Here is a 112,573-nt window from a genome sequence, read left to right as displayed (position 1 = left end):
TCCCCGGCTGGACGCTGCCCGGCGTTACCGGCGCGGGCGGCCTGCAAGCGCTGGTCAAAGGCGGGCTGCCGGTGGATGGGCAACGCGTGGTGATCGCCGGCAGCGGCCCGCTGCTGCTCGCCAGCGCCGCCACTGCCCGCGCCAACGGCGCGAAAATCCTGCGTATCGCCGAGCAGGCGTCCTGGCCTGCGCTCGCGCGGTTCGCCATGAAGCTGCCGCGCTGGCCGAACAAGCTGCTGCAGTCCCTCGGTCTGTATGACCCGGCCTACCGCGCCGACAGCCATGTGGTCGCCGCCCTGGGTAGCGATCACCTGGAAGGCGTACGCATCAGCCAGGGCGGCAAGCTGAAGGAAATCGCCTGCGACCGGCTGGCCTGCGGCTTTGGCCTGATTCCCAACGTGCAGCTCGGCCAGGCGCTGGGGTGCACGGTGGACGACGGCGCGATCCGCGTCGATGCCTGGCAGGCGAGCAGCCGGGATGGCATCTATGCGGCGGGCGAATGCACCGGCTTCGGCGGCTCGGAGCAAGCCCTGGTGGAAGGCCGCATAGCCGGCCACGCAGCGGTGGGTGAGCACGACCGCGCGCGCGAGCTATGGTCGCAGCGCCAGCGCTGGCAGAGCTTTGCCGACGCCCTGAGGCGCGACTTCACCCTCGACCCGCGCCTGAACCAGTTGGCCCAGCCGGACACCCTCGTCTGCCGCTGCGAGGACGTGCCCTACTCGGTGCTGGCCGGCAAGCCGGACTGGACCGCCGCCAAGCTCGCCAGCCGCTGCGGCATGGGCGCCTGCCAGGGCCGGGTGTGCGGCGCAGCGGCGCAGCAACTGTTCGGCTGGCAACCGCCGGCCCCGCGCCCGCCCTTCAGCCCGGCGCGGGTGGAAACTCTGTTGCAGCTGGCCGAAGACTGAAGACTGAGCCTGTCCCGTAGGGCGCATAACGCCTTTGGCGTTATCCGCCACCCGCCGCCACATCGAAGCCAAGGCGGCGGATAAAGCTTCCGCTTTATGCGCCCTACGAGTTGACAGCGACCCGCCACCTCGCCACTTTGCACCGTACCTTTCGCCATGTTCCGACAGCCGACCCGCTTCCCGATGCACGACCTGATCCCCCAGGGCGCCCGCGACCTGGACAGCCTGCTGCAGACTTTCCGGCAGATAGCCCCGCTGCTCGATGCCATGCCCGGCGTGGTGTTCTTCATCAAGGACACCGCGGCCCGCTATGTGCTGGTCAACCAGACCCTGGCGCGGCGCTGCGGCGTGAAGGACGCCAGCGAACTGCTCGGGCGCACCGCCGAGGAAGTATTCCCCTCGCGCTTCGGTCCGGTCTACACCGAGCAGGACCGCCGCGTGCTGGAAACCGGCGGCCAGCTCAGCGACCAGCTGGAACTGCACCTCTATCCCGGCCGCCAACCCGGCTGGTGCCTGACCCACAAGCTGGCGCTGCGTGATGCGGCCGGCGCGGTGATCGGCATGGCGGGGATTTCCAGCGACCTGCAGGCGGCGCAATCCACGCACCCGGCGTACCAGCGCCTGGCAGCGGTGGACGCCTACATCCGCGAGCATTTCGACAAGCCGATCAACCTCGGCGAGCTGACCGAGCTGGCCGGGTTGTCCGTCGCCCAGCTGGAGCGCCACTGCAAGCGCATCTTCCAGCTCACTCCGCGGCAGATGATCCACAAGGCGCGCCTGGGCGCCGCCACCCGCCTGCTGGGTGAAGACCTGCCGATCACCGAGATCGCCCTGCGCTGCGGTTACACCGATCACAGCGCCTTCAGCCGACAGTTCCGCGCACTGACCGGGCTGTCGCCGACGCAGTACCGAGAATCCCAATCGGTTTCCAACTGACGAAACACCTGTATGAACCGGCCATGCCCGCAACCGGGTCCCCCCGCCCACACCGATATGACGGCAGAGCACGAACGTAGGATGGCGTGGAGCGCAGCGATACCCATCGATGGCGGCACGCGGGACAGCATGGGTATCGCAAGCTCGCGGAACGCCGCCCGACCCATCCTACGAATGCGCTCACCGGGGGCGACGGCGGAGTGCGCTTCGCGAGCGAGCGTGGCCCGCTCCTACAGGGAAATGCCGCGCGGCGGAGTGCTCCCATAAGGGGCAGCGAAACGCACTCCTGCTTCATTTGGTAACAGCGCGCAGAACCCGCCTACAGTTAATTCGGAAGGCTCCCAGCAACCAATCCCCCAAACATCGGGCCTTGCGACCCATGGGTCACACCCGAGTGGTTTCTGGCACATGCCTTGCTCTAAAAAATATCGTATACGAAATCCATAATACAAAACTGCTGCACAACACTGACTCAGAGAGGCCCCAATGAAATTCTCCCGAATTGCTCTAGCCCTCACCGCTGTGTTCCTCGTCGGTCAGGCCCAGGCCGACAAGCTCGACGACATCATCGAATCCGGCAAGCTGCGCTGCGCCGTGACCCTGGACTTCCCGCCCATGGGCTCGCGCGATGCACAGAACAACCCGGTCGGCTTCGACGTGGACTACTGCAACGACCTGGCGAAAGTGCTCGGCGTCACCGCCGAAGTCGTCGAGACGCCCTTCCCCGATCGTATCCCGGCGCTGGTTTCCGGCCGTGCCGACGTGATCGTCGCCTCCACCTCCGACACCCTGGAGCGCGCCAAGACAGTCGCCATGACTATCCCCTACTTCGCCTTCCAGATGGTGGTGCTGACCCGTGAGGACACCGGCATCACGAAATACGACGACCTCAAGGACCGCCCGGTGGGCAACACCAGCGGCACCTATGAAGCCATCGCTCTGGAGAAGGACGTGAAGAAGTGGGCCGGCAAGGGTAGCTTCCGCGCCTACCAGAGCCAGAACGACACCATCCTCGCCGTCGCCCAGGGCCACATCGACGCCACCGTGGTGACCAACACCGTCGCCGCTTCCACCCTCAAGTCCGGCAAATACAAGGGCCTGAAGGTCGTGGGCAACGCGCCCTACGTGATCGACTACGTCTCGCTGGCCGCCGCGCGCAACGAGTACGGCCTGATCCATTACCTCAACCTCTTCGTCAACCAGCAGGTCCGCACCGGCCGCTACGCCGAGCTGTATGAGAAGTGGGTCGGCGGCACCCCGGTCGATCTCACCGTTCCCCACGTGTACTACTGACAGCGGGTGCGACATGTCTTCGATGCAGGCTTCAAGGGTGCGGGACTCACGCCTGACAGGGCGGGTCCTGATGGGGGGTAGCGCCGAAGGGGCGCTACTGTCCGCCGACACCGGGCTGAGCTTCTGGGGAGGCGTCGAGCCTTTCACGGGCGAGGTCATCGACCGCCACCATCCGCTGTCGGGCAGCTTCCTGCCCAGCCGGGTGCTGGCGATTCCCAGCGGACGCGGCTCCTGCACCGGCAGCAGCGTGATGCTGGAAATACTGCTCAACGGCCACGCGCCCGCAGCCCTGCTGCTGGCCGAGCCGGACGAAATCCTCACCCTCGGCGTGCTGGTGGCGCAGGCGTTGTTCGGCCGCTCCATCCCGGTGCTGAGCCTGGGGCGCGAGGGTTTCGAGCAGTTGTCCGCGGGCGGCTGGGCCCGTATCGAAGACGGTCAGGTAACACTCAGCGCCGAGCGCCCTGCCGATGGTTGGCAGGGCGTGATGGCCAGCGATGCCGGCCCGCTGCCGGAAGGCCTGGCGTTGAATGCCGGCGACCATGAGCTGCTCGACGGCAAGCACGGCAAGGCCGCGCAGGCCGCCATGCAGATCGTCCTGCGCATGGCCGCGCTGCAAGGCGCGAAGGATTTGCTCGATGTCGCCCAGGCGCACATCGACGGCTGCATCTATACCGGCCCCGCAAGCCTGCGCTTCGCCCGCCAGCTGGCGGACTGGGGCGGCCAGGTGAAGGTGCCGACCACCCTCAACTCCATCTCCGTGGACCACCGCCGCTGGCGCGTGCTGGGCGTCGACAAGGCCTTCGGCGAACCCGCCGCCGCGCTGGGCGATGCCTACATGGAGATGGGTGCACAGATGAGCTACACCTGCGCGCCCTACCTGCTGGACAGCAAACCGGGCCTCGGCGACCAGGTGGTCTGGGCCGAGTCCAACGCCGTGGTGTACGCCAACAGCGTGCTCGGCGCACGGACCCTGAAATACCCGGATTACCTCGACATCTGCATCGCCCTCACCGGCCGCGCGCCGAATGTTGGCAGCCACCGCGACGAGGGCCGGCTGGCCACGCTGCGGATCGATGTCGAGCTGCCGGCCGCCCACGACGAATCGATCTTCCCGCTGCTCGGCTACCACATCGGCGAGCTGTGCGGCTCGCGCATCCCGGTGGTCGACGGCCTGCAGCCGTTGGCGCCGGACAGCGATGCGCTGAAAGCCTTCGGCGCGGCCTTCGCCACCACTTCCGCCGCACCGATGTTCCACATTGCCGGCGTCACTCCGGAAGCGCCGGACGCCACCACCGCCCTGGGCAACAAGGCGCCGCTGCAGCACCTGCGCGTCACCCCGGCGGACCTGGTCGCCTCCTGGCGCGAACTGGACCACGCCAGCGAGCCGACCGTGCAACTGGTCTCGCTGGGCAACCCGCACTTCTCCGCCAGCGAGTGCGCGGACCTGGCGAAGCTCGTCGCCGGGCGCCGCAAGCATCCGGGCGTCGCGCTGGTCATCGCACTGGGCCGCGCCGTGCAGGAGAAGGCCCGCGCCGCCGGAGACGTGAAGGTGCTGGAAGACTTCGGCGCGCAGCTGCTCAACGACACCTGCTGGTGCATGATCGGCGAACCGTTGATCCCGCCGGCCTGCACCACGCTGATGACCAACTCGGCGAAGTACGCCCACTACGGTCCGGGCCTGGCCGGGCGCCAGGTGCATTTTGGCAGCCTTGCCGCGTGCGTCGAGGCGGCCTGCAGCGCTCGCGCCGATGGCGGCGTGCCCAGCTGGCTGAGCGAGGGGGTACGCTGATGTTCAACTACAGCTTCCACTGGCGTTCCGCCTTCAAGGCCCTGCCGGACATGCTCGGCGGCGCCTGGGTGACCCTGGAGACAGCCGCGCTGTCGATGATCCTGGGCGTGCTCATCGCGCTGCTGCTGACCGTCATGCGGCAGATGAAGAACCCGCTGCTCAAGGGCTTCGCCGATACCTGGGTGTCCATCGCGCGCAACACCCCGTCGCTGTTCCAGATCTACATCCTCTACTTCGGCCTGGGTTCCTTCGGCCTGCACGTCAGCTCCTGGGTGGCGCTGCTGGCGGGGATCACCTTCAACAACGCCGGCTACCTCGCGGAGAACTTCCGCGGCGGCCTCAAGGCCGTGCCGGACACCCAGATGCGCGCCGCGCGCTCGCTGGGCATGAGCGCCTTCCAGGCGTACCGGATGATCATCGTTCCGCAGCTGCTGCGCATCGTCTATTACCCGCTGACGAACCAGATGGTCTGGGCGGTGCTGATGACTTCGCTGGGCGTGGTGGTAGGCCTGAACAACGACCTCACCGGCGTGACCCAGGACTTCAACGTGCGCACCTTCCGCACCTTCGAGTACTTCGCCCTGGCCGCGGTGCTCTATTACATCATCGCCAAGGTCATCGTGGCGGTCGCCCGCCTGTTGAGCTGGCGGCTGTTCCGCTACTAGGAGAAGCGCGCATGTTTTCCACGAGCTTCACCGTCAACGACCTGATGTTCCTGCTGCAAGGGGCCTGGGTCACCGTCAAGCTGACCGTCGGCGCCATGCTCATCGGCACCCTCGCCGGCGTCGTGCTGGGCTGGCTGCGCGCCGCCCTGCCGCGCGCCACGATGCCGGTCGGCTGGTTCCTCGACATCTTCCGCAGCGTGCCGCTGCTGATCCAGTTCGTGCTGTTCAACTCGCTGAAAAGCATCGTCGGCCTGAACTGGAGCGCCTTCACCGTCGGCTGCCTGGTACTGGGCATCTACGCGGCGGCGTTCTGCACCGAGATCATCCGCAGCGGCATCCTCGCCGTCGGTCCGAACATCCGTCGGGCGAGCCGCTCGCTGGGTCTGACCTACTGGCAGGACCTGCGCTACATCGTGCTGCCGCTGGCCGCGCGGGTGGCCTTCCCCGGCTGGCTGAACCTGGTGCTGGGGGTGATGAAGGACACCGCGCTGGTCATGTGGATCGGCATCGTCGAACTGCTCCGCGCCTCGCAGACCATCGTGACGCGCATCCAGGAACCCCTGCTGGTGCTGTGCGTCGCCGGGGTCATCTATTACCTCATGAGTTGGGTCGTGGCGCGCCTCGGTGCCCGGCTGGAAAAAAGGTGGCAGGAAAATGATTGAAATCGACAACGTGCACAAAGCCTACGGCGATCTGGAAGTGGTCAAGGGCGTAAGCCTGACCGTGAAGAAAGGCGAGGTGGTCTCGATCATCGGCGGCTCGGGTTCGGGCAAGTCCACCCTGCTGATGTGCATCAACGGCCTGGAGCCGATCCAGCGCGGCAAGATCCGCGTCGACGGCATCGAGGTCCACGCCAAGACCACCGACCTGAACAAGCTGCGGCAGAAGATCGGCATCGTCTTCCAGCAGTGGAACGCCTTCCCGCACCTCACCGTGCTGGAGAACGTCATGCTCGCTCCACGCAAGGTGCTGGGGCTGTCCAAGGACGAAGCCGAGGCGATGGCGGTGAAGCAGCTCAAGCACGTGGGCCTGGGCGACAAGCTCAAGGTGTTCCCGCAGAAGCTTTCCGGCGGGCAGCAGCAGCGCATGGCTATCGCCCGCGCGCTGGCCATGTCGCCGGACTACATGCTGTTCGACGAAGCCACCTCGGCGCTCGACCCGCAGCTGGTGGGCGAGGTGCTCGACACCATGCGCCTGCTCGCCGAAGAGGGCATGACCATGGTCCTGGTGACCCATGAAATCCGCTTCGCCCGCGACGTGTCCGACCGCGTGGCGTTCTTCCGCGAAGGACTGGTGCACGAGATCGGCACGCCGGACCAGGTGATCGTCAACCCGCAGCGGGCGGAGACGGCGGAGTTCCTCCGCTCGGTGAACTGACCGCGCGTTCATTGGCCCATTCGCACAGGAGACAGACATGCGTTCGAGCAAGATCATCCATGTGGTCAGTTGCCATGCCGAGGGCGAGGTCGGCGACGTCATCGTCGGCGGCGTCGCCCCGCCGCCGGGCGACACCGTGTGGGCGCAGTCGCGCTTCATCGCCAGCGACAACGTGCTGCGCAACTTCGTCCTCAATGAACCGCGCGGCGGCGTGTTCCGCCACGTGAACCTGCTGGTCCCGCCCAAGGACCCGCGCGCGCAGATGGCCTGGATCATCATGGAGCCGGCCGACGTGCCGCCCATGTCCGGCTCCAACTCGCTGTGCGTCAGCACCGTGCTGCTCGACAGCGGCATCCTGCCGATGCAGGAGCCGCAAACGCGCCTGACCCTGGAAGCTCCCGGCGGGCTGATCGAGGCGGTGGCCGACTGCAAGGACGGCAAGGTGCAGCGCGTGGAAGTGCGCAACCTGCCCTCCTTCGCCGACAAGCTCGATGCCTGGATCGAGGTAGAAGGTCTCGGCTCGCTGCAGGTGGATACCGCCTACGGCGGCGACAGCTTTGTGCTCGCCGATGCCCACGCCCTGGGCTTCACCCTGCACGCCTCGGAGGCCGCCGACCTGGTCGCCACCGGCCTGAAGATCACCCAGGCGGCGAACCAGCAACTAGGCTTCAAGCACCCGGAAAACCACGACTGGGCGCACATCTCCTTCTGCCAGCTGACCGCTCCGGTGGAGCGCGTCGACGGCGTACTGCACGGCCGCAACGCGGTGGTCATCCGCCCCGGCAAGATCGACCGCTCGCCCTGTGGCACCGGCTGCTCGGCGCGCATGGCGGTGCTGCATGCCAAGGGCCAGCTGAAGGACGGCGAACGCTTCGTCGGCCACTCGATCATCGATTCCAAGTTCCACTGCCGCATCGACGGCCTCACCAGCGTCGGCGGCAAACCGGCGATCCACCCGTGCATCTCCGGTCGTGCCTGGATCACCGGCACCCACCAGCACCTGCTCGACCCGTCCGATCCGTGGCCCGAAGGCTACCGGCTCTCGGACACCTGGCCGAACGGCTACTGATTTCCCCTTTTCAACCCTGATTCGCCGCGTAGCGGCACCCGACGACGAAATGCTGCGGGATTTCCTTCAGACGTTTCGTATACGAAATACGACAATTGGAGACAAACATGAGCAAGAAGGTCAATTGGAGTGGCGTGTTCCCCGCGGTGACCACTCAGTTCAACGACGATTTCTCGGTCAACCTGGAAGCCACCCACAAGGTGATCTCCAACCTGGTGCGCGACGGCGTGTCGGGCCTGGTGGTGTGCGGCAGCGTGGGCGAAAACACCTCGCTGTCCATCGAGGAAAAGATGGCCGTCACCGAAGTCGCCAAGGACGCTTCCGGCGGCCGCGTGCCGGTGATCTGTGGCATCGCCGAGTTCACCAGCCACGGCGCCTCCCAGGTGGCCAAGGCGGTGCAGAAGGTCGGCGTCGACGGCATCATGGTGATGCCCGCGCTGGTCTACTCCTCCAAGCCCCACGAGACCGCCGCGCACTTCCGCAGCGTGGCCACCAGCACCGACCTGCCGGTGATGGTCTACAACAACCCGCCGATCTATAAAAACGACGTCACCCCGGACATCCTCATCTCCCTGGCCGACTGCGAGAACATCGTCTGCTTCAAGGACAGTTCCGGCGACACCCGCCGCTTCATCGACGTGCGTAATGAAGTGGGCAACCGCTTCATCCTCTTCGCCGGCCTCGACGACGTGGTCCTGGAGAGCATCGCGGTGGGCGCCGAAGGCTGGATTTCCGGCATGTCCAACGTCTTCCCGCAGGAAGGTGAAACCATCTTCCGCCTGTGCAAGGCCGGTCGCTATGAGGAGGCCATGCCGATCTACGAATGGCTGATGCCGATCCTCCACCTCGACGCCCGCCCGGACCTGGTGCAGTGCATCAAGCTCTGCGAAGAGATCGCCGGCCGCGGCACCGCGCTTACCCGTCCGCCGCGCCTGGCACTGCAGGGCGCCGACCGCGAGCACGTGGAGACGATCATGGCCAAGGCACTGGCCAACCGGCCGAAGCTGCCGGATGTGGGGCTCTGAGTCGACTTGTATCGAGTGTCCGGGGCAACCCTCTCCCCCGCCCTCTCCCTTCAGGGAGAGGGTTAGGGAGAGGGGCTCTCGCTCCCGCACAAAGCCCACCGGAGACGACGGAACCCATCTCATGACCGCCCACAACTTCATCGCCGGCCAGCGCATCGGTGCCGGCACCGTCCGCCTGCAGAGCCTCGACGCCAGCACCGGCGAAGCCCTGCCCCGGGAATTCCTCCAGGCCACCGAGGCCGAAGTCGACGCTGCCGCCCGCGCCGCCGAAGCCGCCTTCCCGGCCTATAACGCCCTGTCGCCGGAACGCCGCGCGCAGTTCCTCGACGCCATCGCCAGCGAACTCGAAAGCCTCGGCGACGACTTCATCGCCACCGTCTGTCGCGAGACTGCGTTGCCCGCCGCACGTATCCTGGGCGAACGTGGCCGTACCGCTAATCAAATGCGCCTGTTCGCCAAAGTCCTGCGCCGTGGCGATTTCCTCGGCGCGCGGATCGACCGCGCGCTGCCCGAGCGCCAGCCACTGCCACGCCCGGATCTGCGCCAGTACCGTACCGGCGTCGGCCCGGTGGCCGTGTTCGGCGCCAGCAACTTCCCGCTGGCCTTCTCCACAGCCGGTGGCGATACCGCCGCAGCGCTGGCCGCCGGTTGCCCGGTGGTAGTGAAGGCCCACAGCGGCCACATGGCCACCGCCGAGCTCGTCGGCGAGGCGATCACCCGCGCGGCCGAAGCCACCAGCATGCCGGCCGGCGTGTTCAACATGATCTACGGCGCCGGCGTCGGCGAGCCGCTGGTGAAGCACCCGGCGATCCAGGCGGTCGGCTTCACCGGCTCGCTCAAGGGCGGCCGCGCGCTGTGTGATCTCGCCGCCGCGCGCCCGCAACCGATCCCGGTGTTTGCCGAGATGAGCAGCATCAACCCGGTGCTGGTGCTGCCCGCCGCCCTGGAAGCTCGCGGCGAGAAGATCGCCCGTGAGCTGGCGGACTCGGTGGTCATGGGCTGCGGTCAGTTCTGCACCAACCCCGGCCTGGTCGTCGGAATCGCCTCGCCGGCGTTCAGCCTGTTCGTCGCCAACCTGATCGCCGAGATCGGCCAGCGCCCGGCGCAGACCATGCTCAACGCCGGCACCCTGAAGAGCTACGAAAAGGGCATCGCCCGCCTGCTCACCCACCCCGCCATCCGCCACCTCGCCGGCCAGCCGCAGGAAGGCAAGCAGGCCCAGCCGCAGCTGTTCCAGGCCAGGGCCGAACTGCTGTTGGCGGGCGAAGAGCTGCTGCAGGAGGAAGTCTTCGGCCCGACCACCATCGTCGTCGAAGTGGCCGATGAAGCCGAACTGCGCCGCGCGCTGGACGGCCTGCACGGCCAGCTAACCGCCACGCTGATCGCCGAAGCCAACGACCTGTCGCACTTCGCCGCACTGGTGCCGGTGCTGGAGCGCAAGGCCGGGCGCCTGCTGATCAACGGTTACCCGACTGGCGTGGAGGTCTGCGATGCGATGGTCCACGGCGGCCCGTATCCGGCGACCTCGGATGCGCGCGGCACCTCGGTCGGCAGCCTGGCCATCGACCGTTTCCTGCGCCCGGTGTGCTATCAGAACTACCCCGACGCGCTGCTGCCCGATGCGCTGAAGGACGACAACCCGCTGGGTATCGCGCGACTGGTGGATGGCGAGACGACACGCAGTGCGGTGACTCGCTGAAAGTTCGTCGGCGCGGGAGTGAACTGTCGGCCAGTCCCGCGCCGATGCTCAGCCCCGGCCTTGCGCCGGGGCTTTTTTATGCACGGATGCTTGGAATTTACGCAGGGCGCATAACGCGCCAGCGTTATCCGCCCACATCCTCGCTAACCCACACCCTGTAGGAGCGTTGTTACTCCAGCAGCTTGCGCAAATCGGCATACAGCGAATCGCTGATCTCCACGCCCTCGGCGAGGCTGCGCTGGCGCGCCACGAAGCGGCGCTGGGAGGGCAACCGCGCCCCCATGTCGACGATGGACTCGAACAGCGTCTCCGCGCGCGCCAGATGCTGCGCGGCGTCCGCGCCCAGGAAGCGCGCCGGGTCCAGCGCGATCAGCAGCTCGCCGTGGTGTGGCGAGGACCTGGTGCCCTCATCGAACACCGTGGATTCCGCACTGGTCAGGTCGCCGATCAGCGGGCCGGCGATCAGCTCGACCATGGTCGCCAGCGCCGAGCCCTTGTGCCCGCCGAAGGTCAGCATGGCGCCGTCGAGCACGGCGCTCGGATCAGTGCTGGGGTTGCCCTGCGCATCGATGCCCCAGCCCAGCGGAATGGCCTTGCCCTCGCGCTCGTGCAGCTGGATTTCCCCGCGCGCCACCACCGTGGTGGCGAAGTCGAAGACATACGGGTCCTTGTCCCCGCGCGGCCAGCCGAAGGCGATGGGGTTGGTGCCGAACAGCGGCCGCGTCCCGCCCGCTGGCGCCACATAAGCCTGGGCCGGGGTGACCGCCAGCGCGACCAGGCCCTGGGCGGTAATCCGCTCGATCTCCACCCACAGCGCCGAGAAGTGCACGCAATGGTTGATCGCCAGCGCCGCCAGGCCCTGGCTGCGCGCCTTCTCCACCAGTTTCGGCAGGCCGAGGTCGAAGGCGCATTGCGAGAAGCCGCCCTTGGCGTCCACCCGCACCAGTGCCGGCGCGGGCTCGGACAGTTCCGGCACGGCATCGGGCACAACCTTGCCGGCGCGCACGGTGTGGATACAGCCCAGCAGCCGCCATACGCCGTGAGACGTGCAGCCATCGCGCTCGCCCGCCAGCACGGTGGCGGTCACCGCCTGCACGTGGGGTTCGCTGAAGCCGTTGTGGCGCAGGATCGCCAGCGACAGCTCACGCAGTTCATCCAGGGTCAGTCGGGTCACAGCTCACTCCTTGGGGGGGACAGCCACACAAGCATGGCGGAGACCGCCAGCGCCACTCGCTACTTTGCCGTTTCAGGGCCGACGCCGCTTGCTCCCTATCCTTCGGCGGGACGACGAAATCGGCATAGCCAGGACAGGCGGGGCCCATCGTTCGAGCGCGCGCCGTACACCCTGAATATTCGCCTGCTCGATCAGAACATTTACAGCCAGCCAGCACGAATACCTGACTGAAGAATCCCCGCAACGCCGCAGCACTCCTGACAGAAGTAAAACCCCCTTCAAACTTCTCGAAAGCCCCCGCCTGCCGCCTCGACAAGACCACTTGGGAACCATTGAGCCCGCTTACCCTTTCTTCAAACAAGAAAGGCGCAAAGCCAGTTCCAGTTCCCTTTCCACGAATAACCTTCTATCCAGAGCACATCCATGGAAAACATTCCCGTAAACACCCGTTCGCAAAGTTACTCCCGCTGGGAAAGCTCGTCGGCAGGCAACAGCCTGTATGTCAGCTCCGCAGCGACCCAAACGGTTGCCACCACCATCACCGGTGCCTTCGACCTGTACGGCCCAGCCGCCGCCGACCTGACCAACGGCGCCACCACCAGCATCTCCCGTCTGACCTTCCACGGCACCGGCACCCCCGGTGAACTGATCAACGTCATGGCCGTTGCCATCGGCGCCGACGGCAAGGCGTCGGACATCTCGATCCACCTCGGCACCGCCCTCGTGCAGCAGAACGGCACCTGGCAGCTCAGCGCCAACCAGCAGCTCCCTCAGGGTGCCTACGACTTCCATGCCGGGTATGGCCCCACGGATGGCAATGCCTTCCACCTGGTCATCGACCGCTCCGCCGGCTTCCCTGCGCCCCAGCCACAACCGGAACCGCAGCCACAACCCGAGCCGCAGCCCCACCCGGAGCCGTCCCACGGTGACACGACCATCACTTCAGCCACCGACCACATCGGCCCGGTGACTGGCGAGCTCGCCAACGGCGCCACCACCGACGACACCCGCCCGACCTTCCACGGCACCGGCACGCCAGGGGATCTGATCCACCTCAGCGCCACCGCCATCGGCGCCGACGGCAAGGCTTCCGGCCCGATCCTCGGCCTGGGCACCGCACTGGTCCAACAGGACGGCACCTGGCACTTCACCGCGCCTTACGCCATCCAGGAAGGCACCTACGACTTCCGCGCCGGACAGGGCCTGCTCGAAGGCGATGCGTTCCGCCTGGTCATCGACCGCTCCGCGGCCATGCCTCAGCCGCAACCCGAACCCGTTCCGCAGCCTGACCCGCAGCCGCTGCCGGAGCCGCCCCATGGCAACGCCAGCATCACCGGCGCCGTTGACCACGTCGGCCCGGTCACCGGCGAACTGGCCAGCGGCGCCACCACCGACGACACCCGCCCGACCTTCCACGGTACCGGCGCCCCCGGTGAGCTGCTCAACGTCAGCGCCATCGTGATTGGCGCAGACGGCAAGGCCTCCGGCGCCATCCTCGGCCTGGGCATTGCCCTGGTGCAGCCGGACGGCACCTGGCACTTCAATGCTCCCTATGCCCTCCAGGAAGGCACCTATGACGTCCACGTCGGTCGTGGCGGCATCGAAGGCGAGGCTTTCCGGCTGACCGTCGACAACCATTCGCCGCTGCAGGCGAACGCCGGATTCGATGCCCAGCACAGCCTCCAACTGATGGGCCAGCAGGGCCTCGAGCTGAACCTGAGCGCACTGGCTCCCCAGGCCGGAGCGAATCAGGCCAAGGCGGCCTTGCCCTCGATGGGCAGCGTTCTGGAGACCGGGCACGCGAACCTGACCTTTGCCGGTGACGCAGGCAGCCCCAACCAGGCAGGCTCGACCCCGCAGTATGGCGCGATGGACGTGCGCCCGATGCTGATCGACGAGTTGTCCGTCCACCACGCCGTGATCTAAGCCACGGCCGCGCAGCGGGTCGCCTTCGGGCAGCCCGCTGCGACGCTTTGCCACTCCCCGGCCGGCTTCCCGTCCGCTTCCCACCCGGGACGAAGACCGGCAATCCCGGCCACCAGCGCTTCGGCCCGGTCCCGACCATCCGGTCGTCCGAAGGATTGGCCCCACGTTGCTTGGGCCAATCAGGAGCTTCGGGTAAACTTCCGCATCTTTGCCTTCTCATAACGATCAGCCTGATGCCCACGACGTTTCACGAGATTCCCCGCGCGCGCCCTGCCACGCCCCTGCTCGACCGCGCCAGCACGCCGGTCGAGCTGCGTCGCCTGGGCGAGGCGGAGCTGCTGACCCTCGCTGACGAACTGCGCCAGTACCTGCTGTACAGCGTCGGCCAGACTGGCGGGCACTTCGGCGCAGGCCTGGGCGTCATCGAACTGACGGTCGCCCTGCACTACGTCTTCGACACCCCGGACGACCGTCTGGTGTGGGACGTCGGCCACCAGGCCTATCCGCACAAGATCCTCACCGGGCGCCGCGAGCGCATGGGCAGCCTGCGCCAGAAAGACGGCCTGGCCGCCTTCCCGCGCCGCTCGGAAAGCGAGTACGACACCTTCGGCGTCGGCCACTCCAGCACCTCCATCAGCGCTGCCCTGGGGATGGCCATCGCCGCCCGCATGCAGGGCTCAGGCCGCAAGTCGGTGGCGGTGATCGGCGACGGCGCACTGACCGCCGGCATGGCCTTCGAGGCGCTCAACCACGCGTCGGAAGTCAAGGCCGACATGCTGGTGATCCTCAACGACAACGACATGTCGATTTCGAACAATGTCGGCGGCCTGTCCAACTACCTGGCCAAGATTCTCTCCAGCCGCACCTACAGCAGCATGCGCGAAGGCAGCAAGAAGGTGCTCTCGCGCCTGCCCGGCGCCTGGGAGATCGCCCGCCGCACCGAGGAATACGCCAAGGGCATGCTGGTCCCCGGCACGCTCTTCGAGGAACTGGGCTGGAACTACATCGGCCCCATCGACGGCCACGACCTGCCGACCCTGATCGCCACCCTGCGCAACATGCGTGACCTCAAGGGCCCGCAGTTCCTCCACGTGGTGACCAAGAAGGGCAAGGGCTTCGGGCCGGCCGAGATCGACCCGATCGGCTACCACGCCATTACCAAGCTGGAGCCCGAAGGCGCCCCCGCCCATGCCGTGCCGAAGAAGGCCGGCGGGCCGAAGTACTCCAGTGTGTTCGGCCAGTGGCTGTGCGACATGGCTGCCCAGGACCCGCGCCTGGTTGGCATCACCCCGGCCATGAAGGAAGGCTCCGACCTGGTCGCCTTCGCCGACAGATTCCCGGACCGCTACTTCGATGTCGCCATCGCCGAGCAGCACGCCGTGACCCTGGCGGCCGGCATGGCCTGCGACGGCGCCAAGCCGGTGGTGGCGATCTACTCCACCTTCCTGCAGCGCGGCTACGACCAGCTGATCCACGACGTCGCGGTGCAGAACCTCGACGTACTGTTCGCCATCGACCGCGCCGGCCTGGTGGGCGAGGACGGCCCGACCCACGCTGGCAGCTTCGACCTCTCCTACCTGCGCTGCATCCCCGGCATGCTGGTGATGACCCCCAGCGACGAGAACGAACTGCGCAAGCTGCTCACCACCGGCCATCACTTCGAAGGCCCGGCGGCGGTGCGCTACCCGCGCGGCACCGGCCCCAACGCTCCCATCGAGGCGGCGCTGGAACCGGTCGAGATCGGCAAGGGCGTGGTTCGCCGTGAAGGCAAGGCCGGCAAGGTCGCCTTCCTGGTGTTCGGCGTGCAACTGGCCGAAGCGCTGAAAGTGGCGGAGCAGTTCGATGCCACGGTCGCCGACATGCGCTTCGTCAAGCCGCTGGACGAGGAGCTGGTGCGCCAGCTGGCCGCCAGCCACGAGCTGCTGGTGACCCTCGAGGAGAACTCGGTGATGGGTGGCGCCGGCGCCGCCGTCAGCGAATTCCTCGCCCGCGAGAACCTCCAGCAGCCGATCCTGCACCTGGGTCTGCCGGACTACTACGTCGAGCACGCCAAGCCCGCGCAGATGCTCGCGGAGTGCGGGCTAGACGCCGCCGGCATCGAAGCCTCGGTGAAGGCGCGCCTGGAGGCCCTCGGCAAGCGCTGAGACCGATCGGCGCATCCCTCCCCGGGAGTATTGCCAGTGACGGGCGCACCGACTAAGGTGCGCCCGTTTTCGTTCGAGGTAACGGGAAGCAGGTGAAAGACCTGCGCTGCCCCCGCAACGGTAACCGACGCGCCCCTGACGGAGCGCAGCATCGCCATCCGCCACTGCACAAAGCGGGAAGGCGGCGATGTGACGTCGGCAGCCCGGAGACCGCCCTCGACACGCCCCGACAGGTGTTGCGGAGGGCCGCACCGTCAAGTGCGGCCTGCCGCCCTTGCCACGCCCTCCTCGAAAGTCATCCGACCGCTTTTGAGGACGCTCCATGAAACTGACCCGACTCGCCCTGGCCACCAGCCTGCTACCCGGCCTGGCCTTCGCCGCCGACGACATCTACCGGCTCTCCGACCAGGTGATCACCTCCGCACGCCAGGCCCAGCCGCGTGCCGAAGCCACTTCGGCCAACAGCGTATTCACCCGTGCCGACATCGAGCGCCTGCAAGTGCGCAGCGTGCCCGCCCTGCTCGCCCGCGTGCCCGGCGTGCAGATGGGCAGCTCGGGCGGCGTGGTCTCGTACTCCGTGCGCGGCACCAGCACTGCGCAGACCCTGGTACTGGTCGATGGCCAGCGCGTCGCTTCGGCCAGCAGCGGCATCGCCCGCCTGGACTACCTGAGCATCGACAGCATCGAGCGCGTCGAGGTGACCCGCGGCCCGCGCTCCGCCCTGTACGGCGCCGACGCCATTGGCGGGGTCATCCAGATCTTCACCCGTCGCGGCGAAGCCGGCCTGCACCCCGAAGTGCGCCTGGCTGCCGGCAGCCACGGCACCTTCGAACGCAGCCTGAGCCTGTCCGGCGGCGACGAGCAGACCCGCTACAACCTCGGCGGCAGCCTCGACGAGAGCCAGGGCTGGGATCGCACCAGCGACAACGTCGGCGCCGACAACGATCACGACGCCCAGCGCAACAAGGCCGTGCACCTGAACCTGGACCACCGTTTCAGCGAGGACTGGAAGGCCGGCCTGAACCTCAACGACCAGCGCGGCAAGAACGAATACGACGACGCCTACAACTTCGAGCCGGGCTCGCCCCGCGACGAATTCCGCGTCAGCAGCTACAGCGCCTACCTCGACGGCCAGATCACGAAGATGTGGAACAGCCACCTGGAACTGGGCCGCAGCTTCGACCGCAACAAGGCCGTGGGTGCCGCCGACAGCTGGAACAACGGCACGCTGGAAACCACCCGCCACTCGGCGAGCTGGATCAACCGGCTGCAACTGGACGCCGCCAACCAGCTGGCGCTGGGCACCGACTGGTACGAAGACAAGGTCGACGGCACCACCGCTTTTGCCGACGACCAGCGCAGCAACCGCGCCTTCTTCGCCCAGCACAGCTTCAAGGGCGACAGCTTCGGCACCGAGCTGGGTATCCGCCACGACAACAACCAGGCCTACGGCAGCCAGAACAGCTGGAACGCCGCCTTCAGCCTGCCGGTGGGCGACAGCCAGACCTGGATCGCCAGCTACGGCGAAGGCTTCCGCGCACCGACCTTCAGCGACCTCTACTACCCCGGCGCGAGCAACCCGGACCTCAAGGCCGAGACCTCGAAGACCTACGAACTGCAATGGCGCGGGGACTTCTCGGGCACGCACCTGGAAGCCTCGCTGTACCGCACCGAAATCGACGACATGATCGCCTGGGACAGCAACAGCAATCAGCCGGAGAACATCAACAAGGCACGCATCAATGGCTTCGAGGCCAGCGTCGCCCGCGACGTGCTGGGCTGGCAGGCCGCGCTCGGCCTGAGCCTGATCGACCCGCGCGACCGCGACACCGGCCACACTCTGCCGTATCGCGCGCGCCGCACCCTGAGCCTGGACCTGGATCGCCAGTTCGGCGCCATCGGCCTCGGCGGCACCTGGCGTGCGGTCAGCCAGCGCTACGACGACGCGGCCAACACCCGCGAGCTGTCCGGCTACGGCGTGCTCGACCTGCGCACCAGCTGGCTGGCCAGCGACGAGATTCGCTTCGACCTCAAGCTGGATAACGCCCTGGACCGCGACTACACCCTGGGCGACTACCTGCGCCCGACCAGCCCGATGGACTTCATGGGTGAAGCCCGCCCCTACCGCGAACCGGGTCGCACCGCGCTGCTGGCGGTGACCTGGACGCCGGAGCTGTAAGGCCTGGCGCATTTGTAGGATGGCGTGGAGCGCAGCGATACCCATCCGCCCTTGCACCGACCGCATGGGTATCGCCTGGGCTCCACCCATCCTACGTTCGAGGCTCCGTGAGCCTGTAGGAGCGGGCTATGCCCGCGATCGCGCCCATGGGGCGCTCCTACAGGGAGCGTCAGTTTCGTAGGGCGCATAACCTGGAACAGGTTATCCGCCGCACGTTACTCCGGCGGATAACGCTGGCGCGTTATGCGCCCTACACCCACCCAGCCATCGGTGTGGGGATGAGGTCAACCCAGAACCCCCGCCATCCGCCCCAGCTCCGCGCAATCCTGCGCGTGCCAGTCGGTCAGCTCGGGCCAAGGGTTCTCTGGCAGGTTCACCAATGCGCTGTGCGCGCCGGCGGCGCGGGCGCAGTCGAGGTCGAAGCGGTAGTCGCCGACCATCAGCATTTGCTGCGGCGCCACGTCCCAGCGCGCGGCCAGGCGCAGCAGGCCGTCCGGGCTGGGCTTGGGGTCTGCCTCGCCACGGCCGAGAACATCCTCGGTCAGGAAGCAATCACCGATGCCAATCGCAGCCAGCGTGATCAGCGCCAGCTCATGGGCATTGCGGGTGAGGATGCCCAGGCGGTAGCCGGCGCCATGCAGCGCCCGCACCAATTCGACCGCGCCAGGGGCAGCGGTGGAAGCCACCGCCAGCTCGCGCTCGTGCTCCAGCAGCCAGGCATGCTTGGCTGCCGCCTCATCCTCCGGCAACGCGGCCAGGTGGGTGAGGATGTCGTGCTCCTGGGGAATCCCCAGGGCCCGCTTGATTGCCGGGAAATCATGCACCGCCAGGGTCAGGGTGCCGTCCATGTCGAACACCCAGTGGCGGATGCCTTCCAGCGTCATGCCCAGTCCTCGCGGCGGCGGATCAGGCCTTCCTGGGTCGAGGAGGCGACCAGCTGGCCGTCACGGTTGAAGATGCTGCCGCGCACGAAGCCGCGGCCATTGCCGGCCCACGGACTGTCGATGGCATAGAGCAGCCACTCATCCGCGCGCAGGTCACGGTGGAACCACACGGAATGGTCGATGGTGGCGACCTGCATGTCCTTCTGCCACACCGAGCGGCCGTGGGGCAGCAGGGAGGTGGTGAGGAAGCCGAAGTCCGAAGCATAGGCGAGGATGTACTTGTGCAGCGCCGGGATGTCCGGCAGCTTGCCGTCGGCGCGCAGCCAGAGGTACTTGATCGGCTCGCCGACCTCGGGGTCGTACGGGTCGTTCTCGGTCACCGGACGGATTTCGATGGGCTTGGGGTAGAGCAGCTTGTCGCGGATACGCTCGGGGAACTGCGCAGCGCTGCGCTTCTTCAGTTCCTGATCGGTCGGCAGATTCTCCGGGCCGACCACGTCGGGCATGGCGATCTGGTGTTCGAAGCCTTCCTCGTCGGTCTGGAACGAGGTGCTCAGGGCGAAGATCGGCTGGCCTTTCTGGATCGCGGTGACGCGGCGGGTGCTGAAGGTGCCGCCGTCACGCACACGGTCAACCTGATAGACGACCGGCTTGCTGGCGTCGCCCGGGCGCAGGAAGTAGCCGTGCATCGAATGCACGTGGCGCTCCGGCTCGACGGTCTGGCTGGCCGCCGACAGCGCCTGGCCGAGTACCTGCCCGCCGTACAGCTGGCGGAACCCGAGGTCCTGGCTCATGCCGCGGAACAGGTTCTCTTCGATCTGCTCCAGGCTCAGCAGAGCCACCAGGTTGTCCAGGATCTGGGTCATGCGCGTTGTTTCCTCAATTGCGGTCTTGCTGAAGTGGGAGTCGGCGTGGCGACGGATAAGCGGGAAGACTGCTGAGGCGTTCGTCCCAGACCGCGCGGCCGATGGTGAAATGATAGAGGCTGACCGGGCAGTCCGGACCACCGCCGAGCAATTCGTCCAGTGCCGGGTCGAAATAGCAGCCGATGCCGGTGCCCGACAGGCCCGCCGCCTCGGCTTCCAGGTAGAGCAGTTGGCCGACCTGTCCGGCTTCCCAGTACAGGCGCGGGTAGGTCCACGCGCCCTCGGTCAGCGCGGCATCAAGATCAGCCAGCATGGCGAAAGCGACGCAGCCGTCGCTGGCGATGTCCTGCCCGCAGGAGAGGAACGCCGACAGCCCGCGTGCGTCGCCGGACAGCAGGCGGTATAGCGGCACGCCGCTCTCCTCCACGCTCTGCCACAGGTAATCCTCGCGCAGCCCGCCCGCCTCGCGGCCGCTGCGGCCCAACCAGTAAAGGCCCGGCTCCAGGCCCTGGACGCGATGAACGAACAGCAACAGGTCGATGCGCGTCGGCTCGCCGCTGCAGGCGAAAGGCACGGGCGAGCATTCGGGCATCAGGCGGCGCAGCCAGGCATACAACAGTTCGGCGTGAATGCCGCTGCGGCCGTCCATGGACTGCGCGCTGCGCCGGCGATGCAGGATCGGTCGCAGCGGCAGGCCGGGGTTATCCACAACCGTCTCAGGCTTCGGTGCGGACCAGTCATGGCCCGGCAGTGCGGGTGCGCGGCACAGCTGGTGCACCCGCTCCAGCTCCGGCCAGTGGCGATACTCCCGCGACAGCCGATTGGGCGTGCCGGCCAGGGGCAGCCCTGCAAGGCCCTTGAGCAACGTGCCGGGCAGTGGAAACTCGGCAGGCTGTGCCGGGCCGATCCACAGCAGCGCATCGGCGAACTCGTGCTCGCTGAAGCCATCGCGGTCAAGGCCGATCAGCGTATCCAATTGCGCTTCGGCGACGCCGCGCAGCAGACGCACTTCCCAGCCCTGGATCGCCGCGGCGATGCCGAGACAGGCCAGCGCGTGGCCGAGGTCGTGATTGCAGTAGCGGTAGGCACGCTCGCCGTACTTCCAGGCCTCGCGCCAGGGAATGCTCGCCAGCGCCAGCAGGAACCCGCCGGCGGGCAACGCATCGTCGAGCTTTTCGGCCAGCGGCGCGGGCAGTTCGGCGCGCACTTCCAGCACATGTTCGTCGGCGCTGTAGTGCGCCAGCAGCGCGGCGTTATCCACAGCCCCGGAGGGCAGCAGCAAGTAGGCCTCGGTCGGGTGCAGGTTGCCGCTCGACGGATTGACCCGCAGCGCCCAGCGGCTGCCGCCGGCGTCCTTCCAGGCCGACAGCGCCAGGCTGTCGTAGAGCAGTTGCGAGACGCTGGCGAGGTTCAGCGGCGCGGGCGCACCGAGGGGCCCCACGAACACCTGGTCATACCCTGGCGACTCTTCCTGCGGCCGGTGCAGCAGCTCGATGCAACGTGCCCCGGCATAACGGCGGAAGGCGGCCGGCTGGGTCGCCCAGTCGAGCTGGCCGGGGCCGGGGGCGAAGCGCTCCGGGCGATGGCTGCTCAGTTCGTGATAGGCGCGCACGCCTTCGCTCGGCGTCATGGGCGAGGAATCCGATAGAGCACATGCAGGCGCAGCGGATGGCCTTGCGGCAGGCGCGGATGCTCGAAGTCACCGGCTTCATCACGCTGCATCCCCAGGCGCTGCATCAGCCCCTGGGACGGCAGGTTGGCCGGCACGGTGAAGGCCACCACTTCCTCCAGCCGCAACTGCTCGAAGGCGAAGGCCAGCGCCGCGCGTGCCGCCTCCAGCGCATAACCCTGCCGCCAGTAGGCCGTGTTGAAGCGCCAGCCGATCTCCACCGCAGGAGTGAACGGCGCCTCAAAGGACACCCGCTGCAGGCCGAGCACGCCGATGAACGCTCCATCCTCGCGGCGCTCGACTATCCACTGGCCGAAGCCGTGCTCATCGAAATGCTTGAGGATGCGCGCGGCCAGCAGGTCGCTGTCCTCGCGGCTCATGCAGGCGGGGAAGTGGCGCATTACCTCGGCGTCGGCGTTCAGCGCAGCGAAGGACACCAGGTCGTCATGGCGCCACGGCCGCAGCAGCAGGCGCTCGGTGGTCAGGCTGGGAAAATCCATGGGAATCATCGCGGATCAGCAAAGGTCTGCATGATACCCGGCGACGGGCCTGTAGGACGCAATCCGTCAGACGAGGCGCAATCGATTCAGCAGGAAAGGCCCTCATCTGGTATTTTTCTCCTACCTTCGCTGTCGGTCACTGCCTTGACCGTGCTCACGCAGACAGCCGCGCCGCCATGGCGCACCGCAAAAAAGACCAAGGAACTCCCATGACGACCTCCACCACCGGACTGCAACGCAGTACGGCCCTGGTGCTTTTCGCATTGGCTGTCGGCGGCTTCGCCATCGGCACCACTGAATTCGCCACCATGAGCCTGCTCCCCTACTTCGCCCCGGCGCTGGGCATCGATGCCCCCACCGCCGGCCACGTGATCAGCGCCTACGCCCTGGGCGTGGTCGTCGGTGCGCCGCTGCTGGCGGTGCTCGGCGCGCGGTTGCCACGGCGTACCCTGCTGGTGCTGCTGATGGCACTGTTCGCCATCGGCAACGGCCTCAGCGCCCTGGCGCCGACCTACCACTGGATGCTGCTGTTCCGCTTCATCAGCGGCCTGCCCCACGGCGCCTACTTCGGCATCGCCGCACTGGTCGCCGCCTCCATCGTGCCGCCGCACCGGCGCACCGTGGCGGTCGGGCGGATGTTCCTCGGCCTCACCGTCGCCACCATCATCGGCGTGCCGCTGGCCAACTGGCTGAGCCAGGCCGTGGGCTGGCGCTGGAGCTTCGCGCTGGTGGCCGCACTCGGCGTGCTGACCATGATCTGCGTACGCGTCCTTGCGCCCTACTCGCCCGCCGAGCCGGACTCCAGCCCGCTGCGCGAGCTGGGTGCGCTCAAGCGCGGCCAGGTCTGGCTGACCCTGGGTATCGGCGCCATCGGCTTCGGCGGACTGTTCGCGGTGTACACCTACCTGGCCGACATCCTCGGCGCGGTGACCCACGTTTCGCCGAGCATCGTGCCGCTGATCCTGGCGGTGTTCGGCATCGGCATGACCCTGGGCAACCTGTTCATCCCGGTGCTCGCCGACCGCGCCGTGATGCCCACCGCCGGCGGCCTGCTGGTGTGGAGCGCGGTGGTGCTGGCGATCTTCCCGTTCACCGCGGGGAACATCTGGGCCATCTCGATCTGCGTGTTCTTCGTCGGCTTCGGCGGCGCCCTGGGTACCGTCCTGCAGACCCGCCTGATGGACGTCGCCGAAGACGCCCAGGGCCTGGCCGCGGCGCTGAACCACTCGGCCTTCAACTTCGCCAATGCGCTGGGCCCGTACCTCGGCGGCTTGGCCCTGGCGGCCGGCTACGGCTGGACCTCGCCGGGCTGGGTCGGCAGCCTGCTGGCCATCGGCGGCTTCGTGCTGTGGTCGGTCTCGGTGGCCACCAGCCGCAGCGCGCGACGCGACGCCGCCCTCTCCAACGAAGGCTGAAAACGCGGGCTCGAATGAAAAGTGGCCGGCGCAATGCCGGCCCTTTCGTCTGCGCGCTGCGCCGACGTACCCTGTGCAGCACATTCCCGATCCGCCGACGCCATGCCGCTGCCCCTGGTCTACCACGACGACTACAGTCCGCCCTTCCCGGACAACCATCGCTTCCCCATGGAGAAGTTCCGCCTGCTGCGCGACCACCTGGTGGACAGCGCCCTGGTGAAAGACGCGCAATTGCTGCGCCCGGAACTGTGCCCGACGGACGTCCTCGCCCTGGCCCACGACCGCGACTACATCGAGCGCTATTGCAGCGGCGAGATGAGCCGCGAGGAACTGCGCCGCCTCGGCCTGCCCTGGACGCAAGCGCTGGCGCGGCGCACGGTGCGTGCGGTGGGCGGCTCGCTGCTCAGCGCGGAGCTGGCACTGAAACACGGACTGGCCTGTCATCTCGCCGGTGGCACCCACCATGCGCACCACGACCATGCCTCGGGCTTCTGCATCTTCAACGACCTGGCAGTGATCAGCCTGTACCTGCTGGAAAGCGGCAAGGCCAACCGCGTGCTGATCTTCGACTGCGACGTGCACCAGGGCGACGGCACCGCGCGCATCCTGGAAAACGTACCGGACGCGGTGACGGTGTCGTTGCACTGCGAGAAGAACTTCCCCGCGCGCAAGGCGCAGAGCGACTGGGACATTCCCCTGCCACTGCACCTGGGCGACGGGGAGTACCTGAAGGTGGTGCAAGAGGCACTGGACTACCTGCTGCCGCTGTACCAGCCGGACATCGTGCTCTACGACGCCGGCGTGGACGTGCACAAGGACGATGCCCTGGGCTATCTGCAGCTCACCGACGCGGGACTGGCGGCGCGCGACGAGCACGTCATCCGTCGCTGCCTGTCCAGCGACATCCCGGTGGTGGGCGTGATCGGCGGTGGCTACGACAAGGACCGCCACGCGCTGGCCCGGCGCCACGGCATCCTGCACCACAGCGCTGCGCGGGTGGCGCGCGAGTTTCAGCTGGACCGGTAACGCGAGTTGTTGGTGTCCATGCGCATCGGCAGGCGTTGCTGCTCCCAGCGCGCCAGCTCATGGGCGGAGAACCCCAGGAGCGCGGCCGCACGCGACCGGGCATCGTCTTCGTAGTGCTTCTCGCAGAAGCGCATCACCTGCTCGGGCACGTGGTGCTGCAGCAGCTCCTGCGCGCGCAGTGGCCCTGCATATTGCAGGTAGCGTGGCAGCAGGCGGCTCCAGTTGGTAAATACATACAGGTTGTGCAGCGCGATCTGGATCGACAGCAGCTCCAGCACGCGTTGTTCGAACTTCACCTTCGAACCCTGCAGATTCTTGTTCAGGCGCACCACCATATGGGCCACCGCCTCGTTGAGCAGCGCGCGGATTTCCTCGCTGGGGAGGCTGCGGATGACAATATCGAGGCCATTCACCCGCACGCGGGTGTCGCTGCCTTCCACCCATAGGTGGGCCTCGTGGGAGCGAAGGTAATCACGGACTTTCATCGACAGTCGGACCAAGGTTGCAAGAGGCCCGCATGCTGATGGATTCACAAAAGCGCCAACATCGGCGCAATCCCTATCCCCTGTAGGAATTCTCGCAACCCCTATCCATCAGGGATCAGAACGACTGTTCCGCGCCTTCCGGGGTTTTCCACGACAACTGTGGAGCGGCCTGTGGATAAGCTGCGGGAAAGCGGCTGACGCGCCCGCCCCCGCCGGCTCCGGGCCAGCTGGACAAAAAATGAGCAACCGGCGCGCAGTGCCGCTGCGCTAGAATTGCGCCCTTTCCCGCCCTCCTTCGCCTGGCCCCCTGCATGACCGATTCCCGCCCGCTCGCTTCCCGTACCGCCCTCGTCATCGGCGGCGGCCCCGCCGGCCTGATGGCGGCCGAAGTCCTGGCCGGCGCCGGCGTGCAGGTGGAGCTGTTCGACGCCATGCCCTCGGTCGGGCGCAAGTTCCTGCTGGCCGGCGTAGGCGGCATGAACATCACCCACTCCGAGGAGCGCGAAGCCTTCCTGTCGCGCTACGGCCAGCGCGCACAAACCCTCGCGCCACTGATCGACGCCTTCGACAACCAGGCGCTGTGCGCGTGGATTCATGGCCTGGGCATCGAGACCTTCGTCGGCACCTCCGGCCGCGTGTTCCCCACCGACATGAAGGCCGCGCCGCTGCTGCGCGCCTGGCTCAAGCGCCTGCGCGAAGCCGGCGTGGTCATCCACACCCGTCACCGCTGGCTGGGTTGGGATGCCAATGGCGCGCTGTTGATCGACGGGCCGCAAGGCCAGCTCAGCCTGAGCGCCGACGCCAGCGTGCTGGCCCTCGGCGGCGGCAGCTGGCAGCGCCTGGGCTCGGACGGCGCCTGGGTGCCACTGCTCGCCGGGCGCGCTGTGGATATCTCACCGCTGCGTCCGGCCAACTGCGGTTTCGAAGTGGCCGGCTGGAGCGAGTTCTTCCGCGACAAGTTCGCGGGTGCGCCGGTCAAGCCGGTGGCGCTTTCGCTGGCCGGGGGCACGCCGCGTCAGGGCGAGTTCGTGGTCACCGCCGGCGGCATCGAAGGCAGCCTGGTCTACGCGCTGTCCTCCGGCATCCGCGAGTGCATCGAGCAGACCGGCAGCGCCACCCTGTACCTGGACCTGCTGCCCAATCGCAGCCTGGAACAGGTCGCCAAGGCCATCGCCCAGCCGCGCGGCTCCAGGTCCATGGCCAACCACCTGCGCGGTCGCCTGGGACTGGACGGCGTGCGCGCCGGGCTGTTGCGCGAGTTGTCCACAGCCGCCGACTACGCCGATCCACAGCGTCTAGCCCAACTGATCAAGGCGTTGCCGCTGACCGTGGTGCGCACCCGCCCGCTGGATGAGGCCATCAGCAGCGCCGGCGGCGTGACCTTCGAGGCGCTGGACGAGCAGCTGATGCTCAAGGCACTGCCGGGAGTGTTCTGCGCCGGCGAAATGCTCGACTGGGAAGCACCCACCGGCGGCTACCTGCTCACCGCCTGCTTCGCCAGCGGTCGAGCCGCCGGGCTTGGCGCGCTGAAGTGGCTCGAAGCGCAGGGCTGAACCCTGCCAAAACTGGAACCATGGTGCTAGATTCTCGATTCCCACCCAGGAGTCGCCTGCATGCCGCTGACCTTCCGCCGCGCCCGTCCCGATGATGTCGATGCCGCCATCCCGCTGATCTACAGCTCCGGCCCCGACGCCTTCGACTATGCCTTCGCCCGCCCCGGCCGCAACAGCGCCCAGGACTTCCTGCGCTACGCCTTCGCCCAGGGCAGCGGGCAGTTCGGCTGGCGCCAGCACTGGGTCGGCGAGCAGGACGGCCAGGTGGTGGCGGCCGGCACGGTATTCGGCGGCGAGGCGAACCTGGGCTACATGCTCGCGGCCACGCGGCAGATTCTCGGCTACTTCGGCCTGGGGTCGGCAGGGGTGATCCGCCGTGGTCTGCAACTGGAAAGGATCATCTGCCCGCCGCCCCGCAAGACCCTGTACCTCGCGCACCTGGGCGTCATGCCGACGCTGCGCGGCGAAGGCCTGGGCAGCCAGCTGATCGACCACTTCCTGCAGATCGGCCGCAGCAGCGGCCTGCCCATGGCGGCGCTGGATGTCTCCACGGCCAACCCCAAGGCCCAGGCGCTCTACGAGCGGCTGGGTTTCAGCGTGCAGGTGGAGCGCACCTCGACCCTGCCGGGCGTGGCCGGCAGTCGCTACATGCAGCGCCAGCTCTGAGTTAGACTCGCGGCCAGCCGCCCGCCAGAGGCAGCTCGCCCGCATCGAGGGCACCGTCGAGAAGCCTGCTCACGCATGAACCAGGAAGGTTGTCCCATGAGCACTGCCAGCGTTGAACTGAAAGTCTTCGTCCCCGCCCGCGATTTCGCGCTCTCCCAGCAGTTCTACAAGGACCTGGGATTCCTCTCGCCGTGGAACTCCGAAGAGCTCGCCTACTTCCACCATGGCGACCATTGCGCCTTCCTGCTGCAGAACTACTACGTCAGGGAATTTGCCGAAAACCTGATGCTGCACCTGCTGGTGGAAGACGCCGATGCCTGGTACGCGAAGGTCCGCGACTCCGGCCTCGCCGAGCGCTACGGCGTGCGCCTGGGCTCGCCGGAAGACCAGCCGTGGAAGATGCGCGACTTCACCCTGCACGACCCGAGCGGCGTGCTCTGGCGGATCGGGCATAACATCGACTGAGGCGTTCGCGCACGGTGCTTCCGTAGGAGCGGATTCATCCGCGATCCGGCCACGAGGCCGGCCTGGAAGCTATCGCGGACAAAGTCCGCTCCTACGCGATCTGAAATGCCAGCGCCGGCGTGTAAGGGTACGTAGGGCGCATAACCCGGAACGGGTTATCCGCCATAGCCACGACGGCGGATAACGCTGGCGCGTTATTCGCCCTACCAGCTTTTCGCGGGCATGGCCCGCTCCTACAGGTACCACCCCCACGGCTGGTCGGAGATGTACTCGGTTACCTGCTTCACCTCCAGGTAGTTCTCCAGCCCCCACACGCCCAGCTCGCGCCCGATGCCGCTCTGTTTCATGCCGCCCCAGGGCGCCTGGGTGAAGGTCGGCTGCGAGCAGTTGACCCAGACGATCCCCGCGCGCAGCCCGTCGGCCACCCGCGCCGCGCGCTGCGGGTCGCCCGACATCACCGCGCCGGCCAGGCCGAAGCGGCTGTCGTTGGCCAGGCGCAGGGCTTCGGTTTCGGTCTTGAAGCGCTTCACGCAGAGCACCGGGCCGAAGATCTCCTCGCGCCAGATCAGCGCGTCCTCGGCTGGCTCGTCGAAGATCGCCGGCTCGATGAACCAACCCTCGTCCAGTCCCGCGGGACGCTTGCCGCCGGTGAGCAACCGCGCGCCGCCGGCACGACCACGCTCGACGAAACCCAGCACCTTTTCGTGCTGCCCCTGGCTGACCAGCGGGCCGAGCAGCACGCCCGGCTTGAGGCCATTGCCGATGCTGATGGCGCGGGTCGCTTCCACCAGCCGCTCGATCAGGCGCGGGGCGATGCCTTCCTGCACCAGCAGGCGCGAGGTGGCGCTGCACACCTGGCCCTGGTTCCAGAAGATGCCGAACAGGATCCACTCCACCGCCGCCTCGACATCGCTGTCGTCGAAGACGATGAAGGCCGACTTGCCGCCCAGCTCCAGGCTGACGTTCTTGATGTCCTGGGCCGCCGCCGACATGATCCGCGAGCCGGTCGGCACGCTGCCGGTGAAGGCCAGTTTGTCCACACCCGGATGCTGGCTCAGCGGCCCGCCGGCCTCCGCGCCGAGGCCCGGCAGCACGTTGAGCACGCCCGCCGGCAGGCCCACGGCGTCCGCCGCGGCGGCCAGTTCCAGCGCGCTCAGCGGCGTCAGCTCGGACGGCTTGAGTACGCAGGTGGCGCCCGCCGCCAGGGCCGGTGCGACCTTCCACGCCGCCATCAGCAGCGGGTAGTTCCAGGGGATGATCTGCCCCGCCACGCCCACCGGCTCCTGGCGGATGCGGCAGCGGAAGCGCTCGTCGGGCAGCGCCAGCACCCGGTCCTGGCGCTGGTCCAGCTCCCGCGCCAGCTCGGCGTAGTAGCGGAAGCAGCCGATGGCATCGGCCACGTCCCACTGCGCCTCGGGCAGCGGCTTGCCGTTATCGCGCACCTCCAGTTCGGCCAGTGAGTCCTGGTTGCGCTCCAGCTCCCCGGCCAGCGCTTCCAGCCACTCGGCACGCTCGCTGCCACGGCTCTGCCCCCAGCCGCGATTGAACGCGGTACGCGCCGCGCGCACGGCGTGGTCGATATCTTCCTCGGTGGCCGCCGGCACTTCCTGCAGCGGCTGCCCGGAGGCCGGGTCGAAGCTGGTGAAGCGGCCACCCAGGTCCGGCCTGACCCACTGCCCGTTGATGTAGAGCTGGTCGCGCATCCTCGAGTCTCCTTGAAGGCGGCCCTCAGGCGGCCTGAACGCCGGTGCGGCGGTTCTGCAGGTAGCGGGAGGTGAACAGCAGCGCCAGCGAGGCGCAGATGATCACCGTGGAGATGGCGTTGATCTCCGGCGTGATGCCCCGGCGGATCGACGAGAAGATGTAGATCGGCAGCGTGGTCTCGGAGCCGGCGACGAAGAAGGCGATGATGAAATCGTCGAAGCTGAAGGTGAACGCCAGCAGGAAGCCGGCGAGGATGGCCGGGGCGATCTGCGGCAGGGTCACCCGCCAGAAGGTGTCCAGCGGCGGCGCGTAGAGGTCGGCGGAGGCTTCCAGCAGCGACTTGTCCATCGCCTCGACGCGGGTGCGGACGATCACCATCACCAGCGCCATGGTGAACAGCGAGTGCGCCGCCACCACGGTGCCGAAGCTCATGTTGAGTTTCGGCAGGCCGATGTCCAGCAGCGCCAGCAGCGGGTTGAGCACGTCGAACAGGGTGATGAAGGCGATCAGCGTGGCGATGCCGATGACGATGCCCGGCACGATGATCGCGCAGTAGGTCAGCGCGTCGAACAGCAGGCGCACGCGCTTGCCGACCCGCTGCAGGCCGAACACCGCGAGGGTGCCGAACAGGGTGGCGATCAGCGCCGAGCAGAGGGCGATCAGCGCGCTGTTGCCCAGGGCTTCCAGGATGAACGGGTTGTCGAAGGCGCGGCCGAACCACTGCACCGAACAGCACTGGAAGCTCAGCCCGCTGCGCCCGGCGTTGAAGGCGAAGAGCATGATCAGCGCGATGGGCGCGTAGAGGAACAGGTAGACCGAGGTGGAGTAACTGCGCAGCCACATGTCAGAGCACCCCGTCGTTGCGCGAGCCGCCGTAGCGGGCCACGAGTTTCAGATACACGCCGATGATCACCAGCATCATCGCCACCAGGGTCATCGCCACCGCGCTGCCGAACGCCCAGTTGCGCGATTGCAGGAACAGGTCGACCAGCGCGTTGCCGACGAAGAACACCTTGCCGCCACCGAGAATGGCCGGGATCAGGAACTCGCCCATGAGCAGGATGAACACCAGCATCACCCCGGTGATCACCCCCGGCGCGGACAGCGGCAGGGTGATCCGGCGGAAGGTTTCGAAGGCGCTCGCGCCGAGGTCGCCGGAGGCTTCCAGCAGACGCTTGTCGAGCTTCTCCAGGGTCACGTAGATGGGGAACACCATCAGCGGCAGGTAGCCGTAGACGATGCCGATCAGCACCGCGTAGGGCGTGTTGATCAGGCGCACGTCGGCGATGCCGAAGGTCTCCAGCAGCGCCGGGATGCCGCGACCGCTGAGCAGGAAGATCCAGGCGTAGGTGCGGATCAGGAAGCTGGTCCAGAACGGCACGATCACCAGCGTGAGCAGCAGCGATTTGTTGCGCCGCACCTTCACCGCCAGGAAGTAGGCCAGCGGGTAGGCCGCCAGCAGGCACGCCAGGGTGCCCAGCGGCGCGAGGGTCAGGGTGTTCCAGAAGGCCTGGGCGCGGGAGCCGAGGTTCAGGTAGTTCTCCAGCGTCAGCCCGCCGCCGTAGCCACCCACGGCGCTGCGTTCGCCGAAGCTGAAGACCAGGATGATCACCAGCGGCATGAGGAGCAGCAGCAGGAACCACAGGGTGGACGGCAACAGCAGCAGGAGCGTGACGCGCCGGCCGAGGCTTTTTGCGCGCGAGGCGCTGGGCGTCGCCTGGGTCTGCGGCAACGGGGCGCTGACAGCGATGTTCATGTTCGATTCCCTACGCATGGAACGGACCTTCGCGGTAGGGCGAATAACGCGCCAGCGTTATCCGCCGCATTCCGCACAAGCGCCAGAATTGCCGATCAGGCGGCCTTGAACCGCGCCATCAGTTCGGCGCGTGCCGGGCTGGTGAGGGTCGCCGCGGCGCCGAACTCCAGCGGCGACAGGCGCTCGGCCGCCGGGTACATGATCGGGTCGTCGAGCATCTCCTTGGAGAGCAGCGCATCGACGCGCTTGTCCCCGCTCGGGTAGCCGTGGGAGAGCACCTCCAGCTTGTTGTGCTGCGGGTCTAGCAGGTAGTTGATGAACGCGTAGGCGGCATCGCGGTGCTCGGCGCTCTTGGGAATGGCGAAGAAGTCGCTCCATATCTCGCCGCCTTCCTTGCCCAGCACGAAGGTCATGTCCGGGTTGTCGCGGTGCAGCTGGGAGGCATCACCAGTCCAGGCCATGGCCATCCAGGCGTCGCCGTTGCGCAGCGAAGGCTGGATGTCGGAGTTGATCGCGAACAGGTGCGGCTTGGCCTGGATCAGCAGCTTCTCAGCCTCGGCCAGTTCCTTCGGGTCCAGCGAGTTGAAGCTGTAGCCGTAGTACTTGAGCGCGTTGCCGATGGCGGTGAGCTGGTAGTCGTGGACGATGGTGCGGCCCGAGGCGCTGGTCAGGGTCAGGTCCCAGAACTGCTTCCAGGAATCCGGGCTGCCCTTCACACGGCTGGCGTCATAGACGATGCCGGTGGTGCCCCAGTTCTTCGGCACCGCGTAGACCTTGCCGTCCACCGTTCCCTGGGCCATGAAGCGCTCCTCGAAGGCCTTGGGGTCGAAGTTGGGGATGCGCGAGAGGTCCAGCGGCTCGATCAGCCCGAGCTGCACGTAGGTGCTGATGGTGTAGTTGGTCGGCACGAAGACGTCCCAGCCGCTGCCGCCGGCCTGCAGCTTGGCGAGCATCTCTTCGTTGGAGCCGAACACGTTCATCTGCACCCGTGCGCCGGTAGCCTTGGCGAAGGCATCGAAGTTCTCCTGGCTGTGGTAGTTCGGCCAGGTGGCCAGGGCCAGGCGGTCACCGATGTTGCTGCCTTCGGCCGCGTAGGCCTTGCCGCTGAGCAGGCCGGGAGTGTTGGCGGCGACCACCGCCATCGCCAGCCCGAGGCCGGTCTTGCCGAGGAAATCGCGCCGCGTGATGGAGCCGTTTTCCCAGCTGCGCATCGTCTTGATGAAGCTCTTCTTGTCCATCGTCACTCCCCGCCTGTCTGCTGATTGTCGTTATGGTTGGATCGTCGAACTCAAAGGGCCATGGCCAGGCCGCTGGCCTGGTTCCAGCCGACCTGTACCGGCGCGCCGTGCTCGAAGGCTTCCGCCTCGCCGCCGGCCTTGCGCGGCACGCGCACGCAGACGATGCCGAAGGCGTCGGTGCGTACGCGGTATTCAGTGAGGTTGCCCAGGTAGATGCGGTCTTCGACGCGGCCCTTCAGGCGCACTTCGCGCTGCAGCTCCGAATCGGCGGCGGCGATGCCGACCAGCTCCGGGCGAACGGCGATGCAGCCTTCGGCCTGAGGCGCTAGCGCAGGGCCGGTGGGCGTCGGCGGGCTGCTCAGTTCCAGCCCGGCCGGGGTGCCCAGCACCACGCGGCCTGAATCGAGGCGGCGCACGGTGCCGGAAAACAGGTTGGACTCGCCGATGAAGTCGGCGACGTAGCGGCTCGCCGGGGTCTCATAGAGCGCCTCAGGGGTGGCGGTCTGGATGATCAGGCCGTCCTTCATGATGCTGATGCTGTCGCTCATCGACAGCGCTTCTTCCTGATCGTGAGTGACCAGCACGAAGGTGATGCCGACCTCGCGTTGCAGGCGCAGCAGCTCCGACTGCATCTCCTTGCGCAGCTTGCGGTCGAGTGCGGCCAGCGGCTCGTCGAGCAGCAGCACGGTGGGCTTGTTCACCAGTGCGCGGGCCAGCGCCACACGCTGCTGCTGGCCGCCGGAAAGCTCGTGGGGCTTGCGCGTGCCGAAGCCGGACAGGCGCACCATCTCCAGCGCCTCGTCGGCCATCCGGCGCTGCTGCGAACGGTCAGGGCGCGGCGTGCGGTAGCGCAGGCCGTAGGCGATGTTCTCGGCCACCGTCAGGTGCGGGAACAGCGCGTAATGCTGGAACACCATGTTCACCGCACGCTGGTGCGCCGGCACCCCGGCCACCGCCTTGCCGGCCAGCAGCACCTCGCCTTCGCTGGGCTGCTCGAAGCCGGCGATCATCCGCAGGGTGGTGGTCTTGCCGCAGCCGGAGCTGCCGAGGAAGGAATGGAAGGCGCCGCGCTTCACCCTGAAGCTCAGCCCGTTGACCGCCGGCACGCTGCCGTAGCGCTTGACCACGTTACGGAATTCGATATCGAAGTCCTGACCGCTTTCCATCACCGCGCGCTCCCACTTTGTTCTTGTTGGGGCTCACGCTAGCAACGGGGCTTTCGGGGTGTATATATCCCTCGGGGGATAGATGTCGGGATTGGATCGCCCGGTGCGCGCGCTGACTCTCCCTGCAGGAGCGCGTCATGCGCGCGATCGCGGGCATTGCCCGCTCCAGCCATGGGCGCCCGGAGCTTCCGATGACTGTAGGGCGCATAACCTGGAACAGGTTATCCGCCAGCGACGGCACGGCGGATAACGCTGGCGCGTTATTCGCCCTACATGACTGTAGGAGCGAGCTTGCTCGCGAACGGAATCCCCGGCGAATCCGACGTTGGGCGGTTCGCGAGCAAGGGCTAGGCGCCCCCCTCGGTCCTACGAAGAGCCGCGTGGCTCAGCCAACCTCACGCATCCCACCCGCCGCATCGCGCCCGGCCAGCTCGCGGATGAACAGCCCGAGCAGCTCCGACTGGCTGCCGATGCCGAGCTTGGCGTAGATGTTCTTGCGGTGGATCTTCACCGTGCCGGGGCTGATATCCAGCTGCTCGGCGACCGAGGCGCTGGAGTGGCCGCGCAACAGCAGCTGGACGATCTCCTGCTCGCGGGGCGTGAGCAGCTGGGCGCCGAACTGGTCGAAGGCCTCGCGGATCTGGTAGTCCAGGTCCTGCGCCGGGCGCGGCTGCGCGCGGCGCAGTTCCCAGGCTTCGCGCACCACCTGCTCGACCACCGGCCGCGCGCACTCCAGCAGCTGCATCTCGTCGCGGCTGTAGGCGGGGCTGGAGGTCTTGCGCATCAGCGAGAGCACGGCGGTGGCGCCGTCGGCGAGGTCGATGAAGAAGGCGATCTCCTCGGTCAGGCCGGTCTGCTGGTAATACGTCTGGTAGTACTCGCCCAGGTAGAAGTGGTCCGGCGCGAACTGCCGCAGGCGCCACAGCCCCGGCGCCTGGTGGCGGGTACAGGCGAGGTAGAAGGGATCGAGCAGGTAGGGGCCGACCTGGTAGTCCTCGACATAGACGTGGCGGACATCGGCCGGGAAGGTGTCGAACAGGTCCAGCGGCCGGTGGTTGCCTTCGTAGACGAAGAGCACGAAGTTATCCACCGCGCAGACCTGCTGCAGCCACTGGCTGAGGCCGAGCAGGCGCGGACGACCGGCGGCCAGCGGGAGCAGATGGGCGACTCCGCCGGTCCAGGCTTTGAGTTCCTTGTGGCGCATGGGCTGTCGTTCTTGTTGTGTGCGCGATGGGCACACTATAGGCGTTCGGGATTCCACACGGAAATGCAGCTTTTGCGCCACACCCCGCAAGGCCCCGCAACGCCTGGCGACAGCGACCGATTCAGCTTCCGGCGCGCACCGCGATGAAGCAGGCGCGCGCCGAATCGGCTCAGGGCCGGCGAGCGCCCTTGCCGCCCGGCTTTCCGGCGGACGATTTGCCGGAGGCAGGTTTGCCAGCGGCTGGTTTACCGCCCAGGCCGAAGCCCGGCGCCTTGCGCACCGCCTTGACCTGCGGCTTGTCGTCCAGCAGCGAGCCGAGGTGCACCTTGCCCGGCTTGCCTTCGGGCACCTTGGGTTGCTTGGGCTTCTTCGGCTTCTTGGTGATCTGGCCACCCGGAGCGGTGACGGGTACCCGGTGCTCCGCCTCGAAGCCGTCCTCCTCCTGGCGCGGCAGGGTCTGGCCGATCAGCGTCTCGATGGCCGCCAGCTGTTGCACTTCATCGGCGCAGACCAGCGAGATCGCCTGCCCGCTGGCGCCGGCACGGCCGGTCCGGCCGATGCGGTGCACGTAGTCCTCGGGGACGATGGGCAGGTCGAAGTTGACCACCAGCGGCATCTCCTCGATGTCCAGGCCGCGCGCAGCGACATCGGTGGCGATAAGGAAGTCCACCTCGCCCGCCTTGAACCGCGCCAGGGCGCGCAGGCGCGAGGGCTGCGGCTTGTCGCCGTGGATCGAGTCGGCGCGGATGCCTTCGCGCTGCAGCAAGTCGACCAGTTCGTCGACGCCCTTGCGGGTCTTGGCGAACACCAGCGCCTGGCTCCAGCCCTGTTCGCGCAACAGGTGCAGGAACAGCTCGGCCTTGCGCTTCTTGTCCACAGTGAGCAGGTGCTGCTTCACCGTCTTCGCCGCCGTGTTGCGCGGTGCCACGTCGATGGTCAGCGGGTCGCGCAGCAGGGTGCGGGCCATCTGGCGGATGGCGTCGGAGAAGGTCGCGGAGAACAGCAGGGTCTGCCGGCGCCGGGGCAGCGCGGCGAAGACCTCGTCCAGTTCGCGGGCGAAGCCCAGATCGAGCATGCGGTCGGCCTCGTCCAGCACCAGCACCTGCAACTGGGTGAATTTCAGCGCGTTCTGCCGGTACAGGTCGAGCAGGCGGCCGGGCGTGGCCACCAGTATGTCGACGCCCTTGCGCAGCTTCATCATCTGCGGGTTGATGCTGACCCCGCCGTAAGCCACGGCGGTGCGCAACGGCACGTGCTGGCCATAGGCGCGGAAGCTCTCGTGCACCTGCTCGGCCAGCTCGCGGGTCGGCACCAGCACCAGCGCGCGGATCGAGTTGGCCGCCACCTGCGGGCCTTCCTGCAGCAGCTTCTGCAGCAGCGGCAGGGCGAAGCCGGCGGTCTTGCCGGTGCCGGTCTGGGCGGCGGCCAGCAGGTCGCGCCCCTTGAGCACGGCCGGGATGGCCTGGGCCTGCACTGCCGTCGGGTTCTGGTAGCCGAGCCCGTCGAGGGCGTGCAGGAGGGGATCGATCAGGCCGAGATTGGCGAAGGTCATGGAGCGCTCGCAGAAACGATTCGGAATGGGCGGCATTGTAGCCGCAAGGGTCAGGAACGCAGCAGCAGCGCGCCTTCGATGGGCACGTAGCGGCTGGCCGCGCGGATCAGCGCCTGGGCGGTGAGGCCCGGCACGCCGTAGGCGGTGGCGTCGGTGCCGCCGGCACGGACGCGGTCGAGCAGCAGGTCGAAATCGCCGTCGCCGGAGGCCAGCACGACCTCGTCCACGTTCGGCGCGGCGTCGAGGATGTCGATGGTGATGCCGACGTCCCAGTCACCCTTGGCCGAGCCATCGGCGCGCTGGATGTAGGGCTTGAGCTTCACGGTGAAGCCGAGCTTGCGCAGGATCTGCTGGAACTGCTGCTGCCTGGCATCGCCGCGGTCGATGGCGTAGGCGTAGGCCTGGACGATGTTGCCCTGGGCACTCAGCTCGGCCCACAACGCCGCGTAGTTGAAGTGGCAGCCGTAGGCCTGACGCACGGTGTAGTAGAGGTTCTGTACGTCGGCGAACAGGGCGATGGTCTTCAACGGTGACTCCGGGACTCGAACAGCGGGGGCGCATTATCGGCACAGCGGCGCGCCCCCGCCAGTCCCGGCGGGCGGGATGACCCGGCGCCAGCGTCAGCTGAACAGGTCGCCGTCGTCGTCGCCGAAGAAGCTCGAATCGTCACCGAAGCTGCCGCTGTCGTCGTAATTCGCATCGTTGAAGCCGTTGTCGGCGTAGCGGTCACCGCCCAGGGACGAGTCATCGCCGCGCCCGTCGTCGAAGCTGGACGGCTCCGGCTGCACCGGCTGTTCCTGGATCACCTCGACGATTTCCTGCGGCTGGTTGTGGTGGAACATGCTGGTCAGCAGGTCCGCCACCATCACACCACCGGCCACGCCCGCAGCGGTCTGCAAGGCGCCGCGCATGAAGCCGCCACCCTGGGGCGCCGCTTGCGCGGGCTGGGCTGGCCTGAAGTCGTTCGGGTTGCCGGCGCCGGGGTTGTTCGCGTAAGCCGCATTGCCGCCGGCCGGTTGCGAGAAGCGTGTCTGGCCCCAGCCGTCCGGGCGCTGCTGCGCCTGTTCCTGGCGCGGTTGCGGGCTCTGGCCGCCGCCGAACAAGCCGGCGAGGAAGCCGCCGCTGCTCGGGCGCTGCTCCTGGGCCCTGGCCTGCTGCGCTTCCAGCTCCTTGACGCGCTGGTCCAGGCGCTTGATCGCCGCTTCCTGGATCAGCATCGCCTGGGCCATGTAGTACGGCGCGGCTGGCTGCTGCACCAGGTGCCGGTTGATCTGGGCCTCGGCGTCGGCGTCGCGTGGCGCGGTCTGCGCCTGCGCGTCACGCAGGCGGGTGAACAGACCATCGATCAGGGATTGCTCTTCGGAATTCATGGCAGGCCTCGAGTGAGCGGGTGGTTCGGCAGAACATTGCCTCTGCAACATTGGATCGGCTCGCAAAAAAACAAGTTCCGGTCGCAGAATTCTGGCGTCTTCAGCTGAGGGTTTGCTTAAGTTAGAGTCGAAGCCCTCGGACAGTATCGGGTTACTGATGAATCCCCTTTCCATCCTCCGCGACACCTGGTTCTTCTTCTCCCGTCACCTCGGCATCCTGGTGCCGCTGTGCCTGCCCTGGATCGTCATCGAGACGCTGGTCCAGCAGCAGATCAACGTCGCCGCCGGCTCGCAGAACTTCGCGCCCTGGGGCATGGCCGCGGGCCTGGTGTTCTACCCGATCTACACCGCCAGCCTGATCCTTTTCATGATCGACACCGGCGAAGGCGTGCAGCGCAGCGTGCGCGAACTGTGGAGCGCGGCGCTGCGGCTGTGGCCGGCCTTCGCCCTGCTCTCGGCGATCACTTCACTGCTGATCGTGCTCGGCCTGTACCTGATGGTGCTGCCGGGCATCTTCGTGATGATCAAGCTGGCCTTCGCCGAATTCCTCCTGGTGCAGCGCGGCCGCGCGCCCATCGACGCGATGCGCGAAAGCTTCGCCCTGACCACCGGGCACTTCTTCCTGCTGCTGATGACCTCCCTGGCGATCCTCGCGCCGGTATGGATCGCCGAAGGCTGGATCACCGAGGCCGGCCAGGACGCGCCGGTGCTCAGCGTCGCGCTGCACTCGCTGAGCGGGTTCTTCCAGCTGCTGCTGACGGTGGCCGCCTACCGCATCTTCATCCTGCTCGGCCGCGAGCCCGCCTGAGCGGCAGCAAGTCGCAACAAATCCCCCGGCGCGACGCACGCCGGGGTTCTACGCTGGAGTCTCCTTCCCACCCCCCGAAAATCCGGAGTAAGGAGACTCGCCGTGAGCGACTTCCCGCCCAGCTGCCTTTCGCACATTTCCATCGGCACCAATGACTATCCGCGCGCCAAGGCGTTCTACGACGCCGTGCTGCCCACCCTGGGCTGCCAGCCGATCATGGAGCACCCCGGCGCCGTGGCCTACGGCCGGGTGTTCCCCGAGTTCTGGCTGCAGACGCCCATCGACGGCCACCCGGCCAGCGTCGGCAATGGCACGCACTTCGGCTTCATGGCCAACTCCCGCGACGAAGTGGACGCCTTCTACCGCGCCGCGATTGCCGCCGGCGCCACCGACGAAGGCGCTCCCGGCCCGCGCCCGCTGTATGGCGACCCTTACTACGGCTGCTTCGTCCGCGACCTGGACGGCCACAAGATCGAGGCCTCGTTCTGGGACATGGCGCTGGCCGGCGGCGGGTTCGATACCCACTCCCACTGACCTCGACCTGTTGGAGCGGGCCATGCCCGCCATCCGTGAGCAGGGCTCACGCCGCACTTCCTGACAGCGCGGACCTTGTCCGCGCTCGCGGGCAGGGCCCGCTCCTACAGTTGTCCCGGGTTTTACCTCGGACCGGTTCAGTGTCCGGGGCGCAGCCCCGACATCTTCGGCACCAGCAGCTTCTCGAACAGCCGCGGGAAGAAGCGCGCCAGCAGTCGTGCCCGCCAGTTGACGTTGGACAGCACCAGCAAACGCCGCCGACGCAGCGCTCCCTGGTAGATCGCCTCGGCCACGTCGCGCGGCGAGGCCACTTCCGCACCCAGCACCACGGCCGGCTGGCGAATCACCGAGCCGTCGCCGACCAGGGCATTCTTGCGCAGGTCGGTGGCGGTGAAGCCCGGGCAGGCCAGGGTGATCGCCACCCCGGTGCCGTCCAGTTCCATGCGCAGCGTGTCGAACAGCCCGTGCAGCGCGTGCTTGCTGGCGTTGTAGGCACTGCGGTAGAGCAGCGGGGCGAAGCCGGTCAGCGAACTGAGCACGACGATCTGCCCGTGCCGCGCCAGCAGGCTGGGCAGCGCAGACTGGGTACAGTGCAGCGCGCCATAGAAGTTCACCGCCATCACCCGCCGGAACACCGCCAGCTCGGTCTCGATGAACAGGCTGCGGTGGGTGATACCGGCGTTGTTCACCAGCACGTCGATACCGCCGAAGCGCTCGACGGCGAGCGCCACCGCGCGCTCCACCGCCTCGGCATCGGCGATGTCGCAGCGCAGGCCGAGGGCTTCGACGTTCAGGTGCTCGCGCAGGTGCTGCACCAGGCTGTCCAGTGCCGCCTGGTCGAGGTCGAGGATTACCGGATGCGCGCCGGCCCGGGCGAAGCGCAGCACCAGCGCGCGACCGATGCCGGAACAGCCGCCACTGACCAGTACGACCTTGCGCCGGTAAGGCGAATGGGAGAAAAGTGTTCGGGGCATGGCAGTCTCCCGAAGCCCGCAGGGCGCGATGTTGACGTCTTGCGAACTACATCTCACAAGGTTTCAGGATAATTCCCACATCAAACACGGAGGTGAAATACAAAGTCGCAGCCACTATCCTCTGGACCCAACAAGCATAGCCCCTGGTCACCCATGAGCCTCTCGCTTCGCCGCCGCTTCCTCTTCGTGCTGTTCATCGCCCTGCTGCTCGCCGTCACCGCTGCCGCCTGGCTGCTGGCCTGGCACCCCGCCGAGCGCGAGGCCGTCGCCGCACAGTGCCGCGCGCCCGCACCGCAACTGCAGCCAGGGCAGGCGCTGAAGGTGATGACCTGGAACGTCCAGTACCTGGCCGGCAAGCGCTACATCTTCTGGGACGACCTGCCCGATACCACCGGCCCCGACGACAGCCCCAGCGCCGAAGACATCGCCTACAGCCTCGACGAAGTGGTGCGGGTGATCCGCGACGAAGCGCCGGACATCGTCCTGCTGCAGGAAGTCGACGACGGCGCCGCCGCCACCGGCAAGCAGGACCAGCAGGCGCTGATCGGCGACCGCCTGACCGATCTCTACCCCTGCTCCACCGCTGCCTTCGACTGGAAGGCGCGCTTCGATCCCAACCCGCATGTATTCGGCAGCGCCGGGCGCAAGCTGGTGACCTTCAGCCGCTTCCAGATCAGCGGCGGCGAGCGCATCGCTTTGCCGCAGCGCTCGTCCATCCCGCTGCTGCACCTGTTCGCCCCGCAGCCGGCGATGCTGCAGAGCGACCTGCCGATCCGCGGCGGCGGCCAGCTCAGCGTGATCAACACGCGCCTGGAGCGCCCCAACGGCGACGACACCCCGCAGCGCCAGGTCGAAGCCGTCGAAGCCCACTTGAACACCCTGCAGGCTGCCGGCCGCCCCTGGCTGCTGGGCGGCGACCTCGGCCTGCTGCCGCTGGGCCAGTACCCCTACCTGCCGGAAGTGCTGCGCGCGCCCTACCGCGCCAACAGCGAGCTGAACCTGCTGGCGGCGCGCTTCCCGGTGGTCCCGGCGGTGGAGGAATCCAGCGGCGCCGACCAGGAGAAGTGGTACACCCACTTCCCCAACGACCCGCGCGTGCACAAGCCCGATCGCACCCTCGACTACCTGTTCCACAGCCCCGGCCTGAACCGCCTCGATGCCGGCGTGCGCAGCCACGACACCCTGCGTATATCCAATCACCTGCCGCTGTCCGCGCGCTTCCTGCTGCCCCACTGAGCGCCGCGGCACATCGCCGCCGAGCCAGGCTGGACAAGCGAGGCGCGGCGGCCCCATGCTCGGCCGGCACCGCATAACAACGACAACATGCACTTCGGGTATCCATGCACTTTCGCCGTCTCGTCGGGCTGATCGTCGCCCTGCTCTGCCTCAACGCCTTCGCCGTCGACCGGCCCACGCTGGCCGACCGGCTGCCGCATCCGCTGCCGGCCCTGACCGTCGGCTACTACGAATTCCCGCCCTACACCTATACCGCCCCGGACGGCAGTACTCGCGGCAGCGGCGCCGAGATGGTCCGGCGCATCCTGCTCAAAGCCGGTTATCGCGCCGATTTCCGCCCCTTGCCCAGCGCCCGCCTGTACCTGGGCCTGCAGGACGGCAGCGTGCAGCTCTGGGCCGGCGCGCCGGGCAAGCCGGAACTGCTGGGCAGCACACTGGAGTGCGAGCGCGTGCTGGGGCACGTCGAGCTGAACCTGTATCGCCTGGCCTCCCGCCCCTCGCCGAAACTGCCCGAAGGGCTGACCACCAGCCGGGTGATCCTGATCAGCGGCTACAGCTACTGGCGGCCGATCACCGAGATGCTGGCCGACCCGAAACTGCAGCTGGAAGTGCACCGCACCAGCACCCACACCGCCGCCCTGCAGATGCTCGAGCGCGGTCGCGGCGACTACCTGATCGACTACCAGACGCCGGTTGAACAGGCGCGCCGCGAGCTGAACATGGCGCCGCTGGCCTTCGACAACCTGTACAGCGTGCCGACCAAGCTCATCGTCTCCCGCCACGCCCCCGACGCCGAAGGCCTGCGCGCGCAGCTGGACCACGCCTACGACGAACTGCAGTCGGCGGGTTACGAGATGAAGTTGCCCTGACTGCGTAAGGCGGGAATGGCGCAGGAGCGTACTGAAGCGACGGAGACGACCTGTAGGAGCGCGCCATGCGCGCGATCGCGGGCATGGCCCGCTCCTGCAGGGAGGACATCACCTCTGTGCCAAACCTACCCCTTGCGCGGCTTGGCCCGCGCCGTCGGCTCGGCGATCAGTGGGTCATCCGGCCAGTAGTGCTTCGGATAGCGCCCCTTCAGGTCCTTCTTCACTTCCGCATAGGTGCTGCGCCAGAAGTTGGCCAGGTCCTGGGTCACCTGCACCGGCCGCTGCGCTGGCGACAGCAGGTGCAGCTTCACCGCCACCCGCCCACCGGCAATGCGCGGCGTATCGGCCAGGCCGAACAGCTCCTGCAGGCGCACGGCAAGCACCGGGGGAAACTCGCTGTAATCCAGGCGGATATTCGAGCCGGACGGCACCTGCAGCGCGCGTGGCGCCAGCTCGTCCAGCCGCTGCGGCAACGGCCAGGGCAGCAGCCCGTGGAGAATCCCGCTCAGCTCCAGGTTGGCGAAGTGCGACAGCCGCGAGACCTTGCCCAGGTACGGCAGCAGCCAGTCTTCCAGCGAAGCCAGCAGCGCGGCGTCACTGACGTCCGGCCACTCGCTCTCGCCCTTGCCTTCCAGATCGAGCCGGCGCAGCAAGGCGATGCGCGCCTGCCACTGGCGCAGCTCCGGCGTCCACGGCAGCAGCTCCAGCCCCTTGCGCCGCACCAGCCCGAGTAGCGCGCGGCTGCGCGCCTCGGCGTCGAGGTTGGGCAGCGCCTCGGTGGACAGCACCAGCTCACCGACCTTGCGCTGGCGCTCAGCGCGCAGCACGCCTTCGCGCTCGTCCCACTCCAGCTCGTCATGGACACTGACCTGTTCGGCGAGGATCGACTCGAACAGCGCCGGCTCCAGCGCCGCCGCCAGGTAGATGCGCTCCTCGCGCTGGCCCTGGCGGCTGCCGAGATCGGCGATCACCAGCCAGGCTTCCTTCATCAGTGCATCCGGCTCGCCGAACAGCGCCGCGCGGCCGTTGGCCAGGCGATATTCGCCGCCACCGGCGCGGCGCTGGCGGGCGATGCGGTCCGGGTAGGCAAAGGCCAGCAGGCCGCCCAGCCAGCGCGGATGATCGGGGTCGGCCACCGGCTCGCGGGCCGGGCCGCGCAGGTAGCCCTTGAACTGTCGCGCCAGCTGGCGCGCCCGCTGCACCGCACCCCGGCTGGCGCGCGGGCCGTTCTGCTCGCCGGCCAGCAAGGCGATGCGGTGATGCAGGTCGGCGTCGTTGCCGCGCAGGATGTCGCGCTCGCCGAGCAAGGCGGCCAGATCGCAGGCCAGCTGCCCCAGCCCCAGCACATGGCCGCGCAGCAGCAGATGGGCGATACGCGGGTGCGCCGGCACTTCGGCCATGGCCTGACCGTGGGGCGTGAGGCTACCGCCACCGGCGCGGGAAGCCAGCGCGCCGAGGCGCTCCAGCAGGTCCTGGGCCTGTGCATAAGCGGCGGCGGGCGGCAGGTCGAGCCAGGCCAGCTCCTGCGGGGCGACACCCCAGCGCGCCAGCTGCAGGGCGAGGCCGGCCAGATCGGCCTGGAGAATTTCCGCCGCGCCATAGGCCGGCAGTTGATCGTGCTGCGCCTCGGACCACAGGCGGTAGCAGGCGCCCGGTTCCAAACGTCCGGCACGGCCGGCGCGCTGGGTGGCGGAGGCGCGGGAGATGCGCTGGGTTTCCAGGCGGGTCATGCCACTGCCCGGATCGAAGCGCGGTACCCGCGCCAGCCCGGCGTCCACGACGACGCGCACGCCGTCGATGGTCAGGCTGGTCTCGGCGATGTTGGTCGCCAGCACCACCTTGCGCTTGCCCGCCGGCGCGGGTTCGATGGCGGCACGCTGGGCGTCGAGGTCGAGTTCGCCGTGCAGCGGGCAGAGCAGGACATCGGAGCGGCCGGCCAGGGCCTCGCCCAACTGCTCGGCGACGCGGCGAATCTCCGCCTGGCCGGGCAGGAACACCAGCAGGCTGCCGGGCTCGTCGGCCAGCGCCTGCAGAACCGTCTGCACCACGCGCGGCTCGATGAACTCGCCGGCCTGCCATGGCCGGCCCCAGCGGATATCCACAGGGAACATGCGCCCCTCGCTGCGCACCACCGGCGCGTCGTCCAGCAGCGCGGAGAGGCGCTCGCCTTCCAGCGTGGCCGACATCACCAGCACCTTGAGCGGTGGCTCGTCGCGCAGCAGTGCGCGGCCATTGAGGGTCAGCGCCAGCGCCAGATCGGCATCCAGTGAGCGCTCGTGGAATTCATCGAAGATCACCAGCCCCACGCCCTCCAGCGCCGGGTCATCCTGCAGACGGCGGGCGAGGATGCCCTCGGTGACCACCTCGATGCGCGTCCTGGGGCCGACCTTGCTGTCCAGGCGGATGCGGTAGCCAACGGTCTCGCCGACCTTCTCGCCCAGCTCTGCGGCCAATCTTTCAGCGGCGGCGCGAGCGGCCAGGCGGCGCGGTTCCAGCATCAGGATCGACTGGCCGTCCAGCCACGCCTCATCCAGCAGCGCCAGCGGCACGCGGGTGGTCTTGCCGGCGCCGGGCGGCGCCTCCAGCACCACCTCGTGGCGCCCGGCCAGGGCCTGGCGCAGGGCGGGAAGGACGCTGTCGATGGGAAGGGCGTTCATGCCGGCTCCTGGAACTCGAATTTCATAAGGCGGTAACCCGGACTACGCGGGGGGAGGCGATTATAGCGGGCGAACCACGGTGCCAACTCGGCAGTCATAGAAGCAAGCAGAACGCTGGCTAGTGCGAATCTGCCAGCAGCGACAGCAAGCTCGTTGATATAGTTGTCCGCATCATCCTCCCGGAGGTTTTTTCATGCGTCTTGCCACCCGAGTCTCCTGTGCAGTTCTGAGCGCCGCCCTGTTCAGCCAGCTGACGGCCTGCGGCACCCTGTTCTACCCTGATCGCCGCGGCCAGATCGACGGCCGCCTCGACCCGGCAGTCGCTGCCCTGGACGCCGTCGGACTGTTGTTCTACATCATCCCGGGCCTGATCGCCTTCGGCGTAGACTTCGCCACCGGCGCGATCTACCTGCCCGACGAGAAGTACTCGGTCGCGCCTGAAAAGCTCAAGGATGCCGTGAGTGAAGACGGCACCGTGGACAAGGCTAAACTCAAGGCGATCCTCGAGCGTGAAACCGGCCGCAGCCTGCCCCTGGACGATCCGCGTCTGATCCAGCGCAGCGGCGACCTCCAACAACTCGCCAGCCTGGGCCTGCGCCCGGAGGCCTGATATGCACGGCGCTCTCGCTTCACACCTTCAGCAACTCCTGGCGTACCACCAGTGGGCCTACGAACGAATCCTGGAGGCCGTCGCGCCGCTGGATGAAGAGGCCTATCGCGCACCGCGCGGGCTGTTCTTCGGCAGCCTGCACGGCACCCTCAACCACCTCGCGGTGGTCGATCGCATCTGGTTCGCCCGTGTGCAGCGAGAGCCCTGGCAGTTCGAACGCCTCGACGCCGAGGCCGCGCCGGACCGCGCCGGCCTCGCCGACTTCCTGGGTGACGGTGTCGGCGCCTGGCGCCTGTGGCTGAGCAAGCAGAGCGACGCCACCCTCGGCACCCAACTGGACTACCGCAACATGGCCGGGCAGGAACATCGCCAGAGCCTGGCGAACATCGTCCAGCACCTGGTCAACCACGGCACCCACCACCGCGGGCAGATGAGTGCCGCGCTCACCGCGCTGGGCCACAAGGCGCCGCTGCTGGACTACATCTACTTCCTGCCCAACCGCCTGGACACCTGATGCTCAAGCACGCCAGCCACGCCCACCTGATGCGGCTGGCGACCTTTGCGTCGCTCGGCGTCGCCACCACCCTGATCGTCGCCAAGGCCATCGCCTGGTGGCTCAGCGGCTCAGTCAGCCTGCTGGCCGGCCTCACCGACTCGCTGCTCGACGGCGCCGCATCCTTCCTCAACCTGCTGGCGGTGCACTACGCCATCCGCCCCGCGGACGACGACCACCGCTACGGCCACGGCAAGGCGGAATCGCTGTCGGGGCTGGCCCAGGCGCTGTTCATCGCGGTCAGCGCCGTGCTGGTCGGCACCCAGGCCATCGACCGCCTGCAGCACCCGGAACCAGTGGAAGCCGTGGGCTGGGGCGTCGCCGTGATGATCCTGTCGCTGGCGCTCACCGCCGGCCTGCTGCTGGTGCAGGGCTACGTGGTGAAGATCACCGGTTCCAACGCCATCCGCGCGGATTCGCTGCACTATCGCTCGGACCTACTGCTCAACAGCAGCATCCTGGTGGCGCTGCTCCTGGCGCAGTTCGGCTGGCAGCAGATGGACGCCATCTTCGGCCTGGGCATCGCCTTCTACATCCTCTGGAGCTCCTTCCAGATCGCCCGCGAATCCATCGCGGTGCTGATGGACGAGGAGCTGCCGCCGGACGTCAGCACGCGCATGCTCGAACTGGTGCGCGAAGTGCCCGGCGTGCTCGGCGCCCACGACCTGCGCACGCGGATTTCCGGCACGCACTGGTTCGTCCAGCTGCACCTGGAGCTGCCCGGCGAGCTGTCACTGTCGAAGGCGCATCATCTGTGCGACGAGGCGGTGCTGGCGATCCACAGGGAATTCCCGCGGGCCGAGGTGCTGGTGCACGCCGACCCGCAGGAAGTGGTGGGCAAAGAGACCATCAGCTAGAGAACATCAGTTGACGCTGTAGCCGCGCCCGCTCAGGCAGGCACCCAGGGCGCGGCGGTAGTTGTCGGCGACGTAGGCCGGCGGCGCATAGCTCGCCAGGGCCGGGTCGAAGCCGCTCTGGTCGGCGGCCCAGCGGTGGCATTCATAGCGATCGCGGGCCTGCTGGTCCGGGCCCTGGTTGTACATCGGGTAAGCCATCACGTCATAAGCCGATTGCGCCACGCTGGCCACCTGCTGCTGCGGCGGCTCCACCACTTCGTAATCCTGCGAGCCGGCTTGCCACAGGTAGTAGGTGCCGGCCGCGAGGAAGTAGCCGATGCTGCCGATCCACACCTGCTCGGCGTAGGACGGCAGGTAGCGCACGCGCACACCGTAGGGCGGCGTCACCACCACATAGCGTGAGCCGTAGGGGCGATACCAGTAGCCATCGTTGAAGTAGTAGTCGCTGCCGCGATAGGGCACACGGTAATGCCCGCTCGGCATGGCGTTGACCACATAGCCCGGCCGCCAGTAGGACGGATGCGGGCCCCAGTTGCCGTGGGAAGGCGGCGGGCGGCCTTGCCAGCCTGCCGATGGCGGACGGTTGCCGCCCTGCCAGCCGGGGCTGTCGTGATCGTGGCCGTGGTCGTTGCCTTGCGGACGACCTTGCCACTGGCCGCCGTTGCCGCCCGGCGGACGTCCCTGCCACTGCCCGCCGTTGTTGCCCTGCGGACGCCCCTGCCACTGACCACCGTTATTGCCCTGCGGACGGCCCTGCCACTGATCGCCATTGTTACCCTGCGGATGGCCCTGCCACTGACCGCCGTTGCTGCCCGGCGGACGGCCCTGCCACTGACCGCCATTGTTGCCTTGCTGATGGCCCTGCCACTGCCCGCCATTGTTGCCCTGCGGACGCCCCTGCCACTGACCGCCGTTGTTGCCCTGCGGACGGCCCTGCCACTGACCGCCGTTGCCGCCCTGCGGACGCCCGTGCTCCTGGCCGCCATTGTTGCCCTGCGGACGCCCCTGGGACTGCCCGCCACCGCCGTTCGCGGATGGATGGCCCTGCATATCGGGACCTTCGGCCGCCAGCGCCTGGACCGCGACGGCCAGAGAAAGCACAGCGAACGAGGCGAACCGCCCGATGCCCGACTTCATGGATTCCTCACTTCGGCAACGGCCGAAAACCGTGATGTGACATTGCCATAGACCACGGCGCAAAGCCGCCATTGCGGGGCGCTGGGTAAAGTCAGGGTAAAGATGGCGGGGCAAATAGCGGGCAAGAAAAAAGGGAGGCTCGTCAGCCTCCCTTCCGGAATCTCGTCCTGCTCGTCGCTGTTGGCGCCGGCTCACCTCGCTCCGCCTTCTGGGCAGTGCGTAGCCCGGTGGCCGGCGCGATCCTGTTGGGTCGGCGGGCCGCGAAGCGCCTGATTGGGCGGATCGCTGGGGACGTGATGTCCGGGCTGTGAATCTGGAAGAAATAGTAAAGCGACAGAGCGGGGAAATGATTGCTAAGATTGCTCACACAGGCACCACCTGAGCAACAAATACCTAAAAATTACGCCACAAGCGCAATTCAATAGAAATATGAGGCTTTCATGGACAAGCTGGACCGCTACGACCTGCGAATTCTTGCCGAACTGCAACGCGACGCACGCATCTCCAATCAGGAGCTGGCCGAACGCATCGGCCTGTCGCCTTCCCCCTGCTCGCGGCGGGTCAAGCAGCTCGAGGACGACGGCTACATCGTCCGCCAGGTCGCCCTGCTGGACAGCAAGAAGCTCGGCCTGAGCCTCACCGCCTTTGTGCTGATCGGCATGGACCGTCACACGCCGGAACGTTTCGAGCACTTCCAGCAGATCATCGGCAAGTGCCCCGAGGTCCTGGAATGCAGCCTGGTGACCGGCATGGACGCAGACTACCAGCTCAAGGTGATGGTGCCGGACATGGAACACTACCAGCACTTCCTGCTCGGCACCCTGACCCGCATCGAGGGAGTGACCAGCGTGCGGTCGAGCTTCGTGCTGCGCAATGTGATGGCGAGCACCGAGCTGCCGCTGGATCACCTGCGCGCCTGAGCCAGCTCGCGATCTGCGCGGTCCCGCTCCTACCTAACCGGGAAATACCGGTGCCAACCTGTAGGAGCGGGCCACGCCCGCGATCCGTCGGCAAGGCCGACGCCACCCTGCGACACAGCATCGCACCCCTGCTCCCGCCAAACGAAATCGATACCGCAGATTTCCCGCGCCAACCGGCGTGCGCCGGGAATTTCCGGGGCATTCCTCCCGTCCCGCAGCAGGAACTGATCAGTTTATGAACGGCTCTGAACGACAAAGGGCCGCATGCGTATAATGCGCGCCTTCTTCACCACCACCGCGTCCCGGCGTCCCTCGGACACCCTCCGCACCGGGCAGGAGCTGTAATGAACGAAAGTTTCGAAGACTGGATGATGTATGGCCTGGTGACCGGCCTGATCCTGTTCATGGCCTTCATCGTCTGGGACCTCGCCAAGAAGTCCAAGGCCGGCCGCATGGGCACCATGGTGCTGTTCTTCGCACTGGGCCTGGGCGTACTCGGCTTCCTGATCAAGTCCGTGGTCGTCGCCGGGCTCGAAGGCGGCTTCTGACCCTGCGCCCTGCCCCAAGCCTCAGAGCTCGGGGCTGACTTCCCGCCACTGCCCCGGCTGCAGGCCATCCAGCTGCCACGGCCCGATGCGCACGCGCACCAGGCGCAGCGTGGGCAGGCCGACCGCCGCCGTCATCCGCCGCACCTGGCGGTTGCGCCCCTCGCGGATCACCAGTTCCAGCCAGGCGGTGGGCACCGACTTGCGGAAACGCACCGGCGGGTCGCGCTCCCACAGCGGCGGCTCCTCCAGCCGCCGGGCTTCGGCCGGCAGGGTCGGGCCGTCATTGAGCTGCACGCCCTTGCGCAGCTGGTCCAGCTGCTCGTCGCTCGGCTCGCCCTCCACCTGCACCCAGTACGTCTTCGGCAGCTTGTGCTTCGGATCGGCGATGCGCGCCTGCAGGCGGCCGTCGTTGGTCAGCAGCAGCAGGCCCTCACTGTCGCGGTCCAGGCGGCCGGCCGGGTAGATGCCCGGCACGTCGACGAAATCCTTCAGCGTCGCGCGGCCCTCGTTGTCGTTGAACTGCGTCAGTACGTCGAACGGCTTGTTCAGCAGGATCAGCCTGGGTTGCGCCGGCGGCGCCTTGGCCACGCGGCGAGGCGCGGGGCGGGTGGCTGGACGACGATTGGCGGGACGCGGAGGACGGGGCATGGCGAAAAGACTGGTAACCGAGGATGGGGTGCGAGGAATGCCCGGCATGCTAGGTTGTGCAAAGCCCCCACCGCAAGAGCATGCCCATGAGCCATCCCACCTGGCTGATCACCTTGCAGAACCTCAGCGGTCGCCTCGGCGCCCGCTATCGCGGCCCGCAGACGGCGCATTTCGACGGCGCCCGCTTCCATAACCTCGACCGCCAACCGCACAACGGCCTGCGCGCCTTCCTCAAGTGGCAGCGCGAGCGCGGCCGTCAGCAGGAGTGGATCGCCCAGCCCGGCCCGGATACCCGTCCGGAGACGCCGGCCCGCGTCGAAGGCGACGAACTGCGCGTCACCTACATCAACCATGCCACCCTGCTGATCCAGCACCGCGGCCTGAACATCCTCACCGACCCGCTCTGGTGCGAGCGCACCAGCCCGTTCAGCTTCGCCGGTCCCAAGCGTGTGCATCCGCCGGGCCTGGCGCTGGACGAGCTGCCGCCGATCAACCTGATCCTGGTCAGCCACAACCACTACGACCACCTGGATATCCACAGCCTGCGCGAGCTGGCGCGGCGCTTCCCCTCCGCCAAGGTGGTGACCGGCCTGGGCAATGGCGAGCTGATCCGCGCGTGCGGCTTCACCGATATCGCCGAACTGGACTGGTGGCAGAGCCTGCCGATGCCCGAAGGCATGCTGCTCACCGGCGTGCCGGCGCAGCACTGGTCGGCACGCTCGCGGCGCGACACCAACCGCACGCTGTGGATGGGCTTCGTGCTGGAGTCGCCGGACGGCCCGCTGCTGTTCCCCGGCGATACCGGGCTGGGCGAAGAGTTCGGCCTGATGCATGAGCGCTTCGGCCCCATGCGCTTCGCCGCCCTGCCTATCGGCGCCTACGAACCGCGTTGGTTCATGCGCCACCACCACATGAACCCGGACGACGCGGTGCAGGCGCACCAGCACCTCGACTCGCAGTGCAGCATGGCGATCCACTTTGGCACCTTCCGCCTGAGCGACGAGGGCCAGTTCACGCCGGTCAGCGACCTGGCGGCAGCCCTGCAGCAACGTGGTGTGGCGGCGGAGCGTTTCCGCGCGCCGAAGCCGGGAGAGCAGTGGCTCGTTCCACCGATGCCAGACAGTTCCCTGTAGGAGCGCGCCATGCGCGCGATCGCGGGCATGGCCCGCTCCCACAAGGGAAAGCCGGCGCTGTCCCTCTAGCGCAGGAGCGGACTCTGTCCTCGACTGGTCGACCCCAGCGCCGGCACCTCAAAGCGCGCTCCTACGAAGAGCGGCCTCAGTTCTCCCGCACCCGCTTGCTGCAGCAGTTGCGATAACGCTTTCCGCTGTTGCACGGACACGGCTTGTCGCCGCGGCCGCCCAGCTCCAGCCAGCTTTCCAGGCGCTGACGCATGGCGTCGCGGACTTCCCGGCGCTCGTCGTCCATCTGCGGTTTGCTCAGTTCACGGCTGAGCCAGAGGTAATCCTCCAGCAACTCGTCACGCTCCAGCGCGTGAAGCTGTTCGGCGACCGGCACGCCTTCGTAGCGACGTTTCGGATCAGGCAGGAAGGCGATGGCTTCGCCGCCCGGCAGCACGTTCCACAAGCGGCCCTGGGCGTCGCGCCAGCAGGCGCTGAAACGGGCGCGCAAAGCCAGGCCCGGCCACTCTTCCAGGCACCAGCCATCCACTCGCTCGCCGCCCAGACCTTCCACTGCCTTGCCCACGGAGAACCAGGGTTCGCCGGCGATGCTGTCGGGCAGCGGCAGTGGCGCGGCGACTTCGGGCATGCCGTTGTCCACCAGTCGGCGGGCGAAACGGCGCAGCGGGTTGGTGAGGTGCGAGGGGGCGCGGAACGGCATGGAATCACCAGCGGAAAAGGTCGGCGAAGGTCCGACCGGAGGGACGCGCCACGGTTCCCCGTGGCGCGAAAGGCGAGCATTCTAGGCTCGCCCGGGGCGGCGTCAACGCGGCGCGCTCAATAGTCCCGCGTGGAGATCGGCTTCGCCTCGCCGCTCAGTTCACACAGCAGGTCGTCGAGCAGCGCGGAAGCGCCGAAACGCAGATGCTCCGGCTTGATCCAGCCGGCGCCGAAACGCTCCTCCGCCAGCTTCTGGTACACCTGCGCATCGGCCAGCGTGCGCAGGCCGCCGGAGACTTTCAGGCCGACCTTGCCACCCTCCTCCTCGATGGTTTCGAGCATCACCCGCACGGCTTCGGGCGTGGCGTTCACCGTCGCCTTGCCAGTGCTGGTCTTGAGGAAGTCGGCGCCGCCGGCAATGGCTTCGCGGCAGGCCGTGCGGATCAGTTCCGGGTCGGCCAGCTCTCCGGTTTCCAGAATCACCTTGAGCCGATGGTACGGCCCGCACAGCGTCTTGCAGGTGCGGATCAGTTCGACCGCGCCAGTGTCCTGGCCGGCCTTGAGCTTGCGCCAGGGGTAGACCAGGTCGATCTCGTCGGCACCTTCGGCAAGGGTCTTGCGCACTTCCTCTACCACATCGGCCAGCGGCGCGTCGCCACCGGGGAAGTTGCATACGCTCGCGACCCGAACGTCGCGCCCACCCAGCGTATTGAGCGTACGCCGGGCGACGTGCGCCAGCTTCGGCCACACGCACACCGCCGCCACTTCGCCGTAGGGCGTCAGCGCGCGGCGGCAGAGGTCCACTGTGCTTTGCAGGTCATCGCCAGCATTCAGCGAAGTCAGGTCCAGCAGGGCGAGCACGCGGCCCGCCGGGGTCTTGCGAGGATCGGTCATCGGCAACACTCTCCATCGGCTTTCTTCAGGCAGCCGGGGCAACCACCATCGCCCCGGCAGGCGCTCCGCGCCCTGTCGCAGATCAGCGGAACGGCGGCTCGTCGAAGCTGCGCAACTTGCGCGAGTGCAGCGAGTTGAGCTGGGTGCGCAGCAGGTCGACAGCGGCAACGCCTATGGACAGGTGCTGGCTCACCGCGCGCTGGTAGAAGGCCGTGGCGGCGCCGGGCAGCTTGATCTCGCTGTGCAGCGGTTTGTCCGACACACACAGCAGCGTGCCGTACGGCACGCGCAGGCGGTAACCCTGCGCGGCGATAGTGCCACTTTCCATGTCCACCGCGATGGCCCGCGCCAGGTTGATCAGCGGGCGCTCCTGGGCCCAGTGCAGCTCCCAGTTGCGGTCGTCGTAGGTCAGCACGGTGCCGGTGCGCAGTCGACGCTTGAGCTGGTCGCCACGCTCGCCAGTCACCAGCGCGGCGGCTTCCTGCAGCGCCAACTGCACCTCGGCCAGCGCCGGGATCGGGATGTGCGGCGGCAGCACGCGGTCAAGGATGCCGTCGCGGCGCATGTAGGCGTGGGCCAGCACGTAGTCGCCAATGGTCTGCGACTGGCGCAGGCCGCCACAGTGGCCGACCATCAGCCAGCAGTGCGGACGCAGCACGGCGAGGTGGTCGGTGATGTTCTTCGCGTTGGACGGGCCGACGCCGATGTTCACCAGGGTCACGCCGTCGCCGTCCTCGGCGATCAGGTGATAGGCCGGCATCTGGAAGCGGTGCCACTCGACGCTGGCGACGATGGCATTGGCCTCGCCCTCATCCGTGCCGCGCTCGATGATCACGTTGCCCGGCAGGACCATGCGCACGAAGCGCGGGTCGTCGCGCAGGCGCTCCAGGCCCAGGTGGATGAACTGGTCGACGTAGCGGTGGTAGTTGGTCAGCAGGATCCACGGCTGCACGTGGCGCCAGTCACTGCCGGTGTAGTGCACCATGCGGCGCAGGGAAAAGTCGGTGCGTGCGGCGTCGAACAGCGCCAGCGGCATCGGGTCGGCGTTCTCCCATTCGTACAGACCGTCCGCCACACCGTCGGAGGTGGCCGACAGATCGGTACTGGGGAACACCCGCGCCAGCTCAGCGGCCGTCACGCCCGAGCCACCCAGTTCGTCGCCGCCTTCCACCACGTAGGGGTACGGAATGTTCTGCGCGCTGACGCCAACCTCCACGCGCACGGTGAAGTCTTCCATCAGCGGGCGCAGCTGCTCCAGCAGGTATTTGCGGAAGGCCTTGGGCTGGGTGATGGTCACGGCGTAGGTGCCGGGCACCTGGACCTTGGCGTAGGCGCGGGTGGTCGAGGGCACTTCGCCCTGGCACAGGTAGGTCACCCGCAGCAGCGGGTAGCGGAATTGTTCGCGCTGCTGCGCGTCGGGGACTTCGCGGTCCTTCAGGTACCGCTTGAGCGCCTGGTTCAGGGCGCCGGTGGCGCGCTCGTGGAGCACGGCCAGTCGATCGACGGCCTCTTCGGCCGTCTGCGCGACGAAGAACTCGTCGCCAGTCGTAAGACTCATGGTGGGCATCCTGTCTGAACGATCAGCTCCATCTTGCCTGCTTCCGTCACAGAAAGGGATGACAGATTCCGAACCGGCAGGACGAGCGGAAGGGTTGAAGAAAGCCTATGACAGAATCCGCGACCGCGAGTGCGGATGACAGCCGGAATGAAGCGACTGCATTCCATTTTCGTATATCGCTTGTCGGGCCGTCCCAAGCTGCTGGAAGCGTCTTGTTTATCGAGGCGCCGCCGCTAGATTGGCCGCGCTGCGGTCAATCCCGCAGCCGGGTTTGACGGCCTGATTCTAGTGGCGCGATCGCGTCCTCCGACGCATGCAGAGATGGGTACATCTCTGCGCCCATTGGTGTCCCCACGAGTAATGCTCGTGATGCTCAATGGCAAATCGCGCAGGGAGGCTCTCAAGAGGGGCCTGCCGGTGTCGCTAGAGCCGGTCCGTCAACCCTGCGCGGTTTGCCGCCCTTCGATTGACGGCGATGGACGGCAGCTGCTCCCAACCACAATTGGAGTACTGCCATGAACCATGACGTTCATACATCTAGCGTATTCATGCGTCACCAACGTCCGCTCCGCGCCCTGATGCTGGAAAACCAACCCTGGTTCGCCGCCAGCGACCTGGGTGGCCTGATGGGCTGCCCGGTGGAGCACTTCACCGAGCACCGCCTGGATGCCGACCTCAAGCGCCGGGAACGGCTGCAAACCCAGAGCGGCGAACAGGACACCTGGCTGGTCTGCGAAGCCGGCTTCTTCAATCTCCTATCGCGCTACCGCCACCCGGAAAACCGCAGCCTGCGGCAGTGGATCACCCACGAAGTCATCCCTGCCCTGCGCGGCCCCACCCTCCCCGTCCAGCACCCGCGCCGCTCCCTGCTGCGCTGGGAAAGCCGCGACATCGCCCTGCTGGAATGGAACGACCAGCTCTGGGTCCGCTACAGCGACGTGCCGCAGCTCCTGCAACCCAAAACCGCTACAGCGCCACGCTCCGGCTGGTGGCGCTCCTTGCGCTGGCGCCTGATGCTCCCGTAGGGCGCATGACCTGGAACAGGTTATCCGCCGGAACCTCCCCGGCGGATAAGCGCTGACGCGTTATGCGTCCTACGAAGCTGTCAGGCGTGCTGTTCGATGTACTCACTCAGGGCGCGACGCGTCAGGTCGTTCAAGGTGATGTTCTGCTGGATGGCGGCGATGCTCGCCGCCATGTGCAGTTCGTGGCCTACGCGTACGTTGAAGGAGCCCTTGCAGGGGATTTCCGGCTCGAGGCCCCTGAGAGCGCAATCAGCCAGGTAGTCGTCGACCGCTGCCCTGAACGAGCCGGCCAGCTCGGCGACGGTGTCGCCTTCGTAATTGATCAGGGCGCGGATGAACAGCAGCTTGCCGAACAGGCAGTTGTCTTCCGGGCTGGCCTCGATGGACCCGTAATAGCCGCGGTGCTGCAGCAGGTTGTTCATCGTATCAGTCCTCCGCTTTTCAGGTGCTCGATCACCTGGCGCCTGGCATAGGCCTTCAATTCATTGCCGGGATGGGGCTTGTGCAGATTGATCATCGCGCAAGGATCGCCGTTGTCGAACTTGACCCGGCTTCCATCGCCTTCGAGCTTGCGATAACCCAGCCCACCCAGCAGCACAACCAACTCCTGCCAGGTGAACACAGCCTGCCTGTTCAGCAGTTTGGCCAGCAGCTTCTCGTGCTGAGACATACCTTCTCCCAGCTGCAACTAATTTTAGTTGCAGCTATAGACCAAGGCAATCTCAACACTGAGCTGCCCGCACCGAAAGGAAGACCTTCGAGGCTCATCCCGGTCCCGGCGAAGAACACTCCTCCTGCAACCTATTGATCGACCAGCGACGGTTCAACCCGAAAACTTCTACTGAAATTTCCTCACACCAGATGCGGCGTCGCCCGCGCCACCAGCGCTTCCACATCCACCCCGCGCGGCAGGGTGCCGTAGACGCGGCCGCTGTCGTCCAGGCGGCTGGCGATGAAGGCGTCGGAGACCACCGAATTGCCCGCTTCCAGCAGCAGCTTGGCCTGCAGGGCGATGGCGACGTTTTCGGTGAGTTGGCGGGCGCGGTACTGGATGTCCTGGGTGTCGGCGAAGGAGGCCTTGAGGTTGCCGATGAACGAGGCCAGGCGCGCATCGCCATGCCCGTCGCCCAGCTCGCTGAACAGCGCGTCGAGTACGCCGGGCTCCTTCGACAGCGCGCGCAGCACGTCCAGGCACTGCACGTTGCCCGAGCCTTCCCAGGTGGAGTTGACCGGCGCTTCGCGGTACAGGCGCGGGAGGATGGTGTCCTCGACGTAGCCGGCGCCGCCCAGGCATTCGGCGGCCTCGTTGATCATCGCGGGGGCGCGTTTGCAGATCCAGTACTTGCCCACGGCGGTGACCAGGCGGGCGAACTTGTCCTCCTGCTCGTCGTGCAGGTTGTCCAGCGCGCGGCCCATGCGCATGGTCAGCGCCAGCGCGGCTTCGCTTTCCAGGGCAAGGTCGGCCAGCACGTTCTGCATCAGTGGCTGCTCGGCCAGCACGCGACCGCCGACCTGGCGGTAGGCGCAGTGGTGCGCGGCCTGGGTCAGCGCCTGGCGCATCAGCGAGCTGGAGCCGACCATGCAGTCGAAGCGGGTCATGGCGACCATCTCGATGATGGTGGGTACGCCACGGCCTTCCTCGCCGACCATCCAGGCCAGCGCGCCGCGGTATTCCACTTCGCTGGAAGCGTTGGACCAGTTGCCCAGCTTGTTCTTCAGACGCTGGATGTAGAACTCGTTGCGGCTGCCGTCCGGGCGGTGGCGCGGCAGCAGGAAGCAGGTCAGCCCCTTGTCGGTGTAGGCCAGGGTGAGGAAGGCGTCGCACATCGGCGCCGAGCAGAACCACTTGTGGCCGACCAGTTCGTAGGCCTGGCCCGGGCCGGGAATGCCGACCGGGTAGGCGCGGGTGGTGTTGGCGCGCACGTCGGTGCCGCCCTGCTTCTCGGTCATGGCCATGCCGATGGTGGCGCCGGTCTTCTGTTCGATGGGCAGGTTGCGCGGGTCGTATTCGGTGGAGAGGATCTTCGGCAGCCATTGCTCGGCGAGGTCCGGCTGCAGACGCAGGGCAGGCACGCTGGCGAAGGTCATGGTCAGCGGGCAGCCGGTGCCGGCTTCGGCCTGGCTGTGCAGGTAGCTCAGGCCCGCACGGGCGACGTGGGCGCCAGCACGCGGATCGGTCCAGGGCATCGAGGGCAGGCCGGCCTCGATGGCCGCGCGCATCAGCTCGTGGTAGGCCGGGTGGAATTCCACCAGGTCAACGCGATGGCCGAAGCGGTCGTGGGACTTGAACACCGGCTTGTTCTCGTTGGCGAGGAAGCCCGCCGCCATCAGCGGCCCGCCGGCCAGCGCGCCATAGGCATCGAGTTTCTGCTTGGCCCAGCCGCCGCCGTAGCGGCGCACCCACTCCTGCAGCGGTACGTCGACGCGATAGAGGTTGGCGCCGTCCAGCGGCGGTACCTGGTTGGTCACTTCGTGGGTTTCGGCGTACGGGTGCGGGATCATGGCTGGTCCTCCATAACGGGCGTGGGCCTGGCTGGCTTGGGCAAGGCAGATGTGGACGCGCCGACGGCGCGCAGGCAGAAGCTGGCGAGGGCGTCGCTGACGTCCTCCAGGGAAACGCTGGACTGGCCCGCATCCCGCGCGGCGCGGGCCGGCGGCGAAAGCGGGCCGATCAGGGCTTCGGCGATGGCGCCGACCAGACAGGCGGCGGTCAGTTGCACCGGCTGGGGCTGGAATTCGCCGGATGCGATGCCTTGCTCCAGCAGGGTGACGAACAGCGCGGCGTAGGCTTCGCGGTAGATCAAGCGCTGCTCGTCCACTTCCGGATCGACCGGCTCGGCAATAAGCGCGAAGGCCAGCTGCCGGCTACCCCAGGCGCGCGCGGCAAATTGCTGCAGGCCCCGGTTCAGGCGCTCGGAAGCGCTGCCGGGAGCTTTCAGCAGCGCACCGAGGGTATCGACCTCGTGCTGGCTGGCACGGGCGAAGACCTCGGCGGCCAGTTCGCCCTTGCCGCTGAAGTGGCGGTAAAGGCTGCCGGTGGCGATGCCGGCGGCGTCCGCCAGGCTCTGCATGGTCAGGGCGGCAAAACCGCCGTCGGCCACCCGCGCCAGCGCCAGTTCGAGGATGCGCTCGCGCAGTTCGCCGTCCTTTTGCAGCCGTGCTGGGGAGTGTCGGTAGGCCATGATCTGAATCCGGATTCACTGCATGAAAATCAGTGAATCACGGTTCAGACTTTTGCTGAAAGGGACATTCCCGCCACGAGCGGGGCGATTCTGGCCAAACCGCCACCGCCCGTGCGCATACTTACCAGAGCGGCATCTGGTAGCTGACGATCACCCGCGTTTCGTCGATATCGTTGCCGAAGTCGCTGCGGAAGGCGCCGTTGCGCACCTTGAAGCCAAGGTTCTTCAGCGGGCCGTTCTGCACCACGTAGCCGATATCGGTGTCGCGCTCCCACTCCTTGCCGCGCCCCTGGCCGTTCAGCAGGTCGATGTGGTCGCCTTGCAGGTAGCGGGTCATGAAGGTCAGGCCCGGCAGGCCGAGGCCGGCGAAGTCGTAGTCGTAGCGCGCCTGCCAGGAGCGTTCGTCCTTGTTGGCGAAGTCGCCGATCTGCACGAAGTTGGTCAGGTACGGGTCGGTGCCGCTGAGGTAGGCGAAACCGGTGTCGCCGGACATGCGCTGGTAGCCGACGCCGAAGCCGCTGCCGCCGATGCGATAGGTGAACAGCGCGTTGAGCGCGCGGTTGTCGACGTTGCTGCCGCCATCGTCAGTGGAGCGGGCCCAGCGGATATCCGACTTGAGCGACTGGCCCTCGGTGATCGGCAGGGTGTGCACCACGCTCAGGTAGTGCTGGCGGTAGAAGTTTTCCAGGCCGCCGTAGTGGTAGCTGGTGCTGAGGTTGTCGGTCCAGCGGTAGGTGCCGCCGGCGAGGTTGAAGCGGTCGCTGCTGGTGTGGCTGCCAAGCACGATGTTGCGCTTGTTGCCACGGGTCATCGACAGGTCTTCGTCGTTGGTCGAGTCGCGCTGCTTCACCTGGCGCAGCTGGCCGAGCTGGGCACTGAGGCCGTCGATCTCGTTGACCTCGGCAAGCCCACCCTGGAAGGTCTGCGGGGCCAGGCGGGTGTCGTTGTACTGCACCACCGGCAGCTTGGGCAGCAGGGTGCCGACCTTCAAAGTGCTCTTCGAGGCGCGCAGCTTGGCCGTCACGCCGAGGGAGCTGTAGTCGTCGGCGGCGCGCTTGTCGCTGGCCGAGTACGGCAGCAGGCCGGAGCCGGTGCGATCAGGGCTGGAGTCCAGCTTGATCCCCAGCAAGCCGAGGGCATCGACGCCCACGCCCACCGTGCCTTCGGTGTAGCCCGACTCGAAGCGCAGCAGGAAACCCTGCGCCCACTCCTCGGATTTCGACTGCGCGGCACCGCTCTGGCGGTAGTCGCGGTTGAAGTAGAAATTGCGCAGCTCCAGGTTCGCCTTGCTGTCCGCGATGAAGTCCGCGTGGGCGAACAGGGGCAGGCAGGCGATGCTCGAAACGAGCGCCCGTACGGGAAGATTTTTCATTGTTGTTGTCTCTTCGTCAGGTGAGGTGAAGGCGGCGCCGCTCCTGAAGGCGCCGCGCTCGGGATCAATCGGAGAGCAGGCCCTCCAGTCGCTGGCGGATCAACTGGCGCGCCTGCTCGACGATGTCGCGCAGCAGTTCCTCGCAGCTGGGTTCGTCATCGATCAGGCCCTGGACCATGCCCGCCGACCAGATTCCCAGGTCGGTGTCGCCCTGCTCGTAGACGGTGCGCCCGCGCAGGCCGCTGACCAGCGTGGCGATGTCGGCGTAGGTGGCGTTGCCGCGCGCCTCGATGGCCAGCACTTCCTGGCTGATCGCGTTGCGGGCGACCCGCGCACTGTTGCGCAACGAACGCATGATCACGTCCGTGGAGCGCTCGTCCGCCGCGCGGATGGCCGCCTTGACCTGCGGGTGGATCGGACACTCGCGGGTGCTGAGGAAGCGCGTGCCCATGTTGATCGCATCGGCCCCCAGCGCCAGCGCCGCCACCAGCCCGCGACCGTCGGCAAAACCACCGGAAGCGATGATCGGCACGCGCAGCCGGTTGGCCGCCGCAGGCAGCAGGACCAGGCCGGGAATGTCGTCCTCGCCTGGGTGGCCAGCGCACTCGAAGCCGTCGATGGACACCGCGTCCACGCCCAGTTGCTCGGCCTTGAGCGCATGGCGCACGGCGGTGCATTTGTGGATCACCTTGATCCCGTGCTGGCGGAACTCGGCAATGTGCTCGCCGGGATTGTTGCCGGCGGTTTCGACCACGCCGATGCCACCCTCGATGATCGCCGCGCGGTACTCCGCGTAGGGGATCGGCTTCTGCGTCGGCAGCAGCGTGAGGTTGACGCCGAAGGGCTTGTCGGTGAGTTCGCGGCAACGCGCGATCTCGTCGGCCAGCGCCTGCGGGGTCGGCTGGGTCAGCGCCGAGAGCGTTGCCAGCCCGCCGGCATTGGCCACCGCCGCGGCCATCTCGGCGCGCCCCACCCACTGCATGCCGCCCTGCATGATCGGGTGTTCGACGCCGAAGGTTTCGGTGAATCGGGTCTTGAACATGCGCCTGTCCTCCGGCGGTTCAGATCGGGTCCCAGGAGAACACGTCCGGGCTGCGCGCCAGGTCCATGAAGCTGCCGCGCAGCGCGGGTATGCCGTGCTCGGCGATGCTCTGCGGGGTCCAGCCGTTGTCGCTGTGCACGCTGCGCAGCGGGCGGCTCTGGCTCATCAGGAAGATCTCGTGGTTGCGCGCGGCGAACACCTGGCCGTTGACCGCACTGGCGGCGTCGGAAGCGAGGTAGACGGCCAGCGGTGCGTTCTTGTCCGGGGTCATGCGCTGCAGGTTTTCCACCCGCGCCTTCTGCTCCGGCGTCTCGGCCGGGATCGAGTCGGTCATGCGGCTCCAGGCGAAGGGCGCGATGCAGTTGGAGCGCACGTTGTAGCGCTGCATGTCGAGGGCGATGGACTTGCTCAGCGCGACGATGCCGAGCTTGGCCGCCGAGTAGTTGGCCTGGCCGAAGTTGCCGATCAGCCCCGAGGTGCTGGTCATGTGCACGAAGGCGCCGCTGTTCTGCGCGCGGAAGTGCTCGGCGGCGGCGCGGCTGACGAAGAAGCTGCCGTTGAGGTGCACGTTGATCACCGACAGCCAGTCCTCGGCACTCATCTTGTGGAAGATGGTGTCGCGCAGGATGCCGGCATTGTTCACCACGATGTCGACGCGACCGAAGGCGTCGATGGCGCTGGAGACGATGCGCCGGGCGCTGTCCCAGTCCGACACGCTGTCGGTGTTGATGGCGCCGTCACCGCCGCGCTGGCGGATCAGCCCGAGGGTTTCCTCGGCCGGGGAAGCCGAGCCGCCCTCGCCCTGCAGGGACACGCCGATATCGTTGATCAGCACCCGCGCGCCGCTGTCGGCCAGGGCCAGGGCGATCTCGCGGCCGATGCCGCCACCGGCGCCGGTGACGATCGCTACCTTGCCTTCGTTGAGTCGTTGGGTCATCGCTAATTCCTTACTGTTCGTTCAATCAGGGAGTTCGTTGCGCGCAGGATCAGCTCGGCAGGCCGAGAACGGCCTTGGCCAGGATGTTGCGCTGGATCTCGTTGGTGCCGCCGTAGATGGTGGTCGGCCGCGACTGGATGAAGATGCCCGCCGGGTGCAGTTCGGCGTCGTCGGCGAAGGGGTTGAGCAGCGCCGAATCCGCGCCGGCGATCTCCAGTCCCAGCTCGCTGATGCGCTGGTACAGCTCGGACTGGTGGATCTTCAGCAGGGAGACGTCCGGGCCCAGCTCCTCGCCGCGCCGCAGGCGTTCGGCGAAGCGCTCGTAGAGCGCCTTGTGGCAGTCCAGGTCCATGCTCAGCGCGGCGAAACGCTGGGCGAACACCGGGTCGTCCCACAGGCCCTGGTGACGAGCCAGGCGCACCAGGCGTTCGAGGGCGAAGGTGGCCTGCTTGGGCGAGCCCAGGAAGATGCGCTCGAAGCCGAGCAGAGCCTTGGCCATGCCCCAGCCGTGGTTGACCGCGCCGACGAGGTTCTCTTCCGGCACGCGCACGTCGTTGAAGAACACCTCGCAGAACTCGCCCTGCAGTTCCAGGTTGAGGATCGGCCGCACCTCGACGCCGGGGCTGTCCATCGGCACCAGCAGGAAGCTGATGCCCTGCTGCGCCTTGGCGCTGCGCTCGGTGCGCGCCAGCACGAAGATCCAGTTGGCCTCGGTGCCCATGGTGGTCCAGGTCTTCTGGCCGTTGATCACCCACTCGCCGTCACGCAGCACCGCCTCGGTGCGCAGGCTGGCGAGATCGGAGCCGGCGTTGGGCTCGCTGTAGCCCTGGCACCAGATGTCTTCACCGCTCAGGATGCGCGGCAGGAAGCGCTCGCGCTGGGCGTCGGTGCCGTAGCGGATCAGCAGCGGGCCGAGCATGGTGATGCCGCTGTCGGGCAGGCGCGCGCAGCCGTAGTTTTCCATCTCCTCGATCATGATCAGCTGCTTGCCGGCGGCGAGGCCCATGCCGCCGAACTGCACCGGCCAGCCGGGGCACAGCCAACCCTGTTTCGACAGTGCCTGGTACCACTCCCAGGTGTCATCGCGGCCCAGGCGGTGGGCCGGGTTGCGGATGCGCTGCGAGTAGTTGGCGGCGACCCAGTCGCGCACCAGCCGGCGGAACTCGCCATCTTCGAGGGCGTTGTAATCGGTCATGTCACGGCTCTCTTGATTACTGGCCCCGGAAATTCGGGGAACGTTTATCGAGGAAGGCCGCCTTGCCTTCGGCATGGTCGGCGCTGAGGAACAGCTGGCTCTGGAAATCGCCTTCGCGCTCGAGCAGCAGCTCCAGGCCGTCGGCCAGCAGGGCCTTGGTCAAGGCCAGCGGCAGCGGCGCCTGTTGCTCCACTTTCGCGGCCAGCGCGAGGGCCGCGTCCAGCGCAGCTCCCGGTGCGCAGAGCTGGTCCACCAGGCCGATGCGCAGCGCTTCCTCGGCCTCGATGACCTGGCCGAACATCAGCACCTGCCGCGCGCGGCCGACACCGATGCGCGCCGGCAAGGTGTGCAGCTGGCCAAGATCGGCGAGCAGCCCGACCTTGCCGAAGCCGGCGGCGAAGCGCGCGGTTCCGCCGCACACCAGGCTGTCGCAGGCCAGCGCCACCGACAGCCCGGCGCCCACCGCCCAGCCTTCGATGGCGGCGATGATCGGCTTGCCCATGCGCAGCATCTGGCGGATCAGGTCGGCGTTCTTCTGCATGCGCACGCGGCCGGCGTTGAGGTCGGTGACGTGCATGTCGCTGAGGTCGCCGCCGGCGCTGAAGACTTCCGCCGAACCGGTGAGGACCACGCTGCGCACGGCGGGATCGGCGTCCACTTCGCGCAGCGCGTTGAGCAGCTCGGCGCGCAGTGCGGGGGACAGCGCATTGCGCCGCGCCGGATTGTTGAAGCGCAGCAGACGCACCGAGCCGTGGGTTTCCTGCAGCAGCATCTCGCTCATCACGCCACCTCCGCATGCAGCAGGGCGATGTAGCGTGCCCGGTGGAAGGCCAGCGAGCCCTGGCTGTTGAGCAGCACCATGGCGCGGCGCAGGAACAGGCCGATGTCGGCCTCGTCGGTGTAGCCGATGCCGCCGTGCAGCTGGATCGCCTGGCGGGTCACCAGCATGGCCGCTTCGGCGGCGCGCACTTTGGCGGTGGACACCAGGCGCTGCACCTGCGCGACCGGCGCGCCGTCGTCCAGCGCGGTGGCTGCTTCGCCGACGATGGCGCGGGCCAGTTCGATCTGCAGTTTCAGGTCGACCATGCGGTGCTGCAGCGACTGGAAGCTGCCGATCTCGCGGCCGAACTGGCGGCGCACGCCGAGGTAGTCGCGGGTCTGTTCGAAGGCCGCGTCCATCAGGCCCACCAGGTAGGCGGCGCAGGCCAGCGCCGACTCGTCTAGGGCGGCGGGCGCACTGTCGACGAGCTGCGCGGGCGTGCCATCGAAGCGCAGGCGCGCCAGGTGGCCGCCGTCCTGGGTCGGCTCCTGGTGAACACTCAGCCCCTCGGCATTGCATTGCACCAGCGCGAGGCCGGCGTTGCAGGCAACCAGCCACGCATCAGCGGAAGCCCCCAGAGCGACGTGAGCAACCTCGCCGCGCAGTTGGCCGTCGCGCAGCACCGGCAAGGCGGCGCCGGCTTCGTAGCCGATGCCCGCAGGCAGGATCAGTCGCTCGCCGGCCAGCAGCGCGTCGCGCTCGGCGGCGGGCAGCAAGGGAGCGACCAGGCTCGCCTCGATCAGCGGTTCGGGCAGCAGGCCGCGGCCGAGTTCTTCCAGCAGCGCCGTGTACTCGCCCATGCCCAGCCCACTGCCGCCCAGCTCTTCGGCGAGGCGCAGGCCCGGCCAGCCCATGGCGCAGACTTCGGCCCAGGCGTCGCGGTCGAGGCCCTGCGCCTGGAAGCGCAGGCGGCGCACCCGGCCCAGGTCGCCGCCACGCGGCACCAGGGAAGCGGCGCTGTCACGGATCATCCGCAGGCGCTCTTCGCGCTCCTCGGCCATCGCGGTGTTGTCGGTCATTTCGTCATTCCCGTGTCGGTTGAACAGCGCCGGCCGCAGCGGGCCGGTACTTGAAACTGCCGGTGGCGCTGGCGATCAGCTCGCCGGCCCCGTCGAAGATTTCCGCCGCGCAGAAGCACAGCGTGCGGGTCCGCCGCAGCACCCGGCCGACGGCGTTGATCTCGCCGCTGGTGCTGCCCATGAAGTGGGTGGCCATGTCGATGGTGACCATCGAGCAACCCGGCATCTGCGCGCGGATCGCCCCGGCCATGGCGGCATCGAGCACGCTCATCAGCACGCCGCCGTGGAAGCTGCCGATGTAGTTCATCAGCTCCGGGCGGTGAGGCAGGCGCACCCGCACCACGTCGCCATCGATCCAGCGCTCCAGGCCAAGGAACTCCTGGAAGGTGAAGCGGCCGCTGGGGAACATCTCCAGCCCACTCTCGACAGGTGCAGCAACAGGTGCAGCGGCGCGGGGGGAAGTGAGATCGGTCATCGAACGCTTTCCTCCGTGGCAGGCTGACCCACCGGGCGGGCCACGCCTTGTACCGCCGGGCGCGCGGGCGCTGCAGGTGCGGCATCCGGCTGCGGGCTGCGCGCCTCGCGGTTCGGGTCATACAGGCGGTTGGGGATCATCAGCGCAGGGATCAGGCCGGTGATGACGTAGGTGATGCCCATGACCAGGAAGCCCGCGCCGATGGACACGTGGGAGGCCAGCAGGCCGATGGCCGCCGGGGCCACCGCCGCGCCGATGCGGCCGAGGTTGTAGGAAGTGCCCACGGCGGCGCCGCGCACCTGGGTGGAGAAGCTCTCGGTCATGTAGGTGGCCAGCACGCCCACCGGTACGCCGTAGATGAAGCCGAACAGCGCGAGGATCCAGACGATGTTGTCCGGGGTGTGCCAGAACACGATCACCGGCATGAAGATCGCGGTGCCGATGGCGCCGGCGGCGAAGGTGGCGCGGCGGCCGAAGCGGTCCGAGGCGATCCCGGCGAGCACCTTGCCGAGGATCATCGCGGTGTAGGTGCCGACCATGTAGCCGGTCATGGACTTGAAGTTCATGCCCAGCTCGCTTTCCAGGTACGAGGGCATCCAGTTGTTGGTGCCGTAGTAGCCGAACAGCAGGAAGCACGAGGTGATGCTCCAGAGCACGAACATGCGGCGGGTGGACGGATCGACCAGCAATTGGCGCATGCCGCCGCTGGGCGCGCTCTGCTGGCGACTGCTGGCCTGCTGCGCGCGTTGCGCACGAGCCGCCAGCCAGGACGGCGACTCCGGCACCCAGGGCCGCAGCGCCAGGCAGATCAGCGCCGCGCCGATGGCGGTGAAGAACAGCGCGCGCCAGCCGTAGTCCGGGATGATCTGCCCGGCGAGGATGGTCGCCACCAGGTAGCCCACGGTCCAGCCGGCCTGCATGGTCGCCAGGATGGTGGTGCGGTACTTGGCGGTGACGAACTCGGACATCAGGATGTTGCAGGCCACGAACAGCGAGCCCAGGCCCAGCGAGGAAACGAAGCGGATCAGTGCGAAGGCCCAGTAGTTGTGCGCCAGGCCCAGCAGCGCGGTACCGACGGAGAACACCAGGATGGTCCAGGTCACCACGCGCACCCGGCCGAAGCGGTCGCACGCCCAGCCGCCGTAGATGCCGCCGATGGCCATGCCGGCCAGGGTGATGCTGCCCAGCGAGCCGGCCTCGAAGTTGGACAGGCCGAACTCGGCCTTGAGGCTGTTCAGGCTGTAGGCGAGGAACATCAGGTCAGCGCCATCGGCGAGCAGACCCAGGAAGCAGAAGAAGAAGGCGATCACCAGGGTCCGCCGCGGTATCGCGGCGCTCTGGGCCAAGCTGTCGGGTGCGTTCATTGTTGTTGTTCTCGCAGGTTGGTTGAGGTCGTCGTCGCGCTAGGCCCGCCCGGCTGGTTCTCCACCCTCCGGGGTCAGGCTTACGCGGCCGTTGTCCAGCACCACCACGTCGCGCTCGACGACGCGGGTGCGGAAGGAGCCGTCATTCCAGATTTCCGTACGCAGGGTTTCGCCGGGGAACACCGGTGCCGAGAAGCGCACCTGCAGGTGGGCGAAGCGCTCCGCGCGGTAGTCGGCGAAGCCGCGCAGCAGCGCATGGAAGGCCACGCCGAGGGTGCACAGGCCGTGCAGGATCGGCCGCGGGAAACCACCGCGAGCGGCCGCCGCGGGGCTGGCGTGGATCGGGTTGTCGTCGCCGTTGAGGCGGTAGTGCAGCGCCTGTTCCGGGCGTGTCGGCAAGTCGATGACCAGGTCCGGCGCCTGCTCGGGCAGACGGTGCGGCTGACTGAGCGACTGACTGTCGCCGCCGAAGCCGCCGTCACCGCGCAGGAAGGTGGTGCCACGGGCAATCGCCAGCACCTCGCCGCTCTGCGCGTCGCTGACGACCTTCTCGCTGTAGAGCAGCGCGCCCTTGCCGGCTCCCTTGTCCACCAGACCGGTGACGCGGGTGCGGCCGATCACTTCGCCTTCCACCGGCAGCGGTTTCAGCCACTCGATACTTTGCTCGCCATGGACCAGGCGCAGCGCATCGACGCCGGTGTCCGGGTTGCCCAGCCAGAAGCCGGGATGGCCGAGCACCACGGCCATGCAGGGCAGCGCCTGGAGGTCGCGGTTGGCGTCGACGAAGGTCAGCTGGTGCTCATCCATCGGGTCGGCGCCGAGGCCCACCGACAGCGCGTAGAAAGCGCTGTCCTGGCGGCTGAAGCGCTGCCGCACTTCGGGGATCGGGTAGTTCAGCAGGTGCTCAGGATTCAGCGCCATGGGCCACCTCCTCCACTTCCAGCACCGCATCGGCGGCCCACGCGCCCTGCCCCTCGGGCATGGCGAAGACCGGGTTGAGGTCGACCGAACGCAGGCGCGGACCGGCCTCGGCGGCGAATTGCGAGAGCTGCGCGAGCACCCGCGACAGCGCCTGGATGTCGGTCACCGGGCGACCCCGGGCGCCCAGCAGCAGCGGTGCGCCCTTGATGCTGCGGATCATCTGCTCGGCCTCGTCGACGCCGAACGGGCAGCGGCGGAACACCACGTCCTTGAGCACTTCGACGAAGATGCCGCCGAGACCGAACACGGCCACTGGTCCGAACTGCGGGTCGCGCTGGATACCCATGAAGCACTCCACGCCACCCTGCAGCTGACGGGCCACCAGCACGCCGTCGAGGCGGGCGTTCGGCGCATGTTCGGCAGCGCGTTGCAGCAGCAGATCGTAGCCTTCGCGCACGGCCTGGGAGCTGCTGACGTTGAGCAGCACGCCGCCGATTTCCGACTTGTGCAGGATGTCCGCCGAGGCGATTTTCAGCACCACCGGGAAGCCGATCTGCTCGGCGAAGGCGGCGGCTTCCGCCGCACTTTTCAGCACCCGCTCGGGCGCCGATTCGATACCGGCGCGCGCCAGCAATTGCTTGGCTTCGGCCTCACCGGGCGTGCTGGCCGGCAGCTCGACGCCGCCGGGCGCGGGAATCCTGCGCAGCGGGCGGGCGAAGGCTTCGCCCAGCTGGCCCATGGCCTGGATGGCGCGCACCGCGCGGGTCGGGTCCTCGAACAGGGCGAAGCCGGCCTTCTGGTACGGTGCCAGCTCCTCGCCCTCGCCCATCACCGAGACCACGAACAGGCGGTCCGGGTGATCGACCTTGATCCGCGCGAACTGCTCGGCGAGGCGCGGGCCAATGGAGGCGGCGGTGCCGGCCTGGGTGAAGAAGGCGATCAGCGAGCGGTAGCCACCGTCCACCACCATGGACTCGGTGAAGTCGTGCACCAGGCTCAGGTCGTTGAGCGCCTGGGCGGTGCAGTCCACCGGGTTGAGTGGTGAGGCGTAGTGCAGGCGCTGCTTCAGGCGTGCCTGGGCCGCTTCGGGCATCGGCGGCATGGGCAGGCCGAAGTCCTCGGCGGCGTCGCTGACGATGATGCCGGCGCCACCGCTGACGGTGATCATCCCCAGGCTGTTGTTCACCGGGTAGATGCGCTGGGTGGCGAGGTAGGCGATGTCCACCAGCTCCTCGGTGGTGCGCGCGCGGACCACGGCGTAGTCGGCCAGCACCGCGTCGAGCACCTTGTCATCACCCGCCAGGGAGGCGGTGTGCGACATGGCCGCGCGGCCGCCCAGCTCGCTGCGCCCGACCTTGTGCAGGATCACCGGCTTGCCGGCGCGATGAGCCGCTTCGAGGGCGGCGAGGAAGCTGTCGACGTTGCGGATCGATTCGGCGTAGGCCATGACCACGTCGATCTCCGGCGACTCCACCAGCCAGCCGATGGCATCGCCCAGGGTGACGTCGGCTTCGTTGCCGGTGGCGACGCAGATCGGCGTGCCCAGCCCGCGCTGCCGCGACAGGCCGAGCAGGTGCGCCCCGTAGGCGCCGGACTGGGTGGCGATGCCGACCCGCCCGGCCAGCGGAATACCGCGTTCCAGGCTGGTGGAGAAGAAGGCGTAGTAGCCCAGGTTGGCGTTGAACACGCCCAGCGCGTTCGGCCCCAGCAGGCGCATGTTCGCCGCGCGGGCGGCTTCGACGATCGCGTCCTGCATGGCCACGCCTTCCTCGCCGACTTCGCTGAAGCCGGAGGAGAACACGATGGCGCTGCGCGCGCCCTTGCGGCCCAGCGCCTGGACGGTCTCCAGCACCTGCGGCGCCGGCACCGCGATGATCGCCACGTCCGGCGCCTCGGGCAGCGCATCGACGCTGGCGTAGGCTGGCAGGCCCTGGATCTCGGTGCGGTTGGGGTTCACCGGCAGGATGCGCCCGGAAAAGCCGTTGCGCAGCATGTAGGCAATGGGGCGGCCGCCGATGCGGTGCGGGTCGCTGGAAGCGCCGACCACGGCGACCGAGCGCGGCTGCACCAGGGGGGTGAGACTGGAAAAGCCGGTGTGTTGCAAGTGACTCACTGACATGACGTTCCACCTGAACAAGTAGCGGGTGCCGGGCGTTTGCGTGCCGGCGCGAGGGCGAGCGCATCCACGGCAGGCTGCGGGTAGCAGCCACCGGGAGCGTCGGCCCTGTGTTTCAGAGCCCTGAATTTCAGAGCACGGGCTTTCAGAGCACCGCTTGGGTGCCGAGCAGTGCCGTCACCTGGCTGGACAAGGTGCCGCCGTTGCCGTGCAGCAGCGCCACGTCGGCCTTCTTCAGCTGGCGTTCACCGGCCTGGCGACGCAGCTGGGTGACCGCCTCGATGATCAGGAACATGCCGTACATGCCCGGATGCACACAGGACAGCCCGCCGCCGTTGGTGTTCACCGCCAGTTCGCCGCCAGGAGCGATGCGCCCGCCCTGGACGAAGCGGCCACCCTCGCCCTTCGGGCAGAAGCCGAGGTCCTCGAGGAACAGGATCGTATTGATGGTGAAGGCGTCGTAGACCATCACCAGATCGATGTCCGAGTGCTTTACCCCGGCCATCTGCATGGCTCGCGGGCCGCTCTCGGAAGCGGCGGTGACGGTGAGGTCGGGCATGGCGACGATGGAGCGGTGCCACTGCGCGCCGGCGGCGCCGAGGAAGTAGATCGGCGCTTTGGGCAGGTCGCGCGCGCGGTCGGCACGCACCATCACGCAGGCGCCGCCTCCATCGGTGACCAGGCAGCAGTCGGCCTTGCTCAGCGGGTCGCTGACCATCCGTGCGGCGAGCACCTCATCGATGCTCAGCGGGCCACGGGCAAAGGCCTCGGGGTTGAGGTTGGCCCAACCGCGCGCTGCCACGGCCACTTCGGCCAGGTGCTCGCGGGTGGTGCCGTATTGATGCATGTGGCGGCTGGCGGCCAGGGCGTACGCGGTGATCGGGTGACGCGGCTGGTAGGGCGTCTCGTGCCACTGCGGCTCGCTCATTGACACCAGCTTGCCGCCGGCAGTGCGCTGGTTGGAGCCGTAGCAGATGAGCGCCGCGTCACACAGGCCGGCTTCCAGGGCCAGGGTCGCCTGCAGCAGGTGCAGCTCGAAGCTGGAGCCACCGACGTTGGTGCCGTCGACGAATTTCGGCTTGATGCCGAGGTACTCGCAGACCGAGAGCGTCGGGAAGGCGTGGGAGCTGGTGGCCGAGAACACCGCGTCGATGTCCGAGAGCGCAAGCCCCGCATCGGCGATGGCCTTCATCGAGGCCTGGCCAAGCAGCTCCATGGCGCTGTAGCCGTGGGCTTCGCCGATACCGGCGCTGCCGATGCCGACGATGGCGGTCTTGCCGCGCAGGACCTGGCTCATGACTTTGCCTCCGTCAGGGGCTCGAAGACGACGGCGGGGCCGCTGTCCTGCTGGGCGATGCGCGCCTTGAGGCGGGTGCCGATGGGCAGGCTGAGGTGACCTTCGATGCGGGACATCATGCGCACGCCTTCATCGAGGTCGACCAGGGCGACGTTGTAGTCACCGCTGCGGGCGCGGTTGACGGTCAGGGCATAAAGGGTGCCCAGGCCACTGGCGGGAACCCATTCCAGGTCCGTTTCGCCGCTGCCGGGCACCTGGGTGCGCGGGTAGAACACGTGCCGGCCGGTGGAGGCGCTGCGCTGCAACATGAAGCGACCCTGGGCGAGGAAGGCGAGGTACTGCGCCTCTGGCCCTGGCATGTTGCGGTCGGGGAAATCCACCATTGAGGTTTCTCCTTTGTTCTTGTTCTGCCTTTGTTGCAAAGTGCGTTACCGCCCATGCCAAGCCAGCTTCACGGAAGCCGTTGCAGGCGTCGCAGGGTCAGAATACATTCACAATACTGAATGTCAATCAGAATACAGAATATGACCACTGAAAAAACCGTCGAAGAAGCCAGCAGCAAACGCACTGGCGGCGCCAAGGATGTCGGCGCCGTGGTGAATGCCATCCAGATCCTGCGCCACCTGGCCAATGCCGAAGGCCCCGAGGGCGCGACCGCCATCGCCCGCGCCACCGGTATCAGCCCGAGCACCACCTTCAATATCCTGCGCACGCTGAGCAACGAGCAGTTGACCTCGTTCGACAACGAGACCAAGACCTATCGCCTGGGCCTGGGCCTGTCGGAGCTGGCAGTGAGCTTCATCGGTCGCAGCTACGCCGACCTGATCCAGCCGGAACTGGAGCGCCTGAGCACCAGCCACCACATCCTGATCACCTTGTGGCAGGTCACCGACGATGCGCACATCCGCGTGATCGCCGTGTCCGCGCCAACCGTGGCGCACGTCAACGTCGCCGTGGGCTCGCGCCTGCCGGAGCTGGTAGGCGCCGCCGGACGCTGCATCGCCGGGCTGCGCAACCTCCCCGAGGATGAACTGCGACGCCGCCTGACCCGCGTGCGCTGGGAGAACCCACCGAATTTCGATGAGTACCGCCGCGACGCCGCCGCCACGCTGGAGCGCGGCTGGGCCATCGACCAGGACCACCTGTATCGCGGCGTCAGCATGGTCGCCAGCGCGATCATCGACCACGATCGCCAGCCACGCTTCATCATTTCCGGCATCGGCATCAGTGCCCAGCACGACCGCGAGAAGCTCGAGCAGATCGGCGCCAGCCTGCACGAGACGGCCTGTTTCATCAGCCGCTCACTGTTCCCGCAAAGCGCCATCAGCCCAGCGGAATAGCCCGAACACCATTCATCATATGAAATGACATTCATGTGAATGGATGATTTCGACAAGAACAACGGCACCGGCGCGAAACCGCACAGCGGAACCCCGCGCGCCGGCGCCCGCGTCGCAGCATTCCCGATGCGACTGATGGCAGCGATATTCGCCGCCAGGGGCCCACAGCCGCGACTATCGCCGGTATCATGGCAAGTCTTGATGGAGTCCTGGCGGTGACCATCCCGCGGAGAACACCGTTCCCGCCGCACGCCTGAATCCCTTGCGATTCAGGCAGCCCGCCGCCAGAGCCCGCCAAACCTTCTGCCCGGATGCTCGCCTGCCTTGAATGGCTCGCGGCAGCCGCAGGTAATCCCATTGAATGAGGCAACCATGGAACAGAAAGACATCGATTGGGGCACGCTCGGATTCGATTACATCAAGACCGACTTCCGCTACATCTCCCACTGGCGCGATGGTCTGTGGGACGACGGCAAGCTGACCGAAGACAACACCCTGCACATCAGCGAGGGCTCCTCCGCCCTGCACTATGGCCAGCAGTGCTTCGAAGGCCTCAAGGCCTACCGCTGCAAGGACGGCTCGATCAACCTGTTCCGCCCGGACCAGAACGCCGCGCGCATGGCCCGCAGCTGCGCCCGCGTACTGATGCCGCAAGTGTCCGAAGAGCAGTTCATCGAGGCCTGCAAGCAGGTCGTGCGCGCCAACGAGCGCTTCATCCCCCCGTACGGCTCGGGCGGCGCGCTGTACCTGCGCCCGTTCGTGATTGGCGTGGGCGACAACATCGGCGTGCGCCCGGCTCCGGAATTCATCTTCTCGGTGTTCTGCATCCCGGTCGGCGCCTACTTCAAGGGCGGCATGAAGCCCCATGACTTCGTGATTTCCACCTACGACCGCGCCGCCCCCAACGGCACCGGCGCCGCCAAGGTCGGTGGCAACTACGCCGCCAGCCTGATGCCGGGCGCCCAGGCCAAGAAAGAAGGCTTCGCCGACTGCATCTACCTCGACCCGGCCACCCACAGCCGCATCGAGGAAGTGGGCTCGGCCAACTTCTTCGCCATCACCCATGACAACGAGTTCGTCACCCCGCGCTCCAGCTCGGTGCTGCCGGGCATCACCCGCCTGTCGCTGATGCAGCTGGCCGAACAGCGCCTGGGCCTGAAAGTGGTCGAAGGCGACGTGCAGATCGACGACCTGGCCCGCTTCAAGGAAGCCGGCGCCTGCGGTACCGCAGCGGTGATCACCCCGATCGGCGGCATCCAGTACAAGGACAACCTGCACGTATTCTTCAGCCGCGAAGACGTCGGCCCGGTGACCCGCCGCCTTTACGAGGAACTGACCGGCATCCAGAAGGGTGACGTGGAAGGCCCGGAAGGCTGGGTGGTCAAGGTCGACTGAGCCTGACAGCCAGCTTAAGAACGAACGCCGCGCTACCGGAAGGTAGCGCGGCGTTTTTCTTAGGGCCGAGGTCGCCGGCCTGAACCTGTAGGAGCGCGCCATGCGCGCGATCACGGGCATGGCCCGCTCCCACAGGGGACGCCGACCTTTCCGTCAGGCAGGGCTGGGCAGCGCCGGCTGACACAGCAGCCAGTCATGGAGCAGCGCCTGCAGCTCCTCGAACTTCACCGGCTTGGCCATGTAGTCGCTCATCCCCGCAGCCAGGCAGCGCTCGCGATCGCCACTGTGGCTGTGGGCGGTGATCGCCAGCACCGGCAGGTCGGCGCAACGCGGCAGCGTGCGGATCGCCCGGCAGGTGGCGAAGCCGTCCATCACCGGCATCTGGCAATCCAGCAACACGGTGTCGATGGCTTCCCGGCGCAGCAGCTCGATGGCCTCGGCGCCGTTGTCAGCCGTGCGCACGCGGTAGCCGAGCTTGAGCAGCATGCCGCGGATCACCAGCTGGTTGATGGCGTTGTCCTCCACCACCAGCACGGTGCACTGGTCGGGGCTGCGCAGCACCTGGCCGCCCGCGCGACGCGGCGGCGGGGCGATGCCCTGCACCGGCTGGCCGACCTGCAGCTCCAGGGCAAAGCGGCTGCCCTGCCCCGGCATGGATTCGTGGCTCAGCGTACCGCCCAGCAACGCGACCAGCTTGCGGGTCAGCGCCAGCCCAATACCGAGGCCGCCGTACTCGCGGGTCAGCGACCCGTCGAGCTGGAAGAAGCGTTGGTACAGCGCGCCATCCGGCGGGGTGGAGAAACCGATGCCGCTGTCCTGCACCTCGATGCGCAGCGCCAGCCCTTCGCTGTTAGGCACACCGGCAACCCGCAGGTGTACGCCGCCCTGATGGGTGAACTTGATGGCGTTGTCGATCAGGTAGCCCAGCGCCTGGGTCAGCTTGCCGGCATCGCCCTCGAGGGTGTCGGGCAGGCTCTCGTCCAGTTGCAGGACGAAGCGCAGCCCGCGCTCCTCGGCGCGAGGCGCGTACTGCGCGCGCAGGCCGTCGCACAGGCCGCGCAGGCTGAACGGCTCGCGGCGCGGGTAGAGCTTGCCGGCCTGCAGCTCGATCAGCGCGAGGATGTCGTTGACCATGCGCATCATGTCGCGCGCCGAGCCGGTGGCAGTCTTGTGGTACTGCGCCAACTCGATGTCCATGGGCACCGTCTGCATCAGCTCCAGCGAACCGATCACCCCGCTCATGGGCGTGCGCAGTTCATGGGTGACGGTAGCGAGGAATTCGTCCTTCAGGCGGTTGCTGCTGGCCAGCTCCAGGTTCAGCTGCTCCAGCTTGCGGCTGGTTTCCTGGAGGATGCGCGTGCGCTCCTCCTTCATGGCATTGATGCGGTCCGCCAGCGCCAGGGACAGCAGGCCGACCTCCAGCGCCGAACCGATCTGGCTGGCGTACATGGTCAGGAAGATGTTGGGCAGCAAGCCCAGCACCATCAGCGTGTTGATGACTCCGCCGAGCAGAAAGGCGCTCCAGGCGAAGATGAAGTAGCGCGCCACGCGCATGCCGCGCAGCCAGGCGACGATGCCGGCAGTGAAGATCACCACGGTGAAGGCCAGCGCCAGGTAGGTGGCCAGCCGCAGGGCGATGGCGTAGCTGACCGTCAGCGCCAGCACCATCACCAGCGCGCCAACCCCCATCAGCACGCGCAGGATGCGGTCGATCCACAGGCTGTGCTCGCGGGTATGCAGGAAGCTGCGGGCGAACTGGCAGCCGAACAGGCCGGCCGAACCGATCAGGAAGGGCGTGGCGGCGTTGGCCCACCAGGGGTTGTTCGGCCAGAAGTACTCGATACCCGCGCCGTTGACCGATATCTGGTAGAAGCCGAACGAGGCTATATAAAGGATGTAATAGAGGTAGCTGGTGTCGCGCACGCTGAGGAAGATGAACAGGTTGTAGATCAGCATCACCAGCAACACGCCATAGATGATGCCCAGCACATAGATGCGCCCCGGCTGCTCTTCCAGATAGGCCTTGGACGACCAGAGCGTCAGCGGCGCCTGGATCGAGCCCTGGCTTTCCAGGCGCAGGTAGACGCGCAACGGCTTGCCCGGCTCCAGCTTGAGGTCGAACAGGTAGTTGTTCTGGCGGATCGGCCGGCTGTCGAACGGCAGGGTGTCGCCGGTGCGCTGGGCCAGCTTGAAGCCTCCCTGGCCGTCGGGCAGGTAAAGGTCGAGCTTGTCCAGCGGCGGGTAGGCCAGCTCCAGCAGCCAGTTGGCCGGGTCGCGCGAGGCCCTGGGCTGGTAGTCCAGGTCCAGGCGCAGCCAGAACACCGAGCGCGAGTAGCCGGCATTGAGCACGTCGCGCTCATGGTGGCGGAAGCTGGCGGCCAGCGCTGGCGAGCTGATCTCGGCGATATCGGCCGTGCCGCGCACATCCTCGAAGACATCCATCGCCCGCCCCAGGGGCAGTTGTCCGACGTGCTCGTCGAAGCTGATGGCGCTCGCCACTGGCGAGAGGATGAGAAGGATCAGGAAGATCAGCCAGTGCCGCATGGTGCCCCGCAGTGCCGCCGACAGCTGCGCCGGAGATCCCCATCCCCTGCATTGGCGCGCCGTGGAGGCGTTGTGTTGGAATCGGCGAACTCTAGCACAGGCCTTGTGGCCCGTGGCATTCGACCATCCGGGCAGGGCGCGGCCAGGCGATGCGCATTGGACCGTTCGGTCAGCTCAGCGCGGCGATTTGGTGATAAGCTCCCGCGCCATGAAAACACCTGCCTCCCGTCCCGTAGTGCTCTGCCTGTCCGGCCACGACCCCAGTGGCGGCGCCGGCCTGCAGGCCGATATCGAAGCCCTGATCGCCCAAGGCTGCCACGCGGCGCCGACCGTCACCGCGCTGACCGTTCAGGATACCGTCAACGTTTCCGACTTCCGCGTGCTCGACCGCGAGTGGGTGCTGGCCCAGGCCAACGCCGTGATCGCCGATCTGCCGGTGGCTGCGGTCAAGCTGGGCATGCTCGGCTCGGTGCAGATGGTCGACACGGTCGTGGAGATCATGCAGTCCCTGCCGGGCATCCCGCTGGTCTGCGACCCGGTGCTGCGCGCCGGTGGCGGCGGCTCGCTGGGCAAGGACGACGTCGGCTACGCCATGCGCGAACGCCTGCTGCCGATTGCCGCAGTGGCTACCCCGAACCTGCCCGAGGCGCGCATCCTCGCCGAACTGCCCGAGGGCACCGCGGACGAGTGCGCCGACAAGCTGCTGCCTTATATCCAGACCCTGCTGATCACCGGCGGCCATGGCGACGAGTCCGAGGTGCACAATCGCCTGTACACCCGCGACGGCCAGCGCCACACCTTCACCTGCCAGCGCCTGCCTGGCAGCTACCACGGCTCGGGCTGCACCCTGGCGAGCACCCTCGCCGGCCGCCTGGCCCTGGGCGAGGAACTGGTGAGCGCGGTGCGCAGCGCCCTGGACTACACCTGGCGCACCTTGCGCGACGCGGAAGCGCCCGGCCACGGCCAGTACGTGCCGCGCCGCCTGCCACTGGACTTCTGCAACTGATCTGATCGAGGCCTTGATGAAACTGCGCGGACTCTACGCCATCACCGACAGCCAGCTGCTCGACGGCGGCCGCCTGCTGCCCTACGTCGAAGCCGCCCTGAAGGGCGGCGCCAGACTGCTGCAGTACCGCGACAAGTCCGACGACGCCTCGCGCCGCCTGCGCGAAGCCGAGACCCTGCGCGACCTCTGCGCGCGCTACGGCGCCACGCTGCTGATCAACGATGACGCCGAACTGGCCGCGCGCCTGGGCGTCAGCGTGCACCTGGGGCAGACCGACGGCTCGCTGGCCGCCGCCCGCGCCCTGCTCGGCCGCGACGCGGTCATCGGCGGCACCTGCCACGCCAGCCTCGAGATGGCCGAGAAGGCCATTGCCGAGGGCGCCAGCTACGTCGCCTTCGGCCGCTTCTTCGCCTCCCAGACCAAACCCGGCGCGTCCGCCGCCAGCGTCGAACTGCTGGAGCAGGCCAAGGCCCGCTTCAACGTGCCGCTGGTGGCCATTGGCGGCGTAACCCTCGACAACGCGCCCGAGCTGATCGCCCGCGGCGCCGACATGATCGCCGTGATCCACGCCCTGTTCGCCGCCGACACCCCGGCCGAAGTCGAACAGCGCGCCCGCGCCTTCAGCCAACTCTTCGAAACCCGCTGAGCGCCACGCGCCCAGCCCTTCACAGCTTCGCGAGGTACACCATGTCCCGTTCCGAAACGCTTTTCGCCAATGCCCAGAAACACATCCCCGGAGGCGTGAACTCGCCGGTGCGCGCGTTCAAGAGCGTCGGCGGCACCCCGCTGTTCTTCAAGCACGCGGAAGGCGCCTACGTGGTGGACGAGGATGACAAGCGCTACGTCGACTACGTCGGCTCCTGGGGCCCGATGATCCTCGGCCACAGCCATCCGGACGTCCTCGACGCCGTGCGCAAGCAGCTCGATCACGGCCTGTCCTACGGCGCGCCGACCGCGCTGGAAGTGGAAATGGCCGACCTGGTCTGCTCCCTGGTGCCGTCCATGGACATGGTGCGCATGGTCAGCTCCGGCACCGAAGCCACCATGAGCGCCATCCGCCTGGCCCGCGGCTACACCGGCCGTGACAGCATCATCAAGTTCGAGGGCTGCTACCACGGCCACTCCGACAGCCTGCTGGTGAAAGCCGGTTCCGGCGCCCTGACCTTCGGCGTGCCGAACTCCCCCGGCGTGCCGGCGGCCTTCGCCAAGCACACCCTGACCCTGCCCTACAACGACATCGCAGCCGTCGAGAAGACCCTGGCCGAAGTCGGCAAGGACGTGGCCTGCATCATCGTCGAGCCGGTCGCCGGCAACATGAACTGCGTGCCGCCGGCCCCGGGCTTCCTCGAAGGCCTGCGCAGCCTGTGCGACAAGCATGGCGTGGTACTGATCTTCGACGAAGTGATGACCGGCTTCCGCGTAGCCCTGGGCGGCGCCCAGGCGCACTACGGCATCACCCCGGACCTGTCGACCTTCGGCAAGATCATCGGAGGCGGCATGCCGGTGGGCGCCTTCGGCGGCAAGCGGCAGATCATGGAGCAGATTTCCCCGCTCGGCCCGGTCTACCAGGCCGGCACCCTGTCGGGTAACCCGCTGGCCATGGCCGCCGGCCTGACCACCCTGCGCCTGATCAGCCGCCCCGGCTTCCACGACGAGCTGACCACCTACACCACCCGCATGCTGCAAGGCCTGCAGGAGCGCGCCGACGCCGCCGGCATTCCCTTCGTGACCACCCAGGCGGGTGCCGCGATGTTTGGCCTGTACTTCACCGGCGCCGATGATATCGTCACCTTCGACGACGTGATGACCAGCGATGCGGAACGCTTCAAGCGCTTCTTCCACCTGATGCTGGACGCCGGCATCTACCTGGCTCCGAGCGCCTTCGAGGCCGGCTTCACCTCCATCGCCCACGGCGAAACCGAGCTGAAACTGACCCTGGACGCCGCCGAGCGCGCTTTCGCCGCACTCAAGTAAGCCGCCCCACGCGAAGGCGCCCGTCCGGGCGCCTTCCGCTCTGCCACGATGCTTTCAGCGCTTTATTCCGGCGTTACACTCACCCCGCCGTCACAGCCGTTTCCAGCAAAAAAACAGAAAAGAAGGTAAAGACTTTGTAAGGAAGCGCCTGCTTATTTCATAATGTGAAGGCTGGCGCATTTCGCTGGCCGGGTTTTACCCGCCCCGATCCTGGAGGCCGTTTCTCCCCATGTACCGTTCCGGTCGCACCCTGCTGGGTTGCCTGTTGCTCGCACTGCCCCTGTTCACTCAGGCGGGCGGCAACTCGCTGCTGATTCCAGCCACCGGACGCTGCACCCTGAACACCGTGCCCGAACAGCTGCAACAGGCACTGGCCAGCTGCCAGCAGGCCGCCAACGCCGGCGACGCACAGGCCCAGTTCGAACTGGGGGAATTCTTCTACACCGGCGAGCGCGCCCCGCGCGACTTCCAGGCCGCCCTGCACTGGTACGAGAAGGCTTCGCTGCAAGGCCACGCCGACGCACAGCTGCGCCTGGGCACCATGTTCTTCCGCGGCGAAGGCGTGAAGGCCAACAACGTGCAGGCCTACATCGTGCTGAAGATGGCCGCGGTCAACGGCGCCGAAGACGCCATGGACAGCGCCGACCTGGTCGCCGAGCAGATGAACAAGGACGAACTGGACATCGCCACCAAGGTGCTTGGACAGATCTTCCGCAACTACCTGATCGAACTGCAGACCGCCGGCAACTCGCCGTTCTCGCCACTGCCCTGATTCACGCCACGGTAGATACCTGCAAAAGCGGGCCATGCCCGCGATCGCGCGCTCCTGCAAATAAGCCGAGCGTCAGTTGTCCTTGCCGGGCATCGGCATGGGGAACGGCATCACATTGCCGCTGGGCTTGGCCTCGCTGATCTTCGCGGTGCCCAGGCGCTCCACTTCGTCGATGCGGATGATCGAGTGCAGCGGCACGAAGCTGCGGATGACGCCGTCGAACTGCGCCTTGAGCTTCTCCTCGCTGGGGTCTACCACCACCTGGGTGCGCTCGCCGAAGACGAACTCCTCGATCTCCAGGAAACCCCACAGATCGCTCTGGTAGATCTGCTTGGCGTACATCTCGTACACCTGGCCCTGGTTGAGGAAGACCACCTTGTAGATCGGGTTCTCGCGCTTGCTCATGAACGAAGGATGACAGCTTTGCAAAAAGGGCACGCAGCATAGCACAGACAGCCGCCCCTCAAGCCCGCCGCTGGTAGATGCCTGCCCCGGGGCTTATAATGCGCGGTCATTTTTTAACCAGAACAAGACAGGTTCCATGGCCAAGAAGCTTTTCATCCAGACCCACGGTTGCCAGATGAACGAGTACGACAGCTCGCGCATGGCCGACCTGCTGGGTGAACACCAGGCCCTGGAAATCACCGAAAAGGCCGAAGAAGCCGACGTCATCCTGCTCAATACCTGCTCGATCCGCGAGAAGGCCCAGGAGAAGGTGTTCTCCGAGCTGGGCGCCTGGCGCACCCTCAAGCAGCAGAACCCCGACCTGGTGATCGGCGTCGGTGGCTGCGTGGCCAGCCAGGAAGGCGCGGCGATCCGCGAGCGCGCGCCGTACGTCGACGTAGTGTTCGGCCCGCAGACTTTGCACCGCCTGCCGGAAATGATCGACGCCGCCCGCACCACCCGCAAACCGCAGGTGGACGTGTCCTTCCCGGAAATCGAGAAGTTCGACCGCCTGCCCGAGCCACGCGTCGACGGCCCCACCGCCTTCGTCTCGGTGATGGAAGGCTGCAGCAAGTACTGCACCTTCTGCGTGGTCCCCTACACCCGCGGCGAGGAAGTCAGCCGCCCGTTCGACGACGTGCTGGCCGAGGTGATCCACCTGGCCGAGAACGGCGTGAAGGAAGTCACTCTGCTGGGCCAGAACGTCAACGGCTACCGCGGCCCGACCCATGACGGGCGCATCGCCGACTTCGCCGAACTGATCCGCGTGGTCGCCGAGGTCGATGGCATCGAGCGCATCCGCTACACCACCTCGCACCCGCTGGAATTCTCCGACTCGCTGATCGCCGCCCACGCCGAAGTGCCGCAACTGGTGAAGTTCGTCCACCTGCCGGTACAGGCCGGCTCCGACCGCATCCTCGCGGCGATGAAGCGCAACCACACCGCACTGGAATTCAAGTCGCGTATCCGCAAGCTGAAGGCCGCGGTGCCGGACATCTGCATCAGCTCGGACTTCATCATCGGCTTCCCCGGCGAGACCGAGAAAGACTTCGAGCAGACCCTGAAGCTGGTGGAGGACGTCGGCTTCGATTACTCCTTCTCCTTCATCTACAGCTCGCGCCCGGGCACCCCGGCCGCCGACCTGGCCGACGACACCCCGGACGAGGTGAAGAAGCAGCGCCTGCTGACGCTCAACAGCCGCCTCAATCACCAGGGTTTCGAGATCAGCCGACGGATGGTCGGCACCATCCAGCGCATCCTCGTCACCGATTACGCCAAGCGCGACCCTGGCCAATTGCAGGGCCGCACCGAGAACAACCGCGTGGTCAACTTCCGCTGCGACAATCCGCGCCTGATCGGCCAGTTCGTCGACGTGGAAATCTACGAGGCGCTGCCCAACTCCCTGCGCGCGACCCTGCTGGAAGCACGCCACTGACAGTAGAAGCACGTCACTGGCAACCGACCGTTGACTACCCCCTTGGCGACTGAACTTTCGTACTCGGTCGCGTGGGGTTATTCTTCGACCATCTCCCTTTGAAGCACGGCGACTTAGACAACACCTTGAACGCCCCCCTGGATATCCATCGTTTCATGCTCGAGCCCTTCGAGGCCCGCAGCTTCGCCAACCTGTGCGGTCAGTTCGACGAACACCTGCACCAGATCGAGAAGCGCCTCGGCATCGAGATCCGCAACCGCGGCAACCAGTTCGAACTGGTCGGTGACCCCGAGCGCACCCAAGCGGCCGAAAACCTCCTGCAGCGCCTCTACCGCGAAGTGCAGAACGGCACCGAGCTGACGCCTGACATGGTCCACCTGTTCCTGCAGGAGTCCGGCCTGGAAGAGCTCTCCGTCGAGCCCGTCGCCCCGCTGGTCACGCTCAAGACCCGCCAGGCGCATATCCGCCCGCGCGGTGCGAACCAGCAGCGCTACGTGAAGGCCATCCTTGACCACGACATCAACTTCGGCATCGGCCCGGCCGGCACCGGCAAGACCTACCTTGCCGTGGCCTGCGCCGTGGACGCCCTGGAACGCGAGCAGATCCGCCGCATCCTGCTGGTGCGCCCGGCAGTCGAGGCCGGCGAGAAGCTCGGCTTCCTGCCCGGCGACCTGTCGCAGAAGATCGACCCGTACCTGCGCCCGCTGTATGACGCGCTGTACGAGATGCTCGGCTTCGAGACCGTGGCCAAGCTGATCGAACGCCAGGTGATCGAGGTCGCGCCGCTGGCCTATATGCGCGGCCGCACGCTGAGCAACAGCTTCATCATCCTCGACGAAAGCCAGAACACCACGATGGAACAGATGAAGATGTTCCTCACCCGGATTGGCTTCGGCTCCACCGCGGTGATCACTGGCGACGTTACCCAGGTCGACCTGCCCAAAGGCACGCGCTCGGGCCTGAAGCACGTGATGGAAGTGCTGCGCGACGTCCCCGGTATCAGCTTCACCCACTTCAAGTCCAAGGACGTCGTGCGTCACCCGTTGGTGCAGCGCATCGTCGATGCCTACGACGCCTACGAGAATCGCCTGACCGGCGTAGAAGGCCAGGGCAACAAGCATGCTTGAACTGGACCTGCAGGTCGCCTGCGAAGCGACCGGCCTGCCGAGCGAAGCGCAGTTCCGTCACTGGTGCGAACTGGCCCTGCGCCAACGCCAGAATGATTCGGAACTCACCATCCGCCTGGTGGACGAAACCGAAGGGCGCGAACTGAACAAGACCTGGCGACACAAGGACTACGCCACCAACGTACTGTCCTTCCCCGCCGATGTTCCCGATGAGTTGCTGGACATCCCGCTGCTCGGCGACCTGGTGATCTGCGCCCCTGTAGTCACCCGCGAGGCCGCCGAACAGGGCAAGTCCGCCGAGGCCCACTGGGCCCACCTCGTCATCCATGGCTGCCTCCACCTGCTCGGCTACGATCACATCGAAGATGAAGAAGCCGAGGAAATGGAAGGCCTGGAACGCGAATTGCTGGCTGAACTGGGTCACCCGGACCCATACGCGGCCGATGAAGAATAAAAGCCACCGAGCAAGGAAAAGATGAGCGAAGACCGATCGAGCAATGGGCACAAGTCGTGGTTGGACAAGATCACCCAGGCTTTTGCCCATGAGCCGAGAAACCGCCAGGAGCTGCTTGAGCTGCTGCGCGAAGCCCACGACAACAAGCTGCTGGACAGCGAAGCGTTGTCGATCGTCGAAGGCGCGATCCAGGTGGCGGACCTCCAGGTCCGCGACATCATGATCCCGCGTTCGCAGATGATCTCCATCAAGTCGACGCAGAAGCCTGCCGACTTCCTCCCGGCCATCATCGAAGCGGCGCACTCGCGCTACCCGGTGATCGGCGAGAGCCTGGACGACATCATGGGCGTCCTGCTGGCCAAGGACCTGCTGCCGCTGGTCCTCCACGACCAGAATCACGCCTTCAACATCAAGGACCTGCTGCGCCCGGCCACCTTCGTGCCCGAGTCCAAGCGCCTGAACGTGCTGCTGCGCGAATTCCGCGCCAACCGCAACCACATGGCCATCGTCATCGACGAATACGGCGGCGTGGCGGGACTGGTGACCATCGAGGACGTGCTGGAGCAGATCGTCGGCGATATCGAGGACGAGCACGACGTCGAGGAAGACAGCTACATCAAGCCGCTGCCCAGCGGCGACTTCATCGTCAAGGCGCTGACCCCGGTGGAAGCCTTCAACGATTTCTTCGGCGCGGAATTCTCCGACGAGGAATTCGACACCGTCGGCGGCGTGGTGATGAGCGCCTTCGGGCACCTGCCCAAGCGCAACGAAACCACCGAACTGGGCGGCTTCCGCTTCCGCGTGCTCAACGCGGACAGCCGTCGGCTGCACCTGCTGCGCCTCACCCCGCTGCAGGACTGAGCCACCACGCACCCTGTAGGAGCGGGCCATGCCCGCAATCGCGGACAAAGTCCGCTCCTACAGGAGCGCGCGAAACACCCCTCACTGAATTCCTACAGAAAAACCCTCCGCGTCCTGCAACATCCCGCCGCAGTCAGCTCATGGCTTTTGGCTTTCATCCCCATAGCCTACCGTTCGTCTCTCCATTACTCTTGCGCATCGCTTAACCGCAACAAGGATTTCCGATGCGCTGGATCACCCGCCCCGGCCTGCCAGGCCACCTGCTCGCCCTGGCCGCCGGCGCGCTCACGCCGCTGACCCTGGCCCCGTTCGGCTACTGGCCGCTGGCAGTGCTCTCGCTGGCCCTGTTCTACCTCGGCCTGCGCGGCACCACCGCGGGTTCGGCGCTCTGGCGCGGCTGGTGGTACGGCTTCGGCGCCTTCATCGCCGGCACCAGCTGGATCTACTTCAGCATCCACAACTTCGGCGGCGCGTCCGGGCCACTGGCGGGCTTCCTGGTCGGCGGCTTCAGTGCCGGCGTGGCCTTCTTCTTTGCCCTGCCGGCGTGGATCTGGGCGAAGTTCTTCCGTCGCAACAATGCGCCGGTCAGCGACGCACTGGCCTTCGCTGCGCTGTGGGTGGTGCTGGAGCTGTTCCGCAGCTGGTTCCTCACCGGCTTCCCCTGGCTCTACGCCGGCTACAGCCAGCTGGACGGCCCGCTGGCCGGCCTCGCCCCGCTGGGCGGCGTCTGGCTGGTGTCCTTCGGCATAGCCCTGACCGGCGCGCTGATCATCAACCTCCCGGCCCTGACCCGGCGCCCGGCGCGCCTGGTCACCGGCCTGGTCCTGCTGATCACCCCCTGGGCCGTGGGCCTGGGCTACAAGGGTCACGCCTGGACCACTCCGGCCGGCGCACCGCTGAAGGTCGCCGCGCTGCAGGGCAACATCGCCCAGGAAATGAAGTGGGACCCCAAGGCCATCACCCACCAGCTGGAGCTGTACCGCGACCTGACCGCCGAGCAGAACGACGTCGACCTGATCGTCTGGCCGGAAACCGCCGTGCCGGTGCTCAAGGACCAGGCCACCGGCTACCTGGAGATGATCAACGGCGTCGCCACCGCCAAGAAGGCCGCGCTCATCACCGGCGTACCGGTACGCGAGAAGACCACCGAAGGCATTCGCTACTACAACGGCATCACCGTGGTCGGCGAAGGCAGCGGCAACTACCTCAAGCAGAAGCTTGTGCCCTTCGGTGAATACGTCCCGCTGCAGGACCTGCTGCGCGGCCTGATCAGCTTCTTCGACCTGCCCATGTCCGACTTCGCCCGCGGTCCGGCCGACCAGCCGCTGCTCAAGGCCAAGGGCTACTCCGTGGCGCCGTACATCTGCTACGAAGTGGTCTACCCGGAATTCGCCGCCGAACTCGCAGCGCAGAGCCAGCTGCTGCTGACCATCAGCAACGACGCCTGGTTCGGCACCTCCATCGGCCCGCTGCAGCACCTGCAGATGGCGCAGATGCGCGCCCTGGAAGCCGGGCGCTGGATGGTGCGCGGCACCAACAACGGCGTCACCGCGCTGATCGACCCGTTCGGCAAGCTGGCGGTGCAGATCCCGCAGTTCCAGCAAGGCGTGCTGCGTGGCGAAGTGGTGCCGATGCAGGGCATGACGCCGTACCTGCAGTGGCGCGTCTGGCCGCTGGCGATCCTCAGCGCTGTGCTGCTGGTGTGGGCACTGGTACGCCGCCGTACGCACCCGGAAGAACGCCGGCTATTCGGCTGATTCCAACGAACAAGGGCCTCATTGCGAGGCCCTTTTTCATGGCGGAGGCTAGCGGTAGAACAACCGATAGCCGACCAACCCGATCGCCTCATTGAGCAACTGCCCGCTCTGCCAGATCGCCCGCCCTTCCGGCAGCCAACCGCCCATGGGCACTGCGTCGTCCGTACCGATGTAGCCCGAGGGCGCCGGCAGAACTTCCAGCCCGGCCTTCTCGAAGCTCCAGATCGAGCGCGGCATGTGAATGGCGCTGGTCACCAGCACTACTCGCTGGATACCCGCCTCGCGCAGCATCTCGGCGCTGAACCGGGCGTTCTCCCAGGTCGTGCGGCTGCGCCCCTCCTCCCAGCGCACCGGCACGCCGTAATCGTCCCGCAGGCTCTGCGCCATGATCCGCGCCTCGGAGGGCGGCGTGCCGTAGTGCAGGCCGCCGGAAGTCAGCACTGGCAGGCCGCTGGCCTTGGCCAGGCGTGCGGCATAGCGAATGCGCTCGCGAGCCATCAGGCCCGGCTGGTCCTCATCCCAGGCACGATCCCCGCGCACCCGACCAGCGCCGAGCACCACGATGGCGTCGGCGCGCTGCGCCAGCCCCGCCCACTCTGTCTGTTTCAGCGCATCCTGCTGCTCCAGCTGGCGTGCGCCCCACTCCACCGTCACCGGCAGGCTCATCACCAGCAGACCGAGGAAACCGGAAAAGAAGCAGAACACCGACAAGCGCGGATAGCGCCGGCGCAGCACGAAGCCCAGGAAGAGCAACAGCAGCAGCAATCCCGGCGGCATGAAAATCTGTTTGAGGATGAAGCGGATAGGCATTGGCGACTCCTTGTCGAGGCGCCAAGCCTAACGGATCGGGGAAATGTCAGCGTGCCTTCGCGTTGCGGAACAACTGCGAGCCACAGGAAGTGCAGGGCAGCACGCCCTGATTGCGGCTCCAGGCCACAGGCGAGCCACACAGCGCGCATTGCAGCTGCTGCGGGCGCGTCACCAGGCGTGGACGGCTGGGCGGTGTGGGTTGGCGCACATGGCGCGGCGCCCGAGCCGGGGCACGCTCCAGCATGGCGAGCTCCTCCGCCGCGGCATGCCAGCCGCGCAGCCAGTTCACATCCTGGTCCAGATAAGCCCTGATCAACTCCATCTCGGCACTGCTCAAACCGCGCAACTCCAGTTCCACGGGGCATTCGTCACGTAGTCGCTCAGCGGTGTCGGCCTCATCCAGGGCCAGCGCGAGCCGTTGCAACAACCGTTCATACAGACCGGAACCCGAAGCACTTGCGCGATGCAGCTCAGCCATCAGTCACCTCAAGACAGGCGGAAACCTCCCGCCCTCAGGCAAAGCTTAGCGGCCCACCCCGTGCAACACCGAGCGTGCGACAAACGGCGCGGGCTACCGGCTCGAGTGGGGGTCATGTATGCTACGAGGCTTTCTGTAGCCGCCCGGCCCGGGTCTTCTCAGGGGTCGGTTCAGCGAAAGGGCCACTCGACCTTCCTGGCTGCACAATTCTTTTCCGTACAGGTTCAAATCGCGCCATGCACGAGCAATATCAGCCTCTCGAGATCGAATCCCAGGCCCAGAACTTCTGGAACGAACACAACTCTTTCCGCGTCGACGAAGTCGCCGGCAAGGAGAAGTTCTACTGCCTGTCGATGTTCCCGTATCCGAGCGGCAAGCTACACATGGGGCACGTGCGCAACTACACCATCGGTGACGTGATCAGCCGCTACCACCGCATGCAGGGCAAGAACGTCCTGCAGCCGATGGGCTGGGACGCGTTCGGCATGCCGGCGGAAAACGCCGCGATGAAGAACAACGTCGCCCCGGCGGCCTGGACCTACGACAACATCGCCTACATGAAGTCCCAGCTCAACAGCCTGGGCCTGGCGATCGACTGGTCCCGCGAAGTCACCACCTGCAAGCCGGACTACTACCGCTGGGAACAGTGGCTGTTCACCCGCCTGTTCGAGAAGGGCGTGATCTACCGCAAGAACGGTACCGTGAACTGGGACCCGGCGGACCAGACCGTACTGGCCAACGAGCAGGTCATCGATGGCCGTGGCTGGCGTTCGGGCGCGCTGATCGAGAAGCGCGAAATCCCGATGTACTACTTCAAGATCACCGCCTACGCCGAAGAGCTGCTGTCCAGCCTCGACGACCTGCCGGGCTGGCCGGAACAGGTCAAGACCATGCAGCGCAACTGGATCGGCAAGTCCCGCGGCATGGAGATCGCCTTCCCCTATGACCAGGCCTCCATCGGCGAAGCCGGCCAGCTGAAGGTCTTCACCACCCGTCCGGACACCCTGATGGGCGCCACCTACGTCGCCGTGGCCGCCGAGCACCCGCTGGCCACCCTGGCCGCCGAGCGCGATCCGTCGCTGCAGGCGTTCATCGACGAGTGCAAGCGCGGCGGCGTCGCCGAAGCCGACATCGCCACCCAGGAGAAGAAAGGCGTCGCCACTTCCCTTTTCGTCGAGCACCCGCTAACCGGCGACAAGCTGCCGGTGTGGATCGCCAACTACGTCCTGATGACCTACGGCGAAGGCGCCGTGATGGCCGTGCCGGGTCACGACGAGCGCGATTTCGAGTTCGCCAACAAATACGCCCTGCCGATCCAGCAAGTGATCGCCCAGGTCGGTGCCGACAACGACTTCGAATCGACCCTCTGGAAAGAGTGGTACGGCCTGAAGGACGAGAGCGTCATCACCGTCAACTCCGGCAAGTACGACGGCCTCGGCTATCAGGCCGCGTTCGACGCCATCGGCGCCGATCTCGCCGCCAAGAGCCTCGGCCAGCAGCGCACCCAGTTCCGCCTGCGTGACTGGGGCATCAGCCGCCAGCGCTACTGGGGCTGCCCGATTCCGATCATCCACTGCGACACCTGTGGCGACGTGCCGGTACCGGCCGACCAGTTGCCGGTCGTCCTGCCCGAAGACGTGGTGCCGGACGGCGCCGGCTCGCCGCTGGCCAAACTGCCGTCGTTCTACGAGTGCAGCTGCCCGAAATGCGGCCAGCCGGCCAAGCGCGAAACCGACACCATGGACACCTTCGTCGAGTCGTCCTGGTACTTCGCCCGCTACGCCTGCCCGCAGTTCGAAGACGGCATGCTGGACAAGAAGGCCGCCAACTACTGGCTGCCGGTCGACCAGTACATCGGCGGTATCGAACACGCCATCCTCCACCTGCTGTACGCGCGCTTCTTCCACAAGCTGATGCGCGACGAAGGCCTGATCGACTCGGACGAGCCGTTCAAGAACCTGCTGACCCAGGGCATGGTGGTCGCCGAGACCTACTACCGCGTCGCCGCCAACGGTGGCAAGGAATGGTTCAACCCGGCGGACGTGGAAGTCGAACGTGATGCCAAGGCCAAGGTCATCGGCGCTCGCCTGAAGACCGACGGCCTGCCGGTGGAAATCGGCGGCACCGAGAAGATGTCCAAGTCCAAGAACAACGGCGTGGACCCGCAGGCCATGATCGATGCCTACGGCGCCGACACCTGCCGCCTGTTCATGATGTTCGCCTCGCCGCCGGACATGAGCTGCGAATGGTCCGACTCCGGCATCGAAGGCGCCAACCGCTTCCTGCGCCGCGTCTGGCGTCTGGCCCAGGCCCACGTCAACGCAGGCCCTGCCGGCGCCGTGGACAAATCCGCGCTGGACGACGCACAGAAGGCCATTCACCGCGCCATCCACCTGGCCATCCGCCAGGCCAGCCAGGACGTAGGCCAGCACCACAAGTTCAACACCGCCATCGCCGCCGTGATGACCCTGATGAACGTGCTGGAGAAGGCTCCGGCCGAATCCGCCGCCGACCGCGCCCTGCTGCAGGAAGGCCTGGAAACCGTCACCCTGCTGCTCGCCCCGATCACCCCGCACATCTGCCACGTGGTCTGGCAGGAGCTGGGCAAGGACGGCGCCGTGATCGACGCCAGCTGGCCGCAGGTCGACGAAGCCGCCCTGGTGCAGGACAGCCTGCAACTGGTGGTACAGGTCAACGGCAAGCTGCGCGGCCACATCGAAATGCCCGCCAGCGCCAGCCGCGAGGACGTCGAAGCGGCCGCCCGCGCCAACGAGAACGTGCTGCGCTTCACCGACGGCCTGACCATCCGCAAGGTCATCGTGGTGCCCGGCAAGCTGGTCAATATCGTCGCCAACTAAAAGCAACGCTGGAAAAGACCCATTCGCCCGTGGCACCTTCGCCACGGGCATACCGGATCAACAGGAGTGAGGGAAGCTTGATGAAACGTATCCTGACCAGCCTCGCGCTGATCGGCCTGGCCAGCGTGCTGAGCGCCTGCGGTTTCCAACTGCGTGGCCTGGGCGATACGAACTTTGCGCTCAAGGAAATCGACGTGAGCGCGCGCAACGCCTATGGCGACACCGTCACGCAGCTCAAGCAGGTGCTTGAAGGTAGCGGCGTGAAAGTCGTCTCGCGTGCGCCGTACCACCTGATCCTCGCCCGCGAAGACGTGACCAGCCGCAGCGTCAGCTACACCAGCTCGGCGCGCAGCGCGGAAAACGAACTGACCAATACCCTGAGCTACGAGATCCGTGGCACCGACAACCTGCTGCTGCTCGCCAACCAGGTTCAGGTCCGCAAGGTCTATGTGCAGGATGAGAACAACCTGATCGGCTCCGACCAGGAAGCCCAGCAGATCCGCGCCGAAATGCGCCGCGACCTGGTCCAGCAGATGGTCACCCGCCTGCAGCTGATCACTCCGGCCCAGCTCGACGAGCTACAGACCAAGGCAGAAGCCAAGGCCAAGGCCGAAGCGGACGCGATGAAGGCCGCGGACGAGGCTGCCAAGTCTCAGCCGCAGCAATCGCCGATCGAATTCCCGAAAGCGCAGTAAGCGACAAGGGGCCGGCCAACCGGCCCCTTTCTCATTATGAAGCTCAATCCCGGACAACTCGCCAAGCACCTGCAAGGCAACCTCGCGCCCGTCTACGTGGTCAGCGGCGACGAACCGTTGCTCTGCCAGGAGGCCTGCGACGCCATCCGCACCGCCTGCCGCCAGCGTGACTTCGGCGAACGTCAGGTGTTCAACGCCGAAGCCAACTTCGACTGGGGCCAACTGCTCGAAGCCGGCGCCAGCCTCTCGCTGTTCGCCGAAAAGCGCCTGATCGAACTGCGCCTGCCCTCCGGCAAGCCCGGCGACAAGGGCGCGGCCATCCTCCAGGAATACCTGCAGCGCCCACCGGAAGACACCGTCCTGCTGGTCAGCCTGCCCAAGCTCGACGGCAGCACGCAGAAGACCAAATGGGCCAAGGCCCTGATCGATGGCGATGCGGCCCAGTTCATCCAGATCTGGCCTATCGACGTGCACCAGCTGCCGCAGTGGATTCGCCAGCGCCTGTCCCAGGCCGGCCTTGCCGCCAGCCAGGAAGCGGTGGACCTGATCGCAGCGCGCGTCGAAGGCAACCTGCTGGCCGCCGCCCAGGAAATCGAAAAGCTCAAGCTGCTCGCCGATGGCCAGCAGATCGACGCCGACACCGTACAGGCCGCCGTGGCCGACAGCGCGCGCTTCGACGTCTTCGGCCTGATCGATGCCGCCCTCAATGGCGAAGCCGCCCACTGCCTGCGCATGCTCGAAGGCCTGCGCGGCGAAGGCGTTGAGCCGCCGGTGATTCTCTGGGCCCTGGCCCGGGAAGTCCGCGTGCTAGCCAGCCTTGCCCAGCAGTTCAGCCAGGGCATACCGCTGGACAAGGCCTTCAGTCAGTGCCGACCGCCCATCTGGGACAAGCGCCGCCCGCTGATGAGCAAGGCCCTGCAGCGGCACACCGCGCAGCGCTGGAACCAGATGCTGCAGGACGCCCAGTTGATCGACGCACAGATCAAGGGCCAGGCGCCCGGCAACGTCTGGAACAGCCTCGCCCGCCTCGCTCTGCTGGTCGCCGGGCAGCGCATCAGCCTGCCTTCGGCCTGAATTCTCACAGCCCCAAACTGTAGGGCGCATAACCTGGAACAGGTTATCCGCCGGCCATCTCCCGGCGGATAACGCTGACGCGTTATGCGCCCTACGTCATTCAGCGGATCGCTGTGTCGACTTCCTGAAGCACATTGCGTCCTCTTACCCGCTCTTGAGTCGGCCGGTCCAGCGACAACTCGTAGAGCTGTCGCGCCTCGCTGACCAGCGGCAACAATGCCGAAGCCAGCCGCGACGTAGCGCGGATCAGGCCAGGGTCGGAGTCATCCTCCAGCAGGCTCAGCAGGTCTTCCACGGCCGTCAGGCGGCGCAGCGCAGCGTCGCGTAACTGCTCGATCGAAGCCAGGGCATTGATGAACATCACGTCCTCATAGGGCCGGGACTCCAGCGGGACGGGCAGGAACTCAGTCATGGCGGACCTCCGGGGGAAGTACGACGGGAAACGAAGGACTCTGGCGGGGCACGGGCGTAAAAAAGGGATAGTGCATCTTGCGATTCTCCCTGCTCGATGAAAAACCGCCCCCCTACTCGCTGCGACGCGAATTAGGGAGGCGGACCGTGCGGAGGTCGCAGTACCGGGAGCAGGGAGCCAAGAACCGGCCAGGCGTAAGCCTGCACCGCACGATCCGCCATAGATGCGCTTAGTGATGGCGAGCCGAGGATCGCGATGACTAGGGCTATGGCCTTACGTGGCACCGAGCTCAACACGGGCTGCGACACCCGGCCACGGTTTTTTGGGCCGTGGCAAGTGGAATCTAGCGAGCACGCACGTAGGCCCTCAAGGCTAAAAGAACGTAGGAGAATTCGCTGGTCTGACAGCTCAAACCCGGACGTTTAGCCGCATAGCGTGGCCCGGTTCACCTCTCAGGAAATAGCCAACCACCATTCTGAATGGCTGCATCCCCCTGTAGGAGCGGGCCATGCCCGTGATCGCGCCCATGGGGCGCTCCTGCCATTCGGCACCGCGCATCCCGGCGCGAATAACCCTGAACGGGTTATTCGCCGTCTTGCCTTCGGCGGACAACACTGCGCGTTACTCGCCCCAACGCCGCCGCCATACCTCACTCCCACTCCCGTACCTGGCGTACTTCCACACAGCCCAGCCGCCCCGGTGGAATCTTCGCGGCGATGCGCTCGGCCTCCTCCATGCTCTGCGCCTCGATCAGGTAGAAGCCGCCCAACTGCTCCCGCGTCTCGGCGAAAGGCCCGTCGGTAACGGCAAGCTTGTCACCCTGGCCGCGCACTGTGCGCCCGGTCGGCGTCGGCAACAGCGCATTGGCCGCGATGTAATTACCGCTGCGCCGCAGTTGCTCGCTGTAGGTCATGCACTCGTCGACGATGCCGCGCAGCTCGGCCTCCGGCAGCTCCGCCGCCTTGCGCTCGTCAAAGTAGATCATGCACAGAAACTTCATCGCCCTTGCCCTCGTTCTTGTCCGTGGTGCCAGAAAGGTCCGTCGACCAGAGTAGCCCCGAATCGCACACGGCAGTCTTGGCCCGCTCGCCGGTGACCAATGGCATGGACAAACGTCCCAGATAGGCAGAAGATGCGCCCGCCGGCAATGGCACCGGCCTAAACGAGGAAAGTCACATGGCGAAGAAATCCAAACGGCCGAACAAGGCCAAATCCCTGGTCGCACAGCCCCTGTTCCGCAGCCGCCAGGAACAGCCGCTCAAAGGCAAAGGCAGCTACCGCCGCGAAGCCTCCCGAAACTGGGAGGCTTCTTCGCTTCTGGCGGCCTGAAATCCTCAAAAAACCTGAACCAGCCCCGCCCTTTCGCTTTCAACCGGACAGCCAAGCCCTGGAGGTCCAAACCATGAAAGCTCCCCTGATCCTCGCCATCCTCGCCCTTCCCTTCAGCCTGTCCGCCCATGCGTTCTGCTCCGACCAGGAAGCCGAAGCCAAGGGCAAGCAAGTCGCCGCCAAGGTCACCGAAGTCACCCGCAGCGATCCCCAACGCGCACAGAAGCTCAATGAAAAACTCGCGGAAATGAAGAAGTCTCGCTCCAGCGAACAGCGCCCGGACGACTGCGCCGCCTATGACGACATGCTCAAGGAACTGAACCAGAGCGCGCCCAAGGTCGATCAGGAAACCGGCGCCACACCCAAGCAGTAACGGGGCAGACCGTGGGCCGGCACCAGACGACCGGACCGTAGGGCGCAGCAACGCCAGATGGCCGACCGTAGGGCGCATACCCCGGAACGGGTTATCCGCCGCATCCTCCACGGCGGATAACGCTGGCGCGTTATGCGCCCTACAAGAGTGCGGCGGCGCGCCGCCCGACGGTTACCTTGTCGCCAGGGGGAATTTTCCCGCGGCTGCGCCATCGAATCTGCACACCCGCCGATTCTGCCCAACGCAGACGCGTCACAGTGGCCATGCTAAGGTGGCCCCTCCCCTGCCAGTTCCCGAGGAGAGCAATGCGCAAGCCTGTTTCACCTGTTGTCGGCCAACGCTGCCTGCTCGTCGCCGCTCTGTCCCTGGCCAGCTTCGGCCTGCTGACGTCCTGCACGGAGCCGCCCCCAAAGGGCGCCGCTGCCGAGCATGCCCGACCAACGCAAAGCTTCGCCCAATGGCGCGACGACTTCCGCATCCAGGCGCTGGCTGCCGGCATTCGCGCAGAAACATTCGACACAGCCTTCGATGGCATCGAGCCGGATGATTCGGTAGTGACCGCAGATCGTAGTCAACCCGAATTCACCCGTCCGGTCTGGCAGTATCTGGAAAGCGCCGTCTCGCCAGCGCGGGTCCGCAATGGCCAGGACCGCCTGTCGCAGAACGCCGAGACGCTGCAACGCATCGACACCAGCTACGGCGTCGACCGCGAAGCCGTCGTCGCGATCTGGGGCATGGAAAGCAATTTCGGCCGGCAGATGGGCAGCAAGAACGTTATTCGCTCCCTCGCCACGCTCGCCTACGAAGGCCGTCGCCCGGATTTCGGCCGCGACCAGCTGATCGCCGCCTTGCAGATCATCCAGCACGGCGACGTGCCCGCCAGCAACATGATCGGTTCCTGGGCCGGTGCCATGGGGCAGACGCAGTTCATCCCGACGACCTACAACCGCTACGCCGTGGACTTCGACGGCGATGGCCGGCGCGATATCTGGGACTCGCCCAGCGACGCGCTGGCCTCCACCGCCAACTACCTGAAGACTTCCGGCTGGCAGCGCGGCCAGACCTGGGGCTTTGAGGTCCGTCTGCCGCAGGGCTTCGACTACGCCCTCGCTGAAATGAGCATCCGCAAGCCCATGGCCGAATGGCTGCGCCTGGGGGTGCGGCCGGCCAGCGGCACGCTGCCTGGCGATCCGCAGGCGAGCGTCTCACTGGTACTCCCAGCAGGCTATCGCGGCCCGGCATTCCTGGTAACGGACAACTTCCGCGCCATTCTCAAGTACAACAACTCAACCTCCTACGCCCTCGCCGTCGGCCTGCTCGCCGATAGCTTCAAAGGCGGCGGCCAACTGGCGGGGGAATGGCCAGTCGAGGAGGTGCAACTGAGCCGCAGCGAAAGGATCGAATTGCAGCAGCTGTTAGCCGCCAAGGGCCATCAGCCAGGCACCGTAGACGGCATCATCGGCGCCAACACAAGGCAGGCAATCCGTACTTTCCAAAAATCTGCGGGGCTGCCGGCAGACGGCTATCCGACGCTGGACCTGCTGATCCGCCTGCGCAATGCCTGAGGACGAAACGTCCTGACACCGCAAGACTTCAGGCCCTTCTTACACCATCAGCAGGACAATACGACTACATTCCTACACCGCAGGCCCCGAAGATAGCCGCTGGTATCAGCAAATTAGGTTATCAAAATGTCTATCAAAGCAAAGGGGAAGCGGACATCGGTCAGAAACGCTCAATGGTTCGCGGCGATATTGCTGCTCGTGTGCACCAGCGGCGCCTGGGCCAACATCAGTTGTAGCCTCGGCACATCCAACATGCTGACCCTTTCGTTGCCCAGCACGATAGCGGTTCCGCGCGACTCGCAGGCCCCAACCATGCTGGGCGGCTGGGTGGCCAACTGGCCTAGCCAGGCCAGCATGTGGAATTGCACAGGCACCGCAGTCGGCGATAGCGCCAAGATCAATTTCACGGCCGGAGCAGGCCTGGGAGCCAATACGGGCACGACCTATTCGGATGGCGGCGTCACTTATAGCGTGTTCAAGACCAACATCCCCGGGATCGGCTTCATCGTGGGCGGAGCCGGCAGTTGGGGCAGCAATAGCTACAATTACCGGAACATCCCCTTCTCCATCGATTTCCCCATCCAAAATACCACGCAGCGAGCCAGCGCCGGGGGCAAGGTGGCCTTGATCAAGTACGGCCCCTTGACCAACGGCGGCGGTGTGATCCCCGCCGCAACCATACTCAGAGCCGCCATTGATCCCGCTGGCGGCCAAATCCAAGAGCAGTGGCAAACGACGGCCACCACCATCGTGGTCGGCGCCTGCGAGACACCGAACGTCAGTGTCCCACTGGGCAAGCACCTGCGCGCCGAATTCAGTGGTATTGGCAGTTACACGCGCTCAGCCAACTTCAACATCAGCGTCAACAACTGCCCGGCTGGCATGAGCGCAATCCAGTACAAGCTCGACCCCGTCACCACGGTCACCAATTCGTCGCAATCGGTAGTTGCTGTGGACAGCACCTCAACGGCCACCGGCGTGGGTATCCAACTGCTCGACAGCACTGGCGCCGTGTTCCCACTGTCGACATACAAGACCTTTACCAACTACAACAAGGCCACCGGCGGCAGCTACAGCATTCCGTTTCAGGCGCGCTACTACCAGACCGGCGCCTCCATCGGCACCGGCACGGCCAATACAGCCATGACCCTGACCATGTTGTATCAGTAGAGACTTCGGCCCTGGCAGGTAGAGGGGGCCAGAGCAGCACTGCAACCTAGTCACGTCCAGCGCTGTTCATCAGCGGCACGCGTCGATTTAAGTGCTGAACGACTCGGCCCTCGCCGCAAAGGCGAGAGATTTCAGATTTCTCCGGAGCCGTCACCGGAATCGTAGACTCTCTCAGCAACACCGCCGCAAGCCATAGTAGCCACTGACATTATCAGACAGGGCTATCAGGATGGCATACAACGGAAAGTGGCAGCGGCCATTGATTATGACTCGGTGTCTCTTGGCGCCGATGCTGCTGGTCGGCACCAGCACGGCATGGGCCAACATCAGTTGTAACCTCACCGGCGTAGCCAACATGCTGACCCTTTCGCTGCCCAGTACGATAGCGGTTCCACGCGACTCGCAGGCCCCAACCATACTGGGCGGCTGGGTGGCCAACTGGCCTAGCCAGACCAGCATGTGGAATTGCACAGGCACCGCGATCGGCGATGGCGCCAAGATCAATTTCACGGCCGGAGCAAGCCTGGGAGCTAATACGGGCACGACCTATTCGGATGGCAGCGTCACCTATAGCGTGTTCAAGACCAACATCCCCGGCATCGGCTTCATCGTGGGCGGAGCCGGCAGTTGGGGCAGCAATAGCTACGATTACCGGAACATCCCCCGCTCCATCGATTTCCCCATCCAAAATACCACGCAGCGAGCCAGCGCCGGGGGCAAGGTGGCCTTGGTCAAGTACGGCCCCTTGACCAACGGCGGCGGTGTGATCCCCGCCGCAACCATACTCAGAGCCGCCATCGACCCCGCTGGCGGCCAAACCCAAGTGCAGTGGCAAACGACGGCCACCACCATCGTGGTCGGCGCCTGCGAGACACCGAACGTCAGTGTCCCGCTGGGCAAGCACCTGCGCGCCGAATTCAGTGGCATTGGCAGTTACACGCGCTCGACCAACTTCAACATCAGCGTCAACAACTGCCCGGCTGGCATGAGCAGCATCCAATACAAGCTCGACCCCACCACCACGGTCGTCAATTCATCGCAATCAGTGGTTGCTGTGGACAGCACCTCAACGGCCACCGGCGTGGGCATCCAACTGCTCGACAGCAGCGGCGCGGTGTTCCCGCTCTCGAGCTACAAAACCTTTGCCAACTACAACGCGGCCACCGGCGGCAGCTACAGCATTCCGCTGCAGGCGCGCTACTACCAGACAGGCGCCAGCATCGACGTAGGCACTGCCAATACCGCCATGACCCTCACCATGCGCTACCAGTGAGAGCAAGGTATCGCCCACTACCTCAGCACTTATCCGGCACCTGTTCATTCACTCCTGCTACAGCCAGACAGGGGCCGGATAAGGACAATGCCGGCATTGGCCCGCGCACTCCGCCAGTGATCGGTATAAATCGGAACGCATACAGCCGGCAGCGTCAGATACCACTTGGTCCGGAGTGGAGTCGAAACGGTATCAAGCGAGAGAATCGGCCTGAAAACAGGGCGCGAGGACAACAGAAGCCCGCTCTGGGCACGCGGGCTGGGTGGGTCAGTACTGCAGGGTAATGTAACCGAAAGTCCTGAGCTCGCCGGGAGTCACCGGCGCCACCTTGGCGTAATACTGGCCGTAGTACACCAGGTCAGCGGCGCCACCGGTTACCGTGCGGCCGGTGTCAGCGTTCAGGTTGATCGGCGCGAAGGCATCATCTAGCACACGGAGCTGCGCATTTGTGCCCGCGACAGTATTAACCAAGGCGCCCGTTGCACTATCGACGTTGGCCATCTTCTCCCAGACAACCTTGACGCTGCTGGGGCAGTTGGTCAGTTTCAGCGTGAAGGGTGTATTCATGGCCCAGTCACCGACTTTGTTCAATGCGTTCTTATTAATGGACGGCAGAGAGACGTTGATCGTTGCAGGTGCCACGCTGGAACCGTTAATGGTACAGCTCTCGTCGAGCACTTGGCCGTTAATCTCGACCTGAGCGTCGTAGGCAAAGGCTGGTGTGCCGACCAAGGTGGACAACATGCCCGCTACCAACAGTTTATTCATCTTCAGTATCCTTTGAAGGAGTGAAACCATGGCCGGGAATGTACTCCCCGGCGCTGACTGCTTGACGTAAGCACCAGCTCAAGGAATATAAAGTTCGGTAGCAGGCAGCCACTATCAGCCCGCATGGCTAATCATGTATGAATTGACGCTGCCTCCTGCCATATTTTCGTCAGATGGAATCTGACAGCAGCTCCGCGATAGTCGGCAGGAAAAATCAAAAACAGGCCGCCCCACAAGACCGCCCCGCGCTCCCTCCAGAAACTGGGGATGAGCGCGTATTGCAACGCCGCTAATAGGGGAGTGATACCCCTTCCAGAAAAAGGAGGCCGTGGGGCCGCCTCCATCAACGCGAGGCTAGTTGCGGCTTGTCCAGTACGAGCGAACAGGTGGCGTTGGTTTTCAGGAAAGCCCCCCCTTCCACCTTGCCCTCGGGCAGCTCGTAATTCAGGCGGCAGCTCTGGCCGGAGCCATTGCCCCACTTGACGAGCAACTCGCCCTTGGGCTCGAGGCCGCGCATGAAGATCTTACCGCCCTGGCCGACCATAGAGAGGTTGTTGCCCTTGGCGTCGAACACCTCGGCCCCCACTGGAATCGCAGCACCATCCTCGCGGTCGATCATCATAAGCACTGGCACGCCACTGGTGGTGGGGTACTTGAGCATGACCACCGAGCCATAGCGCGGAGCAACGCTTTGCTGGGTAACCTGCAGTTCGACGTTATCGGAGGTGCCTTTGGGGTCAATCTCCAGGTCGTTCTGACGATACGGGGTGAGGCCGCCAACCACGGCGTAGCCGTTGCTGGCGACCTTTGCGCCAACGTTGGCGTTGACCGAGGCTCCCTCAGCACCTTTGGCCTCGAGCACGGCGATCGTTTCGCCCTGGTTCTGGGTGAAATTGATGCCACCCGGATGCGCCACGACCGAGCCGCGTACGCCGCCGCCGACCTGCTTGTAATGATCGCCGCCGCTAACGTTGGCGTTGTAGGTGGCGTACGGCGAATTGTAGGTACCGTTGGCGCCGCCGCTGTAGGTGCGATCACCATCGTTCTTGTCACCCGAGCCGTACACCGAATAATTGTACTGGCGCTCGTCCCCGACCACACCGCTGAGGGTGGTCTGCAGGTTATCGTTCTTGCCATCACTGAAGGTGAAGTTGTTGCTCACGGTCATCGGGCTAGCCGACTCGGTGCCGATCGGCACGTTGATCGAGAGCATGTATGTATTTTCGTAGTTGCCGATCTGATTGTTGGTGCGTGATGCGCTTACGCCCACGGTACCCCAGCTCCAGCCCGTGGTGTAGCCAGTCTGGTAGCTGGTATCGCTGCCGCTGCGGTTCCAGTAGTCCTGCTTGGAGCCATTGACATAGAAGGAGCTGCGCTCACCAACCGGCTGGGACACGGAAAGCTGGTAGCGGTTTCGCTGTCGGTCGAAATCGTACTGCTCGCCCAACCGTCCCCAGACCTGGGCGTAGTCCTGCAGGCTGAGGTAGTCGGCGCTGTTGAAGCGGTAAGCCGCGATGGTCATGTTGGTACTGGTGGCTTCGAGCAGCTTGCTGTAAGTCAACCGGTAGCTCTGGCCGTCCATGTTGCGCTTAATACCATAGCGGTCGGTGGGCAGGTCCTGGGCGTGTGAAAGCGTCACATCCACCGCGAGCGCGCCCATCGCGGTACTGAAGGCCAAGCCGCCCTCGCCGGCCAGATAGGTATCGGCAAGGATACCGCCGGTATAGGCGGTCATCAGATTGTTAACACCGTACTGGTAGGTGCCCTGGGCGAAGTCAGGCTCGCGCTCGAGCGTGTCGTCACGGTACCTACCGACCGTCAGGCTGTAGCGCGATACGCCGGGGCGCACCAACTGGCTGATGGAAGCGTAGGGAACCATGAAGGACTTCACGCGGCCATCGGCTTCGGTGATTTCAACGGTCAAGTCACCGGCATAGCCGGTGTTGTACAGGTCGTTGATTTCGAACGGACCGGGTGCCACGCTGGTTTCGTAGATGACATTGTCGCCCTGCTTCACTCGAACACGCGCGTTGGTATCGGCGACACCTCGAATATCGGGAGCGAAGCCGCGCTGGGCATCAGGCAACATACGATCATCGCTGGCCATCTGCACACCGGTGTAAGGCACGGAGTCGAACAGGTCACTGGGCGAATAATACTGGCCTATGGTGAGCTGGGACTTCAGCGGCGTGACGTCACGCTGGGCATAGCTGCTCAGGGATTTGTATTCGCTTTGCGTCGGCGCTCCGTCGGTCATGTTGCGGTTGTAGCTGGCGTTGTAGCGCATGCGCCAGTCGGCGAAGTTGACGCCCGCGTTGACGCCGGCGTAGCCCTGGGTTGATTTGCTGCCGTAGCTGTCGGTTTGATAAAGATTGGTGTTGTAGTTGACGAAGCCGGCGGTCACGCCGCCATCCCACTGGGATGGGTCGACGTAACCGCGCAAGGCGCGGCCGACATAGAGCTGCGGAATCGATACACGCGCGGTCAGTTCTGCCAAGTCGACGTCAATCTTGCCGTCAGGCACCGCTTTGGAGAATTCGACGCAATCGCCAACGATACGCTTCTGGTTTTCCGGAGGCAGCTTGTCCACTGACACCCCCATTTCGCGGAACTGCGAGGCGCGGATGCAGTAAGCCGACACGGTTGTCTTGTCGGCGCCGCTGGCCACCGCACGGATAGGCATACGGCCGATCCAGCCATCATTGACGTAGACATCCAGGCTGTACTCGCCCGGTGACACAGGGGTACCGTTCTCGAAGCGGGTGACGTCGACACTGGGCGTCTTGCCATCGTTGTCGAAGAAATTCGGGTTAAAGGCCGCAAAGCTTGAAGAAGCATTCACTTCGTTCTGCTCAGCCGCCTGAATGACTGGACTGCCAGTTGCCAGCAAAGCTGACAACACCAGGCAGAAGCAGGAAGCGACCGGCAGTGCGACGGCAAGAGCCACAGCGCGTGTTAAGGGCGATATCTTATGCTGCGGGAGGAGTCCGCCGTGCGTGATGTCCATGATCGTTGCTCTGTGTATTCACTTTTTCGCAGGCAAAATCGCCCCAGACCTTGATCGGCCGGTTCCAAGTAGCAAAACAAAAGGGGAGGCGCGGCTGCTCAAGCCTCGCGCCGGGAAGATGCCTAGAGAGAGGCTTCTTCCTTGTTCAGCGCGCCGTAGTCACTGACCCACTGGTAGTCGACCCTGGCCCCCGCGGCCGGCGGAGCGGTGAGTGCCGGCAACGCGATGTCCTTGCTGCCATTGGGTGCAACCATGGGCATGTCGTCGGCCTTAGCAGTGAAAACCTGGCCATTCGCGGTCAGCTGCACAGTAACCAGCGACACGTGGTAGGCAGCATCGTTCTTGACGCGCAACACGTAACCAGCACCGGAGGGCGCGACTGACCAATGCAGCCCCTTGGCCGCGTCGGCCGGGGTGCCAGGCAGCCCTTCAGGGCGGTAGAAGATTTTCAGGCGTGAACGCACGGCGACCTGAAGGAAGTTGGCGTCCTTGTCCTTGGGCATGGGCGGAACGTCGAGAACGTTCAACCAGAAAACGGTTTCCTGCTTCTTCGAAGCAGCGTCGTCGCCGGTGTAGATCAAGCGCAAGGCCTGGCCTTTCTTTGCTTCGACACGGGCAATGGGTGGCGTGATGAGGAATGGGCCATCGGCCTTGTCGGCGGTGAGTTTTTCATTGCCTTTGTCGACCCAGGCCTGGACCAGGGAGGGCTGGTCGGAGATGTTGTTCATCTTGACCGTCACCTCCCGCTCCTTGGCGGGGTAGACGACGCGGGAGCCCTGGATGACGATGCCGGCGTCCGCCAGACCGGACCACAACATGGCCAGGCCGATACAGCCAGCGAACCACAGGGATTTGGAAGTCAGACTTGCCATTGCTCGGTCACCTCTAAAGACCGGTGGGAGGAAACCCTCCCCCGGATATTTCAAGCTTCACTACAACCACTACGAGGCGGCTGCCCCTGTTAGTAGGTCAGGGTCCAGTAGCCAACGGTTTGCAGCTTGCCGGCGGTAGCCGAGCCAGCTTGGGAGTAGTACTGCGCCATGTAGTTGAGGGTCGCGCTGCCGTCGGCGGCCGGGGTGAAGGAGTAACCAGCGTCGGATTGGATGTTGATGTAGCTGTTGGCCGGGTCGATCAGGCGAACAGTGGCGTTGGTGCCGGCGATGGTGTTGACCAAGGTACCGGCAGCGTCAACCTGGCCAGTAACTTCCCACTTGGCCTTGGTAGCCTGGACCGGGCAGTTGGTCAGCTTGAACTGGAACGGCGTGTTGCCAGCCCAGCTCTCGGCTCCAGCCAGTGCGCTCTTGTTAACCTTCGGCAGGGTCACGTTCACGACGGTAGAACCGTCAGTATTGCCGTTGACGGCGCAGGTCTGATCCAGCACTTCACCGTTGAAGTTGACCTGAGCGTCATAGGCAAAGGCGCCCACCGAGGTGGATGAGAGGATTGCAGCGACGAGTAGCTTTTTCATTTGTTTCACTCAGCAGGATTAGGGGGTCGGGGTGCCGCTTCACGAAGTTGAGCCACATACAAGGCATCTCTGCCTTCCCCGCGGCGACGACCGCTGCCTGTTCAGTTGCGGCCAGCGACGGTAAGAATTGTGCGGCTCTCCCGGTTCGCCCTGCTGTCAGCGAATCCCACCTTTTCCGTCAGAAACTTCTCAACGAAATTCACCCCACCTCACACCCATTCCGTCCTAAAGACGTAAGAATCCAAGCTATCCGTCTTCCTAGGAAGAACAGTCGACTAAATGAAAGAGCGGCACCCTGCAGTCTGCCCGCCACTGGCGAATCATCTCGACACGCACGAAAAAGGCGCCTAGAGGGCGCCTTTAAAGGGTGAGATTGGAGTTCGGACATCAGGCTCACCAGCCTGGAGACTCCCTTACGGATAGACGAGCATCAGATGAGTGTTGCCCTACTGGTATTCTCTTCTTCGACCTGTAGTAGGGCCAAATCGGCGTCGACGGCAGGACAATGCCAGCAATCCGGTCAACGGGTGGCAACCTGCGGCTTTTCCAACATTGGCCGGCAGGTGGCATCGGTCTTTAGGAAGGCCATGCCAACCGCTTTCCCACCAGGCAATTGGTAGCTGAGCTGGCAGCGCTGGCCGGAGCTCTCGCCCCACTTGACCACCAAGTTACCACGAGGCTCCAGGCCCCGCAGGAACACCTTGCCGCCCTGACCGACCATCGACAGGCTATTGCCTTTGCTGTCGAGTACGTCGGCGCCCAGCGGGACGGCCTCGCCATCGTCCCTGAGGATGGACATGAGCACGGCAACGCCGCTGACGGTGGGGTATTTGAGCATCACTACCGAGCCATAGCGCGGCGCCACGCTTTGCTGGGTGACCTGCAGCTCGACGTCACTGGAGGTACCCTTGGGATCGATCTCCAAGTCGTTCTGGCGATACGGCGTCAGGCCGCCAACCACGGCATAGCCGTTACCGGCCACTTTGGCGCCAACGTTGGCGTTGACCGCCGCGCCTTCCGCCCCCTTGGCCTCGAGGATGGCAATGGTTTCGCCCTGGTTCTGGCTGAAGTTGACGCCGCCGGGGTGAGCCACGACTGAACCACGAACCCCCAGGCCGGCCTGCTTGTAGTGGTCACCACCGCTGGCGTTGACGTTGTAGGTGGCATAGGGAGAGTTGTAGGTAGCGTTTGCACCACCGTTGTAGGTACGGTCGCCGTCAACCTTGTTACCTGAACCGAACACGGCGTAGCTGACTTCACGTTCCTCACCGGCCGTGCCGCTGAGGGTAGTCTGTACGCTGTTGTTCTTGTTGTCGGTGACGTTGACGTTGGTAGTCAACGCCATCGGCCTGCCACTCTCCATTCCGATCGGCACGTTGACGTTAACCATGTAGGTGTTCTCGTACTCACCGTACTGGTTGTTGGTGCGCGAGGCGCTTACTCCCAGGGAGCCCCAGTTGAAGCCGGTGCTGTAGCCGGCCTGATAGCTGGTATCGCTACCGCTGCGGTTCCAGTAATCCTGTTTGGAACCATTGATATAGATGGAGCTCTGCTCACCTACAGGCTGGTTCAGGGTGAGCTGGTAGCGGTTGCGCTGGCGATCGAATTCATACTTCTCATCGAGACGCCCCCAGACCTGAGCGTAGTCCTGCAGGCTGAGGAAGTTTTCGCTATTGAAGCGGTACGCGGCGATGGTCATGTTGGTGCTGGTGGCTTCGAGCAGCTTGCTGTACGTCAGCCGGTAGCTCTGGCCATTCATGTCACGCTTGATGCCATAGCGTTCAGTTGGAAGATCGGACGCATGAGACAGCGTGACGTCGCCAGCCAGCGCACCCAGTTCCGTACTGATAGCCAGGCCACCCTGGCCGGACTGATAGGTGTTGGCCACGATTCCCCCCCCGTAGGCCGTCAACAGGTTGCTGACGCCATATTGGTAGGTGCCCTGGGCAAAGTTCGGCTCACGGTCGAGGGTGTCGTCGCGGTATTGGCCGGCAGTCACGCTGAAGCGCGTTACGCCTGGGCGCACCAGTTGGCTGATGGAGGCATAGGGCACGAGGAAGGACTTCACGCGACCATCGGCCTCGGTGACTTCCACTGTCAGATCACCTGCGTAACCGGTGTTATACAGGTCGTTGATCTCGAAGGGACCCGGCGCCACGCTGGTCTCGTAGATGACGTTGTTGCCCTGCTTGACCTGTACCCGTGCGTTACTCTCCGCCACGCCACGGATACTGGGAGCGAAGCCGCGCTGAGAGTCCGGCAGCATGCGATCGTCGCTGGCGATTTGCACGCCGGAGTAGGGCACAGAATCGAACAGGTCGCTGGGCGAGTAATACTGACCGACCGTGAGCTGGGATTTCAGCCGAGTGATATCGCGCTGAGCATAGGTGCTCAGAGATTTGTAGTTGCTTTGCGTCGACATGCCGTCAGCCTTGGTGCGGTTGTAGCTGCCGTTGTAGCGGACACGCCAATCCGCGAGGTTGACGCCCGCATTGACCCCTGCGAAGCCCTGAGTAGAGTCGGTGCCGTGGCTCTCAGTCTTGTAGACGTTGGTGTTGTAGTTGAGGAAGCCAGCGGTCACCCCACCATCCCACTGGGCCGGGTCCACATAGCCGCGCAAGGCTCGGCCGACATAGAGCTGCGGAACGGAACGCGCGCGGTCAGCTCGGACAGGTCGACATCGATCTTTCCTTCGGGCACGGCACTGGCGAAATCGACACAGTCTCCCACGATCTGCTTCTGGTTTTCCGGCGGCAGCTTGTCGACGTCGATACCCAACTCACGGAACTGCGCGGACTTCAAGCAGTAGCGCGCCGAGGCGTTCTTGTCGCTACCGTTGGACACAGCCCGAATGGGCATACGGCCAATCCAGCCCTCGTTGACATAGACATCCAGCCGGTATTCTCCAGGCGAAACGGGCGTTCCATTCTCGAAGCGAGATACGTCAACACCGGGCCCCGTGCCATCGTTATCAAAGAAGTTGGGGTTGAAGGCCGCATAGCTCGGCGCGCCGCCGGCTTGTTCGGGAAGATCCGGCATCTGCGGCGTCAGGGCTGGAAGCTCCTGCGCCTGAAGCGTACCGCCGCCCGGGATGACCAGGGCAGCCAGAAGCAGCCCGCAGACAAGGGATAGGGACAGGGAGGGTGGCAGCGCAGACGCTACGGCCATGGCCAATGGCGAACGCTGATGATGGGAGGAGAGCCTGCCTTGTGTTGTGTCCATGATCCTCTGTACTCATCCATTTACCGCGGACGAATTCATCCCTGCCCCAAGGGGGCATGCTGGGATAAAAAGGGGCGAGGCGGCTGGCCCGGTCGCGGATTCGGAGCCACCTTGTTTCTAGAGAGCAGCTTCCTGCTTGTTCAGTGAGCCGTAGTCGCTGACCCACTGGTAATCGACCTTGGCACCCACTACTGATTGACCTGTGAGGGTTCGCAGCGGGATGTCCACACTGCTGTTGGGGGTGATCAAAGGCAGGTCCTCCGCCTTGGCGGTGTGAGTCTGGCCGTTCGCGACCAGTTGCACAGTAACCAGCGACACGTGGTAAGCAGCATCGTTCTTGACACGCAACACGTAACCAGCACCTGAGGGCGCGACAGACCAATGCAGCCCCTTGGCGGCGTCAGCAGGGGTACCGGGCAGCCCTTCAGGTCGGTAGAAGATTTTCAGGCGTGAACGCACGGCGACCTGAAGGAAGTTGGCGTCCTTGTCCTTGGGCATGGGCGGAACGTCAAGAACGTTCAGCCAAAAAACGGTTTCCTGCTTCTTCGAAGCAGCGTCGTCGCCGGTGTAGATCAGGCGCAGGGCTTGGCCTTTCTTTGCTTCGACACGGGCAATGGGTGGCGTGATGAGGAATGGGCCATCGGCCTTGTCGGCGGTTAGCTTTTCATTGCCCTTGTCGACCCACGCCTGGACCAGGGAGGGCTGGTCAGAGACGTTGCTCATCTTCACCGTCACTTCCCGATCTTTCGCCGGGTAGACAACGCGGGAGCCCTGGATGACGATGCCGGCGTCAGCGAGACAGGACCAGAGCAAAGCCGCTGCAAGGCCGCCAGCGAGCCAAATGGAGTTGTAAATCGGACTTGCCATTACTCGAACACCTTTGAATGCCGAAGAGAAAGGGAAGGGGGACACCCCTTCCCCTTCGGATGTTGCAGCTAGCTATAGTCACCGCACGGTGGCTGACCTGATCAGTAGGTCAGTGTCCAGTAGCCAACTGTCTGCAGCAGGCCTGCGGTCGCCGAGCCAGCCTTGGAGTAGTACTGAGCCATGTAGTTGAGGGTGGCACTGCCATCGGCGGCCGGAGTGAAGGAGTAACCAGCGTCGGTCTGGATATTGATGTAGTTGTTGGCCGGGTCGATCAGGCGAACTGTGGCATTCGTACCAGCGACGGTATTTTTCAGGGTGCCTGCAGCATCGACCTCGCCTCTGATTTCCCACTTGGCCTTGGTGGCCTGGACAGGGCAGTTGGTCAGCTTGAATTGGAATGGGGTGTTGCCAGCCCAACTCTCGGCTCCAGCAAGGGCACTCTTGTTGACCTTCGGCAGGGTCACGTTCACAACAGCGGAACCGTCGCTCTTGCTGTTTATTTCACAGGTCTGGTCCAGCACTTCGCCGTTGAAGTTGACTTGTGCGTCGTAGGCAAATGCGCCCACCGATGCGGAAGAAAGGATTGCAGCTACGAGCAGCTTTTTCATTGGGTTCACTCTGCAGAATTTAGGGTGGTCGGGGGGCCGCCTAACGATCGATGTTGAGCCGCATACCAGGCATCGCTGCCTGTCCCCGTCGCGGCCTCCGCTGCCAGGTCTTTTCAATGGCTAGCGTCGATGTGAATTTTGCGTCGCGCGATACTCGCTTCGCAGTCAGCCAACCCGCCCCTGATCATGGGAATCTTCTCAACACAGGCGCAGCCCTATCCCCTGGCCGCCCTCCACCATTCCGTCTTCCTACCCAATAGAACATTCACCTCCGCGCGTTTCTCATTGGATCAATAGGAAAAGTCCGTAGGACTTAAGCACCTTCGTCGCAAATGCCGACGCATCAAGGGAGAATCACCTGTGGACCAGGGCTCGCATCAGGATGCCGCGGGCCGGCAACTCGGCGGAGAATCATCACGCCAAAAAGAAAGGCCGCTTCCTTGCGGAAGCGGCCTTCTGGAGGACGCATAACGGCCGGCGATGCCGGCGCAGGTCAGCCGATCTTGGTACCGTGGGCCTGCTGGTCGGCGTGATACGAGGAGCGTACCAGCGGGCCGGAGGCGACGTTCTTGAAGCCCATCTTCTCGCCTTCCTCGGCGAACCAGGCGAAGGTGTCCGGGTGGACGAAGCGCTGCACCGGCAGGTGGTTGCGCGAGGGCTGCAGGTACTGGCCGAGGGTCAGCATGTCGATGTCGTGCTCGCGCATGCGGTGCATGACTTCGATGACTTCCTCGTCGGTCTCGCCCAGACCGAGCATCAGGCCGGACTTGGTCGGTACGTGCGGGACCATCTGCTTGAACTTCTGCAGCAGGTCGAGCGACCACTCGAAGTCGGAGCCCGGACGGGACGACTTGTACAGGCGCGGCACGGTTTCCAGGTTGTGGTTGAACACGTCCGGCGGCTCGTTGGCGGTGATTTCCAGGGCGATGTCCATACGGCCACGGTAATCCGGGACCAGGGTCTCCAGTTGTACGCCGGGGGACAGCTTGCGGATTTCGCGCAGGCAGTCGGCGAAGTGCTGGGCGCCACCGTCACGCAGATCGTCGCGGTCCACCGAGGTGATCACCACGTACTTCAGGCGCAGGTCGGCAATGGCGATGGCGAGGTTGGTCGGCTCATCGACATCCAGCGGCTTCGGGCGGCCGTGGCCGACGTCGCAGAACGGGCAGCGACGGGTACAGATGTCGCCCATGATCATGAAGGTCGCGGTGCCGCCGGAGAAGCACTCGCCCAGGTTCGGGCAGGAGGCTTCCTCGCAGACGCTGTGCAGCTTGTGCTTGCGCAGCAGTTGCTTGATGCGGTCGACCTCGGGGGAGACGGGGATGCGCACGCGAATCCAGTCAGGCTTCTTCGGCAGTTCGTCGGTGGGGATGATCTTCACCGGAATGCGCGCGACCTTCTCTGCGCCACGCAGCTTGACGCCGACTTCCACCTTGCCCGGCTTGGCGGCCGGAGCAGCCTGGCCGGAATTCTCCACAACAGTGCTCATCTAGGTTGGATCCCGCCCGTTAGGGTCTTCTGTGCCGCGTAGCCAAGGCGTTCGACGAGTTCGCCACGCAGGCGCTCGCGCACATCGGCCAATGCGATGGGGCCGGCCAGCTGACTCAGCTGGGTCATGGCCATGCCTGCGTAACCGCAGGGATTGATGCGTCGAAAGGGTTCCAGGTCCATGTCCACGTTGAGGGCCAGGCCATGGAAGGAGCGGCCGTTGCGGATGCGCAGGCCGAGGGATGCGATCTTCGCGCCGTCCACATAGACGCCCGGAGCGTCGGGTTTGGACACAGCGGTGACGCCGTAACTGTCGAGAAGGCCGATGAGGCTCTGCTCGATGCGCGAAACCAGGTCGCGCACGCCAATGCCGGAGCGGCGCACGTCGAGCATCAGGTAGGCAACCAGCTGGCCGGGGCCGTGGTAAGTCACCTGGCCGCCGCGGTCGACCTGGACCACCGGGATGTCGCCAGGGAACAGCACGTGCTCGGCCTTGCCGGCCTGGCCCTGGGTGAACACGCGCTCGTGTTCGAGCAGCCAGACTTCGTCGGGCGTGACGGGTTCGCGCTCGGCGGTGAAGCGCTGCATGGCGTGCCAGGTCGGCTCGTAAGGAAGGATACCCAGCTCACGAAAGCCCAGCGTTTCGCCCATCAGAGCACCATGTGGACGCGGCCGGTGGCGCGCAGGTCTTTATGGATGTTCTGCAATTGGTCGACGCCGGTGGCGGTGATCAGCACCTGCACGGACAGGAAACGGCCGTTGCGGCTGTCACGGGTGACCAGGGTGGTGATGTCGAGGTCCGGAGCGTGACGCTGGATGACTTCGACGACCAGGTCGGGGAAGCCTTCGCCGGCGTCGCCGATGACCTTGATCGGGTAGCGTTCGCAGGGGAACTCGATCTTCGGTGCGGGCTGTTCGCTGGTATCGACGGAATCAGGGGTATCAGTCATGGCTCTCGCGGGCGGGTGGCCCGCCTCCGCATGAGCGTCCGGGATGGGGACGCTCCGGGTGGATCGGACTTCGGCCGCCGGGCCACGGGGACCAGGCAGTCGCAGGCGGGCATTTTACCCGAGTTTGCGACCGCGCGGGCGGGTCAATCCCGGTCTTGTATACAAAAGTACAAGACCGGGACGGGCGGTCAGTTGAACAGGCCGAAGAAGAACAGGCGGATGCTGTCCCAGATGCGGCGGAAGAAGCCGCCTTCTTCCACGGCGTTCAGGGCGACGAGGTCGGCGGTGCGGACGACCTTGTCGTTCAGCTTGACCTCGACCTTGCCGATGACCTGGCCCTGCTGGATCGGCGCCATGAGGTTCGGCTCGACGACCATGTTGGCCTGCAGCTGCTTGAGCTGGCCGCGCGGCACGGTCATGGTCAGGTCTTCGGACAGGCCGGCTTTGACTTCGTGCTCGGAGCCTTTCCAGACCATGGCCTTGGTCAGCTCGGTGCCCTTCTTGTAGAAGGTCTGGGTTTCGAAGAAGCGGAAGCCGTAGGTGAGCAGCTTCTGGGTCTCGGCGGCGCGAGCCTGTTCGCTGTTGGTGCCGAACACCACGGCGATCATGCGCTGGCCATCACGCACGGCGGAAGCCACCAGGCAGTAGCCGGCCTCGTCGGTGTGGCCGGTTTTCAGGCCGTCGACGGTCTTGTCGCGCCACAGCAGCAGGTTGCGGTTGGGCTGCTTGATGTTGTTCCAGAAGAACTCTTTCTGCGCGTAGATGGCGTAGTGGGTCGGCTCGCCGTAGATGATGGCGCGGGCCAGGGTGGCCATGTCCTTGGCGGACGAGTAGTGGTCCGGGTTGGGCAGGCCGGTGGCGTCCATGAAGTGGGAATTGGTCATGCCCAGCTTCTGCGCGGTGGTGTTCATCATGTCGGCGAAGGCGTCTTCGCTGCCGGCGATGTGCTCGGCCAGGGCGACGGAGGCGTCGTTGCCCGACTGGATGATGATGCCGTGCAGCAGGTCGCTCACCGAAACCTGGGAGCCGACCTTGATGAACATGCGCGAGCCGCCGGTGCGCCAGGCGTGTTCGCTGACGATGACCAGGTCGGATTCGGCGATGCGGCCGCCTTCGATTTCCTTGGTGGCGATGTAGGCGGTCATCAGCTTGGTCAGGCTGGCGGGCGGCAGGCGCTCGTCCCCGGCGTTCTCGACCAGGATGTTGCCGCTGGCGCCGTCCATCAGCACCCAGGCCTTGGCCGCGAGCTGCGGGGCGGCGGGAACGACTTCAGCTGCCCAGCTGGCCACGGGGGCGCTGAACAACACGAGCAAGGACAGGCGTTTGGCGAAGTTGAAGATGTTCATCCGTCTCTCTGGGGTTCACTAATGGTCAAACAATCCCCTTGAGGGGAACTCGGGTGCTGCAACCTCTGGCGGGCCGCTGCGGCGCGTGCGGTGGAATCTCAGTCCAGGCGCACGAGCTTGGGTTGGCCAAGGTTGGCCACGCGGATGCTGTCCTGCATCCGACTTGCTTCATCCTGCGTTCCGATCGGTCCCAGGCGCACTCGGTACAAGGTCTGCTGGTTGACCACGACCGAGCTGATAAAGGATTTCGCCCCCGTCAGGCCGCCGACCTTCTCCTTGAGAAGCTCCGCAGCGTCCGGGTTGGCGAAGGCACCCACCTGGAGATACAGGCCATCGGCTGGTAATGAAGCGTTTTTTTTTGAGTCGATCTGGACCGGCGCCACAGGCACGGCGTGCTGCGCTGGCGGCGGGGTATAGGTTTCGATGGGCTGGGCCATGGCGACCGCCTGCGGCTGTGCGGCAGGCTGCGCGGCCATCTTCGGCAGGGCCATGATCATCGGCGGCTGCTTGCCCTGGGAGGCCCACCAGCGGTCGGGGTCGATGCCCTCTACCTTCACGTGGGCGGTGCCGGTCTCGGCGTAGCCGAGCTTCTTG

105 protein-coding genes and 1 riboswitch (2 of these 106 only partly in view) are annotated in these 112,573 nt (G+C 66.2%); of the genes, 48 read left to right on the top strand and 57 right to left on the bottom strand.

Annotation, left to right across the window (positions count from 1 at the left end):
• The 10 genes from IB273_RS17030 to IB273_RS16985 form a co-directional block, all read left to right on the top strand.
• Positions 1–905, top strand: partial view of an FAD/NAD(P)-binding oxidoreductase gene (locus IB273_RS17030; protein WP_192224603.1) — the 3' portion only. It extends 343 nt beyond the left edge of the window; 905 of the gene's 1,248 nt are visible here — the last part of the coding sequence; its start codon lies off the left edge, out of view; it ends in the stop codon at positions 903–905.
• Positions 906–1,061: 156 nt separating this feature from the next.
• Positions 1,062–1,841, top strand: a complete 780-nt coding sequence (locus tag IB273_RS17025) for an AraC family transcriptional regulator (protein WP_192224602.1) — start codon at positions 1,062–1,064, stop codon at positions 1,839–1,841.
• A 486-nt stretch (positions 1,842–2,327) separates the two neighbouring features.
• On the top strand, positions 2,328–3,134 hold the full coding sequence (locus IB273_RS17020) for a transporter substrate-binding domain-containing protein (RefSeq protein WP_081517231.1): 807 nt from the start codon (positions 2,328–2,330) through the stop codon (positions 3,132–3,134).
• Between the two features lie 70 nt (positions 3,135–3,204).
• Positions 3,205–4,923, top strand: coding sequence for an aconitase X (locus IB273_RS17015; RefSeq protein ID WP_192224601.1), 1,719 nt, complete (start codon positions 3,205–3,207; stop codon positions 4,921–4,923).
• A complete protein-coding gene (locus tag IB273_RS17010) occupies positions 4,923–5,588 on the top strand; it encodes an amino acid ABC transporter permease (RefSeq protein ID WP_045216994.1) in 666 nt (221 codons plus the stop codon). The genes IB273_RS17015 and IB273_RS17010 overlap by 1 nt, the downstream gene beginning before the upstream one ends.
• Before the next feature lie 11 nt (positions 5,589–5,599).
• A complete protein-coding gene (locus IB273_RS17005; RefSeq protein WP_081517229.1) occupies positions 5,600–6,250 on the top strand; it encodes an amino acid ABC transporter permease in 651 nt (216 codons plus the stop codon).
• Positions 6,243–6,965: an amino acid ABC transporter ATP-binding protein gene (locus tag IB273_RS17000; protein ID WP_081517228.1), complete on the top strand. Its 723-nt coding sequence runs from the start codon at positions 6,243–6,245 to the stop codon at positions 6,963–6,965. Before IB273_RS17005 ends, IB273_RS17000 begins: the two co-directional genes overlap by 8 nt.
• Before the next feature lie 37 nt (positions 6,966–7,002).
• The gene (locus IB273_RS16995; protein WP_138212078.1) at positions 7,003–8,034 is read left to right on the top strand and encodes a trans-3-hydroxy-L-proline dehydratase; all 1,032 of its coding nucleotides are present in this window, start codon (positions 7,003–7,005) and stop codon (positions 8,032–8,034) included.
• A gap of 107 nt (positions 8,035–8,141) precedes the next feature.
• Positions 8,142–9,059, top strand: a complete 918-nt coding sequence (locus IB273_RS16990; protein ID WP_015475498.1) for a dihydrodipicolinate synthase family protein — start codon at positions 8,142–8,144, stop codon at positions 9,057–9,059.
• Positions 9,060–9,180: 121 nt separating this feature from the next.
• A complete protein-coding gene (locus tag IB273_RS16985; RefSeq protein ID WP_192224600.1) occupies positions 9,181–10,758 on the top strand; it encodes an aldehyde dehydrogenase (NADP(+)) in 1,578 nt (525 codons plus the stop codon).
• Between the two features lie 169 nt (positions 10,759–10,927).
• On the opposite strand, the gene IB273_RS16980 is transcribed toward IB273_RS16985, so the two are convergent.
• Complete coding sequence (locus tag IB273_RS16980; RefSeq protein ID WP_192224599.1) at positions 10,928–11,932, bottom strand: Ldh family oxidoreductase; 1,005 nt, start codon at positions 11,930–11,932, stop codon at positions 10,928–10,930.
• A gap of 423 nt (positions 11,933–12,355) precedes the next feature.
• Between IB273_RS16980 and IB273_RS16975 the strand changes: the two genes are divergently transcribed.
• From IB273_RS16975 to IB273_RS16965, 3 genes are all read left to right on the top strand, one after another.
• Positions 12,356–13,858: an Ig-like domain-containing protein gene (locus tag IB273_RS16975; RefSeq protein ID WP_192224598.1), complete on the top strand. Its 1,503-nt coding sequence runs from the start codon at positions 12,356–12,358 to the stop codon at positions 13,856–13,858.
• A gap of 233 nt (positions 13,859–14,091) precedes the next feature.
• A complete protein-coding gene (gene dxs, locus IB273_RS16970; protein WP_081517223.1) occupies positions 14,092–16,002 on the top strand; it encodes a 1-deoxy-D-xylulose-5-phosphate synthase in 1,911 nt (636 codons plus the stop codon).
• Positions 16,003–16,039: 37 nt separating this feature from the next.
• Positions 16,040–16,236: riboswitch (cobalamin riboswitch) on the top strand.
• Positions 16,237–16,324: 88 nt separating this feature from the next.
• On the top strand, positions 16,325–18,181 hold the full coding sequence (locus tag IB273_RS16965) for a TonB-dependent receptor domain-containing protein (RefSeq protein WP_192224597.1): 1,857 nt from the start codon (positions 16,325–16,327) through the stop codon (positions 18,179–18,181).
• 284 nt (positions 18,182–18,465) lie between these two features.
• Here IB273_RS16965 and IB273_RS16960 read toward each other — a convergent pair whose 3' ends face one another.
• The 4 genes from IB273_RS16960 to IB273_RS16945 are packed head-to-tail and all read right to left on the bottom strand — an operon-like array spanning position 18,466 to position 22,100.
• Entirely contained in the window at positions 18,466–19,065 is a 600-nt protein-coding gene (locus IB273_RS16960; RefSeq protein WP_192224596.1) for an HAD family hydrolase, read from the bottom strand.
• On the bottom strand, positions 19,062–19,931 hold the full coding sequence (tesB, locus tag IB273_RS16955) for an acyl-CoA thioesterase II (protein ID WP_151189347.1): 870 nt from the start codon (positions 19,929–19,931) through the stop codon (positions 19,062–19,064). The genes IB273_RS16960 and tesB overlap by 4 nt, the downstream gene beginning before the upstream one ends.
• Before the next feature lie 13 nt (positions 19,932–19,944).
• Positions 19,945–21,561 carry a nitroreductase family protein gene (locus IB273_RS16950; RefSeq protein ID WP_192224595.1) on the bottom strand — a complete coding sequence of 539 codons (1,617 nt, stop codon included), beginning with the start codon at positions 21,559–21,561 and terminating at the stop codon, positions 19,945–19,947.
• Positions 21,558–22,100, bottom strand: coding sequence for a GNAT family N-acetyltransferase (locus IB273_RS16945; protein WP_081517218.1), 543 nt, complete (start codon positions 22,098–22,100; stop codon positions 21,558–21,560). Before IB273_RS16945 ends, IB273_RS16950 begins: the two co-directional genes overlap by 4 nt.
• 209 nt (positions 22,101–22,309) lie before the next feature.
• On the opposite strand from IB273_RS16945, the gene IB273_RS16940 reads away from it, so the two are divergent.
• Positions 22,310–23,515: an MFS transporter gene (locus IB273_RS16940; protein ID WP_192224594.1), complete on the top strand. Its 1,206-nt coding sequence runs from the start codon at positions 22,310–22,312 to the stop codon at positions 23,513–23,515.
• 102 nt (positions 23,516–23,617) lie between these two features.
• Complete coding sequence (locus IB273_RS16935; protein WP_081517216.1) at positions 23,618–24,541, top strand: histone deacetylase; 924 nt, start codon at positions 23,618–23,620, stop codon at positions 24,539–24,541.
• On the opposite strand, the gene IB273_RS16930 is transcribed toward IB273_RS16935, so the two are convergent.
• Positions 24,526–25,026: a hypothetical protein gene (locus IB273_RS16930; RefSeq protein ID WP_167523257.1), complete on the bottom strand. Its 501-nt coding sequence runs from the start codon at positions 25,024–25,026 to the stop codon at positions 24,526–24,528. The genes IB273_RS16935 and IB273_RS16930 overlap by 16 nt on opposite strands.
• Before the next feature lie 311 nt (positions 25,027–25,337).
• Between IB273_RS16930 and IB273_RS16925 the strand changes: the two genes are divergently transcribed.
• From IB273_RS16925 to IB273_RS16915, 3 genes are all read left to right on the top strand, one after another.
• On the top strand, positions 25,338–26,579 hold the full coding sequence (locus IB273_RS16925; RefSeq protein ID WP_192224593.1) for a TIGR03862 family flavoprotein: 1,242 nt from the start codon (positions 25,338–25,340) through the stop codon (positions 26,577–26,579).
• 60 nt (positions 26,580–26,639) lie between these two features.
• Positions 26,640–27,245 (top strand): GNAT family N-acetyltransferase, encoded by a 606-nt coding sequence (locus IB273_RS16920; RefSeq protein WP_192224592.1) that lies wholly within the window; start codon positions 26,640–26,642, stop codon positions 27,243–27,245.
• 96 nt (positions 27,246–27,341) lie between these two features.
• Positions 27,342–27,710 (top strand): VOC family protein, encoded by a 369-nt coding sequence (locus tag IB273_RS16915; RefSeq protein ID WP_192224591.1) that lies wholly within the window; start codon positions 27,342–27,344, stop codon positions 27,708–27,710.
• Between the two features lie 233 nt (positions 27,711–27,943).
• On the opposite strand, the gene IB273_RS16910 is transcribed toward IB273_RS16915, so the two are convergent.
• The 9 genes from IB273_RS16910 to IB273_RS16870 form a co-directional block, all read right to left on the bottom strand.
• Positions 27,944–29,413, bottom strand: coding sequence for an aldehyde dehydrogenase family protein (locus IB273_RS16910; protein ID WP_192224590.1), 1,470 nt, complete (start codon positions 29,411–29,413; stop codon positions 27,944–27,946).
• Between the two features lie 25 nt (positions 29,414–29,438).
• Positions 29,439–30,257: an ABC transporter permease gene (locus IB273_RS16905; RefSeq protein WP_192224589.1), complete on the bottom strand. Its 819-nt coding sequence runs from the start codon at positions 30,255–30,257 to the stop codon at positions 29,439–29,441.
• A 1-nt stretch (position 30,258) separates the two neighbouring features.
• Positions 30,259–31,170 (bottom strand): ABC transporter permease, encoded by a 912-nt coding sequence (locus IB273_RS16900; protein WP_081517209.1) that lies wholly within the window; start codon positions 31,168–31,170, stop codon positions 30,259–30,261.
• 95 nt (positions 31,171–31,265) lie between these two features.
• Positions 31,266–32,408: an ABC transporter substrate-binding protein gene (locus IB273_RS16895; RefSeq protein ID WP_081517208.1), complete on the bottom strand. Its 1,143-nt coding sequence runs from the start codon at positions 32,406–32,408 to the stop codon at positions 31,266–31,268.
• A 50-nt stretch (positions 32,409–32,458) separates the two neighbouring features.
• Positions 32,459–33,574: an ABC transporter ATP-binding protein gene (locus tag IB273_RS16890; RefSeq protein ID WP_192224588.1), complete on the bottom strand. Its 1,116-nt coding sequence runs from the start codon at positions 33,572–33,574 to the stop codon at positions 32,459–32,461.
• Between the two features lie 385 nt (positions 33,575–33,959).
• Entirely contained in the window at positions 33,960–34,778 is an 819-nt protein-coding gene (locus IB273_RS16885; protein WP_151189338.1) for a helix-turn-helix transcriptional regulator, read from the bottom strand.
• A gap of 169 nt (positions 34,779–34,947) precedes the next feature.
• Positions 34,948–36,330, bottom strand: a complete 1,383-nt coding sequence (locus tag IB273_RS16880; RefSeq protein ID WP_192224587.1) for a DEAD/DEAH box helicase — start codon at positions 36,328–36,330, stop codon at positions 34,948–34,950.
• Positions 36,331–36,380: 50 nt separating this feature from the next.
• Complete coding sequence (locus IB273_RS16875) at positions 36,381–36,857, bottom strand: NYN domain-containing protein (protein ID WP_081517205.1); 477 nt, start codon at positions 36,855–36,857, stop codon at positions 36,381–36,383.
• Positions 36,858–36,950: 93 nt separating this feature from the next.
• Entirely contained in the window at positions 36,951–37,700 is a 750-nt protein-coding gene (locus tag IB273_RS16870; protein ID WP_151189336.1) for a DUF2076 domain-containing protein, read from the bottom strand.
• A 157-nt stretch (positions 37,701–37,857) separates the two neighbouring features.
• Between IB273_RS16870 and IB273_RS16865 the strand changes: the two genes are divergently transcribed.
• Both IB273_RS16865 and IB273_RS16860 read left to right on the top strand, forming a co-directional pair.
• Complete coding sequence (locus IB273_RS16865) at positions 37,858–38,508, top strand: YciC family protein (RefSeq protein WP_081517203.1); 651 nt, start codon at positions 37,858–37,860, stop codon at positions 38,506–38,508.
• Between the two features lie 102 nt (positions 38,509–38,610).
• Entirely contained in the window at positions 38,611–39,042 is a 432-nt protein-coding gene (locus IB273_RS16860) for a VOC family protein (RefSeq protein WP_151189335.1), read from the top strand.
• A 137-nt stretch (positions 39,043–39,179) separates the two neighbouring features.
• On the opposite strand, the gene IB273_RS16855 is transcribed toward IB273_RS16860, so the two are convergent.
• Positions 39,180–40,016, bottom strand: a complete 837-nt coding sequence (locus IB273_RS16855) for an SDR family oxidoreductase (protein ID WP_151189334.1) — start codon at positions 40,014–40,016, stop codon at positions 39,180–39,182.
• Positions 40,017–40,169: 153 nt separating this feature from the next.
• Between IB273_RS16855 and IB273_RS16850 the strand changes: the two genes are divergently transcribed.
• Both IB273_RS16850 and IB273_RS16845 read left to right on the top strand, forming a co-directional pair.
• Positions 40,170–41,252 carry an endonuclease/exonuclease/phosphatase family protein gene (locus IB273_RS16850; RefSeq protein ID WP_192224586.1) on the top strand — a complete coding sequence of 361 codons (1,083 nt, stop codon included), beginning with the start codon at positions 40,170–40,172 and terminating at the stop codon, positions 41,250–41,252.
• A 104-nt stretch (positions 41,253–41,356) separates the two neighbouring features.
• Positions 41,357–42,121 (top strand): substrate-binding periplasmic protein, encoded by a 765-nt coding sequence (locus IB273_RS16845; RefSeq protein WP_151189332.1) that lies wholly within the window; start codon positions 41,357–41,359, stop codon positions 42,119–42,121.
• Between the two features lie 125 nt (positions 42,122–42,246).
• Here IB273_RS16845 and hrpB read toward each other — a convergent pair whose 3' ends face one another.
• A complete protein-coding gene (hrpB, locus tag IB273_RS16840; RefSeq protein WP_192224585.1) occupies positions 42,247–44,778 on the bottom strand; it encodes an ATP-dependent helicase HrpB in 2,532 nt (843 codons plus the stop codon).
• Positions 44,779–44,971: 193 nt separating this feature from the next.
• Here hrpB and IB273_RS16835 point away from each other — a divergent pair, with 193 nt between their 5' ends.
• Genes IB273_RS16835 through IB273_RS16825 form a run of 3 tightly spaced genes read left to right on the top strand, consistent with a single transcriptional unit; the run spans position 44,972 to position 46,798 of the window.
• Positions 44,972–45,388 carry a polyribonucleotide nucleotidyltransferase gene (locus IB273_RS16835; protein WP_192224584.1) on the top strand — a complete coding sequence of 139 codons (417 nt, stop codon included), beginning with the start codon at positions 44,972–44,974 and terminating at the stop codon, positions 45,386–45,388.
• A 1-nt stretch (position 45,389) separates the two neighbouring features.
• Positions 45,390–45,902 (top strand): DinB family protein, encoded by a 513-nt coding sequence (locus IB273_RS16830; RefSeq protein WP_081517196.1) that lies wholly within the window; start codon positions 45,390–45,392, stop codon positions 45,900–45,902.
• Positions 45,902–46,798: a cation diffusion facilitator family transporter gene (locus IB273_RS16825; protein WP_151189329.1), complete on the top strand. Its 897-nt coding sequence runs from the start codon at positions 45,902–45,904 to the stop codon at positions 46,796–46,798. Before IB273_RS16830 ends, IB273_RS16825 begins: the two co-directional genes overlap by 1 nt.
• Before the next feature lie 6 nt (positions 46,799–46,804).
• Here IB273_RS16825 and IB273_RS31765 read toward each other — a convergent pair whose 3' ends face one another.
• On the bottom strand, positions 46,805–47,935 hold the full coding sequence (locus IB273_RS31765; RefSeq protein WP_318652486.1) for a DUF6515 family protein: 1,131 nt from the start codon (positions 47,933–47,935) through the stop codon (positions 46,805–46,807).
• Positions 47,936–48,375: 440 nt separating this feature from the next.
• On the opposite strand from IB273_RS31765, the gene IB273_RS16815 reads away from it, so the two are divergent.
• Together IB273_RS16815 and IB273_RS16810 are read left to right on the top strand one after the other, a co-directional pair.
• Positions 48,376–48,855, top strand: a complete 480-nt coding sequence (locus IB273_RS16815) for an Lrp/AsnC family transcriptional regulator (RefSeq protein WP_088421381.1) — start codon at positions 48,376–48,378, stop codon at positions 48,853–48,855.
• A 344-nt stretch (positions 48,856–49,199) separates the two neighbouring features.
• Positions 49,200–49,403, top strand: coding sequence for a DUF2788 domain-containing protein (locus IB273_RS16810; protein ID WP_015475469.1), 204 nt, complete (start codon positions 49,200–49,202; stop codon positions 49,401–49,403).
• Positions 49,404–49,424: 21 nt separating this feature from the next.
• Here IB273_RS16810 and IB273_RS16805 read toward each other — a convergent pair whose 3' ends face one another.
• Positions 49,425–49,991, bottom strand: coding sequence for a pseudouridine synthase (locus tag IB273_RS16805; RefSeq protein WP_192211197.1), 567 nt, complete (start codon positions 49,989–49,991; stop codon positions 49,425–49,427).
• 140 nt (positions 49,992–50,131) lie between these two features.
• Between IB273_RS16805 and IB273_RS16800 the strand changes: the two genes are divergently transcribed.
• The gene (locus IB273_RS16800; protein ID WP_081517192.1) at positions 50,132–51,184 is read left to right on the top strand and encodes an MBL fold metallo-hydrolase; all 1,053 of its coding nucleotides are present in this window, start codon (positions 50,132–50,134) and stop codon (positions 51,182–51,184) included.
• A gap of 145 nt (positions 51,185–51,329) precedes the next feature.
• On the opposite strand, the gene IB273_RS16795 is transcribed toward IB273_RS16800, so the two are convergent.
• The 3 genes from IB273_RS16795 to amn form a co-directional block, all read right to left on the bottom strand.
• Positions 51,330–51,893, bottom strand: coding sequence for a hypothetical protein (locus IB273_RS16795; protein WP_151189327.1), 564 nt, complete (start codon positions 51,891–51,893; stop codon positions 51,330–51,332).
• A gap of 116 nt (positions 51,894–52,009) precedes the next feature.
• Positions 52,010–52,786, bottom strand: a complete 777-nt coding sequence (gene deoC / locus IB273_RS16790) for a deoxyribose-phosphate aldolase (protein ID WP_192224583.1) — start codon at positions 52,784–52,786, stop codon at positions 52,010–52,012.
• Between the two features lie 82 nt (positions 52,787–52,868).
• Positions 52,869–54,344, bottom strand: coding sequence for an AMP nucleosidase (gene amn, locus IB273_RS16785; RefSeq protein WP_138212040.1), 1,476 nt, complete (start codon positions 54,342–54,344; stop codon positions 52,869–52,871).
• 548 nt (positions 54,345–54,892) lie between these two features.
• On the opposite strand from amn, the gene IB273_RS16780 reads away from it, so the two are divergent.
• On the top strand, positions 54,893–55,369 hold the full coding sequence (locus IB273_RS16780) for a Bro-N domain-containing protein (RefSeq protein WP_192224582.1): 477 nt from the start codon (positions 54,893–54,895) through the stop codon (positions 55,367–55,369).
• A gap of 80 nt (positions 55,370–55,449) precedes the next feature.
• Here the strand turns inward: IB273_RS16780 and IB273_RS16775 are convergent, their stop codons facing one another.
• From IB273_RS16775 to IB273_RS16700, 16 genes are all read right to left on the bottom strand, one after another.
• Positions 55,450–55,791, bottom strand: coding sequence for a type II toxin-antitoxin system HicB family antitoxin (locus tag IB273_RS16775; RefSeq protein WP_192224581.1), 342 nt, complete (start codon positions 55,789–55,791; stop codon positions 55,450–55,452).
• Entirely contained in the window at positions 55,788–56,039 is a 252-nt protein-coding gene (locus IB273_RS16770) for a type II toxin-antitoxin system HicA family toxin (RefSeq protein WP_015475462.1), read from the bottom strand. The genes IB273_RS16775 and IB273_RS16770 overlap by 4 nt, the downstream gene beginning before the upstream one ends.
• Before the next feature lie 182 nt (positions 56,040–56,221).
• On the bottom strand, positions 56,222–57,871 hold the full coding sequence (locus IB273_RS16765) for an acyl-CoA dehydrogenase family protein (RefSeq protein ID WP_192224580.1): 1,650 nt from the start codon (positions 57,869–57,871) through the stop codon (positions 56,222–56,224).
• Positions 57,868–58,551: a TetR/AcrR family transcriptional regulator gene (locus IB273_RS16760; RefSeq protein ID WP_192224579.1), complete on the bottom strand. Its 684-nt coding sequence runs from the start codon at positions 58,549–58,551 to the stop codon at positions 57,868–57,870. The genes IB273_RS16765 and IB273_RS16760 overlap by 4 nt, the downstream gene beginning before the upstream one ends.
• 121 nt (positions 58,552–58,672) lie before the next feature.
• Positions 58,673–59,923 carry an OprD family porin gene (locus IB273_RS16755; protein WP_081517183.1) on the bottom strand — a complete coding sequence of 417 codons (1,251 nt, stop codon included), beginning with the start codon at positions 59,921–59,923 and terminating at the stop codon, positions 58,673–58,675.
• Between the two features lie 64 nt (positions 59,924–59,987).
• On the bottom strand, positions 59,988–60,965 hold the full coding sequence (locus IB273_RS16750) for an NADH:ubiquinone reductase (RefSeq protein ID WP_081517182.1): 978 nt from the start codon (positions 60,963–60,965) through the stop codon (positions 59,988–59,990).
• 19 nt (positions 60,966–60,984) lie between these two features.
• Entirely contained in the window at positions 60,985–61,902 is a 918-nt protein-coding gene (locus IB273_RS16745) for an SDR family NAD(P)-dependent oxidoreductase (RefSeq protein WP_192224578.1), read from the bottom strand.
• Positions 61,903–61,951: 49 nt separating this feature from the next.
• Positions 61,952–63,097 carry an acyl-CoA dehydrogenase family protein gene (locus tag IB273_RS16740; protein WP_192224577.1) on the bottom strand — a complete coding sequence of 382 codons (1,146 nt, stop codon included), beginning with the start codon at positions 63,095–63,097 and terminating at the stop codon, positions 61,952–61,954.
• 16 nt (positions 63,098–63,113) lie between these two features.
• Positions 63,114–63,869, bottom strand: a complete 756-nt coding sequence (locus tag IB273_RS16735; RefSeq protein ID WP_192225046.1) for an enoyl-CoA hydratase/isomerase family protein — start codon at positions 63,867–63,869, stop codon at positions 63,114–63,116.
• Between the two features lie 8 nt (positions 63,870–63,877).
• On the bottom strand, positions 63,878–64,936 hold the full coding sequence (locus IB273_RS16730; protein ID WP_192224576.1) for an acyl-CoA dehydrogenase family protein: 1,059 nt from the start codon (positions 64,934–64,936) through the stop codon (positions 63,878–63,880).
• Positions 64,937–64,940: 4 nt separating this feature from the next.
• Complete coding sequence (locus IB273_RS16725; RefSeq protein ID WP_139791554.1) at positions 64,941–65,345, bottom strand: PaaI family thioesterase; 405 nt, start codon at positions 65,343–65,345, stop codon at positions 64,941–64,943.
• Between the two features lie 62 nt (positions 65,346–65,407).
• Complete coding sequence (locus IB273_RS16720) at positions 65,408–66,775, bottom strand: MFS transporter (protein WP_151189319.1); 1,368 nt, start codon at positions 66,773–66,775, stop codon at positions 65,408–65,410.
• Positions 66,776–66,814: 39 nt separating this feature from the next.
• The gene (locus IB273_RS16715) at positions 66,815–67,696 is read right to left on the bottom strand and encodes a MaoC/PaaZ C-terminal domain-containing protein (RefSeq protein ID WP_081518147.1); all 882 of its coding nucleotides are present in this window, start codon (positions 67,694–67,696) and stop codon (positions 66,815–66,817) included.
• Entirely contained in the window at positions 67,680–69,815 is a 2,136-nt protein-coding gene (locus IB273_RS16710) for an acetate--CoA ligase family protein (RefSeq protein WP_192224575.1), read from the bottom strand. Before IB273_RS16710 ends, IB273_RS16715 begins: the two co-directional genes overlap by 17 nt.
• Positions 69,816–69,957: 142 nt before the next feature.
• Positions 69,958–71,109, bottom strand: coding sequence for a thiolase (locus IB273_RS16705; protein ID WP_081517175.1), 1,152 nt, complete (start codon positions 71,107–71,109; stop codon positions 69,958–69,960).
• Positions 71,106–71,492: a Zn-ribbon domain-containing OB-fold protein gene (locus IB273_RS16700; RefSeq protein WP_151189317.1), complete on the bottom strand. Its 387-nt coding sequence runs from the start codon at positions 71,490–71,492 to the stop codon at positions 71,106–71,108. The genes IB273_RS16705 and IB273_RS16700 overlap by 4 nt, the downstream gene beginning before the upstream one ends.
• 141 nt (positions 71,493–71,633) lie before the next feature.
• On the opposite strand from IB273_RS16700, the gene IB273_RS16695 reads away from it, so the two are divergent.
• Together IB273_RS16695 and IB273_RS16690 are read left to right on the top strand one after the other, a co-directional pair.
• Complete coding sequence (locus IB273_RS16695) at positions 71,634–72,449, top strand: IclR family transcriptional regulator (RefSeq protein WP_081517173.1); 816 nt, start codon at positions 71,634–71,636, stop codon at positions 72,447–72,449.
• Between the two features lie 372 nt (positions 72,450–72,821).
• Positions 72,822–73,844, top strand: coding sequence for a branched-chain amino acid aminotransferase (locus tag IB273_RS16690; RefSeq protein WP_081517172.1), 1,023 nt, complete (start codon positions 72,822–72,824; stop codon positions 73,842–73,844).
• Positions 73,845–73,997: 153 nt separating this feature from the next.
• Here IB273_RS16690 and IB273_RS16685 read toward each other — a convergent pair whose 3' ends face one another.
• Positions 73,998–76,388: a hybrid sensor histidine kinase/response regulator gene (locus IB273_RS16685; protein WP_192224574.1), complete on the bottom strand. Its 2,391-nt coding sequence runs from the start codon at positions 76,386–76,388 to the stop codon at positions 73,998–74,000.
• A gap of 208 nt (positions 76,389–76,596) precedes the next feature.
• Between IB273_RS16685 and IB273_RS16680 the strand changes: the two genes are divergently transcribed.
• The 4 genes from IB273_RS16680 to IB273_RS16665 all read left to right on the top strand — a co-directional run bounded on the left by IB273_RS16680 (position 76,597) and on the right by IB273_RS16665 (position 80,140).
• Positions 76,597–77,394 (top strand): hydroxymethylpyrimidine/phosphomethylpyrimidine kinase, encoded by a 798-nt coding sequence (locus tag IB273_RS16680; protein WP_192211191.1) that lies wholly within the window; start codon positions 76,597–76,599, stop codon positions 77,392–77,394.
• Positions 77,395–77,410: 16 nt separating this feature from the next.
• On the top strand, positions 77,411–78,040 hold the full coding sequence (gene thiE / locus IB273_RS16675; protein ID WP_192224573.1) for a thiamine phosphate synthase: 630 nt from the start codon (positions 77,411–77,413) through the stop codon (positions 78,038–78,040).
• A gap of 41 nt (positions 78,041–78,081) precedes the next feature.
• A complete protein-coding gene (gene hemL, locus IB273_RS16670; RefSeq protein ID WP_081517168.1) occupies positions 78,082–79,368 on the top strand; it encodes a glutamate-1-semialdehyde 2,1-aminomutase in 1,287 nt (428 codons plus the stop codon).
• 229 nt (positions 79,369–79,597) lie between these two features.
• Positions 79,598–80,140, top strand: a complete 543-nt coding sequence (locus IB273_RS16665; RefSeq protein WP_017521798.1) for a tetratricopeptide repeat protein — start codon at positions 79,598–79,600, stop codon at positions 80,138–80,140.
• A gap of 72 nt (positions 80,141–80,212) precedes the next feature.
• On the opposite strand, the gene IB273_RS16660 is transcribed toward IB273_RS16665, so the two are convergent.
• Positions 80,213–80,545: a DUF1820 family protein gene (locus tag IB273_RS16660; RefSeq protein WP_138216935.1), complete on the bottom strand. Its 333-nt coding sequence runs from the start codon at positions 80,543–80,545 to the stop codon at positions 80,213–80,215.
• 136 nt (positions 80,546–80,681) lie between these two features.
• On the opposite strand from IB273_RS16660, the gene miaB reads away from it, so the two are divergent.
• The 5 genes from miaB to lnt all read left to right on the top strand — a co-directional run bounded on the left by miaB (position 80,682) and on the right by lnt (position 86,218).
• Positions 80,682–82,019 carry a tRNA (N6-isopentenyl adenosine(37)-C2)-methylthiotransferase MiaB gene (gene miaB, locus IB273_RS16655; protein WP_081517166.1) on the top strand — a complete coding sequence of 446 codons (1,338 nt, stop codon included), beginning with the start codon at positions 80,682–80,684 and terminating at the stop codon, positions 82,017–82,019.
• Positions 82,020–82,144: 125 nt separating this feature from the next.
• The gene (locus IB273_RS16650) at positions 82,145–83,146 is read left to right on the top strand and encodes a PhoH family protein (RefSeq protein ID WP_081517165.1); all 1,002 of its coding nucleotides are present in this window, start codon (positions 82,145–82,147) and stop codon (positions 83,144–83,146) included.
• Complete coding sequence (gene ybeY / locus IB273_RS16645; protein ID WP_081517164.1) at positions 83,139–83,600, top strand: rRNA maturation RNase YbeY; 462 nt, start codon at positions 83,139–83,141, stop codon at positions 83,598–83,600. The genes IB273_RS16650 and ybeY overlap by 8 nt, the downstream gene beginning before the upstream one ends.
• Before the next feature lie 21 nt (positions 83,601–83,621).
• Complete coding sequence (locus IB273_RS16640; RefSeq protein ID WP_081517163.1) at positions 83,622–84,461, top strand: HlyC/CorC family transporter; 840 nt, start codon at positions 83,622–83,624, stop codon at positions 84,459–84,461.
• Between the two features lie 224 nt (positions 84,462–84,685).
• On the top strand, positions 84,686–86,218 hold the full coding sequence (gene lnt, locus IB273_RS16635; RefSeq protein ID WP_192224572.1) for an apolipoprotein N-acyltransferase: 1,533 nt from the start codon (positions 84,686–84,688) through the stop codon (positions 86,216–86,218).
• 48 nt (positions 86,219–86,266) lie between these two features.
• Here the strand turns inward: lnt and IB273_RS16630 are convergent, their stop codons facing one another.
• Together IB273_RS16630 and IB273_RS16625 are read right to left on the bottom strand one after the other, a co-directional pair.
• On the bottom strand, positions 86,267–87,028 hold the full coding sequence (locus IB273_RS16630; protein ID WP_192211196.1) for a YdcF family protein: 762 nt from the start codon (positions 87,026–87,028) through the stop codon (positions 86,267–86,269).
• A 46-nt stretch (positions 87,029–87,074) separates the two neighbouring features.
• Positions 87,075–87,506, bottom strand: a complete 432-nt coding sequence (locus IB273_RS16625; RefSeq protein WP_081517160.1) for a hypothetical protein — start codon at positions 87,504–87,506, stop codon at positions 87,075–87,077.
• Between the two features lie 236 nt (positions 87,507–87,742).
• On the opposite strand from IB273_RS16625, the gene leuS reads away from it, so the two are divergent.
• The 3 genes from leuS (at position 87,743) to holA (ending at position 92,133) form a co-directional block, all read left to right on the top strand.
• Positions 87,743–90,364 (top strand): leucine--tRNA ligase, encoded by a 2,622-nt coding sequence (leuS, locus tag IB273_RS16620; RefSeq protein ID WP_151189309.1) that lies wholly within the window; start codon positions 87,743–87,745, stop codon positions 90,362–90,364.
• Between the two features lie 80 nt (positions 90,365–90,444).
• Complete coding sequence (gene lptE / locus IB273_RS16615; RefSeq protein ID WP_081517158.1) at positions 90,445–91,059, top strand: LPS assembly lipoprotein LptE; 615 nt, start codon at positions 90,445–90,447, stop codon at positions 91,057–91,059.
• 36 nt (positions 91,060–91,095) lie between these two features.
• Positions 91,096–92,133 carry a DNA polymerase III subunit delta gene (gene holA, locus IB273_RS16610; protein ID WP_081517157.1) on the top strand — a complete coding sequence of 346 codons (1,038 nt, stop codon included), beginning with the start codon at positions 91,096–91,098 and terminating at the stop codon, positions 92,131–92,133.
• Positions 92,134–92,233: 100 nt separating this feature from the next.
• Here holA and IB273_RS16605 read toward each other — a convergent pair whose 3' ends face one another.
• On the bottom strand, positions 92,234–92,545 hold the full coding sequence (locus IB273_RS16605; protein ID WP_081517156.1) for a hypothetical protein: 312 nt from the start codon (positions 92,543–92,545) through the stop codon (positions 92,234–92,236).
• A gap of 649 nt (positions 92,546–93,194) precedes the next feature.
• On the bottom strand, positions 93,195–93,545 hold the full coding sequence (locus IB273_RS16600; protein ID WP_081517155.1) for a YciI family protein: 351 nt from the start codon (positions 93,543–93,545) through the stop codon (positions 93,195–93,197).
• Between the two features lie 176 nt (positions 93,546–93,721).
• Here IB273_RS16600 and arfA point away from each other — a divergent pair, with 176 nt between their 5' ends.
• The 5 genes from arfA to IB273_RS16575 all read left to right on the top strand — a co-directional run bounded on the left by arfA (position 93,722) and on the right by IB273_RS16575 (position 98,255).
• Positions 93,722–93,874, top strand: a complete 153-nt coding sequence (arfA, locus tag IB273_RS16595; RefSeq protein WP_045215115.1) for an alternative ribosome rescue factor ArfA — start codon at positions 93,722–93,724, stop codon at positions 93,872–93,874.
• Positions 93,875–93,947: 73 nt separating this feature from the next.
• Entirely contained in the window at positions 93,948–94,247 is a 300-nt protein-coding gene (locus IB273_RS16590) for a hypothetical protein (protein WP_081517154.1), read from the top strand.
• 305 nt (positions 94,248–94,552) lie between these two features.
• Positions 94,553–95,812 (top strand): lytic murein transglycosylase, encoded by a 1,260-nt coding sequence (locus IB273_RS16585; protein WP_192224571.1) that lies wholly within the window; start codon positions 94,553–94,555, stop codon positions 95,810–95,812.
• Between the two features lie 126 nt (positions 95,813–95,938).
• The gene (locus IB273_RS16580; RefSeq protein WP_225610211.1) at positions 95,939–96,982 is read left to right on the top strand and encodes a fimbrial protein; all 1,044 of its coding nucleotides are present in this window, start codon (positions 95,939–95,941) and stop codon (positions 96,980–96,982) included.
• Positions 96,983–97,271: 289 nt separating this feature from the next.
• Entirely contained in the window at positions 97,272–98,255 is a 984-nt protein-coding gene (locus tag IB273_RS16575; protein ID WP_225610210.1) for a fimbrial protein, read from the top strand.
• A 267-nt stretch (positions 98,256–98,522) separates the two neighbouring features.
• Here the strand turns inward: IB273_RS16575 and IB273_RS16570 are convergent, their stop codons facing one another.
• From IB273_RS16570 to IB273_RS16515, 13 genes are all read right to left on the bottom strand, one after another.
• On the bottom strand, positions 98,523–99,023 hold the full coding sequence (locus IB273_RS16570) for a fimbrial protein (protein WP_192224570.1): 501 nt from the start codon (positions 99,021–99,023) through the stop codon (positions 98,523–98,525).
• A 343-nt stretch (positions 99,024–99,366) separates the two neighbouring features.
• Positions 99,367–102,030, bottom strand: coding sequence for a fimbria/pilus outer membrane usher protein (locus IB273_RS16565; protein ID WP_225610209.1), 2,664 nt, complete (start codon positions 102,028–102,030; stop codon positions 99,367–99,369).
• A gap of 122 nt (positions 102,031–102,152) precedes the next feature.
• The gene (locus IB273_RS16560) at positions 102,153–102,902 is read right to left on the bottom strand and encodes a molecular chaperone (protein ID WP_192224569.1); all 750 of its coding nucleotides are present in this window, start codon (positions 102,900–102,902) and stop codon (positions 102,153–102,155) included.
• Positions 102,903–102,991: 89 nt separating this feature from the next.
• Positions 102,992–103,498: a fimbrial protein gene (locus IB273_RS16555; RefSeq protein ID WP_192224568.1), complete on the bottom strand. Its 507-nt coding sequence runs from the start codon at positions 103,496–103,498 to the stop codon at positions 102,992–102,994.
• A 520-nt stretch (positions 103,499–104,018) separates the two neighbouring features.
• Positions 104,019–106,106 carry a fimbria/pilus outer membrane usher protein gene (locus IB273_RS16550; protein ID WP_318652495.1) on the bottom strand — a complete coding sequence of 696 codons (2,088 nt, stop codon included), beginning with the start codon at positions 106,104–106,106 and terminating at the stop codon, positions 104,019–104,021.
• Complete coding sequence (locus tag IB273_RS31630) at positions 106,076–106,720, bottom strand: FimD/PapC N-terminal domain-containing protein (protein WP_263866306.1); 645 nt, start codon at positions 106,718–106,720, stop codon at positions 106,076–106,078. The genes IB273_RS16550 and IB273_RS31630 overlap by 31 nt, the downstream gene beginning before the upstream one ends.
• A 117-nt stretch (positions 106,721–106,837) precedes the next feature.
• Positions 106,838–107,587 (bottom strand): molecular chaperone, encoded by a 750-nt coding sequence (locus IB273_RS16545; RefSeq protein WP_192224567.1) that lies wholly within the window; start codon positions 107,585–107,587, stop codon positions 106,838–106,840.
• 101 nt (positions 107,588–107,688) lie between these two features.
• Positions 107,689–108,195, bottom strand: a complete 507-nt coding sequence (locus tag IB273_RS16540; RefSeq protein WP_192224566.1) for a fimbrial protein — start codon at positions 108,193–108,195, stop codon at positions 107,689–107,691.
• A gap of 493 nt (positions 108,196–108,688) precedes the next feature.
• Positions 108,689–109,684 carry a lipoyl synthase gene (gene lipA / locus IB273_RS16535; RefSeq protein WP_024763986.1) on the bottom strand — a complete coding sequence of 332 codons (996 nt, stop codon included), beginning with the start codon at positions 109,682–109,684 and terminating at the stop codon, positions 108,689–108,691.
• On the bottom strand, positions 109,681–110,334 hold the full coding sequence (gene lipB, locus IB273_RS16530; RefSeq protein ID WP_045215121.1) for a lipoyl(octanoyl) transferase LipB: 654 nt from the start codon (positions 110,332–110,334) through the stop codon (positions 109,681–109,683). Before lipB ends, lipA begins: the two co-directional genes overlap by 4 nt.
• Entirely contained in the window at positions 110,334–110,633 is a 300-nt protein-coding gene (locus IB273_RS16525; RefSeq protein ID WP_045215124.1) for a DUF493 domain-containing protein, read from the bottom strand. Before IB273_RS16525 ends, lipB begins: the two co-directional genes overlap by 1 nt.
• A 188-nt stretch (positions 110,634–110,821) precedes the next feature.
• Complete coding sequence (locus IB273_RS16520) at positions 110,822–111,979, bottom strand: D-alanyl-D-alanine carboxypeptidase family protein (RefSeq protein WP_192224565.1); 1,158 nt, start codon at positions 111,977–111,979, stop codon at positions 110,822–110,824.
• A 98-nt stretch (positions 111,980–112,077) separates the two neighbouring features.
• Positions 112,078–112,573 carry the 3' portion of a septal ring lytic transglycosylase RlpA family protein gene (locus tag IB273_RS16515; RefSeq protein WP_139791516.1) on the bottom strand. Its footprint extends 527 nt past the window's final position, so the window shows 496 of its 1,023 coding nt (coding positions 528–1,023); the start codon falls outside the window, past its right edge — the gene reads right to left on this strand; its stop codon occupies positions 112,078–112,080.

This window comes from Pseudomonas sp. PDM19, assembly GCF_014852215.1.
In the GTDB taxonomy this organism is placed as follows: Bacteria; Pseudomonadota; Gammaproteobacteria; order Pseudomonadales; family Pseudomonadaceae; genus Pseudomonas.
This window is presented reverse-complemented; position numbering and strand designations above follow the sequence as displayed.

Coding starts and splice junctions, on each gene's coding strand:
- IB273_RS16940 (WP_192224594.1), top strand. CDS start 22,310: ATGACGACCTCCACCACCGGACTGCAACGCAGTACGGCCCTGGTGCTT.
- miaB (WP_081517166.1), top strand. CDS start 80,682: ATGGCCAAGAAGCTTTTCATCCAGACCCACGGTTGCCAGATGAACGAG.
- IB273_RS16915 (WP_192224591.1), top strand. CDS start 27,342: ATGAGCACTGCCAGCGTTGAACTGAAAGTCTTCGTCCCCGCCCGCGAT.
- IB273_RS16945 (WP_081517218.1), bottom strand. CDS start 22,100: ATGGATTTTCCCAGCCTGACCACCGAGCGCCTGCTGCTGCGGCCGTGG.
- IB273_RS16630 (WP_192211196.1), bottom strand. CDS start 87,028: ATGCCTATCCGCTTCATCCTCAAACAGATTTTCATGCCGCCGGGATTG.
- IB273_RS16540 (WP_192224566.1), bottom strand. CDS start 108,195: ATGAAAAAGCTGCTCGTAGCTGCAATCCTTTCTTCCGCATCGGTGGGC.
- IB273_RS16880 (WP_192224587.1), bottom strand. CDS start 36,330: ATGACCTTCGCCAATCTCGGCCTGATCGATCCCCTCCTGCACGCCCTC.
- IB273_RS16920 (WP_192224592.1), top strand. CDS start 26,640: ATGCCGCTGACCTTCCGCCGCGCCCGTCCCGATGATGTCGATGCCGCC.
- IB273_RS16600 (WP_081517155.1), bottom strand. CDS start 93,545: ATGAAGTTTCTGTGCATGATCTACTTTGACGAGCGCAAGGCGGCGGAG.
- IB273_RS16990 (WP_015475498.1), top strand. CDS start 8,142: ATGAGCAAGAAGGTCAATTGGAGTGGCGTGTTCCCCGCGGTGACCACT.
- IB273_RS16770 (WP_015475462.1), bottom strand. CDS start 56,039: ATGTCTCAGCACGAGAAGCTGCTGGCCAAACTGCTGAACAGGCAGGCT.
- IB273_RS16690 (WP_081517172.1), top strand. CDS start 72,822: ATGGAACAGAAAGACATCGATTGGGGCACGCTCGGATTCGATTACATC.
- IB273_RS16520 (WP_192224565.1), bottom strand. CDS start 111,979: ATGAACATCTTCAACTTCGCCAAACGCCTGTCCTTGCTCGTGTTGTTC.
- IB273_RS17000 (WP_081517228.1), top strand. CDS start 6,243: ATGATTGAAATCGACAACGTGCACAAAGCCTACGGCGATCTGGAAGTG.
- IB273_RS16960 (WP_192224596.1), bottom strand. CDS start 19,065: ATGACGCTGGAAGGCATCCGCCACTGGGTGTTCGACATGGACGGCACC.
- IB273_RS16565 (WP_225610209.1), bottom strand. CDS start 102,030: ATGGACATCACGCACGGCGGACTCCTCCCGCAGCATAAGATATCGCCC.
- IB273_RS16910 (WP_192224590.1), bottom strand. CDS start 29,413: ATGCGCGACCAGCTCTACATCAACGGGCAGTGGGTCAGGCCGGACCTG.
- lipA (WP_024763986.1), bottom strand. CDS start 109,684: ATGAGCACTGTTGTGGAGAATTCCGGCCAGGCTGCTCCGGCCGCCAAG.
- IB273_RS16570 (WP_192224570.1), bottom strand. CDS start 99,023: ATGAATAAACTGTTGGTAGCGGGCATGTTGTCCACCTTGGTCGGCACA.
- IB273_RS16720 (WP_151189319.1), bottom strand. CDS start 66,775: ATGAACGCACCCGACAGCTTGGCCCAGAGCGCCGCGATACCGCGGCGG.
- IB273_RS16865 (WP_081517203.1), top strand. CDS start 37,858: ATGAATCCCCTTTCCATCCTCCGCGACACCTGGTTCTTCTTCTCCCGT.
- IB273_RS16995 (WP_138212078.1), top strand. CDS start 7,003: ATGCGTTCGAGCAAGATCATCCATGTGGTCAGTTGCCATGCCGAGGGC.
- hemL (WP_081517168.1), top strand. CDS start 78,082: ATGTCCCGTTCCGAAACGCTTTTCGCCAATGCCCAGAAACACATCCCC.
- IB273_RS17010 (WP_045216994.1), top strand. CDS start 4,923: ATGTTCAACTACAGCTTCCACTGGCGTTCCGCCTTCAAGGCCCTGCCG.
- IB273_RS16885 (WP_151189338.1), bottom strand. CDS start 34,778: ATGCGCCACAAGGAACTCAAAGCCTGGACCGGCGGAGTCGCCCATCTG.
- IB273_RS16590 (WP_081517154.1), top strand. CDS start 93,948: ATGAAAGCTCCCCTGATCCTCGCCATCCTCGCCCTTCCCTTCAGCCTG.
- IB273_RS16825 (WP_151189329.1), top strand. CDS start 45,902: ATGCTCAAGCACGCCAGCCACGCCCACCTGATGCGGCTGGCGACCTTT.
- thiE (WP_192224573.1), top strand. CDS start 77,411: ATGAAACTGCGCGGACTCTACGCCATCACCGACAGCCAGCTGCTCGAC.
- IB273_RS16895 (WP_081517208.1), bottom strand. CDS start 32,408: ATGGACAAGAAGAGCTTCATCAAGACGATGCGCAGCTGGGAAAACGGC.
- IB273_RS17005 (WP_081517229.1), top strand. CDS start 5,600: ATGTTTTCCACGAGCTTCACCGTCAACGACCTGATGTTCCTGCTGCAA.
- IB273_RS16810 (WP_015475469.1), top strand. CDS start 49,200: ATGAACGAAAGTTTCGAAGACTGGATGATGTATGGCCTGGTGACCGGC.
- IB273_RS16835 (WP_192224584.1), top strand. CDS start 44,972: ATGCGTCTTGCCACCCGAGTCTCCTGTGCAGTTCTGAGCGCCGCCCTG.
- lipB (WP_045215121.1), bottom strand. CDS start 110,334: ATGGGCGAAACGCTGGGCTTTCGTGAGCTGGGTATCCTTCCTTACGAG.
- IB273_RS31765 (WP_318652486.1), bottom strand. CDS start 47,935: ATGAAGTCGGGCATCGGGCGGTTCGCCTCGTTCGCTGTGCTTTCTCTG.
- IB273_RS16905 (WP_192224589.1), bottom strand. CDS start 30,257: ATGTGGCTGCGCAGTTACTCCACCTCGGTCTACCTGTTCCTCTACGCG.
- IB273_RS16580 (WP_225610211.1), top strand. CDS start 95,939: ATGTCTATCAAAGCAAAGGGGAAGCGGACATCGGTCAGAAACGCTCAA.
- IB273_RS16545 (WP_192224567.1), bottom strand. CDS start 107,587: ATGGCAAGTCCGATTTACAACTCCATTTGGCTCGCTGGCGGCCTTGCA.
- IB273_RS16725 (WP_139791554.1), bottom strand. CDS start 65,345: ATGTTCCCCAGCGGCCGCTTCACCTTCCAGGAGTTCCTTGGCCTGGAG.
- IB273_RS17025 (WP_192224602.1), top strand. CDS start 1,062: ATGTTCCGACAGCCGACCCGCTTCCCGATGCACGACCTGATCCCCCAG.
- IB273_RS16765 (WP_192224580.1), bottom strand. CDS start 57,871: ATGATCCCGCACCCGTACGCCGAAACCCACGAAGTGACCAACCAGGTA.
- IB273_RS16660 (WP_138216935.1), bottom strand. CDS start 80,545: ATGAGCAAGCGCGAGAACCCGATCTACAAGGTGGTCTTCCTCAACCAG.
- IB273_RS16760 (WP_192224579.1), bottom strand. CDS start 58,551: ATGGCCTACCGACACTCCCCAGCACGGCTGCAAAAGGACGGCGAACTG.
- IB273_RS16700 (WP_151189317.1), bottom strand. CDS start 71,492: ATGGTGGATTTCCCCGACCGCAACATGCCAGGGCCAGAGGCGCAGTAC.
- IB273_RS16625 (WP_081517160.1), bottom strand. CDS start 87,506: ATGGCTGAGCTGCATCGCGCAAGTGCTTCGGGTTCCGGTCTGTATGAA.
- IB273_RS16930 (WP_167523257.1), bottom strand. CDS start 25,026: ATGAAAGTCCGTGATTACCTTCGCTCCCACGAGGCCCACCTATGGGTG.
- IB273_RS16715 (WP_081518147.1), bottom strand. CDS start 67,696: ATGGCGCTGAATCCTGAGCACCTGCTGAACTACCCGATCCCCGAAGTG.
- IB273_RS16735 (WP_192225046.1), bottom strand. CDS start 63,869: ATGCTGCTGCAGGAAACCCACGGCTCGGTGCGTCTGCTGCGCTTCAAC.
- IB273_RS16845 (WP_151189332.1), top strand. CDS start 41,357: ATGCACTTTCGCCGTCTCGTCGGGCTGATCGTCGCCCTGCTCTGCCTC.
- IB273_RS16740 (WP_192224577.1), bottom strand. CDS start 63,097: ATGACCGATTACAACGCCCTCGAAGATGGCGAGTTCCGCCGGCTGGTG.
- IB273_RS16815 (WP_088421381.1), top strand. CDS start 48,376: ATGGACAAGCTGGACCGCTACGACCTGCGAATTCTTGCCGAACTGCAA.
- IB273_RS16755 (WP_081517183.1), bottom strand. CDS start 59,923: ATGAAAAATCTTCCCGTACGGGCGCTCGTTTCGAGCATCGCCTGCCTG.
- IB273_RS16605 (WP_081517156.1), bottom strand. CDS start 92,545: ATGACTGAGTTCCTGCCCGTCCCGCTGGAGTCCCGGCCCTATGAGGAC.
- lnt (WP_192224572.1), top strand. CDS start 84,686: ATGCGCTGGATCACCCGCCCCGGCCTGCCAGGCCACCTGCTCGCCCTG.
- IB273_RS17015 (WP_192224601.1), top strand. CDS start 3,205: ATGGGGGGTAGCGCCGAAGGGGCGCTACTGTCCGCCGACACCGGGCTG.
- IB273_RS16975 (WP_192224598.1), top strand. CDS start 12,356: ATGGAAAACATTCCCGTAAACACCCGTTCGCAAAGTTACTCCCGCTGG.
- IB273_RS16850 (WP_192224586.1), top strand. CDS start 40,170: ATGAGCCTCTCGCTTCGCCGCCGCTTCCTCTTCGTGCTGTTCATCGCC.
- IB273_RS16985 (WP_192224600.1), top strand. CDS start 9,181: ATGACCGCCCACAACTTCATCGCCGGCCAGCGCATCGGTGCCGGCACC.
- IB273_RS16560 (WP_192224569.1), bottom strand. CDS start 102,902: ATGGCAAGTCTGACTTCCAAATCCCTGTGGTTCGCTGGCTGTATCGGC.
- IB273_RS16830 (WP_081517196.1), top strand. CDS start 45,390: ATGCACGGCGCTCTCGCTTCACACCTTCAGCAACTCCTGGCGTACCAC.
- IB273_RS16555 (WP_192224568.1), bottom strand. CDS start 103,498: ATGAAAAAGCTACTCGTCGCTGCAATCCTCTCATCCACCTCGGTGGGC.
- IB273_RS16730 (WP_192224576.1), bottom strand. CDS start 64,936: ATGACCGACAACACCGCGATGGCCGAGGAGCGCGAAGAGCGCCTGCGG.
- IB273_RS16685 (WP_192224574.1), bottom strand. CDS start 76,388: ATGCGGCACTGGCTGATCTTCCTGATCCTTCTCATCCTCTCGCCAGTG.
- IB273_RS16525 (WP_045215124.1), bottom strand. CDS start 110,633: ATGACTGATACCCCTGATTCCGTCGATACCAGCGAACAGCCCGCACCG.
- IB273_RS16935 (WP_081517216.1), top strand. CDS start 23,618: ATGCCGCTGCCCCTGGTCTACCACGACGACTACAGTCCGCCCTTCCCG.
- IB273_RS31630 (WP_263866306.1), bottom strand. CDS start 106,720: ATGGACACAACACAAGGCAGGCTCTCCTCCCATCATCAGCGTTCGCCA.
- IB273_RS16950 (WP_192224595.1), bottom strand. CDS start 21,561: ATGACGCCGAGCGAAGGCGTGCGCGCCTATCACGAACTGAGCAGCCAT.
- hrpB (WP_192224585.1), bottom strand. CDS start 44,778: ATGAACGCCCTTCCCATCGACAGCGTCCTTCCCGCCCTGCGCCAGGCC.
- arfA (WP_045215115.1), top strand. CDS start 93,722: ATGGCGAAGAAATCCAAACGGCCGAACAAGGCCAAATCCCTGGTCGCA.
- IB273_RS16965 (WP_192224597.1), top strand. CDS start 16,325: ATGAAACTGACCCGACTCGCCCTGGCCACCAGCCTGCTACCCGGCCTG.
- IB273_RS17020 (WP_081517231.1), top strand. CDS start 2,328: ATGAAATTCTCCCGAATTGCTCTAGCCCTCACCGCTGTGTTCCTCGTC.
- tesB (WP_151189347.1), bottom strand. CDS start 19,931: ATGACCCAGATCCTGGACAACCTGGTGGCTCTGCTGAGCCTGGAGCAG.
- IB273_RS16710 (WP_192224575.1), bottom strand. CDS start 69,815: ATGTCAGTGAGTCACTTGCAACACACCGGCTTTTCCAGTCTCACCCCC.
- IB273_RS16870 (WP_151189336.1), bottom strand. CDS start 37,700: ATGAATTCCGAAGAGCAATCCCTGATCGATGGTCTGTTCACCCGCCTG.
- IB273_RS16665 (WP_017521798.1), top strand. CDS start 79,598: ATGTACCGTTCCGGTCGCACCCTGCTGGGTTGCCTGTTGCTCGCACTG.
- IB273_RS16575 (WP_225610210.1), top strand. CDS start 97,272: ATGCTGCTGGTCGGCACCAGCACGGCATGGGCCAACATCAGTTGTAAC.
- amn (WP_138212040.1), bottom strand. CDS start 54,344: ATGAGTCTTACGACTGGCGACGAGTTCTTCGTCGCGCAGACGGCCGAA.
- leuS (WP_151189309.1), top strand. CDS start 87,743: ATGCACGAGCAATATCAGCCTCTCGAGATCGAATCCCAGGCCCAGAAC.
- IB273_RS16705 (WP_081517175.1), bottom strand. CDS start 71,109: ATGAGCCAGGTCCTGCGCGGCAAGACCGCCATCGTCGGCATCGGCAGC.
- dxs (WP_081517223.1), top strand. CDS start 14,092: ATGCCCACGACGTTTCACGAGATTCCCCGCGCGCGCCCTGCCACGCCC.
- IB273_RS16900 (WP_081517209.1), bottom strand. CDS start 31,170: ATGAACATCGCTGTCAGCGCCCCGTTGCCGCAGACCCAGGCGACGCCC.
- ybeY (WP_081517164.1), top strand. CDS start 83,139: ATGCTTGAACTGGACCTGCAGGTCGCCTGCGAAGCGACCGGCCTGCCG.
- IB273_RS16775 (WP_192224581.1), bottom strand. CDS start 55,791: ATGAACAACCTGCTGCAGCACCGCGGCTATTACGGGTCCATCGAGGCC.
- IB273_RS16855 (WP_151189334.1), bottom strand. CDS start 40,016: ATGCCCCGAACACTTTTCTCCCATTCGCCTTACCGGCGCAAGGTCGTA.
- IB273_RS16640 (WP_081517163.1), top strand. CDS start 83,622: ATGAGCGAAGACCGATCGAGCAATGGGCACAAGTCGTGGTTGGACAAG.
- deoC (WP_192224583.1), bottom strand. CDS start 52,786: ATGACCGATCCTCGCAAGACCCCGGCGGGCCGCGTGCTCGCCCTGCTG.
- IB273_RS16795 (WP_151189327.1), bottom strand. CDS start 51,893: ATGCCGTTCCGCGCCCCCTCGCACCTCACCAACCCGCTGCGCCGTTTC.
- IB273_RS16680 (WP_192211191.1), top strand. CDS start 76,597: ATGAAAACACCTGCCTCCCGTCCCGTAGTGCTCTGCCTGTCCGGCCAC.
- IB273_RS16800 (WP_081517192.1), top strand. CDS start 50,132: ATGCCCATGAGCCATCCCACCTGGCTGATCACCTTGCAGAACCTCAGC.
- IB273_RS16925 (WP_192224593.1), top strand. CDS start 25,338: ATGACCGATTCCCGCCCGCTCGCTTCCCGTACCGCCCTCGTCATCGGC.
- lptE (WP_081517158.1), top strand. CDS start 90,445: ATGAAACGTATCCTGACCAGCCTCGCGCTGATCGGCCTGGCCAGCGTG.
- IB273_RS16585 (WP_192224571.1), top strand. CDS start 94,553: ATGCGCAAGCCTGTTTCACCTGTTGTCGGCCAACGCTGCCTGCTCGTC.
- IB273_RS16780 (WP_192224582.1), top strand. CDS start 54,893: ATGCGTCACCAACGTCCGCTCCGCGCCCTGATGCTGGAAAACCAACCC.
- IB273_RS16750 (WP_081517182.1), bottom strand. CDS start 60,965: ATGTTCAAGACCCGATTCACCGAAACCTTCGGCGTCGAACACCCGATC.
- holA (WP_081517157.1), top strand. CDS start 91,096: ATGAAGCTCAATCCCGGACAACTCGCCAAGCACCTGCAAGGCAACCTC.
- IB273_RS16695 (WP_081517173.1), top strand. CDS start 71,634: ATGACCACTGAAAAAACCGTCGAAGAAGCCAGCAGCAAACGCACTGGC.
- IB273_RS16890 (WP_192224588.1), bottom strand. CDS start 33,574: ATGGAAAGCGGTCAGGACTTCGATATCGAATTCCGTAACGTGGTCAAG.
- IB273_RS16745 (WP_192224578.1), bottom strand. CDS start 61,902: ATGACCCAACGACTCAACGAAGGCAAGGTAGCGATCGTCACCGGCGCC.